At 68.4% G+C, this 114,592-nt stretch carries 107 protein-coding genes (2 of these 107 cut by a window edge); 43 read left to right on the plus strand and 64 right to left on the minus strand.

Annotated elements, in window-relative coordinates; genetic code table 11:
• The 4 genes from AA983_RS04930 to AA983_RS04945 form a co-directional block, all read right to left on the minus strand.
• Positions 1-221, minus strand: partial view of a threonine/serine exporter family protein gene (locus tag AA983_RS04930; RefSeq protein ID WP_047310941.1) — the 5' end (the start) only. Its footprint begins 1,063 nt before the window's first position; 221 of the gene's 1,284 nt are visible here — the first part of the coding sequence; its start codon is at positions 219-221; its stop codon lies beyond the left edge, outside the window.
• A 110-nt stretch (positions 222-331) separates the two neighbouring features.
• A complete protein-coding gene (locus AA983_RS04935; protein WP_369798751.1) occupies positions 332-1,225 on the minus strand; it encodes an amidohydrolase family protein in 894 nt (297 codons plus the stop codon).
• A gap of 149 nt (positions 1,226-1,374) precedes the next feature.
• A complete protein-coding gene (locus AA983_RS04940) occupies positions 1,375-2,106 on the minus strand; it encodes a DsbA family oxidoreductase (protein ID WP_047310942.1) in 732 nt (243 codons plus the stop codon).
• A 167-nt stretch (positions 2,107-2,273) separates the two neighbouring features.
• Complete coding sequence (locus tag AA983_RS04945) at positions 2,274-3,614, minus strand: ABC transporter permease (protein ID WP_197078942.1); 1,341 nt, start codon at positions 3,612-3,614, stop codon at positions 2,274-2,276.
• Positions 3,615-3,712: 98 nt separating this feature from the next.
• Between AA983_RS04945 and AA983_RS04950 the strand changes: the two genes are divergently transcribed.
• Complete coding sequence (locus AA983_RS04950; RefSeq protein ID WP_047311266.1) at positions 3,713-4,330, plus strand: TetR/AcrR family transcriptional regulator; 618 nt, start codon at positions 3,713-3,715, stop codon at positions 4,328-4,330.
• Positions 4,331-4,491: 161 nt separating this feature from the next.
• A complete protein-coding gene (locus AA983_RS04955) occupies positions 4,492-4,731 on the plus strand; it encodes a hypothetical protein (RefSeq protein ID WP_047310943.1) in 240 nt (79 codons plus the stop codon).
• Between the two features lie 111 nt (positions 4,732-4,842).
• Here AA983_RS04955 and AA983_RS04960 read toward each other — a convergent pair whose 3' ends face one another.
• Both AA983_RS04960 and AA983_RS04965 read right to left on the minus strand, forming a co-directional pair.
• Complete coding sequence (locus AA983_RS04960; protein WP_047310944.1) at positions 4,843-5,580, minus strand: ABC transporter permease; 738 nt, start codon at positions 5,578-5,580, stop codon at positions 4,843-4,845.
• Positions 5,577-6,314: an ABC transporter ATP-binding protein gene (locus AA983_RS04965; protein WP_047310945.1), complete on the minus strand. Its 738-nt coding sequence runs from the start codon at positions 6,312-6,314 to the stop codon at positions 5,577-5,579. Before AA983_RS04965 ends, AA983_RS04960 begins: the two co-directional genes overlap by 4 nt.
• A gap of 80 nt (positions 6,315-6,394) precedes the next feature.
• On the opposite strand from AA983_RS04965, the gene AA983_RS04970 reads away from it, so the two are divergent.
• On the plus strand, positions 6,395-6,946 hold the full coding sequence (locus tag AA983_RS04970) for a TetR/AcrR family transcriptional regulator (RefSeq protein WP_255352615.1): 552 nt from the start codon (positions 6,395-6,397) through the stop codon (positions 6,944-6,946).
• 104 nt (positions 6,947-7,050) lie between these two features.
• Here AA983_RS04970 and AA983_RS04975 read toward each other — a convergent pair whose 3' ends face one another.
• The 3 genes from AA983_RS04975 to AA983_RS04985 are packed head-to-tail and all read right to left on the minus strand — an operon-like array spanning position 7,051 to position 9,779.
• Positions 7,051-8,319: a hydroxyacid-oxoacid transhydrogenase gene (locus AA983_RS04975; RefSeq protein WP_047310947.1), complete on the minus strand. Its 1,269-nt coding sequence runs from the start codon at positions 8,317-8,319 to the stop codon at positions 7,051-7,053.
• Between the two features lie 55 nt (positions 8,320-8,374).
• A complete protein-coding gene (locus AA983_RS04980; protein WP_047311267.1) occupies positions 8,375-8,812 on the minus strand; it encodes a VOC family protein in 438 nt (145 codons plus the stop codon).
• Between the two features lie 31 nt (positions 8,813-8,843).
• Positions 8,844-9,779: a hypothetical protein gene (locus AA983_RS04985; protein ID WP_052946869.1), complete on the minus strand. Its 936-nt coding sequence runs from the start codon at positions 9,777-9,779 to the stop codon at positions 8,844-8,846.
• 130 nt (positions 9,780-9,909) lie between these two features.
• Between AA983_RS04985 and AA983_RS14680 the strand changes: the two genes are divergently transcribed.
• Both AA983_RS14680 and AA983_RS04995 read left to right on the plus strand, forming a co-directional pair.
• Entirely contained in the window at positions 9,910-11,280 is a 1,371-nt protein-coding gene (locus AA983_RS14680; protein WP_052946870.1) for a hypothetical protein, read from the plus strand.
• Positions 11,281-11,342: 62 nt separating this feature from the next.
• Entirely contained in the window at positions 11,343-12,032 is a 690-nt protein-coding gene (locus AA983_RS04995; protein WP_047310948.1) for an HAD family hydrolase, read from the plus strand.
• A 3-nt stretch (positions 12,033-12,035) separates the two neighbouring features.
• Here AA983_RS04995 and AA983_RS05000 read toward each other — a convergent pair whose 3' ends face one another.
• Positions 12,036-12,278 (minus strand): hypothetical protein, encoded by a 243-nt coding sequence (locus AA983_RS05000; protein ID WP_047310949.1) that lies wholly within the window; start codon positions 12,276-12,278, stop codon positions 12,036-12,038.
• Between AA983_RS05000 and AA983_RS05005 the strand changes: the two genes are divergently transcribed.
• Positions 12,277-13,812: an amino acid permease gene (locus tag AA983_RS05005; protein ID WP_052946919.1), complete on the plus strand. Its 1,536-nt coding sequence runs from the start codon at positions 12,277-12,279 to the stop codon at positions 13,810-13,812. The genes AA983_RS05000 and AA983_RS05005 overlap by 2 nt on opposite strands.
• A 70-nt stretch (positions 13,813-13,882) precedes the next feature.
• Positions 13,883-14,407 (plus strand): DUF1697 domain-containing protein, encoded by a 525-nt coding sequence (locus tag AA983_RS05010; protein WP_047310950.1) that lies wholly within the window; start codon positions 13,883-13,885, stop codon positions 14,405-14,407.
• Here AA983_RS05010 and AA983_RS05015 read toward each other — a convergent pair.
• Complete coding sequence (locus AA983_RS05015) at positions 14,398-15,780, minus strand: threonine/serine exporter ThrE family protein (RefSeq protein WP_047310951.1); 1,383 nt, start codon at positions 15,778-15,780, stop codon at positions 14,398-14,400. The two genes, AA983_RS05010 and AA983_RS05015, sit on opposite strands and share 10 nt — an antisense overlap.
• Positions 15,781-15,926: 146 nt before the next feature.
• On the opposite strand from AA983_RS05015, the gene AA983_RS05020 reads away from it, so the two are divergent.
• Both AA983_RS05020 and AA983_RS05025 read left to right on the plus strand, forming a co-directional pair.
• Entirely contained in the window at positions 15,927-16,526 is a 600-nt protein-coding gene (locus AA983_RS05020; RefSeq protein ID WP_047310952.1) for a TIGR00730 family Rossman fold protein, read from the plus strand.
• Positions 16,527-16,552: 26 nt separating this feature from the next.
• Positions 16,553-17,497 carry an AAA family ATPase gene (locus AA983_RS05025; protein WP_231579525.1) on the plus strand — a complete coding sequence of 315 codons (945 nt, stop codon included), beginning with the start codon at positions 16,553-16,555 and terminating at the stop codon, positions 17,495-17,497.
• 50 nt (positions 17,498-17,547) lie between these two features.
• On the opposite strand, the gene AA983_RS14685 is transcribed toward AA983_RS05025, so the two are convergent.
• The 3 genes from AA983_RS14685 to AA983_RS05040 all read right to left on the minus strand — a co-directional run bounded on the left by AA983_RS14685 (position 17,548) and on the right by AA983_RS05040 (position 21,994).
• The gene (locus AA983_RS14685; RefSeq protein WP_052946871.1) at positions 17,548-18,960 is read right to left on the minus strand and encodes a GH25 family lysozyme; all 1,413 of its coding nucleotides are present in this window, start codon (positions 18,958-18,960) and stop codon (positions 17,548-17,550) included.
• A 224-nt stretch (positions 18,961-19,184) separates the two neighbouring features.
• A complete protein-coding gene (locus AA983_RS05035) occupies positions 19,185-21,449 on the minus strand; it encodes a hypothetical protein (RefSeq protein WP_156170177.1) in 2,265 nt (754 codons plus the stop codon).
• Positions 21,450-21,565: 116 nt separating this feature from the next.
• Positions 21,566-21,994 carry a DUF6918 family protein gene (locus AA983_RS05040; protein WP_047310954.1) on the minus strand — a complete coding sequence of 143 codons (429 nt, stop codon included), beginning with the start codon at positions 21,992-21,994 and terminating at the stop codon, positions 21,566-21,568.
• A gap of 138 nt (positions 21,995-22,132) precedes the next feature.
• On the opposite strand from AA983_RS05040, the gene AA983_RS05045 reads away from it, so the two are divergent.
• Together AA983_RS05045 and AA983_RS05050 are read left to right on the plus strand one after the other, a co-directional pair.
• Positions 22,133-22,522: a VOC family protein gene (locus AA983_RS05045; RefSeq protein WP_047310955.1), complete on the plus strand. Its 390-nt coding sequence runs from the start codon at positions 22,133-22,135 to the stop codon at positions 22,520-22,522.
• 32 nt (positions 22,523-22,554) lie between these two features.
• A complete protein-coding gene (locus AA983_RS05050) occupies positions 22,555-23,178 on the plus strand; it encodes a GNAT family N-acetyltransferase (RefSeq protein ID WP_047310956.1) in 624 nt (207 codons plus the stop codon).
• On the opposite strand, the gene AA983_RS05055 is transcribed toward AA983_RS05050, so the two are convergent.
• From AA983_RS05055 to AA983_RS14695, 10 genes are all read right to left on the minus strand, one after another.
• Positions 23,160-24,887: an NAD-binding protein gene (locus AA983_RS05055; RefSeq protein ID WP_052946872.1), complete on the minus strand. Its 1,728-nt coding sequence runs from the start codon at positions 24,885-24,887 to the stop codon at positions 23,160-23,162. The two genes, AA983_RS05050 and AA983_RS05055, sit on opposite strands and share 19 nt — an antisense overlap.
• 13 nt (positions 24,888-24,900) lie before the next feature.
• A complete protein-coding gene (locus tag AA983_RS05060; RefSeq protein WP_047310957.1) occupies positions 24,901-25,278 on the minus strand; it encodes a DUF6394 family protein in 378 nt (125 codons plus the stop codon).
• A gap of 85 nt (positions 25,279-25,363) precedes the next feature.
• Complete coding sequence (locus AA983_RS05065; RefSeq protein WP_047310958.1) at positions 25,364-27,154, minus strand: DNA integrity scanning protein DisA nucleotide-binding domain protein; 1,791 nt, start codon at positions 27,152-27,154, stop codon at positions 25,364-25,366.
• Positions 27,155-27,337: 183 nt separating this feature from the next.
• Complete coding sequence (locus tag AA983_RS15635; protein WP_052946873.1) at positions 27,338-28,102, minus strand: antitoxin; 765 nt, start codon at positions 28,100-28,102, stop codon at positions 27,338-27,340.
• 263 nt (positions 28,103-28,365) lie between these two features.
• A complete protein-coding gene (locus AA983_RS05075) occupies positions 28,366-28,872 on the minus strand; it encodes a low molecular weight protein-tyrosine-phosphatase (RefSeq protein ID WP_052946920.1) in 507 nt (168 codons plus the stop codon).
• Positions 28,872-29,963 (minus strand): LLM class flavin-dependent oxidoreductase, encoded by a 1,092-nt coding sequence (locus AA983_RS05080; RefSeq protein ID WP_231579526.1) that lies wholly within the window; start codon positions 29,961-29,963, stop codon positions 28,872-28,874. Before AA983_RS05080 ends, AA983_RS05075 begins: the two co-directional genes overlap by 1 nt.
• Before the next feature lie 44 nt (positions 29,964-30,007).
• Positions 30,008-30,883, minus strand: a complete 876-nt coding sequence (locus tag AA983_RS05085) for an SGNH/GDSL hydrolase family protein (protein WP_197078943.1) — start codon at positions 30,881-30,883, stop codon at positions 30,008-30,010.
• A 324-nt stretch (positions 30,884-31,207) separates the two neighbouring features.
• Positions 31,208-32,788: an SDR family NAD(P)-dependent oxidoreductase gene (locus AA983_RS05090; RefSeq protein ID WP_082128696.1), complete on the minus strand. Its 1,581-nt coding sequence runs from the start codon at positions 32,786-32,788 to the stop codon at positions 31,208-31,210.
• A 139-nt stretch (positions 32,789-32,927) separates the two neighbouring features.
• On the minus strand, positions 32,928-33,677 hold the full coding sequence (locus AA983_RS05095) for a response regulator transcription factor (RefSeq protein ID WP_052946875.1): 750 nt from the start codon (positions 33,675-33,677) through the stop codon (positions 32,928-32,930).
• Positions 33,665-34,903, minus strand: coding sequence for a sensor histidine kinase (locus AA983_RS14695; RefSeq protein ID WP_052946876.1), 1,239 nt, complete (start codon positions 34,901-34,903; stop codon positions 33,665-33,667). Before AA983_RS14695 ends, AA983_RS05095 begins: the two co-directional genes overlap by 13 nt.
• A gap of 144 nt (positions 34,904-35,047) precedes the next feature.
• Between AA983_RS14695 and AA983_RS05105 the strand changes: the two genes are divergently transcribed.
• Complete coding sequence (locus AA983_RS05105) at positions 35,048-36,130, plus strand: CPBP family intramembrane glutamic endopeptidase (protein WP_052946877.1); 1,083 nt, start codon at positions 35,048-35,050, stop codon at positions 36,128-36,130.
• A gap of 126 nt (positions 36,131-36,256) precedes the next feature.
• Here AA983_RS05105 and AA983_RS05110 read toward each other — a convergent pair whose 3' ends face one another.
• The gene (locus tag AA983_RS05110; RefSeq protein WP_047310960.1) at positions 36,257-37,138 is read right to left on the minus strand and encodes a Dyp-type peroxidase; all 882 of its coding nucleotides are present in this window, start codon (positions 37,136-37,138) and stop codon (positions 36,257-36,259) included.
• A 210-nt stretch (positions 37,139-37,348) separates the two neighbouring features.
• Between AA983_RS05110 and thiM the strand changes: the two genes are divergently transcribed.
• From thiM to thiD, 3 genes are read left to right on the plus strand one after another with little or no spacing between them, the layout of a single operon-like run.
• A complete protein-coding gene (thiM, locus tag AA983_RS05115; protein ID WP_156170181.1) occupies positions 37,349-38,185 on the plus strand; it encodes a hydroxyethylthiazole kinase in 837 nt (278 codons plus the stop codon).
• Positions 38,182-38,937, plus strand: a complete 756-nt coding sequence (gene thiE / locus AA983_RS05120) for a thiamine phosphate synthase (RefSeq protein ID WP_052946878.1) — start codon at positions 38,182-38,184, stop codon at positions 38,935-38,937. Before thiM ends, thiE begins: the two co-directional genes overlap by 4 nt.
• Positions 38,934-39,743: a bifunctional hydroxymethylpyrimidine kinase/phosphomethylpyrimidine kinase gene (gene thiD / locus AA983_RS05125; protein ID WP_047310961.1), complete on the plus strand. Its 810-nt coding sequence runs from the start codon at positions 38,934-38,936 to the stop codon at positions 39,741-39,743. Before thiE ends, thiD begins: the two co-directional genes overlap by 4 nt.
• 63 nt (positions 39,744-39,806) lie before the next feature.
• Here thiD and AA983_RS05130 read toward each other — a convergent pair whose 3' ends face one another.
• The 3 genes from AA983_RS05130 to AA983_RS05140 all read right to left on the minus strand — a co-directional run bounded on the left by AA983_RS05130 (position 39,807) and on the right by AA983_RS05140 (position 42,791).
• Positions 39,807-41,405, minus strand: coding sequence for a peptide MFS transporter (locus tag AA983_RS05130; protein ID WP_082128697.1), 1,599 nt, complete (start codon positions 41,403-41,405; stop codon positions 39,807-39,809).
• A gap of 95 nt (positions 41,406-41,500) precedes the next feature.
• The gene (locus tag AA983_RS05135; RefSeq protein ID WP_156170183.1) at positions 41,501-42,091 is read right to left on the minus strand and encodes a hypothetical protein; all 591 of its coding nucleotides are present in this window, start codon (positions 42,089-42,091) and stop codon (positions 41,501-41,503) included.
• A 100-nt stretch (positions 42,092-42,191) separates the two neighbouring features.
• Entirely contained in the window at positions 42,192-42,791 is a 600-nt protein-coding gene (locus AA983_RS05140) for a LysE/ArgO family amino acid transporter (protein WP_047310963.1), read from the minus strand.
• A gap of 84 nt (positions 42,792-42,875) precedes the next feature.
• On the opposite strand from AA983_RS05140, the gene AA983_RS05145 reads away from it, so the two are divergent.
• Positions 42,876-43,763, plus strand: a complete 888-nt coding sequence (locus AA983_RS05145; RefSeq protein WP_047310964.1) for an ArgP/LysG family DNA-binding transcriptional regulator — start codon at positions 42,876-42,878, stop codon at positions 43,761-43,763.
• Positions 43,764-43,973: 210 nt separating this feature from the next.
• On the opposite strand, the gene AA983_RS05150 is transcribed toward AA983_RS05145, so the two are convergent.
• The 5 genes from AA983_RS05150 to AA983_RS05170 all read right to left on the minus strand — a co-directional run bounded on the left by AA983_RS05150 (position 43,974) and on the right by AA983_RS05170 (position 47,044).
• Positions 43,974-45,026, minus strand: a complete 1,053-nt coding sequence (locus AA983_RS05150; RefSeq protein ID WP_082128698.1) for a nitronate monooxygenase — start codon at positions 45,024-45,026, stop codon at positions 43,974-43,976.
• 21 nt (positions 45,027-45,047) lie between these two features.
• Complete coding sequence (locus AA983_RS05155) at positions 45,048-45,278, minus strand: hypothetical protein (RefSeq protein ID WP_047310965.1); 231 nt, start codon at positions 45,276-45,278, stop codon at positions 45,048-45,050.
• Positions 45,279-45,392: 114 nt separating this feature from the next.
• Positions 45,393-45,890 (minus strand): MFS transporter, encoded by a 498-nt coding sequence (locus AA983_RS05160; RefSeq protein ID WP_082128699.1) that lies wholly within the window; start codon positions 45,888-45,890, stop codon positions 45,393-45,395.
• A 6-nt stretch (positions 45,891-45,896) separates the two neighbouring features.
• Positions 45,897-46,631, minus strand: coding sequence for an MFS transporter (locus AA983_RS05165; protein ID WP_047310967.1), 735 nt, complete (start codon positions 46,629-46,631; stop codon positions 45,897-45,899).
• Positions 46,631-47,044 (minus strand): DUF3592 domain-containing protein, encoded by a 414-nt coding sequence (locus AA983_RS05170; RefSeq protein ID WP_165357951.1) that lies wholly within the window; start codon positions 47,042-47,044, stop codon positions 46,631-46,633. Before AA983_RS05170 ends, AA983_RS05165 begins: the two co-directional genes overlap by 1 nt.
• A gap of 140 nt (positions 47,045-47,184) precedes the next feature.
• Here AA983_RS05170 and AA983_RS05175 point away from each other — a divergent pair, with 140 nt between their 5' ends.
• Both AA983_RS05175 and AA983_RS05180 read left to right on the plus strand, forming a co-directional pair.
• Positions 47,185-47,454, plus strand: a complete 270-nt coding sequence (locus AA983_RS05175) for a hypothetical protein (RefSeq protein ID WP_047310969.1) — start codon at positions 47,185-47,187, stop codon at positions 47,452-47,454.
• Positions 47,455-47,968: 514 nt separating this feature from the next.
• On the plus strand, positions 47,969-49,216 hold the full coding sequence (locus tag AA983_RS05180; protein ID WP_047310970.1) for a glycosyltransferase 87 family protein: 1,248 nt from the start codon (positions 47,969-47,971) through the stop codon (positions 49,214-49,216).
• On the opposite strand, the gene AA983_RS05185 is transcribed toward AA983_RS05180, so the two are convergent.
• Positions 49,137-49,634, minus strand: coding sequence for a VOC family protein (locus tag AA983_RS05185; RefSeq protein ID WP_047310971.1), 498 nt, complete (start codon positions 49,632-49,634; stop codon positions 49,137-49,139). The two genes, AA983_RS05180 and AA983_RS05185, sit on opposite strands and share 80 nt — an antisense overlap.
• A gap of 99 nt (positions 49,635-49,733) precedes the next feature.
• Here AA983_RS05185 and AA983_RS05190 point away from each other — a divergent pair, with 99 nt between their 5' ends.
• Positions 49,734-50,585: a PIG-L deacetylase family protein gene (locus AA983_RS05190; RefSeq protein WP_047311285.1), complete on the plus strand. Its 852-nt coding sequence runs from the start codon at positions 49,734-49,736 to the stop codon at positions 50,583-50,585.
• A 154-nt stretch (positions 50,586-50,739) separates the two neighbouring features.
• Here the strand turns inward: AA983_RS05190 and AA983_RS14700 are convergent, their stop codons facing one another.
• Complete coding sequence (locus AA983_RS14700; RefSeq protein ID WP_052946879.1) at positions 50,740-51,279, minus strand: N-acetyltransferase; 540 nt, start codon at positions 51,277-51,279, stop codon at positions 50,740-50,742.
• A gap of 297 nt (positions 51,280-51,576) precedes the next feature.
• On the opposite strand from AA983_RS14700, the gene AA983_RS05200 reads away from it, so the two are divergent.
• The 4 genes from AA983_RS05200 to AA983_RS05215 are packed head-to-tail and all read left to right on the plus strand — an operon-like array spanning position 51,577 to position 55,294.
• Positions 51,577-52,218 carry an ABC transporter permease gene (locus AA983_RS05200; RefSeq protein WP_047310972.1) on the plus strand — a complete coding sequence of 214 codons (642 nt, stop codon included), beginning with the start codon at positions 51,577-51,579 and terminating at the stop codon, positions 52,216-52,218.
• Positions 52,211-53,554, plus strand: a complete 1,344-nt coding sequence (locus AA983_RS05205; protein WP_369798752.1) for an ATP-binding cassette domain-containing protein — start codon at positions 52,211-52,213, stop codon at positions 53,552-53,554. The genes AA983_RS05200 and AA983_RS05205 overlap by 8 nt, the downstream gene beginning before the upstream one ends.
• Positions 53,551-54,291 carry an ABC transporter permease gene (locus tag AA983_RS05210; RefSeq protein WP_047310973.1) on the plus strand — a complete coding sequence of 247 codons (741 nt, stop codon included), beginning with the start codon at positions 53,551-53,553 and terminating at the stop codon, positions 54,289-54,291. Before AA983_RS05205 ends, AA983_RS05210 begins: the two co-directional genes overlap by 4 nt.
• 4 nt (positions 54,292-54,295) lie before the next feature.
• Positions 54,296-55,294: a glycine betaine ABC transporter substrate-binding protein gene (locus AA983_RS05215; RefSeq protein ID WP_047310974.1), complete on the plus strand. Its 999-nt coding sequence runs from the start codon at positions 54,296-54,298 to the stop codon at positions 55,292-55,294.
• Positions 55,295-55,416: 122 nt separating this feature from the next.
• Here the strand turns inward: AA983_RS05215 and AA983_RS05220 are convergent, their stop codons facing one another.
• On the minus strand, positions 55,417-55,746 hold the full coding sequence (locus AA983_RS05220; RefSeq protein ID WP_047310975.1) for a helix-turn-helix transcriptional regulator: 330 nt from the start codon (positions 55,744-55,746) through the stop codon (positions 55,417-55,419).
• 52 nt (positions 55,747-55,798) lie between these two features.
• Here AA983_RS05220 and arsB point away from each other — a divergent pair, with 52 nt between their 5' ends.
• Together arsB and AA983_RS05230 are read left to right on the plus strand one after the other, a co-directional pair.
• Positions 55,799-56,902: an ACR3 family arsenite efflux transporter gene (arsB, locus tag AA983_RS05225; RefSeq protein WP_369798753.1), complete on the plus strand. Its 1,104-nt coding sequence runs from the start codon at positions 55,799-55,801 to the stop codon at positions 56,900-56,902.
• Positions 56,899-57,345, plus strand: a complete 447-nt coding sequence (locus AA983_RS05230) for a low molecular weight phosphatase family protein (protein WP_047310976.1) — start codon at positions 56,899-56,901, stop codon at positions 57,343-57,345. The genes arsB and AA983_RS05230 overlap by 4 nt, the downstream gene beginning before the upstream one ends.
• Here the strand turns inward: AA983_RS05230 and AA983_RS05235 are convergent.
• A complete protein-coding gene (locus tag AA983_RS05235) occupies positions 57,329-59,017 on the minus strand; it encodes a VWA domain-containing protein (protein WP_082128702.1) in 1,689 nt (562 codons plus the stop codon). The genes AA983_RS05230 and AA983_RS05235 overlap by 17 nt on opposite strands.
• Entirely contained in the window at positions 59,010-59,957 is a 948-nt protein-coding gene (locus AA983_RS05240; RefSeq protein WP_047310977.1) for a MoxR family ATPase, read from the minus strand. The genes AA983_RS05235 and AA983_RS05240 overlap by 8 nt, the downstream gene beginning before the upstream one ends.
• Positions 59,958-60,173: 216 nt before the next feature.
• Here AA983_RS05240 and AA983_RS05245 point away from each other — a divergent pair, with 216 nt between their 5' ends.
• Positions 60,174-61,235 carry a hypothetical protein gene (locus AA983_RS05245; RefSeq protein ID WP_227484750.1) on the plus strand — a complete coding sequence of 354 codons (1,062 nt, stop codon included), beginning with the start codon at positions 60,174-60,176 and terminating at the stop codon, positions 61,233-61,235.
• Positions 61,236-61,361: 126 nt separating this feature from the next.
• Here the strand turns inward: AA983_RS05245 and AA983_RS05250 are convergent, their stop codons facing one another.
• The 5 genes from AA983_RS05250 to AA983_RS15910 form a co-directional block, all read right to left on the minus strand.
• Entirely contained in the window at positions 61,362-61,751 is a 390-nt protein-coding gene (locus AA983_RS05250; RefSeq protein ID WP_047310979.1) for a hypothetical protein, read from the minus strand.
• 281 nt (positions 61,752-62,032) lie between these two features.
• Positions 62,033-64,204, minus strand: a complete 2,172-nt coding sequence (locus tag AA983_RS05255; RefSeq protein ID WP_047310980.1) for a malate synthase G — start codon at positions 64,202-64,204, stop codon at positions 62,033-62,035.
• A gap of 96 nt (positions 64,205-64,300) precedes the next feature.
• The gene (locus tag AA983_RS05260) at positions 64,301-65,236 is read right to left on the minus strand and encodes an alpha/beta hydrolase (protein WP_047310981.1); all 936 of its coding nucleotides are present in this window, start codon (positions 65,234-65,236) and stop codon (positions 64,301-64,303) included.
• A 62-nt stretch (positions 65,237-65,298) separates the two neighbouring features.
• Complete coding sequence (ilvA, locus tag AA983_RS05265) at positions 65,299-66,600, minus strand: threonine ammonia-lyase IlvA (RefSeq protein ID WP_369798760.1); 1,302 nt, start codon at positions 66,598-66,600, stop codon at positions 65,299-65,301.
• A gap of 30 nt (positions 66,601-66,630) precedes the next feature.
• Positions 66,631-66,762, minus strand: coding sequence for a hypothetical protein (locus tag AA983_RS15910; protein WP_255352611.1), 132 nt, complete (start codon positions 66,760-66,762; stop codon positions 66,631-66,633).
• A gap of 193 nt (positions 66,763-66,955) precedes the next feature.
• On the opposite strand from AA983_RS15910, the gene AA983_RS05270 reads away from it, so the two are divergent.
• Entirely contained in the window at positions 66,956-68,011 is a 1,056-nt protein-coding gene (locus AA983_RS05270; RefSeq protein WP_047310983.1) for a hypothetical protein, read from the plus strand.
• 115 nt (positions 68,012-68,126) lie between these two features.
• On the opposite strand, the gene AA983_RS05275 is transcribed toward AA983_RS05270, so the two are convergent.
• The 3 genes from AA983_RS05275 to AA983_RS05285 form a co-directional block, all read right to left on the minus strand.
• Positions 68,127-69,587 (minus strand): catalase, encoded by a 1,461-nt coding sequence (locus AA983_RS05275; RefSeq protein ID WP_047310984.1) that lies wholly within the window; start codon positions 69,585-69,587, stop codon positions 68,127-68,129.
• Positions 69,588-69,739: 152 nt separating this feature from the next.
• Positions 69,740-70,198, minus strand: coding sequence for a Fur family transcriptional regulator (locus AA983_RS05280; RefSeq protein WP_047310985.1), 459 nt, complete (start codon positions 70,196-70,198; stop codon positions 69,740-69,742).
• 58 nt (positions 70,199-70,256) lie between these two features.
• Positions 70,257-72,233: an alpha-amylase family protein gene (locus AA983_RS05285; RefSeq protein WP_156170185.1), complete on the minus strand. Its 1,977-nt coding sequence runs from the start codon at positions 72,231-72,233 to the stop codon at positions 70,257-70,259.
• 310 nt (positions 72,234-72,543) lie between these two features.
• On the opposite strand from AA983_RS05285, the gene AA983_RS05290 reads away from it, so the two are divergent.
• Complete coding sequence (locus AA983_RS05290; protein WP_047310987.1) at positions 72,544-73,542, plus strand: TerC/Alx family metal homeostasis membrane protein; 999 nt, start codon at positions 72,544-72,546, stop codon at positions 73,540-73,542.
• A gap of 351 nt (positions 73,543-73,893) precedes the next feature.
• Positions 73,894-75,249: a plasmid pRiA4b ORF-3 family protein gene (locus tag AA983_RS05295; RefSeq protein WP_047310988.1), complete on the plus strand. Its 1,356-nt coding sequence runs from the start codon at positions 73,894-73,896 to the stop codon at positions 75,247-75,249.
• Positions 75,250-75,812: 563 nt separating this feature from the next.
• On the opposite strand, the gene AA983_RS05300 is transcribed toward AA983_RS05295, so the two are convergent.
• From AA983_RS05300 to AA983_RS05315, 4 genes are all read right to left on the minus strand, one after another.
• Complete coding sequence (locus AA983_RS05300) at positions 75,813-76,979, minus strand: hypothetical protein (RefSeq protein WP_047310989.1); 1,167 nt, start codon at positions 76,977-76,979, stop codon at positions 75,813-75,815.
• A 206-nt stretch (positions 76,980-77,185) separates the two neighbouring features.
• Entirely contained in the window at positions 77,186-80,323 is a 3,138-nt protein-coding gene (locus AA983_RS05305) for a type I restriction endonuclease subunit R (RefSeq protein WP_047310990.1), read from the minus strand.
• A complete protein-coding gene (locus tag AA983_RS05310; RefSeq protein ID WP_047310991.1) occupies positions 80,320-81,474 on the minus strand; it encodes a restriction endonuclease subunit S in 1,155 nt (384 codons plus the stop codon). Before AA983_RS05310 ends, AA983_RS05305 begins: the two co-directional genes overlap by 4 nt.
• Positions 81,471-83,423 carry a class I SAM-dependent DNA methyltransferase gene (locus AA983_RS05315; protein ID WP_047310992.1) on the minus strand — a complete coding sequence of 651 codons (1,953 nt, stop codon included), beginning with the start codon at positions 83,421-83,423 and terminating at the stop codon, positions 81,471-81,473. The genes AA983_RS05310 and AA983_RS05315 overlap by 4 nt, the downstream gene beginning before the upstream one ends.
• Before the next feature lie 231 nt (positions 83,424-83,654).
• Here AA983_RS05315 and AA983_RS05325 point away from each other — a divergent pair, with 231 nt between their 5' ends.
• Entirely contained in the window at positions 83,655-84,374 is a 720-nt protein-coding gene (locus AA983_RS05325) for an NYN domain-containing protein (RefSeq protein ID WP_052946880.1), read from the plus strand.
• 456 nt (positions 84,375-84,830) lie between these two features.
• Entirely contained in the window at positions 84,831-85,691 is an 861-nt protein-coding gene (locus tag AA983_RS05330; protein WP_047310994.1) for a CaiB/BaiF CoA-transferase family protein, read from the plus strand.
• Positions 85,692-85,712: 21 nt separating this feature from the next.
• Here AA983_RS05330 and AA983_RS05335 read toward each other — a convergent pair whose 3' ends face one another.
• The 4 genes from AA983_RS05335 to AA983_RS05350 are packed head-to-tail and all read right to left on the minus strand — an operon-like array spanning position 85,713 to position 89,413.
• The gene (locus AA983_RS05335) at positions 85,713-86,336 is read right to left on the minus strand and encodes a class I SAM-dependent methyltransferase (protein WP_047310995.1); all 624 of its coding nucleotides are present in this window, start codon (positions 86,334-86,336) and stop codon (positions 85,713-85,715) included.
• Complete coding sequence (locus AA983_RS05340) at positions 86,333-87,463, minus strand: hypothetical protein (RefSeq protein ID WP_052946881.1); 1,131 nt, start codon at positions 87,461-87,463, stop codon at positions 86,333-86,335. Before AA983_RS05340 ends, AA983_RS05335 begins: the two co-directional genes overlap by 4 nt.
• The gene (locus AA983_RS05345) at positions 87,463-88,182 is read right to left on the minus strand and encodes a class I SAM-dependent methyltransferase (protein WP_047310996.1); all 720 of its coding nucleotides are present in this window, start codon (positions 88,180-88,182) and stop codon (positions 87,463-87,465) included. Before AA983_RS05345 ends, AA983_RS05340 begins: the two co-directional genes overlap by 1 nt.
• Entirely contained in the window at positions 88,169-89,413 is a 1,245-nt protein-coding gene (locus AA983_RS05350; RefSeq protein WP_047310997.1) for a glycosyltransferase family 4 protein, read from the minus strand. Before AA983_RS05350 ends, AA983_RS05345 begins: the two co-directional genes overlap by 14 nt.
• 457 nt (positions 89,414-89,870) lie before the next feature.
• On the opposite strand from AA983_RS05350, the gene AA983_RS05355 reads away from it, so the two are divergent.
• Both AA983_RS05355 and AA983_RS05360 read left to right on the plus strand, forming a co-directional pair.
• On the plus strand, positions 89,871-90,074 hold the full coding sequence (locus tag AA983_RS05355; protein ID WP_047310998.1) for a hypothetical protein: 204 nt from the start codon (positions 89,871-89,873) through the stop codon (positions 90,072-90,074).
• A gap of 29 nt (positions 90,075-90,103) precedes the next feature.
• Complete coding sequence (locus AA983_RS05360) at positions 90,104-91,204, plus strand: CaiB/BaiF CoA-transferase family protein (RefSeq protein WP_047310999.1); 1,101 nt, start codon at positions 90,104-90,106, stop codon at positions 91,202-91,204.
• Positions 91,205-91,232: 28 nt separating this feature from the next.
• Here AA983_RS05360 and AA983_RS05365 read toward each other — a convergent pair whose 3' ends face one another.
• Complete coding sequence (locus AA983_RS05365) at positions 91,233-92,153, minus strand: hypothetical protein (protein ID WP_047311000.1); 921 nt, start codon at positions 92,151-92,153, stop codon at positions 91,233-91,235.
• A gap of 178 nt (positions 92,154-92,331) precedes the next feature.
• Here AA983_RS05365 and trxA point away from each other — a divergent pair, with 178 nt between their 5' ends.
• From trxA to AA983_RS05380, 3 genes are read left to right on the plus strand one after another with little or no spacing between them, the layout of a single operon-like run.
• A complete protein-coding gene (gene trxA / locus AA983_RS05370; protein WP_047311001.1) occupies positions 92,332-92,751 on the plus strand; it encodes a thioredoxin in 420 nt (139 codons plus the stop codon).
• Positions 92,752-92,756: 5 nt separating this feature from the next.
• Positions 92,757-93,320: a hypothetical protein gene (locus tag AA983_RS05375; RefSeq protein WP_197078944.1), complete on the plus strand. Its 564-nt coding sequence runs from the start codon at positions 92,757-92,759 to the stop codon at positions 93,318-93,320.
• Positions 93,321-93,339: 19 nt separating this feature from the next.
• Entirely contained in the window at positions 93,340-94,293 is a 954-nt protein-coding gene (locus AA983_RS05380) for an aldo/keto reductase (RefSeq protein ID WP_047311003.1), read from the plus strand.
• Positions 94,294-94,310: 17 nt separating this feature from the next.
• Here the strand turns inward: AA983_RS05380 and AA983_RS05385 are convergent, their stop codons facing one another.
• Positions 94,311-94,970: a response regulator transcription factor gene (locus tag AA983_RS05385; protein WP_052946882.1), complete on the minus strand. Its 660-nt coding sequence runs from the start codon at positions 94,968-94,970 to the stop codon at positions 94,311-94,313.
• Positions 94,971-95,002: 32 nt separating this feature from the next.
• Positions 95,003-96,325: a sensor histidine kinase gene (locus AA983_RS14705; protein ID WP_197078945.1), complete on the minus strand. Its 1,323-nt coding sequence runs from the start codon at positions 96,323-96,325 to the stop codon at positions 95,003-95,005.
• A gap of 154 nt (positions 96,326-96,479) precedes the next feature.
• On the opposite strand from AA983_RS14705, the gene AA983_RS05395 reads away from it, so the two are divergent.
• Positions 96,480-97,622, plus strand: coding sequence for a Gfo/Idh/MocA family protein (locus AA983_RS05395; RefSeq protein ID WP_047311005.1), 1,143 nt, complete (start codon positions 96,480-96,482; stop codon positions 97,620-97,622).
• A gap of 96 nt (positions 97,623-97,718) precedes the next feature.
• Entirely contained in the window at positions 97,719-100,082 is a 2,364-nt protein-coding gene (locus tag AA983_RS05400) for an excinuclease ABC subunit UvrA (protein ID WP_047311006.1), read from the plus strand.
• 137 nt (positions 100,083-100,219) lie between these two features.
• Here the strand turns inward: AA983_RS05400 and AA983_RS05405 are convergent, their stop codons facing one another.
• From AA983_RS05405 to AA983_RS05425, 5 genes are read right to left on the minus strand one after another with little or no spacing between them, the layout of a single operon-like run.
• Complete coding sequence (locus tag AA983_RS05405; RefSeq protein WP_052946884.1) at positions 100,220-101,029, minus strand: endo alpha-1,4 polygalactosaminidase; 810 nt, start codon at positions 101,027-101,029, stop codon at positions 100,220-100,222.
• Positions 101,026-101,718 carry a spherulation-specific family 4 protein gene (locus AA983_RS05410; protein ID WP_047311007.1) on the minus strand — a complete coding sequence of 231 codons (693 nt, stop codon included), beginning with the start codon at positions 101,716-101,718 and terminating at the stop codon, positions 101,026-101,028. Before AA983_RS05410 ends, AA983_RS05405 begins: the two co-directional genes overlap by 4 nt.
• A gap of 3 nt (positions 101,719-101,721) precedes the next feature.
• Positions 101,722-103,044, minus strand: a complete 1,323-nt coding sequence (locus AA983_RS05415) for a hypothetical protein (RefSeq protein ID WP_047311008.1) — start codon at positions 103,042-103,044, stop codon at positions 101,722-101,724.
• Positions 103,041-104,591, minus strand: coding sequence for a GT4 family glycosyltransferase PelF (pelF, locus tag AA983_RS05420; protein WP_197078946.1), 1,551 nt, complete (start codon positions 104,589-104,591; stop codon positions 103,041-103,043). The genes AA983_RS05415 and pelF overlap by 4 nt, the downstream gene beginning before the upstream one ends.
• Positions 104,592-104,604: 13 nt before the next feature.
• The gene (locus AA983_RS05425) at positions 104,605-106,812 is read right to left on the minus strand and encodes a hypothetical protein (protein ID WP_156170189.1); all 2,208 of its coding nucleotides are present in this window, start codon (positions 106,810-106,812) and stop codon (positions 104,605-104,607) included.
• A gap of 546 nt (positions 106,813-107,358) precedes the next feature.
• Between AA983_RS05425 and AA983_RS05430 the strand changes: the two genes are divergently transcribed.
• The 4 genes from AA983_RS05430 (at position 107,359) to AA983_RS05445 (ending at position 111,152) form a co-directional block, all read left to right on the plus strand.
• A complete protein-coding gene (locus AA983_RS05430; protein WP_047311296.1) occupies positions 107,359-108,033 on the plus strand; it encodes a DUF4352 domain-containing protein in 675 nt (224 codons plus the stop codon).
• A gap of 418 nt (positions 108,034-108,451) precedes the next feature.
• Positions 108,452-108,910, plus strand: a complete 459-nt coding sequence (locus AA983_RS05435) for a cysteine dioxygenase family protein (RefSeq protein WP_047311009.1) — start codon at positions 108,452-108,454, stop codon at positions 108,908-108,910.
• Positions 108,911-109,195: 285 nt separating this feature from the next.
• The gene (locus tag AA983_RS05440; RefSeq protein ID WP_231579543.1) at positions 109,196-110,251 is read left to right on the plus strand and encodes a low temperature requirement protein A; all 1,056 of its coding nucleotides are present in this window, start codon (positions 109,196-109,198) and stop codon (positions 110,249-110,251) included.
• A 79-nt stretch (positions 110,252-110,330) separates the two neighbouring features.
• Entirely contained in the window at positions 110,331-111,152 is an 822-nt protein-coding gene (locus AA983_RS05445) for a crotonase/enoyl-CoA hydratase family protein (protein ID WP_047311297.1), read from the plus strand.
• A gap of 93 nt (positions 111,153-111,245) precedes the next feature.
• Here the strand turns inward: AA983_RS05445 and AA983_RS05450 are convergent, their stop codons facing one another.
• A complete protein-coding gene (locus AA983_RS05450) occupies positions 111,246-112,919 on the minus strand; it encodes a formate--tetrahydrofolate ligase (protein ID WP_047311010.1) in 1,674 nt (557 codons plus the stop codon).
• Positions 112,920-113,000: 81 nt separating this feature from the next.
• Entirely contained in the window at positions 113,001-113,573 is a 573-nt protein-coding gene (locus AA983_RS05455; RefSeq protein WP_047311011.1) for an NUDIX domain-containing protein, read from the minus strand.
• Between the two features lie 98 nt (positions 113,574-113,671).
• On the opposite strand from AA983_RS05455, the gene AA983_RS05460 reads away from it, so the two are divergent.
• A protein-coding gene (locus AA983_RS05460; protein ID WP_047311012.1) for an NAD(+) synthase crosses the window boundary here: on the plus strand, positions 113,672-114,592 show its 5' portion. It continues 1,125 nt past the right edge of the window; 921 of the gene's 2,046 nt are visible here — the first part of the coding sequence; the start codon lies at positions 113,672-113,674; the stop codon falls past the right edge of the window.

Genomic DNA, 114,592 nt, shown 5'->3' on the forward strand with positions numbered 1-114,592 from the left:
ATCGACTCGAACGTCGCCGGGGCGCCGTGGCCGAGGCTGAGCGTGACACCGTCCGGGGTGGCGTTGATCTGCGCACCGGGGAGACCGATCGCGCGGGCTGCGCGCACGACGTCCTCGGTGGCCTCGTGGGCACCGGCGCCGCCGGCCACGTGCGCGGCCGCGAGGTAGACGAGCAGCTGACGCGTCTGGGCGTCAGTGAGGTCGTCGGGGCTCGCAGTCACCGGACGATGGTACGCGGGCCTTCACGTGCCGAGCCGCCCCTCGCGTTCGTGGTGACGTTCGTTGCGGTTGGTGACGTTGCACCGTCACCAACCGCAGCAAACGTCACCAGCTAGGAGCGGGGCTCGAGCAGTCTGGCGGCGTTGTCGTGGAGAACGCCGCGCATCCAGTCGTCACCGAGGTCGAGGCGCGCCAGGGCGTCGAGCTGGTGGACGTAGGGGTAAGGGATGTTGGGGAAGTCGCTGCCCAGCACCACCTTGTCGCCGATGTCGACGAGGCGCGGCAGATACTCGCGCGGGTACGGCGTGAGCGATTCGGTGAAGTCGGTGAACGCCATCGTCGTGTCGAGGTGGACGCGTTCGAAGCGTTCGGCGAGGTCGAGGAAGCGCCCGTACTCGGAGTTGCCCATGTGGGCGATGAGGAGCGTCAGCGCGGGGTGGCGCTCGAGAAGGGATTCGACGCGGTCGGGGCCGGTGAACTCACCTGGCATCGGGCCGGAGCCGCAGTGGATGACGACGGGCGTGCCCTTCGCCTCGAGCTGTGCCCACACGTCGTCGAGGGTGGGATCGAGAGGGTCGTAGCCGCCGACCTGGATGTGCACCTTGAAGATCTGCGCACCCGCGTCGAGGGCCTCGGCGACGTAGGTGGGTGCCTCGGGTTCGGCGTAGAACGTGGCGCTCGGGATGGCCTCCGGCGTGTTCGCGGCGAACTCGCGCGACCAGGCGTTGAGCCATTCGGCCATGCCGGGCCGGTGCGGGTAATTGAGGGAGCTGAAGCGGGTGACGCCGAAGTCACGCAGGGTGGCAACGCGCTCGGCTTCGTCGGTGCGGTAGGTGATCGTCCACTCGCCCGCGGGCGTGTCGATGGCGTCGAAGTAGGCCCACACCTTGTCGAGCACGTTCTGCGGCATGAAGTGGGTGTGGACGTCGATGAGGCCCGGCAGCCCGAGACGCTGGGCGTACGCGCGGACCTGGGCAGCTTCGTCGTGTCGGCTCGGGATCGTCACCACGCCAGGATGCCGCAGAGGGGCGGTGTCGGTGGGCGAACGCGGCCGTTCGTTCATCGCGCGCGCCGGGTGAACAGGCTGTAGAACGACAAAAGGGCCGGTGGGCACGCGGTTATTTGCATGCCCACCGACCCTTCGGGCCGTCCCGATCAGACGGAGCAGTGATCGCCCTCGCAGGACGGGCCGTGGTCGTGGGCAGCCTGAGCCGTGACGGCATCATCGCTCGTCGAGGCCGCGGTATCGCCGTGGAGCTCGTTCCACGTCTGTGCGAGAGCCTGCTCGAACAGCTCGACGGGCTGTGCACCCGAGATGGCGTACTTCTCGCCGAGCACGAAGAACGGCACGCCGGTGATGCCGAGCGCGCGGGCCTGCTCCTCGTCACCGCGCACGTCGTCGGCGAAGTCGGTGCCGGCGAGCAGCGCCCGCACCTGGTCGGAGGGCAGTTCGAGCTCTTCGCCGAGGCGCTGCAGCTCGGTCGTGTCACCGACGGCGACACCCTCGGTGAAGTAGGCGCGCATGAGGCGCTCGTGCGCTTCGGTGGCGCGCCCGTGCTGGGCGGCCAGGTGGACGAGACGGTGAGCGTCGAACGTGTTGCCGAACTTGGCTTCGCGCCAGTTGAACGCGAGGCCGACCTCGGCCGCGCGGGCGGCGATGTCCTCCTGGCTGCGCTCGGACTGCTCCAGCGTCATGCCGTACTTCGCCGCGATCTTCTCGACGAGCGTCGTGTCGGGCACGGCCTCGATCGTCGGGTCGAGCTCGTAGGAATGCCAGATGATCTCCACGTCGTCGGCGTGCTCGAACCCGTCGAGCGCGAGCTCGAGGTGGCGCTTGCCGATGTAGCAGAACGGGCAGACGATGTCGCTCCAGATGTCGATCTTCACGCCGGGTGCAACGTCGTGGGGGCATGTTCGATTCCGCACAGGTCCCGGCGGGAGCCCACCACGGGGGCCCGTGCTGTTCCGGGGAGACACACACGCCCCCTCCCGTCACGGGCGCCGAGCGGCGCTGCCCGACGGGAGGGGGCGTGCTGGGCCGACAGCCCGATCGATCAGTGGGTCGTCTTGCGCGCCTTGCCGAGCGCCATCAGCAGCGCGCCGCCCAGGGCCCAGCAGGCGAGGACGATCCAGGCGTGCTTCGCGCCGTGACCGTCGAAGTACGCCGACGAACGCAGCGCCGTTCCTGCGGCGCCGACCGGCATGAGCTGGCCGATTGCGCCCCACGGCGAGGGCAGCCAGGACGGGCCGGTGGCGATGCCGGAGATCGGGTTCGACAGGAAGAACATGATGAGCGCGCCGAGGCCGAAGCCTGCCTGACCGAGGTTCTTCGCGAGGCCGATGACGGTAAACGCGATTGCTGCGATGCCCATGCCCACCGATGCGGCAAGCAGCCAGAACGAGCCCTCCATGACGTCGAGCCAGAAGTGCAGGATGGCGGAGGCCGCGAGGCCGGCCACCGCAGCGACGCCGATGATGCCGATGAAGCGTCGACCCGTCGAGCCGCGCAGGGTGAAGAACATCGCGGCCGAGGTGGCCATGCCGCCGAAGATGAGCGGGAGAGCGGCGGCCGTCATGGCGGCGCCGGTCGGGTCGTGCTTCGGCAGCGGCACGACGTCCGTGTACGTGACCTTCTGGCCCTGCTTCTCCAGGCCCGCGCCGACGCCCTTGAGGACGTTGGAGTAGGGCGCGCCCGCGGCGCTCGCCGTCTGGATCGTCGCGCCGTCCTTGCCGAGGGCGATGCCACCGACGACGTCGCGCTCCTTGATGGCGTCCGCGGCTTCGTCGGCCGAGGAGAACGTCGTGACGTCGAACGTGCCCGGCGAGCGCTTCTCGAGCTGCGCCTGGACCGTGCTGACGGCCTGCTGCGGACCGCTCACGGCGATCGGCATGTCCTTGGCGCCCGACTTCACAGCCGGCGTCGCGAACGCGAGCAGCATGAGGCTCACGACGACGCTGAGGCCCAGGATGAGTGCGAGCAGCGGCGGGCCCTTGCGCTTCGTGGCCTTGTCGTCCGTCTCGTCGTCGGTGATGTGGTCGTCGCCGTCACGCTCGGAGGTGCGAGTGCTGTGGCCGTCGCGCTCCTCGCGGGCAGCGGTGCGGCTCAGGGGCTCGTCGTGCGTGGTGGTGCGGCCGACGGTCTCGTCGCGGTCCGTCACCGCGGTGCGGTCCTGATCGACGCCGCGCTCGCGGGTGTCCACGCGGGCATCGGTGGGCTCGCCGTCGGTGCTCGCGACATTCGCCGCGGGGGTTGCGTTGACGGCCATGTGGCGCGGGGCTCCGCCTGCCGAGGTCGGTGCGGTGTCGGTGGCGTTCGTGCTCGCGTGGTCGCCGCGGTTGGAGGCGAGGTGCTTGCCGCGTCGGGGCGTCTCGTCGGGGGTGATGTCGTCGCGCATGAATTCTTCTCGTTCCAAGCAGTGGGGGAGGCAGCTGAGGTCGCGCCTCGCCGTGTTCTTGTCCAGTGTGGGGATGCCTGGTGCACAATGCGAACGTGGTGAATTCTTCCCGCGGTCGGCCCCGCGGAGGCAGTGACGCGCGCCAGAGGCTGATCGACGCTGCAAGAGTGCGGTTCGAGGCGGATGGCTATGCCAACACGTCGATGCGTTCCGTTGCGCGAGAAGCTGGCGTTGACCACGCCATGGTGAATTATTACTTCGGCTCGAAGCAAGGTTTGTTCGCCGAGGTGCTTGCTATCGCGTACAGCCCGCAGGCCGTCTTCGACGAGATCTTCGCTCCGGGTGCGAGCCGCGATCCGATGCGGATGGCCGAACGCCTGCTCGTCGGGTTGCTCACCGTCTGGGAGGAACAGGGGTCACGGGGGCAGATGCTCGAGGTCGTCCGGCAGGCCGCGATGAACGACGCGATGCGCACCACGACGGCCGAGTTCGTCGGCACCGAGATCGTGCGGCGCATCAGTGGCGAGATCAAGGGGCCGGACGCCCGACGTCGGGCCGCCGGAGCAGGCGCCGTCGTGTCGGGTCTCGTGTTCGGTCGGTATGTGTTGGGCGTGGAACCGCTCGCCTCGATGAGCACTCGCGACGTCGTCCGCACCCTTGCGCCGATGATTGCGATGCAGTTGGACCCCTCGGGCGTCGCTCGCTTCGTGCGCTGACGGCGCCCCCGCTGGGCAGACTTCCCTACCGTTGGGCAGCGTCCCCCTCGGCCCAACGGCCGGAAACCCCGCCCAAGGGCCTGTTGCGTAGTCCTCGAGGAGGACGCCGAATCATTCTGTTGGCTGTCGATCGGTGGAGCGCCGCCGAGGAGTCTGGAGGCATGAATTCGAACGCACTCATGACACTCGTATCCGCGCCGGCCCAGTCCGAGGGGGCGCAAACCGTCGCGACGGGCTCGTTCGTCGACTTCGCCGTTGCCGTGGTGGCCCTCTGGGTCGTCACGATCGTGTCGATCCTGCGCTCGAGCTACACGTGGGGAATCAAGGCGTTGGCGCTGCTCGCAACCCTCCTCTTCCCGTTCGTCAGTTTCCTCGCGTGGTTCCTGTGGGTGAAGAAGTAGCAGCCCGGGTACGCGGGACGCTGACGGGGGCAGCGTCAGGTTGGGCAGACTTCCCTGCGGTTGGGTAGCGGCAGACACTGCCCAACCGCAGGGAAGTCTGCCCAGCGGCCCTCATGCAGTGCGGCGACGCAGCGTCAGGGCCCCCAGCCCGACGAAGCCGACAACGAAGACCGACACGACGGCGAGGTCGCTCACGATGTCGGATATCGCCTCTCCTCGGGAGACGGCGGTCATCGCGTCGACGGCATACGAGAGTGGCAGGACGTCGGAGACGAGTTCGAGCACCCGTGGCAGCTGATCGCGCGCCACGAGTAACCCGCAAAGCAGCATCTGGGGGATGACGAGGGCCGGCAGGAACTGAACGGCCTGGAACTCCGTGCGGGCGAACGCACTGACGAAGAGCCCGAGGGCTGTGCCCAGGACGGCGTCGAGCACGGCGATGACCCCGAGCACCCACACACTGCCCGCGACGTCGAGCCCGAGCGCACCGACACTGAGAGCCACGGCGAGGGCTGCCTGGACGCAGGCGATGAGGCCGAAGGCCAGGGCGTATCCCAGGATGAAGTCGAGTCGCCCCGTCGGCATCGCGAGGAGCCGTTCGAGCGTGCCGCTCGTGCGCTCACGCAGAGTGGTCACGGACGTCACGAGGAACATGACGGTGAAGGGGAACAGCGCCAGCAACCCGGGTGCGATGCGGTCGAAGACGCCCCCTGGAGCGTCCGCAAAGATCCACGCGAGCAGGGCCATGAGAACGCACGGCATGACGAGAAGAAGCGCGAGCGTGCGGTGATCACGACGCAGCTGGGTGAGGACTCGAGTCGTGACCGCGAGGGTGATCCGGGGTGTCATCGCACGACCTCCAGAAAGGCGGATTCGACAGTGTCACAGCCTGTCTCGCGCTTGAGACGCTCGGGCGTCGTGGCGGCGACGAGTTCCCCGTCACGCATGAGCAGAAGCGAGTCGCAGTGTTCCGCCTCGTCCATGACATGGCTGGAGACGAGCAGCGTGACCCCGTCCTTCGCGAGGTTGCGGAACAAGCGCCACAGATCGACGCGCAGCACAGGGTCGAGGCCGACCGTCGGCTCGTCGAGCACGAGGAGATCGGGCGTCGAGAGCAAGGCCACCGCAAGGCTGACCCGTGAGCGCTGGCCGCCGCTCATGTCGCGCACGAGCTGATCGCCCCGTTCGTGGAGGTCGACGGCGCGCAGGGCGTGCTCGATCGCCTCCTGGTCCACCCCGACCACCGCGGCGAAGAAGCGCAGGTTCTCCGTGGCGGTGAGATCCGGGTAGACGCTGGCGGCCTGCGTCACGTAGCCGATCCGGTGGCGCAGGCTCGAGGTGCCGGCACTCTCGCCAAGGACCTCGAGCTCACCACTGACGTTGGCCTGCACGCCGACGACAGCCCGCATGAGCGTCGACTTGCCGCAGCCGGACGGACCCAGAAGGCCGACGATCCGTCCCCTCGGGATCTCGAAGTCGAGACCCTTGAGAACGGTGGTGCCTCCTCGATCGACGCTCAGGTTGCGTGCCATGACGGCCGCGTGGCCGTCCCGGGCGGCCCGTTCTGACGTGTGCTCTGTCATGAAACGAGTGTGCTTCGCCCATCGGGCAGAATGCGAGCGTGGTCAATTCTTCCCGGGGGCGTCCGAAGGGCCCCAGCGACGTGCGTCAACGCTTGATCGATGCTGCAACCGAAGTGTTTCTCGAGGTTGGGTACGCACAGGCGTCGTCGCGCATGATCGCTGAACGGGCAGGTGTCTCGCACACGCTGGTCAATTATCACTTCGGGTCGAAGCAGGGTCTGTTCGGTGAAGTGATGTCGTTGACGCTCACCCCGTCGAAGGTCCTCGGTGAAGCGCTCGGTCATCGTCCTGGCGAGACGCCGATCATGGTGTCGCGGCGCTTCGTCGGCACCGTCGTGACGGTCTGGGACGACGCACATCTGAGCGAGCCGTTCGTGGCCATGCTACGCGAGGCCATGGCCGACGATTCCGTGCGCACGAACGTCGCGGAGTTCATAGAGCGCGAGGTGCTGGATCACGTCGCCGCCCGCATCGGTGGGCCGGACGCCCTCTCCCGGGCGAGCGGTGTCGCCATGTGCATCGCGGGGCTGGTCATGGGCCGGTACCTCCTGAGGGTCGGCCCGCTGGTTGCGCTGTCGAAGCAGGACGTCGTGCGTGTCCTCGCGCCGATGGTGGCCGTCCACCTGCGTTGATGCTGTCCGCCTGCGGCTGGGCAGAGTTCCCTGCGGTTGGGTAGCGGCAGACACTGCCCAACCGCAGGAAACCCTGCCCAACGAGCGTCAGGGCTAGAGCTGACTCACCAGAGCGTCATCGACTCCCGCAGAACGCGCTCGACGTCGGCCTCCGTGATCTCGACCGGCGCGGTGGCGAGCAGGCGCTGCTGCTTCATCGTGCCCTCGGCGAGCTTGGCCACGTCGTTCTCCGAGTAACCGACGGCCGCGAGGCCGTTGGGGAAGTCGATGTCGCGCATGAGCCGACGCAGGGCATCCGGCAGCGCGTCGCGGCCGAGGTCGCTCACCGACGTGTCGGGCTCGAGCAGCGCCGCCATCTCGTGGTGACGCTCCGGGTTCGCGGGGTAGAGCAGCGCGAACGCCGCCGGCGCCGTCAGCGCAACCGCCATCCCGTGCGGCACCATCGCGTGATTGGCGTCGTACCCGTCGGGTCGGAAGTCGCGCACCATGCCGGCGATCGGATAGGCGTTAGCGTGCGGCAGGTGCACGCCCGCGTTGCCGAAACCCATGCCCGCGAACGTCGCCGCGAGCGCCACGGCCCCGCGCGCCTCGGCGTCGTGGCCGTTCTCGACGGCGGTGCGGAACGAGCCGGCGAGCAGGCGTACGGCCTCGCGCGACCACATGTCGCTGATCGGGTTGGCGCCGCAGTACGGCACCCGCTCGGACGCTTCCTTGCGGGCGAACTCGGTGTACGGCTTCGCCGTGTAGCTCTCGAGGGCGTGACACAGGATATCCATGCCCGACGCCGCCGTCACGCCTGCCGGCTGGCTCATCGTGAGGTCCGGGTCGATGACGGCCATGCGCGGGCGCAACGCGGGGTGACTGATGCCGGTCTTGACGTTCTGCTCGAGCACGTCGAGGACGCAGATCGTCGTGGACTCGCTGCCCGTGCCCGTCGTCGTCGGGACGGCGATGAGGGGCACGAGCGGCTTCGTCGGGTTCGCGCCCCCTCCGACGGGCGCGTTGACGTAGTCCATCAGCTCGCCGTCGTTCGTCGTCATGAGGTTGATGGCCTTGGCGGTGTCGATGCTCGACCCGCCCCCGACCGCGACGATGACGTCCCACGGGCCGTGCTGGCGCGCCCACGCGGTGGCTTCCTCGAGGGAGGCGTCCGTCGGTTCGACGTGCGAGTCGGTGAAGACGTCGACCCGCAACCCCGACGTTTCCAGCGCCTCCACGACCGGGGTGACGATGCCCGCGGCGGCCACGCCGGGGTCGCTCACGACGGCGGCGGTGCGGGCGCCCAGCGTCGTCGCGTCGTGGCCGAGTTCGGTGACAGCTCCGGTGCCGTACTTCAGGTGCGGGCTGCCGTAGGTGAAGATCGTCTCGCTCATGGCACCGACGCTACGCGCGAGGCGAGCGCGTACACGGGTATCGGACCCCGGAAATTCAGCGCTTCGTCAGGTCCTCGGCCAACATGACGAGGATGCCGCTCGGCCCGCGCACGTAGGTGAGCGCGAAGACGTCCTGGTAGTTCGCGACGCCACGCAACGGGTGGCAGCCGTGCCGCGCGGCGACGGCGAGCGCTTCGTCGAGGTCGTCGACGCGGAACGCCACACGGTGCATCCCGTTCTCGTGCGGCAGCGTCGGCTCGGTCGCGATCGCGTCGGGGTGGAGGTACTCGAACAGTTCGATGCGCCCCGAGCCGTCCGGCACCTCGAGCAGGGCGATCTTGGCGTGGTTGCCGTCGAGGCCGACTGCGGTGTCGGCCCATTCGCCGCTGACCTCGCCACGCCCGACGACGTTCAGGCCGAGGTCGGTGAAGAAGGCGACGGCGGCGTCGAGGTCGCCGACGGCAATGCCGACGTTGTCCAGGGAGATGGCCATGAGCGACACGCTACCGAGGGGCGGCTGTTCCTCACGGTTCCTCGGGCGGACGCTCGTCGCCTGCTCGGGTGGAGCCGGTGCGCTGTGCGGCACCAGGCATGTCGCCTAGGCGCTCGCGTCGTCGGGCCTGGCGTGCCACCCGCGCTTGGGCGCGCTCGAGCGGCAGCTCCTGACGACGCACGCGCGCCGCCTTCATCTGCTCCCGCACCGCCTCGCGCATCTGCTCGCGTGGGTAGGGGCGGCCGCCGATGATGTCGCGGATGGCGTTCCAGCGCGCGTCGTACGTCGCGTCGAACCGACGCTCGGCCCGTCGCGCGAGCCATCCGTCCTTCTTGTAGCGCCGCTGCGCCCACCACGACCCCGGCTTCGCCACGCGCACGGCGCCGATGATCCCGACGAGCGGCACGAAGACGCCGACGAGGCCGGTGGGCAGCTTGCCCTTGAGAATCGTCACGACGACGAAGCCGAGGTTGACGATGCCGAGCGCCGACAGCAGTGCACCGGGCAGGTCGTCGCCGGTGGGCACGACGTCGAGCGGGTTGGCACCGATGACGAGCGCCGCGGTGATCGTCACCGCGACGATGAGCGCCGTCACCGACTGACGTCCCTCCTCCTGCCAGTACACGTCGTCGAGGTGGAGCCACATGGCGAACTCGTCGAGCGTGAGCGCCGCGCCCATGCCGAACAGGGCCGCGAGGACGTTGAGCGCGAGCCCCCGCTCGGGCATGTAGGTGATGAGCAGCAGACCGCTGAAGAGCACCATGAGGATGCCCCACACCTGGTGGTGCACGTGGATGCCGGCGACGACGATGTTGCGGATGAGCCCGGGTTCGGCGTTCTCCTTGAGGTAGGCCTCGGCGCGGTCGGCCTTGTGGCGGATGTAGCGCGTCGTCGTGCGGGTGGCCGCCGTCGTGAAGACGAACGCGATGAGCAGCCACAGGACGGCGTGGCGGCTCGGGTCGATCATGCTGCCATCGTAGGTCGGGGGCGAGTTGTGGCCCGCTACGGCGCGTGTGGGCCGAACCGCTCCGTAGCGGGGGCGGGGCGGATATTCTCGCGGCATCGGACCGACCGAGCACCACCGACGGGGGAGCGTCATGAGCGACAACGACTGGACCAAGCACGAGCAGGGCACGCCCGGGCAGGAGGACGACGCGACGCGTCAGTGGGGTGCCTCGCCGGCTCAGGGGAGCAACAACGCCGAGGCCCCGCACGACTCGTCCGAAGAGCGCACCCGCGCGTTCACCGCCCCCAACGAGTCAGGCGCCCAGAACACCGGCGCGACGGGACAGAACGACTCCTCGGAGGACCGCACGCGGGCCTTCACCGCTCCCAACGAGTCGGGCACCCAGAATGCCGGTGACCAGGCTCAGTACGGTTCGGCTCCCGCGGCGGGTGGGCAGAACGGGCAGCAGCAGGGTGGACAGTACGGCCAGTCTCCCTACGGCGCCAACGCTCAGGGCCAGCAGTACGGGCAGAACAACTCGTCGATCGGTCAGGGCTTCTCGAACGGACAGAACCAGTACGGCTCGCCCCAGTACGGCTCGGAGCCCCAAGGCGATGCGGGCTACGGCTCGTCGAGCCCGCAGAGCAACCAGAACCGGTACGACTCCGCCCCGCCGTCGAGTGGTCAGTACGGTCAGAACTCCTACGGTTCGACGCCGCAGGCTGGCCAGTACGGTCAGCCCAACCAGACCGAGAACGCGCAGTACGGCCAGAACCCCCAGGGTGCGAACTCGTCGATCGGCCAGGGCTTCTCGACCCATCAGAACCAGCACGACTCCGCCCCGCAGGGCGGCGGTCAGTACGGCCAGAACCAGTACGACTCAGCGCCCCAGGGCGGTGCGGGGTACGGCTCGTCGAGCCCGCAGGGAAACCAGAACCAGTACAACTCGTCCCCGCAGGGCGGGCAGTACGGCCAGAACCAGTACGGCTTCCCGGGTCAGAGCGGGCAGGGCCACCAGAACGGTCAGCCCGGCCACAACGGACAGTACGGCCAGAACAACGCCTGGCAGGGCGGTGACGCGAACAACGCGAACAGCCCGTTCGGTGCCGGTGGCCAGGGTGCTGCCGCAGCCCTGCAGGTGAAGAACACGGACGGGTCGCTGCGCATCGGGCGCGTCGGCCTGCTCGCCTCCCTCGCGGCGCAGTTCTTCGTCATCATCGGCTGCCTCGGCCCGTGGGCCAGCGTGTGGGGCAGCTCGGTCTCGGGCATGAACGGCGACGGCGTCATCGTCCTGCTGCTGTCGCTCGCCATCATCGGCCTCGGTGTCGCGCACTTGCTCGGCAAGGTTCCGGCGAAGTTCCTGTGGGGCATCGTGGTCGCCGCTACGATCTCCTTCATCGTCGGGCTCATCGACTACGGCAATGTCAGTGACGTCGCGTCGGTGGGCTGGGGCCTCGTGTTCGTCATCTTCTTCTCGCTCGTCTCCGGCGGCGCCGCGGCCCTCGCGGCTCTGCGCGACTGACGCCGTCACCCCTTCGGGCGTCCTGCCTTGCCGGGCGACCCGAAGGGCGGTTGGCTGATCGCATGAGTACGCACGATGAGGCCGCGGAGGCCATCGACACCGTCCTGTTCGACGTCGACGGCACGCTGATCGATTCCACCTACCACCACGCCGTCGCGTGGTCGCGCGCCTTCGCGCAGCACGACCTCCACCCGCCGATGTGGCGCATCCACCGCGCCGTGGGCATGGGCGGCGACCAGCTCGTGCCGAGCGTCGTCGGCGACGACGTCGAGGAGCGCCTCGGCGACGAACTGCGCACCGCGTGGGAGGGCGAGTACCGCCAGATGCTGCCAGACGTGCGGGCCTTCGACGGCGCGGCCGACGCCGTGCGGGCCGTGCAGGAGAAGGGCTACAAGGTGGCGCTCGCGAGCTCGGGTAAGAGTGAGTTCACGGACGCCGCGCTCGAGAAGCTCGGGCTCACGCGGGACGACGTCGACGCCGTCACCTCCTCCGACGACGCGGACAACAGCAAACCGGAGCCGGACATCCTCGTCGCGGCACTCGAGGAGGCCGGTGGCCGACGCGGTGTGCTCGTCGGTGACGCCACCTGGGACGCCGAATCGGCCGGTCGCGTGCCGCAGCCGGGCATGCTCTGCGTCGCCGTCCGCACCGGCGGTTTCTCCGCCGCAGAGCTGAAGGACGCGGGCGCGGTGGGCGTGTACGACGCCGTCACCAACCTGCGCGACGGTGCGTGGATCGACGAACTCGCCTGAGGCTCACGGGTTGTCACCGGTGCGTGGCATGGTGTGACGCATGGCCGACCTCACCGAACCCTGCCCCAACTGCGGAAGGATGATGCGCTGGGAAACCTCCCACGAACGCTGCGACGGCTGCGGCTGGATCCGCCCGTGCTGCGAGGGCGCCCCCTGCCCGAGCTGACGCCGCACGCCGTCACGACGTGAGCCGATCGTGGCGTTCGAGTGGTGTTCACCGCCGCTGAGGAGGAAGGTGGACGCCATGTCGACTCACGAAGGCGGTGACGAACGCAGTTCGTCACCGAGTCCAGAGCAGCAGAACGACACCCGCCACGACGAGCCGGTGCGCACGTGCGCGTCGCCCCCGGAGGGGCCCGCGACGAGCACCGAGCCGGGCGCCGACCACCTCGAATCCGGCCTCAAGCCGCGTCACGTCACGATGATCTCCATCGCCGGCGTCATCGGCGCGGGCCTGTTCGTCGGGTCGGCGAACGCGATCAAACTGGCCGGGCCCGCCGCCATCATCAGCTACGCGGCTGCAGGTCTCGTCGTCGTCCTCGTCATGCGGATGCTGGGCGAGATGGCCACGGTCAACCCCGACACCGGGTCGTTCAGCGTCTACGCCGACCGCGCGCTCGGCAAGTGGGCGGGCTTCTCCATCGGATGGCTCTACTGGTGGGCCTGGGCGCTCATCATCCCCGTCGAGGCAACGGCCGGGGCGACGATCCTGACGAACTGGATCGACTGGCCACAGTGGGTCTTCGCCTTCCTCATCACGGCGATCCTCACGGCCACCAACCTCGTGAGCGTCGGCAACTACGGCGAGTTCGAGTTCTGGTTCGCCCTCGTCAAGGTTGTCGTCATCATCGCGTTCATCGCCGTCGGCCTCCTCGCGATCCTCGGCCTGCTGCCGACGAGTGACGTCTCGGGCCTTTCCGGCCTCACGGCCAACGGCTTCTTCGGCGACGGCCTCGGCGGCATCTTCGCCGCCATGCTCACGACGACCACCACCTACCTCGGCACGGAGATCGTGACGATCGCCGCGGCCGAGTCGAAGAACCCCGTCAGCGGCATTCGCCGCGCGGTCAACAGCGTTATCTGGCGCATCTCGATCTTCTACCTGGGCTCGATCTTCGTCGTCGTGGCTCTCGTCAACTGGCGCAGCCCGCAGCTCGCGGAGGTCGGTTCGTACCAGTTCACCCTCGAGACGATCGGCCTCGGGCAACTGACGACGGTCCTCGACCTCGCGATCCTCACCGCCGTCGCGAGCTGCCTCAACTCAGCGCTCTACACTGCGAGCCGCATGGCGTTCAGCCTCGGCCAACGCGGTGACGCTCCCGGCGCGTTCGGACGGACGAACAGCCGAGGCGTTCCTGTCGCGGCGATCCTCGCGAGCGTCGTCGTCGGCTTCGTCTGCGTCGGACTCAACTACGTCCTGCCGGACAAGATCTTCGGCTACCTCTTGTCGACGGCCGGCTGCGCGGCGCTCTTCGTGTACCTGTGCATCTCGTTCACGCAGCTGCGCTCGCGCCGTGCGATGGATGCCGCCGGCGTGGCCGTCCGGGTTCGCATGTGGCTCTTTCCGGGCCTCACGTACGCGACGATCGCGTTCATCGTCCTCGTGCTCGTCATGATGGCGTTCGACTCGGAGCAGAGCCAGAACCTGTGGTTCAGCCTCGCCGTGGCCACCGTCGTCCTCGTGGCGTCGTTCGTGCGTCACGGGTTCAGCGGCGGTAGCGACCGCGAGATCGTCGAGGCCGCCGAGGAGGGCATCGCCGAGACCTCCGATTCCGTCTGACGACTGACGACTGACGACTGGCGGCGGCACGGCGCCCCCACCGTCCGCTGCGACGGGGCAGACTCGACCCATGAGCACCTACGTCATGTTCCTGCGCGGCATCAACGTCGGCGGCATTCGCGTGCCGATGCCCGAGTTGCGGAAGGTGCTCGCCGACGCGGGGTGCCGCGACGTGACGACGTGGCTCGCCACGGGCAACGTCCGCCTCGACTTCGACGGCAGTGCCGAGGAGCTCAAGCAGGTGGCCGAGCAGGCCATCGGGGACGCGTTCGACTACGAGGCGTACGTGCTCGTGCGTGACGCCGAGTCGCTGCGCGAGCTCGTCGAGAGCTGGCCGTTCACGCCCGACGAGGCCCACCACCGCTACGTCGTGCTCGGGGGAGGCGCCGCGTTCGAGGCCGCCCAGGCCGCCATCGACGCCTCGCCCCACGACGAGCACGTCGCGGTCTTCGGCGACGACCTCTACTGGCGCTGCCTCAAGGGTTCGACGACGTCGACGCCCGTGGCCAAGCTGCTGGCGAAGCGCGAGTACAAGGCGACGACGACCACGCGCAACCTCAACACCCTCGAGAAGATGGTGCCCGATCAGGCCTGACGGTGGAAGGGGCGTCGGAAGTCGGGAGTCGTCAGGCCCTGCGCCTCGAACTCGGCCTCGGCGATCGACGTGCCGTCACGCTTCGCGAGGTGGTTGACCTGCGCTCTGCGCGCCTGCCACAGCACACGACTCGAGACGAACTGCCCCAGCACGGCGCCGGCGCCGATGGCGATGGACGTGGCAAGGCCCTCGAAGAGATGGGCCGCCGCACTGGCATCGTGGTTCACGAACCCGGCCAGAGCCTGGTAGAAGGCCATTCCCGGCACGAGGGGGATGACGGCGATGTCGAGGGCCCCCGAGGCAGGCCAGTTCATGGGGCGAGCGAGGAGGACCGTGAGGATGCCGAGCACAGTAGCGGCGGCCGCCGTAGAACTCATGCCCGAGACACCCGAGCGATCGGACACGGTGTAGACGAGGTGCCCGAGGGCGCCGAGGAGGGAGAACAGAACGATGCTGCGCGGCCCCGCCTGGCAGTACACGGCGTAACCGGCGGCGATGAGGACGGCAGCGACCGACGTCTGGGAGAGATCCAACGCCGGCTGCACGGCGGTCAGTTCGAGCGATTGTCCCGCCTTCTCGGCGAGGGTGAGGCCACCCATCGTCCCGACGACGAGTCCCGTGGTGAGCAGGGCGGCTTCGATGAGTCGGCCACATGCGGTCAGGAGCCAGCCGGTGAGGAGATCCTGCACGGCGCTCACGGAAGCGCTGCCGACAAGTTGCGTGACGATGGACGCCGTGATGACGACACCGGGCTGCGTGAGCGGTGTCAAGGCGAGCGCGAGGCTGGCTGCACCGACGGCGAGGACGCTGCTCAGCACACGCGCGTAGAACGGGGGGAGCATGATGCGGCTCGCACCGGTCGAGAGGAACTCGGTGAGCACCGCCGTCGCGGCGGCCACGAGTGCAGCGGCGAGATCCGCCCCGAGCAACCACGCGAACCCCATCGCCATGAGGAAGGCCCCCATCAACCGGAGGGTCAGAGGAGAGCGACCGTGGTCGATGATGAAGTTGAGCTTCTCGAACGCTTCCAGAACACGGACGCGCCCCGTCACCGTCTCCCCCACGAGGTCCTCGATGGCCGTCAACGTGGGGATGTCGAGTTCGACGGATCCCACGTTCTTGACGAGGGTCACCGGTTGCAGTGTCTCGGACGGTACGTAGCCCAGCGTGATCTGCCCCATCGTCACGTTGACCGTGCAGTCGGGGTAACCGTTGGTGCGCGCCAGTGCGAGGAGGGCCCGTGTGACGACCTCCGAGGACGCGCCATTGCGCAGGAGTGACTCCCCGATCCGCAGAGCGAAGGAGAAGAGGTCGTCAGCGCTCGCCGTCGCTGAACTGCGCGCTGTGCGCTCGGGAGGGCTGGAACTGGGCAAGGATGTCACCGTCTCGACGAAGGTTGGGTCGGCCGGGGTGCCGTGGCATGCCGCGGCACTGGAGTCGTGGTTGTCGGCCTCATCGCAAGGGTAGGGCGACGACGCAGCATCGGGTCGTGTCGGACCGGCCCGTTAGGGTGTGCCGCATGTCGACGTCATCCCAATCACCGCTTCGCAGCGTCGCCGTCTTCTGCGGCTCCACGCCGGGCAAGAATCCCGGCCTCATGGACGCCGCCTACGAGGCGGGGCGTGTCATCGCCGAGCGCGATCTCGTGCTCGTCTACGGCGCCGGTGGCGGCGGGCTCATGGGTGCTTTGAGCCAGGGCGCCCTCGATGCCGGCGGCGAGGTCGTCGGGTTCATCCCGACGCTCATGGTCGAGCGCGAGTGGGGCCGCGTCGACCTCACCGAGTTCCACGAGGTCGACACGATGCACACCCGCAAGGCAGGCATGGCCGAGCGGGCCGACGCCTTCCTCGCCCTGCCCGGCGGCCTCGGCACGCTCGAGGAGATCTTCGAGGTGTGGACCTGGGGCACCATCGGTTACCACTCGAAGCCCGTCGGCTTCCTCGACGTCGACGGTTTCTGGCGGCCGCTGCTCGACGCGCTGCGGGGCATCAGTGACGCAGGGTTCGTGCGCGGCAGCGTCATCGACGACGCCGTCGTCGAGCCGACCATCGAGCGGGCCCTCGACGCCCTCGCCGCGCGATGCACGGTGACCGGCCAAGAACTGCGCCCCGGTTTCTGAGCGCGGTCGCCTCAAGGAGGGGTCTCATGAGTGACGAGGAGTGGGTGCGCTCGCGCCTTCCCGTGCGCACCATCGAGGCCTGGCCGGAGGTCCGCGAGCGGCTCATCGCGCACTCGCTCGAGGACGATGAGGTCGTCGAGTGGCCCGGCGAAGAAGCCGTCGACTCACCCGAGACCGCCGGGACGCCCGAGCCGGCAGCGGCCGAGCAGGCCGCCGAACCCGACGACGGCCTCACCGACTCCCAACGTCAGTGGTTGTCGCTGGAGGAGCCCGAAGAGGACGAGTCCGAAGCGCCGCTCGAACCCGGCTACCACTGGTGGGAGGGCATCCCCGCCGTCCGTCAGTTCCTGCTCGAGGGGTTCACGCCCGGCCCCGCAACGGTGCTGCTCGGCGAGAACGGCAGCGGCAAGTCGACGCTCGCCGAGGGCATCGCCATGGCCTACGGCCCTGCGCCCGAGGGCGGTTCGACGGGCAGCAGGCACCGCACGCGCAACACCGAGGCCGGTCTCGGTGATCAGCTGCACATCGTGCGCAACGCCGGTGCGGGCAAGGGCGGCTACTTCCTGCGCGCCGAGACGATGCACTCGTTCTTCAGTTACCTCGAGGACAACCCGGGCAATGATCCCGAGGAGCCGCTCTTCCACCAGCTCAGCCACGGCGAGTCGTTCGTCGCGCTCGTGGAACTAAGGTTCAAGCCGAAGCGGCCCGGCCTCTACGTGCTCGACGAGCCGGAGTCAGCCTTGTCGTTCGACAACCAGCTGCGCCTCCTGCGTCACCTCACCGCGCTCATGGGCACGGGCAGGCACCAGATCCTGCTCGCCACCCATTCACCGATCCTCGCGGCGCTGCCAGGCGCCACCATCATCGAACTCGACGATCGGGGCTTCCGCGAGGTCGATCACGACGACGCCGGGCTCGTGCGGCAGTGGCGTCACTTCATGAACGATCCGGCTTCGTTCCTCGAGTCCTGACGCAGGCGAGCGGCGCCCGAGCGAAGGCCCGGGCGCCGCTCACGCGGGGATCAGAGCTTGCCGGTGGTCGCGTAGGCACGCAGCTGCGTCAGCGAGCCGTTGAAGATGTTCGTGTCGTAGCCCTTCGCATCCAGCGCGGCGTTCTGCCAGATCGCGTGCTTGCGGTTCTGTGACGACCACATGGTCGGCAGCGGGCCGACCGAACTGCTGTAGCGCGCGAGCCACAACGGGTTCTGGGCGAGAACGGAATCCTTGACGACGACGGCCTGCTGCGTCGTTCCGGTCTGCGGGAGCGTCCCGTTCGAACCTGCGGCACTCGCATCGGTGCCGACGCAGCGGTTCCACCAGATCGAGGCGGTGTAGATCATCGGGTTCACGCCGGTACGCGTGCGGTACTGGGTGACGAAGTCGTTGATCCACGTGCGCATCTGCGTCTGGGTCATGTCGAAACACATGGAGCCGTAGGGGTTCCACTCCATGTCGAGGGCCCCGGGCAGGGTCTTGCCGTCGTTCGACCACCCACCGCCGTTCGACACGAAGAAGTCGGCCTGCTGCGCTCCGGTGGCGGACGAGGGATTCGCGAAGTGGTAGGCGCCGCGGATGATGCCGTTGTCGTACGCGCCGGTGTACTGCGAGGCGAACTTGGGGTTCTTGTAGTAGTCGCCCTCGGTGGCCTTGGTGTAGAGGAAGGCCACCCCGGCTTCCTTCCACCCGGCCCAGTCGGACAGGACCGTGTGGCCGCTGATGTCGATGCCTGCGACGCTGGTCGGCTCGCTCGGCGTCACATCGCCGCTCGGGGGCGTGACGACGGTGGTGCCGCCGGTGGTGGCATCGGTGGTCGGGTTGGTCGGGATGGGCTTGACGACACCGAGCGAGGGGGAGGTCACGTTCGGCTTCTGCGAGATCTCGATGTGGCCGGAGAACAGCGGCACGCGAGAGTTGTAGTCGATCTCGTACTGCCACTTCTTCGTCACTGCGTTGAGCTTCACGCCGGAACGCCACGTCACCTTCGCGCCGAAGGTTCGTGCCTGGAGCGAGGCGACCCGCGCCTTCTCGACGGTTTCGGCTTCGGCCTTCGTGGAGTAGGAACCGTTCACCTTGAACGAGTGCGCACCGGCGATGAGCGGTGCGGGTGCGACGCCCAGCTTGGTGTCCCCGTTCCAGATGGCACGCGCCCGGTTGTAGCTCACGTCGAAGAGGTAGCCGGTCTGACGGCCGGCACCCGTACCGGCGTCGATGCGGTGGCAGGCGCCGGCCTTGATGCTCGTGCCCTTGTATTTCTTGATCGTGGAGATGGCTGACGTGCGGGCCTTCTCGCAGGCGGCCAGCGTGCTCGAGTGCGACGGCTGGTACAGCCCGTGACGGAAGGTGTAGTTGGCAGCGGCCTGTGCGGGCGCTGCGGCGGGGACGAGCAGACCGAGGCTCGCGGTGGCGAGCACGACGGAACGGGAGAATGACGGCACGGTGAGAGGCTTCCTCGTCAGGGGCGGGGGAAGAGATCCGTCGCCACGTGAATCGCAGTGGGAAGGCTGCGGATTCGAAGGTAGGGATCGCATGCGCCCAAAGAGACCCAACGGTTTGAATCGTTATCGAGGCGCGATGTGATCGAGACCGTAGCGCGACAGTCGGTAGGCAGACCGAATGGGTGGCCAGGCACCTCGGCCGACCCTTCGGGCCCTTCGGTGGCTCAGCTCGCGCTACTGGCGGCCTTCGAGGGCGGGCGCAGTTCGTAGACGGAGACCGTGGGCGAACTGAAGATCGTGGTCGTGAGGTCGGCCAACTCCGGCGAGACCCTCGACGCGCGGGAGTCGGCGTAGAGGTAGCGCACCCCGCGTGCGGCGAGAGCGTCGAGCACCTGACGATCCGGAGCCGAGAACGCTCGCTCGTTCTGGGCGAACGCCGTCGTGTCGTAGTACGGCTGGTACATGTAGCGGTAACCGCCCACACCGTTCCGGATCCGGGCGCTGGAACTGTAGGCCCAGGCCCCGATGTCGACCGGCGAACGCGTGATGGCCGACACCCAGAAACCCCGTGCATCGCAGTGATCGACGGTCACGACGGCCGCACAGTGCACGTTGGTCGCCACGAGTGACGACTCCGGGTTCGCCTGCGCAAGGGCGCGACCCGCCTCGAGTTCGTCCTCGGTGAGTGGAGAGGTGGCGGTCGGCGGATTGGCGGGCTTGACCACCGGGGCGTATTCGGGGGTCATCGTGTACGCAGTGGCAAGGACGGGGGCAGCCAGGCTGTAGCCGAGAACGGAAGCCCCCAGTGCGAGTGCGGCCCGCGGGTGCCGCTTGCGGCGCGCGAGCAACACGATGCTCACGAGGGCGAGCAGGAGGACAACACCGGCGATCGGGGCCATACGCGACATCCGAAGCGGCGCGAGGTGCTCGTAGACGGACGTGCGTTGCCACACGAGGGCCACACCGAACGAGGCGCCGCCGATGATTCCAGCGGCCAGGGCCACCGCCCGCGTGTCGGAGCGTCTGCGTGCCCCGTTGACCAACGCGACGAACCCCCAGGCGATGAAGACCGCCGACACGGGCTGCAGCCCGCGCATGAAGTAGACCTGCGACAGGGAGGGGTGAGCGAGCGCGAACATGGCCGCCACGGCTACCAGGAACATACCGATGAACATCGAGCGCGCCACGACGTCGTCGATCGCCGCCACGAAGAGGATGACTGCGTAGGTCGCGAGCAACGCCACGACGAACAGAGCGAGCACGTCGAAACCCGGCTCGCGCCCCATCTTCTGAAGTTCTCTCCACGGCCGCAGCTGGCGGGCGGTGGCACCGAGCAGGAAGATCGAACCGCCCCCGCCGCCGGCGAAGAGAGGTGCTGTCCCGAGCACGATGGCTCCGCCGACGGCGCCGAGCACGATGGGCCGGACGACACCGCGCCGGCGCCACAGCGCGTGCACGGTGACGATGCCGAGACCGCCCATGAGCGTCGGCAGGATCGACACCTTCGTACCCGGGCCCATGAGAGCGAGCAGGAGAGCCAGCGCCGCCGTCGGCACCGGGACGCGAGGCGTTCGCAGGATGATGATGACGACCCAGGTGAGAAACAGGCACAGGGGCAGGCTGAAAAGGTGCGAAGGGCTGACCCAGATGAGCGCGAACGTCGAGCCGGTGTCGATGACCTCGCTGAACAGCGCGACGGGTGGGACGGCGATGAGCACTGGAGCCAAGGCGGCGACGAGGGCAGAACGAGAAAGGGCAAGACCCATCTCGTAGGCGAGGCCGAGCGTCGCCAACCCCACGGGCAGGAACCACGCGACGACGGAGACAGCGTCGATGTCGACCCCGCTCGCAAGGCTCAGTGCGGCGCCGTGGGCGTTACTGAACCAGTGGTAGGACAAGGGTCCTTCGGCAGCTGACTGGGGATCGGTCGGCGGCACCTGATGCATGGCGAGTGCGGAGATCGCGACGTGCCACTCCATGTCCTGGTACCAGCGCAGGTGGTGGTCGAGAGGCGTGATGCGCCACAGGGTGAGTGCCAGGGAATGCAGGGCGACGGCGCTACTGACGAGGAGTGCGCCGACGGCCCACCAGCGGCTGCGGGGCGCCTCGGCAGTTTCCTGGGTGCGAGGTGCGGGGGCGAAGCGGCGGAACGCGAGTTCCCACAGGCCCGCGAACAGCGCGGGCGTTACGAGGACCAGCCAGGTCTGTCCGGTGGCGACACCGACGGCCCACCCGAGAAGTTGCGCGGCAAGGCCGGCGGTGAAGGCGACACTCAGCCGTCCCACCCGTGTGAGCGTCGGGAAGCGCCGCGTGATGACGAGCCCGGGGCCGAGGACGGTGAGGCCGTAGGCGAAGACGAGACGCGCGATGTCGGGCCAGGCGACGCCGGCTCGGTTGACGGCGAAAGCGCCGACGAGGAACGTGAATGCACCGACGGCGTCGGAGGCCTCGAGACGGCGAAGAGAGAGGGACGAGCCGGGGGAGTTCACGTGCACACCGCAGCATAAAGCGCGTCATGGCGGCATTCCGCGAGGCACGCCGTCACCCCGAACGCACCCGAGCGTCCACCGTGTCACGGTGGACGCTCGGGGCAGAAGTGGTCGATTCAGCCGGCGTGCTTCTGCAGTGTGGCGCCGATGGCGGGCAGCGATTCCTTGATGAGGTCGGCGGCCTTGCCGCGCATGCTGCCGTAGACCTTCGAGATCTGGTCGCGGCTCGTGGCCTGAGCGCGGGCGTCGGCAACCTTGAGGATGTCGGCGGTCACCTCGTCGCCGCGGCCGGCGAGGTAGGCGCCGAAGTCGCCCTGGCCGCCGAACTTCTCCCAGTACGGGTCGAAGATGGCGGTGATCTGCTCGAGGTTCTCGTTGAGCACCTTCGGCACGTCGGCCTTCTTCTTCGCAGCGGCGTAACCCGTCTTGATGGCGGCACCGGAGAGGCCGCGCTTGTTCGAGACCTCGGTGTCGATCGTCGCGGCGAGGTCGGCGGACACAGCGGGGCGCACGGCGGGGGCGAGGAGCTTCTCGGACAGAGACATGGGATGCCTTTCTGACGGGGTAAATACTGCGCTCACCATAGCCGCCGCGGGTGACAGCGCCGTCGCGGGTGAGGCGCGCGGTCGAACGCGGCTCAGCGGAACGCCGCGGTTGTCACCGGGCCGTGGCAGTCTCGACTCATGACGACGAGAACAGCGAACTTCTGCATTGACTGTGCCGACCCGCGGGCCTTGGCCCTGTGGTGGGCCGACGTGGTCGACGACTTCGAGGCCGACGAGCAGGACGAGTGGACCGACGAGGAGGCCTGGTTGGCCGGCCCCGTGGGGCGAGACCTCGTGTTTCTCAAGGTGCCCGAACCGAAGCAGGTCAAGAACCGCATGCACGTGTGCGTTCGCCCGGTCGACACCACGCGTGACGAGGAGGTTGAGCGTCTGCTCGCCCACGGCGCCACGATGGTCGACGATCTACGTCAGCCTGACGAGGGCTGGGCAGTGCTCGCCGACCCGGAGGGCAACGAGTTCTGCGTCCTCACCGCGGACGCGGAGCGCTGTGGCGTAGCTCAGGGCTGAAACGCTTGGGCCGCTCGTGGCACAGTGACGCCATGAGCGCGCTGCCGAGTTTCGTGCCGAGCACACCCGTCGAGACGTCGCGCCTGCGTCTGCGCCCGATGACGAGCGACGACGTCGCGGCGGCCGCGGCGATTCGCGCCCAGCCGGAGGTCTACGCCTACCTGAGCCACGGTGCGCTCACGCCCGCCCAGCTCGAGGCCAGGCTGCGGCTCCGGATGGCCCGCACCACCTTGGCCAACGACGTCGAACGCGAGGTCCAGTTCGTCGTCGAGGCGTTCGCTCAGGACGATGACGCGGCGGTCGTCGGCGACTGCGGCTTCAAGGTGGCACGCGCCTGGACGCAGAACGACGCACCCACCGACAGCCTCGTTGCGCGAATCCACTACGCGATGTCACCGCTCGTGGCGGGGCGCGGCCTGGGCACCGAACTCGTCGGAGCACTCGTCGCCCACCTGTTCGCCGAGCCGCACGTGCATCGCATTCAGGCCGATGTGTTCGCCGACAACGTCGCGTCGCGCACCGTGCTCGAACGCAACGGTTTTCGTCAGGAGGGCTACTTCGTCGACGACGGCCTCATCGACGGCAAGTTCGTCGACGCGTGCCTCTACTCGCTTCTGCGCCGTGAGTGGGAAGGCGGTCAGGCCGCGGGGCGGTGACGCTTGAGCTTGCGCCACAGCCACGTCTCCGGCACGTGGGCGCCGGTCGCGATGTACTCCGCCGCAGCGTCCGAGTACTGCGTTTCGTGCAGCGCGAGCAGCCCCGAGCGGTGACCGACGACGAGCAGGTGGTCGTCGGTCGTCACGGTCGTCGACTCGTCGGGAGCGAAGATGTGCTCGCCGTTGCGGACGAGGACGAGCGGTACGAGCGGGAGGTGCTCGTCGCGGCCGTCGGGGCTCTTGAGGATCTGCCCGACGGTGAGTTCGTCGTGGAGCAGCCAGCGGTGCAGCGCGGGTGAGCCCTGGGCCGACAGGTCGACGAGCATCCGCTCCTTGCCGGTATGGCCGCAGTGCGCCGTGAGGCGCGCGATGATCCCCTCGGCGAACTCGTTGGGCTGCTGGACTGCGTACTCGACGAAGCTCCAGAACAGCGGCGTGACGACGCGCGCGAGGCTCTCCTGGGCGACGAGTTCCGTGGGCGTGAAGACGGAGTCGATGTCGAGCGCGCTCACGAGCGAGGCGCGGGCGTCCGACTGCTGGCGGACGGCGACGAAGAGGTCGGAGCGAGCGATCTTGGCGTGCTCGGCGAGCGCGAGGTTGGTCGTGTCGTTGTCCGTTCCGACGACGAATCCGTTGGCCCGCGAGACATCGGGGTGGCCGTCCTTGGGGTCGGCGACGGTGACGTTCATGCCGGCCCGTTCGAGATCGCTCGTCACCTCCTCGGAGAACTCACCGTCGGCGCACACCACCCAGCTGCCGCCGGGTTGGGGCAGGAACGGCTTGGGCATCTCGTCGTCGCGCGGGTCCATGAGCCACTTCACGAGGGCGTACGTGGCAGGGCGCTGCAGCGCGAGAACGAGGTAGGCGCCGTACCGGTCGCTCGGGTTGATGACGGCGTTCGGCGCGAAGTCATCCATGCGTTCCTCGACGACGCGGTCCATGCAGCGTGCGATGACGCTCGTGCCGGGGCGCAGCAACGTCGTCGCCATGACGACGGCGAGGTTGTCGGTGTCGTCGTCGGTGAGGGCCAGCACGCCCTCGCAGTGCAGATTGGCGAGCCCTGCCATGCCGAGCACGCTGGGCAGGCTCGCGTCGGCCTCGAGCGCAGGGACGTCGCTCTGCAACTCGTCCGTGGCGATCCGCTGGATGCGGTCCTCGCTGCGGTCGATGACGACGAAGCGCCGCCCCGCCTCGTCGAGTTCGCGGCAGACCTGACGCCCGGCCTGGCCGTACCCGCAGACGATGAGGAACGGCTCGCGGATGCGCTTGACCTTGCGGCGGAAGCGCTGCATCGCGACGGCGTCCTGGAAGCTCGCCGATTGAAGCAGCGACAGGAGCGTACCGATGGCGTACGCCCAGCCGACGACCGTCATGAAGATGCAGACCGTCACCCACATCCGTTGGGCGGTGGTGAAGGGCACGATCTCGCCGAAGCCGATCGTCGAGGCGGTGTAGGAGATGAAGTAGAACGCCTCGAACGGCGACAGGTGCGTCGCGTTTCCGTTCGCGTCCTTGCCCGGGATGATCGACAGCCCCAGCACGGAGATGGCGAACACCGTCGTGATGAACACGAGCGGCGAACGCATCCGGCGGATGACGATGAAGATCGCGTCGGTCGACGGTGCCTCGTCGGGGATGCGCACGGGCCGCCGCAGCCGGGTGCGGTGGCGGTGGCTGTGGCGGGCGAAGAAGGCGAGCATCGCGCTCATGGGGCGCAGGGATTCAGCGTCGGCGGTAGGAGATGGTCTCGGACACGAGCAGCACGACGCTCACGATGTTCGCCAGCAGGGCGCCGCCGGAGAGCGAGACGATGCTGGAGGTGGTGCCGGGGTCGTTCTCGTATCCGCCGGCGAGAACGTAGAACGCTGCCGCGGAGACGAGTTGGAGCACAGCCACGAGGGACGTGGCGAGGTGGATAGCGCCGATTTGCGTGCGGTCACCGAACTTGAGCACGAGCGCGATGAGGTTGACGAAGATCGCCACATACAGCTCGTTGATGTTGTGCAGCTTCGGGTCGCTCATGTCGCCGATGAAGTAACCGAAGTTCATCGTGGCGGCCAGCAGCACGAAGAAGCCGAAGACGACTTTTTCGAGGTTCATGCGTGAAAGCGTACGGCGTCGAACGGTCCGCCCTCCATCGCGGTGCCGATGGGAAGGTTCCTCGCGGTGGGCGCGGGCTCGCGGGCTACTGCTCCGGGGTGACGAAGTAGGAGTCGTCCATCGCAGGGTGCGGCGCGATGGGAACGACCTGCATGCGCACGCGCTCCTCGGCCCACCGTCGCTGCTCGACGGTCTCGCGTGCGTCGTTGACGGCCTCGCACTGCTCGGCGTCGAGGTAGAACTCGAGCTGGGTGGCGCGGGCGTCGAGGCGGGCCACCTTCTCGTAGTCGTGCCCCTCGTGGGCTGCCGTGACGAGCTGCTGCACGACGCGTTCGACGGTCGAACGGCGCATGCGGCGCGCGAGCTGCGGCAGGATGTCGATGCGTCCGTCCTCGCTCACGATGATGACCATCGAGCCCTTGCCACGCCCTGCGAGGTAGCGGATCGCCGAGTTGTACCGGGCCCCGCGCGAGATGTCGCCGGTGCCCGTGGCCGCGCCGTCGAGGATGACGCCGACGGCGTGGCAGTGGCCCTCCGGGCTGACGAGGACGGCGCCGTCGATCTTGGTCAGCGCGTGGAAGGCGTTGGGCCCGAGGCGGGTCGGCTCCACCGTGTACGCCTGCGGGAGAAGGCGTTCGCCCTCGGCGCGAGCATCGGGATGGACGACGAGCATCGTGCCGTGCTGCTGACGGATGCAGGCCTGGGCCATGTCCCACAGGATGTTCGCGTGCTGGTCGGTGGCCTCGGGGAAGACGCGCCGCACGGTGTGCACGAACGTGTCGGCGTCGACGAGGTCGCGCGGGAGCGTCGGCTGGCCGTTGTCGACGCGAAGGAACGGCGTCGTCGCGTGCCACAGCTCCCACGAGCCGTTGCCGACGACGCGGACGGTGAAGCAGCGTTCGTCGGCCGGGTCGTAGGAGTCTACGAGGGTGCCGAGGCCGTACACGTTGCGCCCGTCGCACAGGAGCTCGAGGCCCGGGCCCGTCATTTCGAGGGCCTTGCGGAAGGCGCGGGGCACGGACACGGCCACCTCGTGCTCGAACGCGACATCGCAGCGAACGGCCCCGTGGCCGGGTTGGGCGAGCACGAGGGTGCCGAGGCTGGCGCGCCCCTCGTAGGTCTGTGCCGACACGGCGTCGAGGGCATCACGCAGGCCGAGGGCGAACTCCTGCCCCGCGCGCGACGCGCACCCGTTGACGAAGGTGTCTGCGGCAGAACGCAGCACGGCACCTGCGTCGATGCCGATGAGGGAGACCGGGTGTTTGCGGTCGAGTTCGTGGCTGGCAGCGCGCAGCACGTCGTCGATGACGGCCTCGGGGAAGCACGCTGCGGCGTCGAAACCGTCGATCGTGGTTGTCGAGAGCTTCGGCAGTTCGGCCCACGGTTCGCTCAGCACGGCGAGCACGGGGAAGACGCGGTGGGCGTCGACGATGACGCTCATCCCGACGAAGAGTCGGCGGTCGTCGAATCGCGCTGCGGTGTCGAGGGCTTCGAGGAGAACCTGACGGTGGCAGCCCTCGCGCAGCGCGGTGAGGTAGTGCTCGGGATGCCATTCCTCGTCGGCGGCGTGGGGCACCCCGGCCGCCACCGAACGGGCCTCGGGGCAGGAGGCCGGGCAGGTTGTTCGGCGCTGCTCCTCGAAGAGCGCGTCGGCGCGGCCGAGGAGTCCGGCGAGCGGTTCGACGTCGAACGCGTTGCGCTCGGGCTCGATGAGGACGGCGTCGCTGCCGTCGACGGGGAAGCCGATGAGGAAACCACGTGGGTCGAGTTCGACGCCGGCGCGGTCGAGCGCTTCGTCGGCGAGTCGTTCCATCGACCACCGAAGCTCGCCCTGATCACCCCACAGGGACGCAGCACCACCCCGAACTGCTTCCATGGCAGGCATTTTCGCACGCCGATTTCGGTGCGAAGACCCGCGTCCCACGCGGTGGATCCCGGTGGGCTCCGGCATCGGTCAGAGAACGGCCCCCGGCTCGCGGCTACCAGGTGCGAAGAACCAAAACTGCGCGCGTCCCAGGCGAACCCGGGACGCGCGCAGCGTCAGTCGTCGTGCGTGCGGTCAGCGCAGCGTGTCGCCGTGGGGACCGTCCTCCGGGAGGCCGTCACCGACGCGGCGGACCGCGTTCTCCTGCTCGGCCTCGCCGCTGAGGGCGGTGACCTCCGGGTCGGCCAGTGCCTCGCCCGTGTCTGCGTCGGCACCGAAGTCGCCGTTCACGGAATTAATCTCGGGATCGGTCACGGCTGCGTTGTCGATGTCGGCGTTGCGCACGTCGCGCGCGCCGGCGTCGTCACCGAAACCGTCGGTGGTGGTGCTGTTCTCGCCGAGACCGTCGGCCTCGCCGTGGACGGAGTTGATCTCCGGGTCCGTGACAGGCTCGTTGTCGTCGACGGAGTAGGCGGTGTTCGGGTCGAGCGAGCTCGTCGGTGCGTCGGCGCCGACCGCACGATCGACGGCGCTCTCGCCGCCGAACTGGTCGTCGGCCGTCTGCAGGCCGTCCTGTGCGATGGCGCGGTCGATGGCCTCTTCGCTGCCGACCGCCGTGTCGCCGAAGTCACCGGTCGTCGTGCCTGCAGCGCCGGTGGCGGCGCCCGTGGCAGACACCTTGTCGACGCCGGTCATGGCGGCATCCTGCGCCTTGGCGACCTTGTCGGCGTACTTGCCGCCGGTCTTGTCGTTGACGGTGGCGCCGGCCTTCTGGACGGCCTCGGCGATCTTCTCGCGGTTGCCGTCAGCCGCGGCGGCGGCCTTCTCCTTGGCGAGCTGAGCCTTCTGGTCGAGGCCGAGTTCGGCTGCCTTGGCCCTGAGCTTGTCGGTGAATCCCATGATCGTCTCCCTGGTGGGTTCGATGGAAGGTCTTACCTGTCGTAACGAACCCTGCCACGCGGATGTTCCGGACACCAGAGGCAATTCGCCGGGATGCCGGGCCGGACGGACGACGCGCCGACACCAGCCGACGCAGGTCGCTGCCGGCGCCGCCTGCAACGGATCTCGACTGGTCGATGGCTCGGTGCATTCGTCGGGCCGGCGCCCGCGGCGATGACGGCCCGAGCCACCCGCATCGGGGGCGCCAGGGGCGGGCGGCAGCGTCAGTCGAGCTCGCGCACCGCGTCGGCGAGGGCGGGCATGGCCCGCTCCATCGTCGCGAGCGTCGTGACGAAGCCGTCCTGACCGCCGTACCAGGGGTCGGGCACGCCGTCGCCGGGCTCGGCCTCGGGGTCGTAGTCGGTGAGGAGGACGACGTGGTCAGGCAGGTCCCCGCCGTAGATGTCGCGCATCCGGTCGAGGTGGATGTCCTCCATGGCGACGACGAGGTCGTTCTCGTCGATCTCGTCGCGCGTGATCTGGTGCGCGCTGTGATCGTCGGCGTCGTAGCCGGCCTTCTTCAGTTCGGTGACGGCGCGAGGGTCGATCGGGTTGCCGATCTCCTCGGTGGACGTCGCGGCGCTCGTCAGCTCGACGTCGCCGAGGCCGTGTTCGGCGAAGTAGGTCGCGGCGACGCGCTCGGCCATCGGCGAGCGGCAGATGTTCCCCCAGCAGACGAACACCACCCTCCGAATGGGCGCCGCGGTGCCGGTGTCGCGTTTTCCAGGCATCATCGAATGCTGGCGACGATCTCGAGAGCGCGCTTCTGGGCCTCGAGGCCGCGGGCCGCGTTCGTCATCATGAGCTCGTCGGCCATGGCGTGCTCGGCGAACTGTTCGAGGTAGGCGCCGACGCGCTCGGGCCCGCCGATGGCGGTGTACGTGAGCATGTGCTTGGCCTGCTGGCCGGCGGGGGAGTCGAGAAGCATCTCGATCTCGTCGTCGCTGAGGCGGCGGTCGGCAGCGCCGAAGCGGGTGGCGAGGGAGCGAACGCGGGCGCGCAGGACCTCCTCGTACATCGTCGCCGCGGCGTCGTCGGTCTCGGCCGCCACGACGTTGAGGGCCGCGATGACGTGCGGCTCGGCCAGTTGCTCGGAGGGGCGGAACTCGGTGCGGTAGGCGTGAACCGCGGCCTGCAGCGCGTCGGGCGCGAAGTGGCTCGCGAAGGCGTACGGCAGGCCGAGAGCGGCGGCGAGCTTGGCACCGAACATGCTCGAGCCGAGGATGTAGAGAGGCACGTGGGTGCCCTGGCCGGGCACGGCCTCGATGCCGGCGAGGGGGCTCTCGTCGGAGAGCAGGCCCTGGAGCTCGACGACGTCCTGGGGGAAGCGGTCGCTGGCGTGCGGGTCGCGTCGCAGGGCCTGCCAGGTCCGCTGGTCGGTGCCGGGCGCCCGTCCGAGGCCGAGGTCGATGCGGCCCGGGTGCAGTTCGGCGAGGGTGCCGAACTGCTCGGCGATGACGAGCGGGGAGTGGTTCGGGAGCATGACGCCACCCGAGCCGACACGGATCGTGTTCGTGCGCGCCGCGACGTGCGCGAGCAGCACCGACGTCGCCGCGGACGCGATGTGTTTCATGTTGTGGTGCTCGGCGAACCAGATGCGCTCGAAACGGCCCGTCGCCTCAGCCGCCTGGGCGAGTGCGACGCTCGCGTTGATGGCGTCGCCGACGCTCTGGCCGCCGCCCACCTGGGCGAGGTCGAGGATCGACAGGGGGATGTCGCCGGCCTTCTTGGCGAACGACACGGTCTCGATCGTGGTGTCGTCCGGCGAGGAGCTCGCGCGGGTCGTCGGGTCAGTCGGGTGGGATGCGCCGTTGTCACTCACGTTCGGGTCAACGCTCGGCGTCGGGGCCGGCATTCCCCGGCGGCTCAGTTCGCTTCGGTGAGCAGGTGCGTGTCGGTGGGTCGCTTGGGTTCGGCGATGAGGGTGTCGAGGCGTTTGGCGAGCTTCTTGTGCAGCCACGCGGAGGGGTGGAAGCCGTCCTCGGCGAAGGCCTTGTCCTTCTCGAGCAGCCCCGATTCTGTGAGCAGGTAGTGCTGCACGTTCGGGTAGGTGGCGACGACGTCAGCCGCGACGGCGTCGAAGCGCAGGGCGCGGCTGCCGAGGGTGTGGCCGAGGAACGTCGGCATCGCGGGGAACTCCTGGATCGGGGGCACGCCGAGCAGGACGACCTGCACGAGCGGATTCACCTCGGTGATCGTGTCGAGCAGTGTGCGCAGACTGGTGCGCCAGGCGTCCTCGGTGCGTAGGTTCTTCACGTCGTTGACGCCGACGCTGAGGACCACCGCGTCGGCGCGCGCGAGTTCGCTGCGGACTGCGTCGGTGCCGGCGAGGAGGCTGACGTCGTGGGCGTCGGCGCCGGAGCGAGCGATGACGTGCCAGGCGACGGGGTGTTCGAAGCGCTCGGACATGCGGCAGGCGAGACGCCCGGCGATGCTGTCGCGGTGGTGTTTGATGCCGACGCCGTCGGCCACGCTGTCGCCGAGCACGACGAGGTGATGGTCGTCCTCGGGCTCGAAGTGAGAGCCGTTCGGCACGGTACTGGCCACGCCCTCACGCGCGGTGGCGCTGGGCAGCCGGGCGATGTCGTGACGCACACGTCGCCCCTGGACGATGAGCGCGGGCGCGCGCAGAAGAAGCGTCGGCAGCGAGCACCCGGGTGCTCGGGAGGAGACCTTCGAGCGGACGCGGCGGACGGCGCGGGCGACCCCGGACGAGCGGCGTTCGGCTAAGAGGTCACGCATGGCGCCCATGGTTGCCGATTTCACGAAGATGACGCCACGCCGACGCGACTCGTTCACCCAACCGTTAGGTCGCTGTGACCTGCGGGTGAGCTACCTCACCCGATGAGTGCCGCGCACGCGTCGCGGCGACGTTGCCCGGGCTAGGGGGCTCTGCGACGCGAACCGCCGCCAGTCTTTGTGACTTTAGGGCCCTAAAGTTACAAAGACTGCTTGGGACCGCTCACTTAGAAATGATCTGGCGCCCGTCTGATCTGACACAGATCGCCCCATGAGCCGATGGCAGCGTCACGAAGCCAGCCGATGGGGTCCGGCCGCACGTCGGCGTCACCAAGGGTGCTCGGCGAAGTCCTTGAGGAAGATGCCGTACTGGTCGACGCCGTTCTCGCCCATGACGATCGGGTCGTAGACGCGGGCGGCGCCGTCGACGAGGTCGAGCGGCGCGTGCCAGCCCTCCTCGGCGATGCGCAGCTTCTCGTGGTGCGGACGTTCGTCGGTGATCCAGCCGGTGTCGACGGCGGTCATGAGGATCTTGTCGGTCGCGAACATCTCACCCGCCGACGTGCGCGTCATCATGTTGAGCGCCGCCTTCGCCATGTTCGTGTGCGGGTGTCCGGGGCCCTTGTAGCGGCGCGAGAACTGCCCCTCCATCGCCGAGACGTTGACGACGTAGGCGCGCCTCGCACCGTTCTTCACCGCCTGACGCATCGACGGCCGCAGCCGGCTCACGAGCAGGAAGGGCGCCGTCGAGTTGCACAGCTGCACCTCGAGAAGCTCGAGCGGGTCGACCTCCTCGACCTTCTGCTTCCAGCTGTTGACGCGCTGCGTGTCCGGCAACAACCCGCCCGCGTCGACGGCCGTACCCGCCTGGTACGCATCGAGACTCGCGTGCCCGGCCGACAGGGCGAGCGACGTCATCGCCGCCGCCGACTGCGCCTCAAGCTCGGACGCCCGGGCTCCCGCCTCGTCATGGTTCTCGTCGTCCGCCGCGTGCGTGTGCTTGTGCGCCGCGAGCGTGCCCGCGAGGTTGGCCGGGTGCGCGTCGCTGATGCGATCGAACTGCACGATCTGCGGCAAGGCGATGTCGCGCGGCAGCGGCAGCTCCTCACCCGCGACGAGGTTCGAGTACGCGCCGGGCGTGCGCCGCACCGTCTGCGCCGCGTTGTTGATGAGAATGTCGAGCGGCCCCGCCTCGGCCACCTCGTCGGCCAGGGCGATGACCTGCGTCGGGTCGCGCAGGTCGATGCCGACGATCTTGAGCCGGTCGATCCACTCCGGCGAGTCGGCGAGCTCCGCGAACCGGCGGGCCGCGTCACGCGGGAAGCGCGTCGTGATCGTCAGGTGCGCGCCGTCACGCAACAGCATGAGTGCGATGTACATGCCGATCTTCGCGCGCCCGCCCGTCAGCAGCGCGCGCTTGCCCGTGAGGTCGACGCGCTGGTGACGCTTGGCGTGGCTCATCGCCGCGCACTTCGGGCAGAGCCAGTGGTAGAACGCGTCGACGGTCGTGTACTTCTCGTGGCAGATGTAGCAACCGCGCGGCGTGTGCAGCTCGCCCGCGACGTCGCCGACCGTGCTCGACGTCAGGGGGATGCCCTTCGTCTCGTCGTCGATCCGAAGCGGCGAACCGGTAGCCGTGGACTCGAGCACCTTCGTGTCGTGGGCGCGCAAGGGCCCGAGCTCGGCCTCGCGCGCCTCGTTGCGCCGCGCCTTGCGTACCCGCTTGTACATCGTGCCGGTGGCGCGCTTGACCCGCTGGATGTCGGGGTGGCCCGCCGGCAGTTCGTGCAGCATGCCGAGGACGCGCAACGTCGTCGCCATCTCGTCGGCGTCGATCGCGGTCTCGGCGAACAGCTGCTCCTGCTCGGGCGTCAGCGCCTCTTCGTGCACGTGCTCAGGGGCTGCCATGTCGTCCGAATCCACCCGGCAAGTGTAGGCGGGGCGGTGAGGGGCCACCCCAGCGGTGGACCCAGCCGGTGACGTTCGTTGCGGTTGGCTACGTTGCACCGTCACCAACCGCAAGAAACGTGGCCAACGTCGAGGTTGGCTACGTTTCGGACAGCTCGAGCACCCGGATGGCCAACTGGACGCGGTTCGTCACGCCGAGCTTGTCGAACAGTCGGCTCGTGTGGGTCTTGATCGTCGGCATGCTGAGGTACAGCTGCTGAGCGATCTCGGCGTTCGTCAGGCCTTGAGCGATGAGCTGGGCCACCTCCCACTCACGCTCCGTGACGCCGGACGGCGCGGGGGCGGGTGATGGCTTCGCTGACGGCGCGCCGGGGGCTGAATCCCCGACCGAACCGCCGCCGAGTCCGATGCCGTCGGCCGACTCAGCACCCGCACCTGCAGGCTTGTCCGCAGCCAAGCGCACGAGCCGCGCCAGCACCGACGGCGAGAACCGTGCACCGCCGCGGGCTGCGTCGAGCACGGCTTCGACGACGGCCTCCGGGGGAGAGTCCTTGAGCAGGAACGACACCGCCCCGCCGCGCAGCGCGTCGAGCAGGTAGTCGTCGGTGTCGAACGCGGTGAGGACGACGACGCGCGCCCGTGCCCCTTCGTCGGCGAGCGCCCGGGTGGCGTCGAGCCCGTTCATGCGCGGCATGCGGACGTCCATGAGGACGACGTCCGGGTCGAGTTCACGCGTGAGCGTCACGGCTTCGGTGCCATCGGCGGCTTCGCCCACGACCTCGATGCCGCGAGCGCCGTCGATCATGAGCCGCAGCCCGGCGCGCATGAGGTTCTCGTCGTCGGCGACGAGCACGCGAACGCGGGCGTCGGGGTCGGTCAGCTGCGCCACGGAATGCGCACCTCCACAGTGAAGTAGCCGGGTGTCTCGCGTCGGTTCATCGTGCCACCGATCAGACGCACCCGCTCGCCCACCCCGACGAGTCCGAGACCGGTGCTCAGGGCCTCCGACGACGCGGCCGTGGGGTTGGTGCTCACGACGACCAGCGTGTCCTCGTCGCGTCGGAACGTGAGTGCGAGCGGAGCGTCGGGAGCGTGCTTGCCCGCGTTGACGATGAGTTCACTGACGATGCGGTGCACTGCCGCGCCGTTGGTACCGGTCAGCGTCCCGAGGTCGGTCTCCTCCAGGCCCTCGAAGCTGACGGTGACGAGGCGGCCCTGCGCACGAGCGTCCTCGACGAGCGTGAGGACATCACGCGCCGACGGGAGGGGCCGCGCATCGGGTGTGGGGCTGCGCAACGCGGAGAGCACGTCGCGCAGTTCGGCGTTCGCGGTTCCCGCAGCGTCGCGCAGGGTGCGGGCGGTGGCGCGCATCTGCTCCGGCGAGAGGTCCTCACGGTAGGCGAGCGCGCCGGCGTGCATCGCGATGAGGGAGAGGTGGTGCGAAAGGCTGTCGTGCATGTCGCGCGCGATGGCGGTGCGTTCCTCCGAACGGGCACGCTCCGCGTCGATCTGCTTCGACCGGGCCAGGGCAGCGTGTTCGCGTTCGATGGCCGCACGCTCGCGCTGGGCGGCGATGGCCTGCGCCTGCCACGACGCGAGCAACTCCACCCGCTCGGCCCGCGAACGGCCCCAGGCGAGGAAGGCGTAGCCGATCGGCACCATGATGAGCGACCACAGGAGGGTCGACCAGTCGAGGGACAGCCGCTGCTCGGTCAGTGCCGTCTGGACAAGACCCGTCGCGACGAGAAGAGCGAGCACCGCGACGTCGTCCCGGCGACGGCGCAACCCACCGAGTCGGACGACGGCGACCAGCGCTGCGGGTGTCGCGAAAGCGCTGACGGCGGAGGCGAGCAGGAGCAGGTAGTTCCACCGCCCCGCGCGAGACATCGGGCCCACAGCGATCACCGCGACGAAGCCGAGGAGGAAATCCCAGAGGAGCAGCCCGTTCTCGTAGGAGGAAAGACCGTCCTCCTCGAGCGTTTCGATCTGGATGCCGAAGATCACGACGCCGAGGACGAAACAGGCCGCGCTCACCGCGAACGGACGCCAGCGCCGCCGGCCGGCGAGGCGTTCGTTGTTCGAGGTGGCCAGCGACGTGCCGGCGGAAGGTGCCATACCGCCATCGTAGGAACGCGCGAAGGGATGACGGTATCGGCCGAAGGTCGCTCCCTGGCGCGGTACGTCAGCCGAAAGAATGAACCTCGACGACCATGCCCTGGGCCGATGTGCCGGGCATGCTCGAGCGACGAGGGTTGAGGCATGGAACGAGACGAGACGCGGCCACAGCCGCAGCACACGACGCCGGTGGGCGTCGGGCACGACGAGCCGCACACGAACACCCTGCCGGTCCGCCCGGTCGGCCTCGATGCGGGGGCTCCGGCGCAGCCGGTTCTGCCGACGACCCAGGCTCCCGACGAGGCCATGGCGGCTTCCAGCACAGAGCCTCGCTGGGCGAACCTGCCTTACCACCGGCTCGCCCACGTCACACCGAGTTCCAGGCGGTGGTGGCGGCCGCTCGTCATGCTGCTCATGTTCGTCGTCACGACGCTCGTCGTCGCAGCCGTGGCCACTGGCCTTGCCTTCGCGGTCCACGCGATCTTCCCGGAACTGCGTCGACCCACCGAAGACCTCGGGGACTCACGCAATCCGGCTGACTTCTTCTACGGCTTCCTCTCCGTCGCGCTCTTCCTGCCGGTCGTGTGGGTGGCTGTCCGCGTCGGTGGCCGACGCGGCACGATCCACTCGGTGTTCGGCCACTACCGCTGGGAGTTCATGGCGAAGGCAGCTCGCGTCGTCGTGCCCGTCTCCGCAGTTGCCGTCCTCGCGCCGATCTTCCTCTTCGACGCGGACACCCTCACGACGACCACGCGGTCGACGACGCTGTGGATCCTCCTCTTCGCCGTCGTTCTCGTGCCGTTGCAGGCCGCCGCGGAGGAGTACGTCTTCCGCGGATTGCTCCCGCAGATGATCGGAACCTGGCTGCGTTCGCCGGTGTGGGGCGTGCTCGTGGCGGCGCCCCTGTTCACCGTGCTGCACGGGTACGACGCAGTCGGTCTCGTCGACATCGCCCTCTTCGCCGTGTGTACCGCCTACCTGGCGTGGAAGTCCGGCGGACTTGAGCTGCCGGTGCTGCTGCACGTGTCGAACAACCTGTTCATCGGGCTCATCACGCCGTTCGTCCCGGACGCCCTCGCGCAGGGTGAGACGGAGTTGTGGTCCGTCGTCTGGTCGGCCGTCACCACGCTCATCCTCACCGTCTGGATGAGCCGCTTCGTCGACCGCGAGTACGGCCTGACGCGCTTCCAGCCCGTCGTCCGTCCCGCCCTGACGAGGGCCGTCTGACGCCGAGGCACGTCCCCAGCCGGTGACGTTTGCTGCGGTTGGTGACGGTGCAACGTCACCAACCGCAACGGCCGTAGCCAACGTCGAAGTTGGCTACGGCCGCTCGGCGTGCGTGGCGGCGGAGCGTCAGCCCTTGAACGCGTCCACCGGGGGGATGACGTAGTACGAACCGGTCTCGGCGTTCGAGTACTTCGTCAGGGCGTCGCGCGGGTAGTCGCCGACGCCGGCCATCGACTCGAGCATGTCGTGCAGACGCTTCTGCTCGCACGCGAACCCGACGAACATCGTGCCGTGCGAGCTGACGTCGCCGTAGGGCATGTTGCGGCGCACGATGTGGCCGAAGTCGTCCTGGTCGGTGCGCTCTGCGTGGCTCGTCTCCGGCTTGTCCTCGAGCTCGACGGAGTCGACCTTCGTACGGCCGATGACGCCCTCCTGCTCCTCGGTGGAGAGCGACTCCCAGGCCTTCTGCTTGTGCGGCCACTTCTGCAGCAGCAGCACGCTCGAGCCCTCGCCGGGCTTGCCGTCCGTGACGACGGCCTCGTCGTACTGCTCGATCGTCGTGGGGTTCTCGGTGCCGTCAACGAACCCCGTGAGGTCACGGTTCGTCTGGTAGACCCAGCCCTCCGTCTCGTCGACGACGCGGATACCCGGCACCACCTCGCGCGCGATGGCAAGCAGCTGACGCGTCGCGTCGAACACCTTGTCGCGCGCACCGCCGAACACCCAAAAGACGAGGTCGCGCTGCGTCGCGGGGATGACGTAACCGTCGGCGCCGACGACGTCGTCGGCGAAGTCGTGCACGTTCTCGGGCGTGTGCTTCGGCGAGATCTCCTTCATGAGCGAGGGGCGCACACCGACGACGAAGTTGACGCCCACGTCGTCCTGCTCGGCCTCGAAGAGCGGCAGCAGCTGCGAGAGCGAGGTGAGCGAACCGGGCGCGACCTCGAACTCGATGTACTCGCTCGACGTCGCACCTTCGACGAAGATGCCGGTCTGGGCCTGGGGCATGCTCAACAAACTCCTTGTGAAGGGGTGTACCTGTCTGCCTCCAGGCTATCGACCCCCTCGCCCCGCGGCGCCAGGGGAATCGGTAGATTGGTGAGCGTCCCGCGGGAGCCTTCGAGCTGAGAGACGCCAAGTGTGCGTCGACCGCCAGATCCACCGTCATCGGTGGGCACACCTGATCCGGGTAATGCCGGCGTAGGAAGGAGACGCGCGATGATCGCGCCCCGAAACACCCCTGCCCCCACACGACCTCGCGCCGAAGTCGACGAGATCGCAGCCGTGGTCGACGCCGTCCGCGTGGCCGCACCACTCACGCAGTGCCTGACGAACTCGGTCGTCACCGGTTTCACGGCGAACGTGCTCCTCGCCGTCGGAGCCTCACCTGCCGTGGTCGACTCGCGCGAGGAGGGGCCGATCTTCGCTGATATCGCCGACGGTCTGCTCATCAACGTCGGCACCGTCAATGCCATGACCGTCGACTCGATGCTCGCCACCGCTGCCGCGCGCGAGGATGCGGGCCGGACATGGTGTCTCGATCCGGTCGCCGTGGGTGCTCTCCCCGTCCGGACGGCGCTGGCCCGCGACCTGCTCGAACACCGCCCCAGCGTCGTGCGTGGCAACGCCTCCGAGGTGCTCGGCCTCGTCGGCGAGACGGGCGCGGGGCGCGGCGTGGACGCCGGCGACGACGTCGACTCCGCCCTCGACGTGGCGGCCGCACTGGCCGCTCGCACCGGGGGAGCGGTTGCCGTGAGCGGGGAGGTGGACGCCGTCGTCGCGACCGACACGCCTACCCTTCGCATCGCGAACGGCCACCCGATCATGACGAAGGTGACTGGCGTCGGGTGCGCCCTGGGAGCCATGGTCGCTGCGTACCTGCCCGTGGCCAGAACGCCGCACCTCGCGGCTGCAGCCGCCACCGCGGCCCTCACCGTCGCCGCCGATGACGCGGCGTACCGGGCCAGTGGCCCCGGCAGTTTCGCCGTCGAGTTGCTGGACGCCCTCGCCCGGGTCGACGCCGAGGCCGTCGCCGCGAACCTGGACCTGCGATGACGCCGCGGACCGCGACCACGACCACCACGTCGACCGCGACCTCGCAGGCGGCTCTGCCCGATCGGCGCTCCCTTCGGCCGCGCCTCTATCTCGTCACCGACACGCACCTGTGTGGCGGCCCACGGGGCGTCGTCGAGACGGCACTCGCCGCCGCGAAGCACGGCGCGGACATCGTCCAACTGCGTGACCACGACGCCACGACACGCGAACTGGCCGCACTGGCAGCCGAACTGGTCGAGGCGCTCGAGCCGACCGGCGTACCGCTCGTCATCGACGACCGCCTCGACGTGGCGCTCGCGGCGGGTGCCGCGGGCGTGCACCTCGGTCAGAGCGATCTCGATCCCGTCGCCGCACGGCGAATCGCCGAGGCCCTCGGGCGCCACGACTTCCACATCGGATGGTCGGTCTCTCGCGCCGACGAGATCAGGGCGGCGGACGCGATGCCGCCCGGCACGCTCGACCTGCTCGGCATCGGCCCCTACCGGGCCACGCCGACCAAGCCGAACGCTCCGGAGCCGCTCGGCGCCGACGGCGTCGGCGCTCTGGTCTCAGTGGCCCGTGCGGGCGGTGTTCCGGCTGTCGTCATCGGTGGCGTCAAGCAGGCAGACGTCGGCGGCCTCGTCCGGGAAGGTGTGCGAGGTGTTGCTGTCGTCTCGGCGATCTGCGGCCAGCCCGATCCCGCCTCGGCCACCCGCGACCTGCGGGCTGCGCTCGACGAGGCGCTGGCTCGCGACGCGGGTGAGCGGGCATGACGACGCGCATCCCCAACGTGCTGTCGATCGCCGGCACCGACCCGAGCGGCGGGGCCGGCATCATGGCCGACCTCAAGACCTTCGGCGCCCTGGGCGCCTACGGCTGCGGCGTCGTCACGGCGGTCGTCGCGCAGAACACCCAGGGTGTGGAGGCCGTCGGTCTGCTGACGCCCGACCAGGTGCGCACCCAGATCGAGAACCTCCTGGCCGACGTGCGCATCGACGCGATCAAGATCGGGATGCTCGGCTCCGCCGCCGTCATCGAGACCGTCGCCGACGCACTCGAAGCACACCCCGAGGTGCCGTGGCGCGTGCTCGATCCCGTCATGGTCGCCTCGAGCGGGGACCGATTGCTCGACGAGGACGCCGTCGACGCGCTGCGTTCGCGTCTCGTGCCGACGGCGGACGTCATCACGCCGAACCTCGCCGAGGCCGCGGTCCTGCTCGATCTGCCCGAGCCCCCGCCGGAGCCGACCGAAGATCTCGCCGCACGGCTGACGCAACTGGGGGCGGGCGTCATGCTCAAGGGCGGTCACGGGACGGGCGATTCGAGTGAGGACATCCTCCTCGTCGGCGGCGACGTCACCCACCTGTCGGCGCCGCGCATCGCGACGCGGAACACCCACGGCACCGGCTGCACGCTGAGCGCCGCCATGGCCGCGTTGCGTCCCCAGCGTGACGGATGGGCGGAAGCGACCCGTGACGCCAAGGACTACCTGACGCAGGCCCTCGCCGCGAGCGAGCGTCTCGATGTCGGAGCCGGCACGGGGCACGGGCCCGTCCACCACTTCCACGCCTGGTGGTGAACGCGCGAACGCCCGACTCCGAGGAGGGAGCCGGGCGTTCGTGCCGTCACGGGACGTGTCACGTCATGCCGTGGTGACGCGCTCGTCGACGTCCTTGATGTGTCGCGCGATCCACGGCGTCAGGGCCATGAGAACGAGCGAGAACCCGGCCGTGATGAGGCCGAGGGTGAGGAAGAACGTCGTGTCGCCCATGCCCTCCATGAGGCGAATCGCCTGCGCGGCGGCGGACTGGCCGACCGCGGACGCGAGGAACCACAGCGCCATGCTCTGCGTCGTGAACGCCGCGGGTGCGAGCTTCGACGTCGCAGAGATGCCGACGGGCGACAGGCACAGCTCACCGATCGTCTGGATGACGAAGACGCTCGCCAACGCCCACATCGGCGCCGTCGGGCCGCTCGGCCACAGGTACGAGTAGTAGGCGAGGAGGACGAACGACAGGCCGGCGAGGAGCACGCCGATGGAGAACTTCGCGCCGGTGCCCGGGAAGCGTCCGGCGCGCTTCATCCACAGCGCGGCCGTGACCGGCGCGAGCAGGACGATGAAGAGCGGGTTGACGCTCTGGAAGAACTCGGCGCTCACACCGATGCCGAACACCTCGCCGAGGTCGGTGCGATCGGCGGCGAAGGCCGCCATCTTGCTCGCGGCCTGCTCGAAGATCATCCAGAACAGCACCGCACCGATCCACAGGGGCACGTACGCCTGCAGGTGCGAACGCTCGCGCGCCGTCACCTTGGGGCTCTTGAACATCGTGACGAAGACGCCGAGCGCGGTGATGACCGACAGCGCCGTCACACCGTTGATGATGGCGGTCGGGTTGTCCGCCGAGACGGCGAAGCTGATGCCGAACACGGCGGCGATGACGACGGCCGAGCCGCCGACGAGGCGCACGACGCCGGGGATCTCCTCGCGCGTCAGCGGGTTCGTCGGGCGCGAACCGGCGCCGCGCAGCTTCTTGCGGAAGAGGAACATGCCGATGAGGCCGAGCGCCATGCCGATGGCCGCGGCGGAGAAGCCGGCGTGGTAACCCCATCGGTCCTTGAGGAAGGTGACGACGAACGGAGAGAAGAAGGAGCCGATGTTGATCGACATGTAGAAGATCGAGAAGCCGGAGTCCCGTCGCCCGTCCTGCGGGTCGTACAGCTGCCCGACGACGGACGAGACGGACGCCTTCTGCAGACCCGTTCCGAGCGCGACGACGGCGATGCCGAGCCACGAGAACGCTTCGGCGGGCACGGAGAGGAAGATGTGGCCCGCCATGATGACGATGCCGCCGAACAGGGTCGCCTTGAACGCTCCGATGACGCGGTCGGCGAGCCAGCCGCCGAGCACGCTGAGCAGGTACACGGAGGCGCCGTACGTCGCGACGATGGCGAGGGCGATCGACTGCTCGACGCCGAGGCCGCCGTTCGTGGCGGTGTCGTAGAGGTAGTACGCGAGGATCGCGCGCATGCCGTAGTAGCTGAAGCGCTCCCACAGCTCGGCGTTGAACAGCGTCCCGAGCCCGGCAGGATGTCCGAGGAATCCGCGGTCGGGCAGCGACGGCTCGGTGCGGCCGCCGGAGATGGCCTCCCGCGTTACGGGATCGTCGAGGTCGACGTCGGTGACGTTCGCCGGGGAGTCACCGACCGGTGAGTCCTGGTGTGGTCGTGAGGAATCGACCATGAGGGGGTCGCCCTTCGGTAGGGGGACACCGTCGTCGGGGTGATGACAACGGCCACACCTGGCAGGTGCGGCCGTCAATCATAGTCTTGCGATGCTTAGGCGGGCGCCGTCGGTTCCGGGTCCAGGTCGGCCACGGCGGCGCGGGCTTCCTCGATGGCCTCGAGCACCTCGGGCAGGTCGAGCAGCGAGTGGATCTCGGCGCTCGGCATGACGTCGGAGAGGTTGGCCACCCGGTCACGGTTGAGCCACACCGTGAGCCAGCCGCGCTCAGCAGCGAGTTCGAAGGCTGCGACGTTGTTGCTGATGAGCACGATGTGGTCGACGGGCTTGCCGGTCTCGGCGACCACGGACTCGATGCGATCGAGCGTCTCGATCCAGTTGAGGTGGTTCTCGGTGGTGTGGAGTTCGGGTGCGGCGTTGCTCGGAGCGTGCGGGCCGTCGACGCGGGCCTTGAACGGAGGCAGGAGGCACTCGTGCCCCTCGGGCATCGGGGCGTAGTCGATGAGGTTCACCGTGCCCGTCTCGCTGAGGCCCACCATCGTGGGCAGGACATCGGCAAAGAGTTCCGGCTCGCGCTCGTCGGAGCGTCCCCCAGCCCGAGCCCCCTGCTCGAGCAAACCGGTCAACATGAATCCCCGTCGATCCCACAGGGTTTCGTCGCCATCGAACCAGACAGAAATGGTCACCTGATCAGCGTGACAGATGGAGGCGTGATTCTCCTAGTCGAGCCGCGGAATCTGGCCCTCAGGGGTGAAGCGCTGCTCCCGCCCGAGGGGGTGTGTGCGCTCAGGTGGTGACGAGCATCCCGGCGAAGCCGAACATCATGACGCCGACGACGGTGTCGATGACCTGCCAGGTGCGTGCCTTGCGCACGAGCGGGGTGAGCGCGCGGGCGCCGTACCCGAGTGCCGCGAACCACAGGATGCTGGCCGCCACCGAGCCGGCGTAGAACCACCACCGTCCTTCGGGGCCACGCGAATTGGCGAGCGAGCCGATCATGACGACGGTGTCGAGGTAGACGTGCGGGTTGAGGAACGTCAGGCCGAGCACGGTGAGGACGGCGGTGCGCCGGCTCACCGGCGGCGCGTCGGCCGGGCTGAGCGAGCTGGCCCGGCGGGCGCTGCGCAGGGCGTTGATACCGAACCAGATGAGGTAGGCGGCGCCGAACCACTTGAGCGCCTTGATCGCCGTCGGGTGCGCTTCGACGACGGCGCCCAAGCCGAGCACGCCGGCCAGTTCGAGCGCGATGTCGCCGAGGGCGCAGACGACGACGATGAGGGTGACGTGCTGACGCAGCAGGCCCTGGCGCAGGACGAAGGCGTTCTGGGAGCCGATGGCGACGATGAGGCCGAGGCCCGTGAGGAAGCCGGTGAGCAGGTGCGTCATGGCTCGAGCGTAGGAATCGCGCCCTCTGTAGAACAGTTCATGTTTCTACAGATACCTAAGCATTACTTCATCTACCGTGGGCCTATGCGCGTGCGTGACGACCACTTCAAGGCCCTTGTCGCCTGCGTCGACGAGGGCGCCTTCGACGGCGCGGCCGCGGCACTGCGCATCACGCCGCCGGCGGTCTCGCAACGGATCAAGGCGCTCGAACAGGAACTCGGGCAGATCGTTCTCGTCCGGTCGGTGCCGGTGCGTCCGACGCCCGTGGGCGAGATCGTGCTGCGCACCGGCCGCCAGCGCGCGCTGCTCGACGCCGAGCTCGTCCGGGCGCTCGGGGGCGGCGGCAGCGAGCGTGGTGTCAGTGCCCCCGTCGTCGACCTGCCCGTCGCCGTCAACGCCGACTCGCTCGCCACGTGGTTCGTCGAGGTGCTCGAGACGGTCGGCGAATGGGGTGACGCTCGGCTGCGGGTCTTCGTCGAGGATCAGGACCACTCCGCCCAACTGTTGCGCGACGGTTCGGTCATCGGCGCCGTGACGGCGAGCGACGTGGCGGTGCAGGGGTGTTCGGTTCAAGAGCTGGGCGTCATGCGCTACGTCGCGCGGGTGCGGCGCTCGCAGTGGGAGGCGTGCGGGCGCTCACTGGAGCGAGTACCGACGGTGCGTTTCAATGATCGTGACGACCTGCAGCGCGGCGTGCTGCGGCGCCGGGGGCTCGGCGAGCCTCCGTTGGAACACGTCGTGCCGTCGGCGGAGGGCTTCTCGGCCGCCGTCCGTGCGGGCCTCGGGTGGGGCATGATCCCCGAGGGTCTGGAAGGCCCCGCCGGGAGGGGCGGCGGGCGCGACGAGCTGATTCCGGTGCCCGGCGTCGAACCGCTCGACGTCCCTTTGTACTGGCAGTGCTGGCGCCTCGACGCTCCGTCGCTGGCGCGCCTCAGCGACGAGGTGACGTCCGCCGCCCACGCTCTGCGATGACCCGACCGCGCACGAGAAATATCATTTACGACACTTCGGCGTGCCCTAATTGCCAAAAGCCCAGAAGCAAAGGTTAGGCTTACCTCATTACGCACATTCTCCCGTGAGGAAAGGGGAGCCGTCTGCGCTGAGTCGATTCGTTGCCAAGCACACGCGCCGAGGCCGCGTCCGGAGGTTGCCACCTCGAACCGGACGCGGCCTTCGCCTGTGTCAGCTCTCGCGACCGGCCAGCCAGCGCGTGATGCGCCCGGCGTCGCCTTCGATGACTCGCCCCGGCATAGCGGCGGCGCTGCGGCGCCAGCCCTCGCCGGCCCACAGGTGCGTCCACTGCGGGTCGCCGGTCTCCGCGGCCTTCTTGCGCAGCGGGGCGAGCAGGCGGTTCACCTCGGGGTAGGCGGCCGGCGTGACGGCGGTGATTCCGTCGAACATCGCCATGAACTCGTTGGCGAGGCCGCGGGCGTAGCGGCCGGAGAAGGCGCGCGTCAGGCCGGTCTCGGAGAAATCGTCGGAGGCGAGGGCCAAACGGTGCGTCAGCGAGGAACCGGCCGACGAGGAGCGCAGGTAGGCCGTTCCGGCCTGGACGGCGACGGCGCCGGCATCGAGCGCGGCCTGCGTGTCGGCGGGCGTGGCGATGCCACCGGCTGCGAGCAGCGGTACGTCGACGGCGCCGCGCACGTCGTCGAAGAGCTGCGGCAGGGCGACGTCGCTCGGCTCGGCGTAGAGGTCGAACGTGCTCTGGTGGCCGCCGGCGTCGGGGCCCTGAACGATGAGGAAGTCCATGCCGCGCTCGACGGCGGCGCGGGCGTCCTCGGGGGAGGTGACCATCGCGCCGAGGCTCGTGCCGACGCCGCGCAGCGCCGTGACGTCCTCGGCCGACGGCAGGCCGAAGGTGAAGGTGACGACGTCGACGGGGTGGGTGACGAGCCAGTCGAGCTTGGCACCGTAATCGTCGTCGTCCCAGGAGGGTTCGCCGAGTTCGACGTCGAACTTCTTGGCGATGGGGCCGAGCTTCTCGCGCAACCCGGCGAGCGCCTCGGCGTCCGTGCTCTGCGGGCCGGGGATGAAGAGGTTGACGCCCGCAGCGACGCCGGCGTCCTGCACGTCGCGCACCTCGCGGGCCATCGTGTCGACGTCCTTGTTGCCCCCGGCGAGCACGCCCCAGCCACCGGCCTTCGAGGCGTCGATGACGAGTTCCGTGGTCGTGGGGCCGCCTGCCATGGGCGATGCCACGACGGGCAGTTCAAGACTTTCGAACGAGAACATGCCCTCAGTGTCCCAGGTTGGTCAGCGCTTCGGCTTGTCGCCGCCGGAGGCGAGCACCTCGTGCACCCACTCGGGGGCGGTGGTGCCGCGCGCCTCGTGCGCGGCGATGACGCGGCGGGCGCGCTCGCGGCGCAGGCGACGCTTCGGGTCGCTCGCGGGCACGTGCTGGGCGGGGCCGAAGACGGAGACACCGATGTACTCGAGGCGCCAGCCCATGCGGTAGCCGATGCTCAAACCGGTGTTGTCCTTCATTCCATCTCCTCGTCGGGGCGCGGGTGCGCCGAACGGTCCTGCGGCGAGCCTAGCGCGACTTCCCTGAACTTTTCTCGGGGTGCGTGGGGTCCTTCGTCCCGTGAACGAGCTTCGTCACTCGGGTCGGGTCGTACTCGCCTCGGAGCCGTGACGATCACGCATACCCCACGCGAGCAACGGCAGCCCGAACGCGGTGACGACGGCGGCGAACAGCGGCAGCCTCGTGGCGGCCATCGTCAGGATGAGCACGCTGCCGATGTACGCACCGAGGCTGATGCCGATCTGGAACGCGCCGACGTAGATCGGCGTGGCCGCGTCGTTGTGACCGGGTGTCGTGGCGAGCACGCGCGTCTGCATGGCGACTGGCAGCACGCCGAACGCTCCACCCCAGACCACGGCGGCGACGGCGCCCGTCGCGGTGCCGGGCAGGAACGTCAGGGCGAGCAGCGCAAGGATCATGCAGGTGAGCGCGATGGTCGTCACGCGGCGCGGGTGAGCGTCGAGGTGACGGCTCGCGAACGCCGTCGTGAGAGCGCCGGCCAGCCCGTAACAGAACAGTTCGACGGCGTACGCGGTGCCGGAGATGCCGCGCGCTTCGAGGATCGGGGCGATGAACGCTCAGGCCGCGTTGTGTGCCGTGACGATGAGGGCCGTCACGCCGCAGAGCGTGTAGAACGGCACGCGCATCGACGCCGGGATGCGGAGCGAGAACGCGCCGCCGGAACGCGCTTCGAGCGGCGGCAGCTTGAGCTGGCTGGCCATCGCGACGAGCAACGCGATGACGGCGATGACGCCGCTCGCGAACCGCCACCCGACGTGCTCGCTCACAGCGGCGACGAACGGCGGACCGGCCACGACGCCGACGCTCGCACCGAGGAACGCGCCACCGACGGCTTTCGCCTCCGCGCCCTTGCGGGCCAGGCTCGCGGCAGCGACCGGCACGACGGCGAAGATGCCACCGTGTGCGATCGCGCCGATGAGTCGCGCGATCGTCACGACGAGGAGATTCGGGGCGATCGCGGAGAGAGCCATCGAGACGAACAGTGCGAGCAGTGACCCGACGATGACGAGCCGCCGCGAGAGGGCCCGTGTGGCCATGACGACGGGGATCGTCGCCACTCCGACGCCGATGGCGTACCAGGTGACGAGGCGCCCGACGGCGGATTCGGATTCGCCGAGGTCGCGCGTCATGTCGGGCATGGCGCCGACCGGGTACATCTCGGCGGTGAGGAAGACGAAAAGCCCCGCAGCGAGGAGGAAGAGCCGTGTCGTGCGCAGCCGGTCGCCCTCGCCGGCCCCCGGTGCGTTGGGGGAGGCGCCGTCGCTCGGAGCGGCGGCGGAGGGCTGCGTCATCAGCCGAGCACGCGCACGAGCACGAACACCGCGAAGACGACGAAGAGCAGCAACGTGACGACCATGCAGCCCATGGTCGCGAGGGTGCCGTTGGCGGCCTTGGGCACAGCGTTGGCCGGGTCGCTCGGGTCGACCGACAGCGGCAGCCGCTGGCCGTCGCGCCCGTTCGTGCTCATGCCGCCGGTCTTCGTCTCCAGGACGTGACGCCCACCGTCGGGGGCCGTGTAACGAATGCGTGCGAGGGAGTTCTTGCGCCCGTCCTCGCCGGTGGCGAGCTGGACGACGCCGTCGACGACCGGCCAGCTACGGCGGCGCACAGCACCCACGATGCCCTTGAGCAGGGCGGCTGCGAGCGCGAGGCCGAAGACGAGTATGACGACGGCGGCAGCAACGGGCACGAATCCACTCTTCACCCGACGAGCGTAACGAGCACCGCGCAATCGGGCTGTCACGGGGCGTGGGCGCAGCGGTCGGCGAGCAGCACGCAAACCCCGTAGGGGTGTCACACGCGTCGCACAGGAACCCCATAGCAACGCGGCGTTGAGTCAGGGCCATGAACACCACACAGAACACCTCGTCCCAGGCCGCCACCTCCCGCTTCGGCTCGCTCAGGAACCTCGGCCGCGGCATCGTCGTCAGCTCCGCGGTTGCCCTCATGGGCGTCTCGACGATGAGCGCCGCGGACGCCTCGGCAGCCGGCGTGGCCACCGGCATCCGGTACGCCGGCAACACCGCCGAGGTCGTGAAACCCGCCCCGACGAACCTGGCCGTCGAGTCGAATGCCCGTTACGCCGTGCGCGACGGAAAGCTCGTGCGCCTGTAGGCCCACCCCGAAGACTCCTGCGGCCGGCCGTTCACGCAAATCGTGACGCCGAGCTGGGCGCCTCACGCCGCGCGACGTTCGTGGTGTTCGGCGCGCCATCCGCGCCCAGCGGGCCGGTTGCAGGCACACGTGACCTGCGCGCTCATCTCCTCGCGCGGCTCACCCGGTTCCGCGAGCTCCCGACACTCGCGGGTGCCGGCGCGAAACCCGCCACGAACCGTCCTCGTGGCGGGTTTCGTGCGCTCTGGGTCGGACGTCCGGTGCGTCATCGGTCACACCCGGCGAGAAATGTTGCTGGAAGTCTTTCCAGAAGGTGAAGTCTCCGCTAATAATGGCTCTTAGCCCCCGGCTACCTGATGACCCCAGAGCACCAGGCAGTCGGGGGATCCAACGTTTCTGGGGTCTTTGCCCGCTGACGCCGCTGCCCGCACCCCGCGCGGCAGCGAGCGCGACACGAGCGAAATCCCCGGCCCGCCGCCGGAGACACCGAGGGAGCAACCGTTAAGGTGAGCGCGTGATCGAGCTCGCCGTCCCGGTGTCCCGCGACGGTGCGTCCCTTCCGTTCTACCGCCGCCTCAACGTGCTCTGGCCGCTCACGCGCGTCATCATGCTCGCCCTGTGCGCCCTCTACTCGGGCATGCGTGGCGACCTGCGCTACTACTACGCGCAGGCGGGCCGCTCCGACGTCATGTCGTCGATGGCCGAGTACCCCTTCCCTGTGGCGCTGTGGATCATGGCCGCCGCGCGCACCCTGCCGTACGCGGGCTTCGTCGCGCTCTTCGTCGTCACCGCCATCGCGTGTGACGCCGTGGCGACGCGGCTGTTCGACCGTCACTTCGGGCGCGAGGCCGCGCTGCGGTGGACGCTCTACGTCGGGCTCCTCGGACCGTTGCTCTACATGCGCTTCGACCTGTACGCCGCGTTCGCGCTCGTCCTGCTGCTCGTCTTCAACGACGGCGCGGCCCATTCACGCAGCCGCTCGGTGCTCTCCGGGCTCGCGGTCGCGATGGGCTCGGCCGTCAAGCTGTGGCCGGCCGTCTTCGGCCTCGGCCTGCTCGGCCCCACGCGCCGCCGCGTCACGCACATGGCCGCGGCGATGGCAGGCGGCATCGCCTGGGTCGGGACGACGGCGCTGTTGGCCGGGCCGCAGCGCGTCACGTCACCGCTGTCCTGGCAGGGTCAGCGCGGCTTCGAGGTGGAGTCGCTGTGGGGTGCCTGGCTCGGTTTCGCACGGATCTTCGGTTCCACGCCCGTCTCGCTGGAGAAGCGTCAGGGCTCGTGGGAGTACACGGGCGAACTCGCGAACTCACTCATGTGGATGGTGAAGCCGACGCAGTACGTCGGCTACGTCCTCGCGCTGTCGCTGCTCGCCCTCGGCTGGCGGGCCGGGCGTGACGAGCGCGTCACCACCCTCGCGCTGACGATGACGTGCGTCATCTCGGTGCTCATCCTGTCGAGTCCGGTGCTGAGCCCGCAGTACCTCATCTGGCTCATTCCGGCGCTCGTGCTCGTCGACGACGCCCGCCTGCGCCTGCTCGGCGCGGTGACGCTCGTGCTGACGCAGCTGGAGTTCCCGTTCCTGTTCAACGGGATCTTCTCCGATCACACGCTGTTCGCGCTGACGACGCGCGTCGTCATCCTCGTGCGCAACATGCTGCTCGTGTGGTTGACGGTGCGGGCCGTCATGCTCCTCGTGCAGCGCGCTCGAGTTGCTCGACGTCCAGCTTCTGCATCGAATACATCGCCTGCGACACCCGCGTGACGACCTGCGGGTCCGGGTCGCTCATCAGCTCGTAGAAGCGGCGGGGGATGACCTGCCAGCTCACGCCGAACGGGTCCTTGCACCAGCCGCACTGGCTCTCGGCGCCGCCGTTCGCGGTGAAGCCGTTCCAGTAGTGGTCGACCTCGGCCTGGTCGGCGCACATGATCTGGAAGCTGACGGCCTCCGTCTGCGGGAACTGCGGCCCGCCGTTGAGGAGGGTGAAGGGGTTGCCGTCGAGCTCGACCTCCTCCATGAGCACCTGCCCGGCCATGTGCGCGTTCGGGCCGAGCGCCGCGGCGTCGGTGGGATAGTGCACGGTGCTCGTGCGCTTCGCGTTGGGAAAGAGCGACAGGTACAGGTCGGCTGCCGCCTGAGCGGTGCCGTCGAGCCAGATGCAGGGCGTGATGTTCGTCGTCATGGGTTCATGATGCGTCCTTCGGGATGGCCACCGGTGGTACGCGTCCGAACCCTGTTCATCGTTGTCGAGGTCCACGGCGGTCGTGGGAAACTGTCGCGCGTGTCGACCATCGTCTTCTTCCACGCCCACCCCGACGACGAAGCCAGCCAGACCTCCGGCGCCATGGCGCGCGCCGTCGAGGAGGGCCACCGCGTCGTGCTCGTCTACGCCACGAACGGTGACCACGGTTCGCCCGCCGAAGACATGGCCGAGGGGGAGACGGTCGTCGAGCGGCGCCGCAAGGAAGCCGCCGAATCCGCTCGGGTGCTCGGCACGGCGCGCGTCGCCTGGCTCGGCTACGCCGACTCGGGCATGACGGGCTGGGAGCAGAACGACGTCGACGGATCCTTCCACGGCGCCGACCCCGTCATCGCTGGGCAGGCGCTCGCCGACATTCTCGACGAGGAGAACGCCGACGTCGTCGTCGGCTACGACTGGCACGGCAGCTACGGCCACCCCGACCACGTCAAGGTGCACAACGTGCTCCACCGCGCGGTCTCGCTGGCGAAGAGTTCGCCGCGCGTGTTCGAGTCGACGATGAACCGTGACGCCCTGCGCGAGCAGATGCGTCAGGCCCGCGAGTCCGGGCTCATCCCCGAGGGCGAGAGCTTCGACCCCGACGCCGGCGGCGACGACGGCAACCCCCTCGGCATGGCCGAGCGCGACATCAGCTTCCGCGTCGACGTCAGCGCCTACCTCGACAAGAAGCGCGCCGCGCTCGGCGCGCACGCGTCGCAGCCCGACGCCGCAGGCATCCTCGCGATGCCCGCCGAGGCGTTCAACGCCGGCTTCGGCACCGAGCACTACATCGACGTCGCCGCCATGCAGGCCGGTGGCCTTCCCGCGACGGACGGCCGCGGCCACGGCGCGCGCCCCGAGGGCCAGCCCCTGCCCGACGGCTGGTTCTTCTGAGCCGCTGACGCTGGGCCGGCCCGCTCGCTCCGGCCATGCCGGTGGGTGCGCGAGTGCCGTCACGCCGCGTTGTGTCTTGACGGTCCCGGTTTGAGATGCCGACGTGCCACCGGGGCACGTTGTGTCCTGAACAGGTCGTCGCCCCGTCGCGAGCTCAGAGCGTCAGGACGTACTCGTCCTCGTCGCCCGGGCACTCTGACGACGGCGGGTTCACCTGCGTGAACCCGTGCCGCACGTACGCCGCCGCGGCCCGCTCGTTCGCGCCGAACACGTGGAGCGCCAGCGCCGTGTAACCCAACTCGCGTGCCCGCTCGACGAGTGCTTCAACAAGGTCGTCGACGACGCCGGTGCCGCGCCGACCCGGCTCCACCCACACCTGGACGACGAAGGCGAGACGCTCCGGGTCGTCCGTCAGCGTCCGAGCGCTCTCCACGTCGTCGAGATAACCGGAGGCGGGAAAGAGGCCCGCCAAACCGTCAGCACGCGGCGCGACGCCGCTCGAGGCATCCGGCTCGTCGTCAGCCACCCACAGCAGCGTCCCGGGGTTCGACGCGCGCTCGACCCACCGCTCGTCGGGGAAGGCCACCTCGCGCTCGAACGACGAGCCGAACGCCTCCGGATTTGTCCCCAACGCACGCAGACGCACGTCACGGTAGGTCTGCCACGGAAGCTGCGACGCGGGGTGCACACTCATGACGTCATCCTCCCGATCCCGAGGGGCACAATCGACCGATTTGCCCGCACTGTCGCAATATTCAGGGATTCGTGAGCCATTCGTTATCAACTGTGAATTCCCTCTGTCATCGCAAGGAGAACGGCGCGCGCGACCGTCGGCCATCGAGCGCCGGCGGGGCCCGCGCGCCCCGGGAAGCCGCGGTCTGACGCGGTCTGACGCGGCTGCGCACCTAGGATGAGCCAAACGAAGTCCGCCTACTCCCGTGTGCCGCACGGGGCGTCGGCGGGCACATTGTGGAAAGGGGGATGACGCCTCGTGTGGGAATTCATCGCTGAGCGATGGCAGGACATCGCCTATCGCAGTTACCAGCACACCTCGCTCGTCGTCCAGGCCGTCTTGCTCGCCACGATCATCGCGCTCGTCCTTGCGGTCATCGTCATTCGGAACAACAGGCTCAAGGGCTTGGCCAACATCTTCTCGGCGGTCGGTCTGACCATCCCGTCGTTCGCGCTCCTCGGCGTGCTGCTGCCGCTCGTGGGCATCGGTGCCCTGCCGTCGGTGCTCGCAGTCTGCTTCTACGCCGTTCTGCCGATCCTGCGCAACGCGGTCGTCGGCCTCGAGTCGGTCGACAAGAACCTGCTCGAAAGCGCGCAGGGCATGGGCATGAGCAAGGCAGCGACGCTGCTCAAGGTGCGCCTGCCCATGGCGTGGCCGGTCATCCTCGCCGGCGTGCGCACGTCCACCCAGATGTCGTTCGGCGTCGGCGCCATCGCCGCCTACGCCCTCGGCCCCGGCCTCGGTGGCTACATCTTCACCGGCCTCGCCCAGGTGGGCGGCGCCAACGCGCTCAACTACGCGCTCGTCGGCACCATCGGTGTCGTCGTCCTCGCGCTCCTTCTCGACCTCATTCTTGTCGGCGTCGGCCGACTGACGATTCCCAGGGGGATCCGTGCCTGACAACACCACCGAAGCCCAGGGCGCCACGCCGGTCGAGCGCGCTGACGACGTCAACACGGACGTCAACACCGACGTCGACGCCACGAGCTCTCAGCGCAGCGAAGTCACGGGCGCCGAGATCGTCTTCGACAACGTCGTCAAGAAGTACCCCGGCCAGGCGAAGGCTGCCGTCGGCGGCATGTCGCTGCGCATCCCCGCCGGTGAGACCGTCATGTTCGTCGGCCCGTCGGGCTGCGGCAAGACGACGTCGCTCAAGATGATCAACCGTCTCATCGACCCGACGAGCGGCACCATCACGATCGACGGCAAGCCGATCTCCGAGTCGAAGGCCGACGACCTGCGCCGGCGCATCGGTTACGTCATCCAGGGTGGTTCACTCTTCCCGCACATGACGGTGGCCGACAACATCGCCGTCGTCCCCGGCCTGCTCGGCTGGGACAAGGCCAAGACGACCAAGCGCGTCGACGAGCTGCTCGACATGGTCGGCCTCGACCCGGAGCGCTACCGCGACCGCTTCCCGCGTGAGCTCTCCGGCGGTCAGCAGCAGCGTGTCGGTGTGGCCCGCGGCCTCGCCGCCGACCCGCCCGTCATCCTCATGGACGAGCCCTTCGGCGCCGTCGACCCGATCACGCGTACGCGCCTGCAGGACGAGATGCTCAGCATCCAGCGCCAGCTGCGCAAGACGATCATCTGCGTCACGCACGACATCGACGAGGCCCTCAAGCTCGGCGACCGCATCCTCATCCTTTCCGAGGGCGGCAAGATCGAGCAGTACGACACCCCCGAGAACATCCTCGCGGCCCCGGCCAACGAGTTCGTCGAGGACTTCGTGGGTGCCGGTTCGGCCCTCAAGTCCCTCGCCCTCTCGCGCCTCGACGACGTCGAGATCGCCGACGTGCCGACGGTTCGCGTGGGTGACTCCATCGTCGACGTGCAGCGCAACGCCACCGCGTCCGGTGCGCGCAACGTCGTCGTGCTCGACGAACGTGGTCGTCCGGTCGACTTCGTCACCGCCGCCAAGCTGCGCGGCGAGCGCGTCGAGAACCGTCGCCGCGAGGCACTGCAAACGGTCGACCACCGCGCCACGCTCAACGACGCCCTCGACGCCATGCTCAGCTCGAGCCACGGCGCCGTCGTCGTCACCGGTGGGCGCGGCGAGTACCGCGGTGTCGCGTCGTTCCAGCAGATCATGACGCACATCCAGGACACCCACGAGGCAGCCGAGTCGCGCCGTCACGGTGCCGACGCCGAGGCCACGCCCGATTCGGTGGCTGTGGCGAACACCTCGAGCCACACCGACTTCCGCGAGCAGGCCGAGGAGGGTGAGGAACAGTGAAGGGCCGTATCGGACGCGAGCAACTCGGTCTGATCTTCGGGCTGCCCGTCCTCATCCTCGTCATCTTCGGCGCCTGGGTCATCTGGCGTCAGACCGCCGATCTCGACCCCATCGAGGCGCGTCAGCTCGACTGGTCCGCGCTGCGCAAGCTCGGGTGGGAGCACATCAAGGTGACGTTCGTCGCCACCTTCTTCGTGCTCGCCACGGCGCTGCCCATCGGTGTCGCCCTGACCCGTCCCAAGCTGCGCCGCTTCTCCGGGCCCGTCGTCGCGTTCGCCAACGCGGGCCAGGCGACGCCGGTCATCGGCCTCATCGTGCTGCTCGCGCTGTGGATCGGCTTCACCTTCTGGGTGGCCGTTCTCGCTCTCGCGATCTACGCGTTCCTGCCGGTGCTGCGCAACACGATCGTCGGTCTGCAGCAGGTCGACCCGACGCTCGTCGAGGCGGCCCGCGGCATGGGCATGAGCCAGATGAAGACGCTCGCGACGGTCGAGCTGCCGCTCGCGGCGCCGGTCATCATGGCCGGTGTGCGCACCGCGCTCGTCCTCCTCGTCGGTACGGCGTCGTTCGCGACGTTCATCAACGCCGGCGGTCTGGGCGCGCTCATCCAGGCGGGCATCAACCTGTTCCGCTACCCGATCCTCGTCAGTGGCGCGATCCTCATCGCCCTGCTCGCGCTCGTCTTCGAGTGGGCCGGGCGTGTGCTCGAGGCCATCGTCACCCCGAAGGGGCTGTGATCGCATGACGCACAAGTTGATTCGTACTCCGCGGGCCAGGCTCGCCGGCGTCGTCGGAGCGGCGGCAGCGGGTTCGCTGCTGCTCAGCTCCTGTGGCCTCGGTACCTCGGCCGGCATCTCGCCCTCGGGTGAACTGGGGCCGAAGCTCGCCTCCGTGAAGAAGCTCGACGGCGCCGAGATCGCCGTCGGTTCCAAGCAGTTCACGGAGCAGCAGATCCTCGGAAAGATCGCCGTCATCCTGCTGCAGTCGGCCGGGGGAAACGTGAAGGACTTCACGACGATCCCCGGTTCTGCGGCGGCTCGTGAGGCGCAGATCCAGGGCCAGACGACCTTCTCGTGGGAGTACACGGGCACGGCGTGGATCACGTACATGGGGCACACGAAGCCGATTCCGGACCCGCGCAAGCAGTTCGACGCCGTCAAGGCAGAGGACGCGAAGAACGGTCTGACGTGGCTGCAGTACGCGCCGATGAACAACACCTACGGGTTCGCGGCGAAGGAAGCCACGGCGAAGAAGTTCAACGTGAAGTCGTTGTCCGACCTCAAGAAGGTGCCGAAGGCGCAGCGCACGCTGTGCGTCGACACCGAGTTCGCCAACCGTGACGACGGCCTCGAGCCGATGCTCAAGGCCTACGGCATTCCGCTCGGCAGCGAGATTCCGCGTAACCAGATCAAGAAGCTCGAGTCGGGTGCGATCTACGCGGCTACGAACAACGGGCTGTGCAACTTCGGTGAGGTCTTCACGACCGATGGCCGCATCAAGGTGCTGAAGCTGCAGGTGCTCGCCGACGACAAGAAGTTCTTCCCGCTCTACAACGTCGCCCCGGTGTTCTCCACCAAGACGTTGGAGAAGAACCCGCAGTTGTCGGACCTGTTCGGCCCTGTGTCGAAGAAGCTGACGAACGAGACGATGATCGAGCTCAACGCCAAGGTCGACGTCGACGGTGAGAACCCGTCCGACGTGGCGTTCGACTGGCTCAAGAAGGAAGGCTTCATCAAGTAGCCCCCTGACGTGACGCCCGGCCCCTCGAAGCGCGAGAGGCCGGGCGTTCGCGTATCCGGGGAACTTCTGTCGATCTGGTGGCGGCATATCGCGGCCACATCGACACATCTGCACCGGCTGGGTCAGAGCTCGAGCGCTGACCGAGCTTCGTCGAGCCGCGACCGGACGACGGTGTAGTGCGCCCACCGGCCGCGCTGTTCGCGCTTGAGGAGCCCGGCGTCCGTCAGTTTCTTGAGGTGATGGCTCAGCGTGGGCTGGGTGATGCCCAGTTGGCTCGGCAGGTGGCAGGCGCACACCGTGCCGTCGGGCGTGGCCGCGAGGTGGGTGAGCAGACGCAGCCGAACCGGGTCGGCGATCGCCTTGAGGAGCTCGGCCCGGCGATTCGCGTCGTCGAGCGGCAGCAGCGCCGCGTCGGCGGCGGGAGCGCAGGTGGACTCTGCGGGGGTGGACATGTGGCTCACCCTACCGACACATTGACAAACATCAATACGTTGGCCAGAGTTCATGACGATGAAGACTGACGCCACTGGCTCCGCCGAGTCCACGCAAGCCCCTGTTGCCGCGAGCCTTTCGACGCTCGATCGGTTCCTGCCGGTCTGGATCGTCGCTGCGATGGCCGTCGGCCTCCTTCTCGGACGGCTCGTGCCGGGTCTCGACGACGCGCTCTCCGCCGTCGAGGTCGAGGGTGTCTCGCTGCCGATCGCCATCGGCCTGCTCGTCATGATGTACCCGGTGCTCGCGAAGGTTCGCTACGACCGCCTCGACACCGTGACGGCCGACAAGCGGATGCTCGGTGCGTCGCTCGTCCTGAACTGGCTCGTCGGGCCCGCCGTGATGTTCGCGCTCGCATGGATTTTCCTGGCCGATCTGCCCGCCTACCGCACCGGCCTCATCGTCGTGGGGCTCGCCCGGTGCATCGCGATGGTCATCATCTGGAACGACCTCGCCTGCGGTGACCGCGAGGCGGCGGCCGTGCTCGTGGCGCTCAACTCGGTCTTCCAGGTCATCGCTTTCGCCGGCCTCGGGTGGTTCTACCTGTCGGTGTTGCCCGGGTGGCTCGGCCTCGAGCAGACGAACCTCGACGTGTCGCCGTGGCACATCGCCGCGTCCGTGCTCGTCTTCCTCGGCGTGCCGCTGCTGGCCGGTTTCCTTTCACGCCGTGTCGGCGAGAAGCGGTGGGGCCGCGACGCGTACGAGGGGTCGTTCCTGCCTCGCGTCGGGCCGTGGGCCCTCTACGGGCTGCTGTTCACCATCGTCCTGCTCTTCGCGCTCCAAGGCGACGCCATCACGCGCAACCCGCTCGACGTCGCCCGTATCGCGCTGCCCCTGCTCGCCTACTTCGCCCTCATGTGGGGCGGCGGCTACGTGCTCGGCAAGGCGCTCGGCATGAGCTACGAGCGGACGACGACGCTCGCCTTCACTGCGGCCGGCAACAACTTCGAGCTTGCCATCGCGGTCGCCATCGCGACCTTCGGGGCAACGTCCGGCCAGGCGCTCGCGGGCGTCGTCGGGCCCCTCATTGAGGTGCCCGTGCTCGTCGGCCTCGTCTACGTCTCGCTCGCGCTGCGCGGGCGCTTCCCCCAGGTGCCGAAGGAGACCCGAGCATGAGCGAGCCCCGCCCGAGTGCCCTGTTCGTCTGCGTCAAGAACGCCGGAAAGTCGCAAATGGCGGCTGCCCTGACGCGCCTGCACGCCGGCGACTCCGTCGAGGTGCACTCGGCCGGCACGCACCCGGGATCGAAGCTCAACGAGGAGTCGCGAGCGGCCGTCGAGGAGGTGGGCGCCACGTTCGAGGGCGAACACCCCAAGGCGATCGACGTCGATCTGCTGCGCCGCGCGGACCGCGTCGTCGTCATCGGTGGCGAAGCGCAGGTCGACCCCGTGGAGGGAATGCGAACCGACATCGAGCGCTGGACCACCGACGAACCGTCGCTGCGCGGCATCGAGGGCGTGGAGCGGATGCGTCTCGTGCGCGACGACATCGACGCGCGTGTGCGCGCCCTCGTCGCCGACCTGATAGCCGACGCTCAGGGCGTCAGAGGGCCTTCGTGACGAAGTCGCGCAGGTCGGTGATCGTGCGGCACTCGTGCATGTCGATGATCTCGGCGTACTTCGTGGCGACCGAGTCGCCCGTACCCCACTGCGATTCGGCCTCCGGGTTGAGCCAGAACGCGTGACGCGCCTCGTCCACGATGGTGCGCAGCGCGTCGTAGCGCGGGTTCGTCGAGTTGGTGCGAGCGTCGCCGAGGATGAGCAGGGTGGCACGCGGCGTGACGGCGTCGAGGTGGTGGGCGACGAAGTCGACGAACGTCATGCCGTAATCGGAGTTGCGGTGCCCGCGCTGCATCCGGGTGTTGCCGCGAAGCGCCTCGATGAGGTCGCCCTCCGCGCCCACGGAGCGCACGGTCTCGGTGAGTTCGTCGACGGTGTTGACGAACCCGAAGACGCGTACGCGCGCGAACTGCGCCTGCATCGCCTGCATGAGCAGGATCGTGAAGCGGCTGAAGCCGGAGACGCTGCTGCTCATGTCGGCGAGGATGACGAGCTCGGAGCGGTTCGGCGTCCGGTGGTCGTAAACGGGCGCGATAGGAACTCCGCCGGTGGACATCGACGCACGAAGCGTCTTGCGGATGTCGATGCGCCCGTGACTGGCGCGGCGTCGTTTCGCCGCCAAGCGGGCCGCGAGCTTGCGTGCGAGAGGCTCGACGACGCGACGCATCTGGGCGGCGTCGATGGCGTAGGTCTGGCTGAAGTCGCGCCGCTCGATCGGCGTCGTGACGGCGTACGTCGCCTGGCTCGCCCTGCCACGGATCTCGGCGTTGCGACGGCGGGACTCGGTCTCGATGCGACGCCGGAACCCCGCGACGCGCGTACGGATCTCGTCGCGGTCGAAGCGCTGGACGAACGGGTCGGGCTGCCAGCCCTCGAGTGGGGCTGCGGCCTGACCGCCACTCCCGGCGCCACCGCCGCCCTCGGACGTGCCGACGCCCTCGTCGGCGAGACCGGGGGAGCCGCCGCTGCCCTCGAGGGCGTCCGCCTCCTGCTCGGCCCGCAGGCGACGCAGGTACTCGTCGTGCTCACGCAGGAGCTCCGTGGCCCGCGCAACTGCGAGGTTCGGTTGGAACTGGTCGATGGCCTGGTTCGCGGAGAACCCCTCGTCACCGGCGCGACGCAGGCGCCCGAACTCGTCGACGACGACGCCCGCGAGCGTCTCGAGGGCCTGCTCGTCGTTCTCGGCGAGAGCCCTCGCAAGCAGTTCGGTGAGGGCCTTGGCGCGTTCGCGCAGCTCGGCGGCATCGGCGTTCTCCGCGTCGAACTCCGGTAGCTGGGCGAGCAGGTCGTCGGCGCCGAGATCGCCTGCCGCAGTGCGTCGTCCGAGCGCAGCGGGAAAGAAGATGTCGAACAGGTCGTCGAAGACGCCGCGCTGCTCGCCCCGGCGCACCAGAGCCGCTGCGAGCCCCTCACGCAGGCGCTCGCGGTTCTCGAGACCGAGGGCGCCCGCGACGTGCCCGGCATCCACGACGTCACTCGTTCCGACGACGACGCCGTGGCGGCGCATCGCGTCGGCGAGGGCAACGAGGCGGCGTCCGAGGGGGCCGATCACCGCGGGTGTCTGCGTGTCCTCGCCACGCGGCGCAGCGTCGTCGAGCGGTTCGTGACGTTCGGGCTGCCCGGCCGAGGGGCGGTTGTGGAACGCCCCCGGGAAGTGGTGCTCGTCAGGCATTGAGCTTGAGCAGCGTGGAGGCGCGCTCGATGTCGTCCTGGTGCTTGAGCAGGACGCCGAGGTTGGCGCGCAGCACGGCGGGGTCGAGGTCGTCGGAGCTGTCGGCGCCGAGTGCGACGAGGGTGCGCGCCCAGTCGACGGTTTCGGCGATGCTGGGCGCCTTGCGCAGCGGCATCTCGCGCAGGCGCTGCACGAGGCGGACGACGGATTCGGCGAGCGCCGCGTCGAGGCCCGGCACCTTGAGCGCGACGATGCGCTGTTCGAGTTCGGCGCTGGGGTAGTCGATGTGGAGGAAGAGGCAGCGTCGGCGCAGAGCCTCCGACAGGTCGCGCGCGGCGTTGGAGGTGAGGACGACGAACGGGCGCTGCGTCGCGACAAGGGTGCCGAGTTCGGGCACGGTGACCTGGAAGTCGCTCAGCACCTCGAGGAGGAGGCCTTCGACCTCGACGTCGGCCTTGTCGAGCTCGTCGACGAGCAGGACGGTGGGCTGCTCGTTGCGGATGGCGCGCAGCAGCGGGCGGGTGAGGAGGAACTCGTCCGTGAAGATGTCGGTGGCGAGGGCCTGCCAGTCGTGAGCGACCTCGTCGTCGGTCGCCTGCGCGGTGGTCCCTGTCGCGTTCGTCTGTGCCAGCGCAGTGTTGGCGGTGATGCGCAGGAGCTGCTTCGCGTGGTTCCACTCGTAGAGGGCGCGGGCCTCGTCGATGCCCTCGTAGCACTGCAGGCGCACGAGGTCGGCGTCTTCGCCGGTGGTCGCGGTGAGCGCGCTCGTGACGGCCTTGGCGAGCTCGGTCTTGCCGACGCCGGCGGGGCCCTCGACGAGCAGCGGCTTACCGAGTGCGTCGGCGAGGAAGACCGTCGTCGCGATGGCGTCGCTCGCGAGATAACCGGCCTCCGCGAGGCGGGTGAGGACGTCGTCGACCGAGGTGAAGTGTGAAGTCACCGTGCCATTGTCGCGGATGGCTCAGGCCGCGATCGGCGAAAACGCAGAACGGGTTGACCGGGTAGGCCCTCGGAACGATCCGATGTGACGCTGGCCCCACAGCTCGCGCACACTTCGCAGTCAGGTGTACCGTTAAACATAGATAACCTAACTAAACGAAGGGAAGAGATGTCCACCGCGCATCCGCCAACCGCGCAGGCCCCGATGAGGACGGTCTTGTCGCACGTCATCGTTCCGATCCTCATGGGTCTCATCATGTGCGCCGCCTACCTCGGTGGTTTCCACAAGCCGTCGCCCCACCACGTGCCCGTCGCCGTCGTCGGTCAGGCTCAACAGGCGGGCCCGCTGGCGGCCAAGGTGCAGGACGCGTTCGGCGACGAGGCGGACGTCCGCACGATCGCGACGCCCGAGCAGGCGACGGATCAGCTGAAGCACCTGAAGATCTCCGCGGCCTACGTCCCCGGTGACGGCAAGGCCGAGCTGCTCACCGCCGGTGGCGCGTCCGACACGACGAAGTCCGTCGTCGAGAAGATGTTCCGCCCCGTCGCGGAGAAGCAGCACGATGCGCTGACCGTCAAGGACGTCGCACCCCTCACCGAGGACGACCCCGCCGGCCAGAACGGTTTCTTCTTCCTCGTCGCCCTGACGGTCGCCGCGTACGCCACGTCGATCGCCATCGGCGCGGCGGCTGCGAGCCGCCCGTTCGCCCAGCGCATCGCCCTCGCCGCCGGCGCCGCCGTCGTCATCTCGACGATCGAACTCGCGATCGCGGCGTGGGGTTACGACATGTTCGGTGGGCACGCGCTCGCAACGTGGGCGCTGTCACTGCTCTACACGGCCGGCGTGCTGACGGTCGGTGTCGGCCTGCACCCGATCGTCGGACGGTTCGCGACGCTGCTGTACTCGGCGATCTTCGTCGCGCTCAACTTCACCTCGTCCGGCGGCGTGTTCGCGCCCGTCATGCAGCCGAGCTTCTTCGGTTGGCTGCACGACTTCTGGATCGGCTCCGGCTTCGTCGAGGCGCTGCGTCGCATCATCTACTTCCCGGACGCCTCGATCGCCGGCCCGCTCACTATCTTGTTCGGCTGGCTGGTCGTCGGGTTGCTCTGTCTCGCAGCCGGATGCGCGGTCGAACAGCGACGTGTTGTGCGAGCCCGTGAGCTCGAGGAAGCTGCGTCCCGCCCCGTCGGACGTCACGCCGAGCACGCGCATCAGGACGAGCGCGACGAGCTCGACCCCGAGACCGAGGAGGAACTCGAGGAGAACGTCGCCGTCTGACGTCCTCTCTCTTTGCGCCCAGATGCACCCGGGTGCATGTGGGCGCACAGAGAAGCCACCAGGGGTGTGGAGAAACGCGTCACGGATGACGCCTTTCTCCACACCCTCTTCGCGTGGACCGGTGCCTCACGAGCTGCGAGCAAGGCGATGAAGAGCCCACCATGCGACGGGTCGATAGGCGTGCCCGACGAGAGGCGGCAGATCCATCGCCATGTGGCAGCGGCACCCGCTCCGACGAACCTCGACGCGGTGCTCGCCCGTCGTCGTCAGCCCCAGGACGCTGACGCGCCAGTTCCACGTCCTCGCCACCGCATCGACGTCGGTGATGACGAACCGCCCCACCGTCACCGGCCCGAGACGCCACCGTCCTTCCGCGCCGGGACGGATCACCACGGCATCCGCCTCGACCGGCGGCATGTGCGGCGACCAGTCACGCCACCGATCGACGTGCACGTAGGCCTGCCACGCCGCGTCGACACTCGCGGGCCCGTCAGCATGGACGTCGATGCGCTTCATGTCCGAATGCTAGGCGTTCCAACGGAACCCAGGTCGCGCACAGCCCTCGGGCGCCCCGCGCCGACCCCAGCGCGCACGATGGCGCGTAACTCACACGTAGGCGTGCAGTTGCGTGCCTACCCGTGAGTTACGCGCCATCGTGAGGGTCAGGCGACCCTCGACTCCGTTCGCTTGATTCTCAGCGCGCGGACTACTCATTGGCTCAGTTCCTCAGCGCCCGATTCGGCAGGGCCGGGCCTTCGCACGCTCCGGCGCGAACCTACCTCGGTCGGGCTTGATCGTCACTGAGCTTTCTTCTCTCGCCGACGACGGTGCAGAATCGGCTCGGTGTAGCCGTTCGGCTGCTTCGCGCCCTCGAGGATGAGCTCCTTCGCGGCGTTGAACGCGATGCCGTCGAAGCCGGGAGCCATCGGCTCGTAGGCCGCATCGCCCTCGTTCTGCTTGTCGACGATCGGCGCCATGCGCTTGAGCGACGCGACGACGTCGTTCTCGCTCACGATGCCGTGCTGCAGCCAGTTGGCGAGCAGCTGCGACGAGATGCGCAGCGTGGCGCGGTCCTCCATGAGCGCGACGTCGTGGATGTCCGGCACCTTCGAGCAGCCGACGCCCTGGTCGATCCAGCGCACGACGTAGCCGAGGATCGACTGGCACTTGTTGTCGAGCTCCTGCTGCTTCTCCTCGTCCGAGAAGTTCGTGTCCTCGGCGAGCGGGATCTGCAGGATGTCGTCGACCGACGCCGCCTGACGCTTGGCCAGCTCCTCCTGAACCGCGAAGACGTCGACCTCGTGGTAGTGCAGGGCGTGCAGCGTGGCCGCCGTCGGCGAGGGCACCCACGCGGTCGTCGCGCCGGCCTTGGGCTGGGCGACCTTCTGCTCGAGCATGTCGGCCATGAGGTCGGGCATCGCCCACATGCCCTTGCCGATCTGAGCCTTGTGACGCAGGCCGCGCGCGAGGCCCACGTCGACGTTGTTGTCCTCGTATGCCTTGATCCAGGTCGACCCCTTCATCTCGCCCTTGCGCACCATCGGGCCGGCGAGCATCGAGGTGTGGATCTCGTCGCCCGTGCGGTCGAGGAAGCCGGTGTTGATGAAGACGACGCGCTCCTTGGCGGCCTCGATGCAGGCGGAGAGGTTGACCGTCGTGCGACGCTCCTCGTCCATGATGCCGACCTTCACCGTGTTCTCCGGCAGCCCGACGAACTGCTCGACGCGGGCGAAGAGTTCGTTCGTCAGCGCGACCTCCTTCGGGCCGTGCATCTTGGGCTTCACGATGTAGATCGAGTTGGTGCGCGTGTTGCTCACGCCGTCCTTGCCGGCGAAGCCGTGGATGGCGGCCGGGATGGTGACGAGCGCATCGAGCAGGCCTTCGCCGACCTCGTTGCCGTCGGCGTCGAGCACGGCGTCCGTCGTCATGAGGTGGCCGACGTTGCGCACGAACAGCAGCGAACGGCCGGGCAGCGTGAGGTGGTCGCCGCCGGCGGCGGTGTACGTGCGGTCGGGGTTGAGTTCGCGCGTGAAGGTCTTGCCGCCCTTCGCGATCTCCTCCTTGAGGTCACCCTTGTTGAGGCCGAGCCAGTTCGTGTAGCCGAGCACCTTGTCCTCGGCGTCGACGGCGGCGACCGAGTCCTCGAGGTCCATGATCGTCGTCACGGCCGACTCGACGAGCACGTCCCTGATGCCCGCCTTGTCGGTCTTGCCGATGGGGGATTCGGGGTCGATCTGGATCTCGAGGTGCAGGCCGTTGTGCTTGAGCAGCACACCCTCGGGCTGAGCGGGCAGGCCGCTGTAGCCGGCGAACACGCTGGTGTCCTCGAGCGACGTCGTGCGCTCACCGTCGAGGTGGACGACGAGCTGGTCGCCCTCGACGGCGAAACCGGTGACGTCGGCGTACGACCCCTCGGCGAGCGGCACGGCGCGGTCGAGGAAGTTCTTCGCGAACTCGATGACGAGGTCACCGCGCACCGTGTTGTACGAGGTGCCCTTCTCGGCGCCGTTCTCCTCGCTGATGGCGTCGGTGCCGTAGAGCGCGTCGTAGAGCGAACCCCAGCGGGCGTTGCTCGCGTTGAGCGCGAAGCGGGCGTTGAGGATCGGCACGACGAGCTGCGGGCCCGCGGTGTCGGTGATCTCGCGGTCGACGTTCTGCGTCGTGATGGAGAAGTCGGCCGGCGCCTCGACGAGGTAACCGATCTCGGCGAGGAAGGCCTTGTAGGCGTCGAAGTCGGGCTTGCCCGGGTGCTCGCGGTGGTAGTCGTCGATCTTGGCCTGCAGGTCGTCGCGCTCGGCCAGGAGCGCCTTGTTCTTGGGCCCGAGATCGGCGATGACCTCGGCGAAGCCCTTCCAGTACGTCTCCTGGTCGACGTCGGTGCCCGGAAGCACCTGGTCGTTGATGAAGTCGTACAGGACGGTGGCGACCTGGAGTCCGTGCACCTCGGTGCGCGGCGTGGTGTCAGTCATGTGCTTCCTTTCGTCGCAGGCGGAGGGCTCCTTGAGCCAACGCTACGCGTCGGTAGCCTCTCTCCGGCAGGTTTGAGGCCGCTGAAGTGACGCGGGTCACGCCTCCTGTGGCAGGCGCGCCCCGATCCACGCGAGCACGTGCGCCGTCACCTCGTTCCGGTTGGTCTCGTTGAACAGTTCGTGACGCGCGCCCGGGTAGAGCTCGAGCGTGACGTCGGTGACGCCGCCATCGCGCAGCATCGCCGCCGCGGCCTCGACGCCGCGCCCGTTGCCGCCGGCCGGGTCGGCCCCGCCGGAGACGACGAGGATGGGCAGGCTCGATGGGGTCGCCGCGACGAAGGAGGGGGCGTTGACGCGGCGCAGGCCCCCGAGCATGTCGACGTAGAAGCCTGCCGTGCAGACGAACCCGCACATCTCGTCGGCGACGTAGGCGTCGACCTCCGCCTCGTCGCGGCTCAACCAGTCGAAGTCCGTGCGGGCCGGCTCGAACGCCTTGTTGAACGCTCCGAACGAGAGCTTGTCGAGCAGCTTGCTCGGGTGCTTCGGGCCGCGCAGGCGCGCCTCTGCTGCGGCCAGCTTCTCCCCGACGAGCCCGAGCGTCCCGGCGTCGGCGGGGGTGCCCGACAGCACCAGCGCAGTCAGTCGCTCACCGTGACGCACGGCGTACGTGCGGGCGAGCAGCGAACCCATGCTGTGGCCCAGCAGCACGACCGGCAGATCGGGGTGTTCGCCCAGGGCATGCGTGACGACGACGTCGATGTCGTCGGTGACGCGGTTCCAGCCGTCGGAGTCGGCGAAGTAGCCGAAGGTGGCCCCGTCCGCGGTGCGTCCGTGGCCGCGGTGATCGGCCGCGTAGACCGCGTACCCGGCGCCGGTGGCGGCCTCGGCGAAGCGCGCGTACCGATCGCCGTGCTCGGCCATGCCGTGGGCGATGATGACGACCGCGCGCGTCGACGCTTCGTCGGCCACCCAGCGGCGGCCGCGCAGCGTCGTGCCGTCAGGGGCAGTGAGGTCGAAAGGCTGGGGCTGCACGGGTTCTCCTCGAGGCGGGTGGCTGAACTACCGCCATCCTGCCCGGTCGGAGCCCTGAACAGTCACAAAACCATGCGGAAAAGCGGCGAGTCCGGGTCGACGCGCTCGGTGCGCATCGCCGACTCCGCCATGCGCTCGAGCAGCGGCTCGAGACCGGCGGGCTCGCCGAGTTCGAGGCCGACGAGCGCCGGCCCGGTCTCGCGGTTGGAGCGCTTCGTGTACTCGAAGAGGGTGATGTCGTCGTCGGGGCCGAGGATCTCGTCGAGGAACCGGCGCAGCTGGCCGGGTTCCTGCGGGAACTCGACGAGGAAGTAGTGCTTGCGCCCCTCGTAGACGAGCGAGCGCTCGACGACCTCCGCGTAGCGCGAGACGTCGTTGTTGCCGCCGGACAGGATGGCGAGAACGAGTTCGCCGTCGGCGATCTCGACGTCGTCGAGCGCTGACGAGGCCAATGCCCCTGCAGGCTCGGCGATGATGCCGTCGCTCTGGTACAGGTCGAGCATCTCGGTGCAGATGCGCCCCTCGGCAACACTGAAACAGGGCACCTCGCCCGCCGCGATGACCGGGTAGGTGTTCGCGCCGAGCAGGCCGACGGTGGCGCCGTCGACGAAGGGGTCGGTGACCGGCACCGAGACGGGGCGACCCGCCGCGAGCGCGGCCTGCAGAGAGGGCGCGCCGACCGGCTCGACGCCGACGATGCGAGTCTTCGGGTGGCGTTCACGCACCCACGCCGTGGTGCCGGCGAGCAACCCGCCGCCGCCGACGGGAACGACGACGACGTCGGGCACCCGGCCGTGCTGGATCTCGCACTGGGCGAACGCCTCGCGCGCCACCGTGCCTTGACCGGCGATCGTGCGCACGTCGTCGAAAGCGGGCACGAGCGTTGCCCCGGTCGTGGTGGCGAACTCACCGGCGGCTGCGGCCGCCACGTCATAGGTGTCGCCCTCGACGACCGTCGTCACCCACGGGCCGCCGAGCACGCGCACGCGCTCACGCTTCTGACGCGGCGTCGTGCGCGGCAGGAAGATCGTCGCCTTCACACCGAGGCGGGCGCAGGCGTACGCGACGCCCTGGGCATGGTTTCCCGCGGACGCGCACACGACGCCGGCGGCGCGAGCGTCGTCGTCGAGTTGCGAGATGAGGTTGCTGGCCCCGCGAATCTTGTACGAGCGCACCGGCTGCTGGTCCTCACGCTTGAGGACGACGGTGGCGCCGTGCTTGACGCTCAGGCGGTCGCTCTCGGTCAGAGGCGTCGGAGCCAGGAGGCTCTCGAGGCGTGCTGCGGCGGCGTCGACGTCTGCGGCGACGACGCCGGGTGCGAGATTGCCGGGTGCGGGATCCGTCGTGCTGGTCACGGCGTCCAGACTCTCATGCACCCGACGAGGGTGAATCGGCTACTCGGATGACGGATGGCGCGCCTCGCGGGCCCGCTGCACCTTCGCGTGCCGCGAGCGGTCGAGGCGGAGCGTCAGGGCGATGACTCCCACGAGCAGCAACCCGCACACGGCACCGAACAGCGCTGCCATGACGACGACGCCGACGGGATCGTTGTTTACCGGGCCACCGTGTCATCCCGACCTGTGTCACCACTGGGAACCCTCGGCGAAAAAGCATTGTTGTCGAATCGTGTTCTCACGTGTGAACCACGCGCCTCCTTCGTGCGTCAGACATGGCAGAGTCGATGTGAGGACGCTCGACACGAGCAACGAGGGGAGCGGAATGCAGCACGACAAGCGGCACTGCGCCGAATGTGGGGAGCAGGTCTCGGGGCCGTTCTGCAGCAACTGCGGCACGCGAACGGCCGTGGGGGCCACAGCCGGCGCGAACACGAGCGGGGCGTTCTTCGACGAGGAGCCCACGCGTCTCGGTGCTGACCGCGCCGCGGATCAGCCGTACAACGGTTATGCCTCCGACGACGCGGACGAGTACGGGGGCGGCGTGCCCCCGGTGGAGCCCGCGGCGACGTCGTCCGCCCGGCCCGCCAAGACGAACCAGATGCTCGTGGCGCTCATCGCCGTTGTCGCGCTCGCCGTCGTCGGAATGATTGGCTACCTCTCCACGAACGGTCGCGGAGACGACAAGGCCGATCCGCCGCCGGTGAGCGACTCCTCCACCAGCGCACCGACGAAGAGCACGTCGTCCTCGACGTCGTCCTCGACGTCGTCGAGCACGACGCAGAGTTCGACGAGCAGCCCTGACCCCTCCACGACACAGGGCAACTCGAACGGTGGCAACAACGGCGGCGGGGGAGCACCTGCGCCTGCACCGCCGCAGACCACCGAGGAACCTGCCCCTGCACCGAGCCCGAGCACGACGGGTGTCAGCGAGCTTCCCGGCCTCGTCAAGACGACGAGCATGGGCGGTGCGGACTACGCGATGACCCGTGAGGGCAACACGGTCACGGTCTGGCGGGCCGGAAGCGAGGGCGCCAGCCGAATCGGCTCCTTCACCCTGCGTGGCGGCGGAGGAAGCAACGGACTGGACTTCATCAACCTGCCCGGCTGCAGCGCGCCGGTCGTCGCGTGGAACGCAGCGAGCGCGAGCGGGTCGGCTGCGTACGGCTACGACGGTTCGGGCTACCAGGCGTACGTGGGCAGCTCGAGCGGCAGCATGTCGCCGAGCGGTGGATCGCCGAGCTCGTACGGCGTCAACGCCTACAACGGCATGCTGGAGATCCGTGACAGCTCCAAGCAGAAGGCACGTGGTTCGGGTAACCACTTCGACAGCTGCGAGAGCGCCTCACCGGACGTGCTGCACATGGTGAGCGGCGGCTGACACGTCCGCCGTCACGCGGGGCGGCAAGACGCTCGCGGAGGTCGCAAAGGGGCCGGGCCCGAAACCACGAGATGTGGTTTCGGGCCCGGCCCCTTTCGTGCTGGTGGCCTGAGGGTCAGACCTCGAGCGCGCCGTTGGCGATGCACGCCTTGCGGACGCCCTCGCCGTAGGCCGGGTCGGCCTTCGTGCAGTTCTCGATGTGACGCTCGATCGTCTGCGCGGTCGCGCCCTTGATGGCGGCGGCCGTGTTGGCGAACAGCGCGTGCTGCTGCTCGGGCGACATGAGGCGGAACAGGTTGCCCGGCTGCTCGTAGTAGTTGTCGTCGTCCGCGCGGTAGTCCCAGTGGTCGGCGACGTGCGCCATCTCCTGATACTTCGCCATGTCGGACGCCGGCTCTGCGTAGGAGGGCTGCTCCTGCATCGCGCCGTAGCTGTTCGGCTCGTAGTGCGTCTCACTGCCCTTGTTGCCGTCGACGCGCATCTGGCCGTCGCGGTGGAAGGTGTGCACGGGGCACTTCGGCGCGTTGACCGGGATCTGGTGGTGGTTGACGCCGAGGCGGTAGCGCTGCGCGTCCGTGTAGCTGAACAGGCGGGCCTGCAGCATGCGGTCGGGCGAGACGGAGATGCCCGGCACGAGGTGCGACGGCGCGAACGCGGCCTGCTCGATGTCGGCGAAGAAGTTGTCCGCGTTGCGGTTGAGCTCGAACTCGCCGACCTCGATGAGCGGGTAGTCCTTCTTGCTCCACACCTTTGTCAGGTCGAACGGGTGGAAGCGGTACGTCTTCGCGTCTTCCTCCGGCATGATCTGCACGTACATCGTCCACTTGGGGAAGTCACCGCGCTCGATGGCCTCGTAGAGGTCGCGGCCCGAGGACTCGCGGTCTTCGGCGATGACCTGTGCGGCCTCGTCGTCGGTGAGGTTCTCGATGCCCTGCTGGGTACGGAAGTGCATCTTGCACCAGAAGCGCTCGCCGGCCTCGTTGATGAACGAGTAGGTGTGCGAGCTGAAGCCGTGCATGTGGCGGAACGTCTTGGGGATGCCGTGGTCACTCATGACGATGGTGACCTGGTGCAGCGCCTCGGGCAGCGACGACCAGAAATCCCAGTTGTTCTCCGGGCTGCGCAGGTTGGTGCGCGGGTCACGCTTGACGGCGTGGTTGAGGTCGGGGAACTTCATCGGGTCGCGGAAGAAGAAGACCGGCGTGTTGTTGCCGACCATGTCCCAGTTGCCCTCTTCGGTATAGAACTTCAGGGAAAAACCGCGGATGTCGCGCTCGGCGTCGGCCGCGCCGCGCTCACCGGCGACGGTGGAGAAGCGGGCCATCATCGGCGTCTGCTTGCCGACCTCGGAGAAGATCTTGGCCTTCGAGTACTTCTGGATCTCGGGGCTCGTCACCGTGAACGTGCCGTGCGCGCCCGAACCCTTGGCGTGCATACGAAGCTCCGGGATGACCTCACGGTCGAAGTGGGCGAGCTTCTCGATGAGCCACAAATCCTGCAGAAGGATCGGGCCACGCGGGCCGGCCGTCATCGAGTCCTGGTTGTTGACGACGGGCGCTCCCGCAGCCGTCGTCAGCGGGGGTGCTCCTGGTTGCGGCCCTGCTCGTTGTCGACCATGAGGTGCTCCTTCGGTTGGTCGGGTGTGATCGGTCAGGAGGGAGGTGCTTCGGTTCTCACCCTAGGCGCTGCCACTGACAACGGACAGGGTGAAGCGGGTTCGTCCGGACGTCAGCCCGGCGGAGTCGTCGCGCGGCATTCGGCGCAGACGCCCCAGTAGGTGACCTCGGCTTCGTCGATCTCGAAACCGGCGCTCAGGTCGCTCTCGTGGGCCGCTGTGAGGCAGGGGGTTTCGCCCACGGCGCACGGGATGTCGACGATCGTCGCGCAACGGCGACACACGAGGTGGTGGTGGTTGTCGCCGATGCGGCGTTCGTACAGCGCGGACTGCCCCGCCGGTTCGATACGGCGGATGATGCCGTGAGCCGTCATGGCGTGCAGCGCGTCGTAGACCGTCTGCATCGAGACGGCGCCGTACCCCTCGCGCACCGCCTTGAGGACGGTGTCGGCGTCGGAGTGCGGCCGGTTCTCGAGCGCTTCGAGGATGGCCAGGCGCGGACCCGTGACGCGCAGGTTGGCCTCGCGCAGCATGGTGCGCGGGTCCGGCGGCGAGGTCTGGGTCGTGGTCATACCTCTATGGTGACGCGCTTTCTGGAATGAATCAAGATAAGCGCCGGACCAATGTCAGTTAGTCACCCGCGACGAGCCACAGCACACCCCACGGCGGGAGGTGGATGTCGCCGTCCGCATCTGAGTGCACGGGTCGCGCGGTGAGGGCGTCGACGAGCCCGACGGCCGGCGTCGTCCGTTCCCCTGCCGAGGCGACCTTCGCAGCGTCGTGCACTGCGCCGAGCGTGAAGCCGCCCAGCCACTCGGCCGGCCACGTCTGCTCGGAGTCCGTGACGTTGTAGAGCTGGACCATGTCGCCCGCGGCGTGGCGGCGCCCGACGGCCAGCACGCCCGGATTCGCGACAGGCAGCACCTCGGAGGCGATCTGCCCGTCGAGCTGAGGCAGCCGGGCGCGCACCTGCCCGACGGAGCAGTGCCATTCGAAGATCGCGCCGGTGACGCTGCCGTGATCGTGACGCTGGGCGAGCGCAGTGTCGGGCAGAACCGGGCGATGAGCCCAGCGGTTGTCGTCGGCGTGGGTCGGGTCGCTTGCCCACTCGGGGTCGTTGGGCAGGGCGAGTTCGTCGCCCGACCAGATGACGGGCAGGCCGCCGGTGCCGTACGTGGCGGCGACGAGAAGCTTCATCCTCGCCATGCCGGTTGCCGTCAGGTGAGGGTTGTACGACTCGCTCGCGCCGGTCAGCGACGCCATCGTGCCGGAGATGCGTCGGTCGCCTGTCTGCGGATTCGCCTGGAAGACAAGGCCGTCCGAGAACGAATCGAACGATTCGCCCGCGTAGAAGTCGGAGAGGAACGCGCGGTGCAGCGGGCCGGAGAGGCCCACGGCGGCGGCGTCGCCGTCGTCGATGGCCCAGCCGATGTCGTCGTGGCAGCGGATGTAGGAGATCCAGGTGGCGCCCTCGGGCGTCGGCGGCAGTCCGCGCAGCGTGTGCACCGCGAGACGCGTGTCCTGGGCGGCGATCATCGACCACAGCTGCACCATCCAGGTGTTGTGGTACGCCAGATCCGACAGGCGCTCCTCGTACTCGCCGAGGCCGAGGTATTGCACGAGGTCGTGCGGCCCGACGATGGCCTCGGCCTTGAATGCGAGGCCGGGTGCCGCCATCCGCGCGACGGCACGCAGGATCGACGTCAGCGCGTGCACCTCGGGCTGGTTCTGGCAGTTCGTGCCCATGCGCTTCCACATGAACGCGATGGCGTCGAGACGCAGCACCTCGACGCCCTTGTTCGCGAGGAACAGCATGATGTCGGTGAACTCGGCCAGCACGTCGGGGTTGGACCAGTTGAGATCCCACTGGAATGCGTTGAACGTCGTCCACACCCACGCCTGGGCCTTCTCGTCCCAGGTGAAGTTGCCCGGCGCGAAGTCGGGGAAGACCTCGGGCAGCGTGCGCTCGTAGGCGTCGGGCACGGAGCGGTCGGGGAACATGTGGAAGTAGCCGCGGTACTTCGGGATGCCCGCACGCGCCTTCGTCGCCCACTCGTGCTCCTCGGCGACGTGGTTGAGGACGAAGTCGAGCACGAGGCTGATGCCGCGGTGACGCAGCGTCGTGGCGAGGGCTTCGAGGTCGATCATCGTGCCGAGGTCGTCGCGGACCTCGCGGTAGTCGACGACGGCGTAGCCACCGTCGCTGTCACCGGCGCGGGTGCGCAGCAACGGCATGAGGTGCAGGTAGGTGACACCGAGTTCGTCGAGGTAGGCGGTGCGTTCGGCGACGCCGGCGAGGGTGCCGCCGAAGCGTTCGGTGTAGGCGGCGTAACCGATCATCCGGGGGGAGGCGAGCCAGTGCGGGTCCGCCTCACGGCGTCGGTCGAGGTCGTGGAGTTCCTCGGGGCGCTCGAGGAAGCGGCGCGCCGCGATCTCGACGAGGTCGCCCGCGATCTCCTCGACGCGCTGGGGGTGGACGACACGCAAGCCGTCACGCAGGGCCGGCCAGTGGGCGCGAAGCCGCGCGATGAAGACGTCGCTCTGCCAGGGGGAGGCCGGCGTGAGGACGGACGAAGCGCGTTGGATCACCGACACGGGAAGGGGCATGGGTGCCATTGTCCCCGACTCGGAGGTGACCGGTCGGTAGGCCTCACCGGCCGGACGTTCCGGACACGTCGGCGGTGCCTCGTGGAACGCGCCACCACGGCCTGTGAGGTGCAGCGAGGGGGCGGGGCGTTCTCGTTGTTTGGGTTCGGTGTGAGCCCTTGGTAGGCTGGGAGCTTGAGGGGAGTACTTCCCACGTTCCGATTTCGGTCAATACGAGCGCGGCCAGCCGCGCTCCCGTGCGGAAGCGGCGACAGCGTCGTCGTGAAGGAGACCTCAGTTCAACACGTATGCGAACTGAGGTGTTCTCATCATGGAAACCATTGCCACACCGGCGCTCTGGACGACCACGATCGTCGGTGTTCTTGTTCTGTTCGTCCTCGACTTCATCGTCACGCGCAAGCCGCACGAGGTCTCGATGAAGGAAGCGACCGGGTGGTCGCTGTTCTACATCGGTCTGCCGGTGGCGTTCGGTGGGTGGCTCTGGTCGCAGCACGGCAGCCAGATCGGCACCGAGTACTACACGGGTTACATCGTCGAGAAGTCGCTGTCGGTCGACAACCTGTTCATCTTCATGCTGCTGCTCGCGGCGTTCGCGGTGCCGAAGGCCTATCAGCAGCGGGTGCTGCTCATCGGTGTGGCGGGCGCGCTCGTCATGCGCGCCATCATGATCGCGATCGGCGCATCGCTGCTCACCAAGTTCTCATGGATGTTCGTCATCTTCGGTCTGTTCCTGCTGTGGACGGCCGTCAAGGTCTGGCGTGACACGCGCAGCGACGAGGAGGAGGAGATCGACCCGAGCGAGCTCGGTTCGGTGAAGTTCCTGCGCCGCTTCTACCCGGTGACCGACGACTACCGTGGCACGAGCATGAGCGTCGTCGAGGCCGACGAGACCGGCAAGAAGCGCCGCATACTGACGCCGCTGGCCGTCGTCACGGTGGCGGTGCTCGCGGCCGACGCGATGTTCGCGCTCGACTCGGTGCCCGCCGTCTACGGCATCACCGGCGACCCCTACCTCGTCTTCGTGACGAACGCGTTCGCGCTGCTCGGCCTGCGCGCGCTGTACTTCCTCGTCGAGGGCGTGCTGAGCAAGCTCGTGCACCTCGGGTACGGCCTCGCCGTCATCCTCGCGTTCATCGGCTACAAGCTCATCGCGCACTGGGCGCACGACGTCTGGCACTGGGTGTGGACGCCGTCGACGGCCGTGTCGCTGTCGGTCATCATCGTGTCGCTGCTCGCCGTCACCGTCTCGAGCCTCGTCGTCACGCGCCGGCAGGAGCGCGAGGAGGCCGGGGCCGACTCGCAGAACTGACGTTCGACCCTTCAAGAGCAGCGCACCCGCCTCGTCCTTCGGGACGAGGCGGGTGCGCCCGCGTGGTGCAGGCGAGGTGTACGCGCGCACCGCATGTTTGGACGAGAGGTGGAAGTCTGTCCGATGCTCACCTGGCAGTCTTGAACCATGACGCATTTGTCCGGCGACGACGATTTGGAACGCCACCTCTTCGAACAGTTACGTCGGCTCCCGCCCGGTGCGAGCGTGGCTGATCTGCAAAGCCAGGTGCTCTCGCATCTCACAGATGATCCGGGGATGGCGGGGCTCGGAAGGTTCAGTCGCGAGCTGCCTACGAGGCCACGAGCGCACCTTCCTGAGCCCAGGCAATCCGTGCGTCTGCTCACTGTGCGGGTCGACATCGACGAGGTGAAACCTGCGACGTGGCGACGCCTCGCGCTGCGCAGCGACATGACGATCGAGCGCCTCGCCGAGGTCATCGACGCTGCGTTCGCCTGGCACGGCATGCATCTGCACCGGTTCTGGGTCGGGCCGCAGAAGCGCATCTGGACCGGTCCGTTCCTCGCGCCGCGGGATGACGAGGAGGCCGACGAGGCGTCGGGGTTCGACGACGAGGTCGTCCTCGATCAACTGTTGCGTCGGGTGGGGGACAGGCTGTTCTACACCTACGACTTCGGTGACGGCTGGAACCACACGATCAGGGTCGAGAAGGTGGAGGCGGCACCGCAGGATGCGCCCATCGCCGTCTGCTCGGCGGGGCGCAACGCGGGCCCGCTCGAGGATTCGGGCGGGCCCCACGGATACAACGACCTAGTGGCTGCGCATCGCAGCGGACGCCTATCGGCGGACGTGCGAGCGTTCGTGCCGTCAGGCTGGGATCCGGGCGCGTTCTCCGTGGAGGAGGTCAATGATGACCTCGCCATGGTCGGTGCCTCGCTCGACGAACTACTCGTGCAGGTGCGTGAAGCCTCCTCGGATCGCTGTTACGTGCCCGTGTATCTCACGATGATCGGCATGCTCGAAGGGCGAGACGTGCCGCGTATGGCCGAGATCGAGCAGATGGCACATGACTTCCGTGCGGGCCTGGAGGAGGACGGGACCGCCGGGTGGCGGCAGCTCGCCGTCGAGCCGTTGCAGTACGTGCTCGATCTGGCGCGCGGCGACGGCATCCCTTTGACCTCTGCGGGCTGGCTCAAGCCGGACCTGGTGAAGGAGCTCGCGGGGGTGATGGGTGCGCTGCCGTACGGTCAGCAGAACCGTGAGGTGAACGTGCACGAGGTGCGCGAGTTGCGTCAGCGCATGGTGAGCGGGCGTTTGTTGCGCAAGCACCGGGACCGGCTCGTCCTGGCGCCTTTGGGGCGTGAACTGGACGGTGACGTGGACGGCTTGTTCGCGTGGTTCGTGCGCCAGATCGTCCCGAACGGGCCGGCCACCGGTGAGTTCGGGCCGCTCGCCGAAGTCGGACGCGCCGTGTGGGTGGCAGCCGGTCTCGCGCAGGAGCAGAGTTCTCATCAGTTCGGTGAATTGGCGCAGATGTTCCGGCGCGCAGGTTGGGGCGTGAGCGATGGGCATCTGACGGGGTGGGATTTCTTGTGGCCCGAGGGCGCCCGCTTCGCGCGTCTCGTCCTGCGTACCCGGAACCGCCGGGGTGACGCCGTGACGTCGGTGGAGCGCTACTGCGCATACGAGGCCTTGTTCGGCGATTGGGGTGACGCCGCAGGGGTTTGATCGCTGCGGCGTGCTGATGCGGAGCGGCGGAGGGCATGTACTGCTGGGGCGGGGCGAGCGCGATCAGCGTACTTCGGCGTCACCCTCTCAGCCAGAGCAGCGCCGTATCGACATCACGAGCCGTCCAGGCCTCGCCATCCTGCGAAAGCGCAGCCCGCAGGCTCTCGACGATGCTCATGTACCGGCCGTATCGGCCAGGGCGCGGCCCTCAGCTCAATCCCCAAGATGTCGAGCGCCTTCTGCACACGACGGTCATACACGGCCATGCGATCTGGCGCAGCGGCGAGCAGGAGAGCCGACGCGAGCGCATCGCCTGTAGTGAATCCCGGTAGGGGCGTGAGCGCGCTTCGACCCGCAGAGATAACCCTGTGAAGGGTAGGGCCCGGACCTACTCGGGCCTGATGTGGTGCCCGGTCGCAGCTGAGCGCGTGGGCATCTGCGGTTGAGAAACCACCCATCTGCGCGACGAAGGACGCGCCTCCGCTGAGGTGATGCGCCCGTAGACCTGCGTGGAGGCGAACATCTTTAAGGCGCGGTCGTTCGCGCTGCTCTGCCGAGATGCCTTAGCCATTGTGACCTCCATCGGTTCGTGTACCCACATCATGCACCCGCCCGCTGACAACGCTCCCGAGACCTAGAAAAATCGTTGCTGCGCCTGAAGCGGCTAGCACGGTCCACCACCACACATCGACCCAAGGATGATGAAGATCTCCTACGACCGTGGTCGCACAGACGAACAAGCACGCCGCCGCCCCGAGGATGACCCAGCGCAGCGGCTGGACGAACATATTGGTCATGGCGCTTTCCCCCGGACGCGCTTGCATCGCTAGAACGGCAGCGGGCACACCGAGGAGGAGAGCTCCGCCCCCGCCGCCGGCAGCTACGAGGGCCGGATGCCCATGCGGGAGCAGCCTGTCGCCCAGGCAGAACAGGAACAGGAACAGGCAAACGAGGCCTGCAACGGTCCGGAGTCCCGGCGTCGGCACCCGGACAGCCATGCGGGCGATACCATCGTGACGTTCGTCTAGACGGCCCTCAAGGTGCGCAACCTGGGTTAATTGAGTGTCGCTCACCACTTCGTCGGGTCCAGAGCTTACGGCCTCATCTACTTTGAGCAGGACGGCGAGCAAGCTGGACTGCAAATCATCGGGTAGTTTCACTTCGAGATGATAAGAAGCCGCCTCGAAAGGCGCACTTGTTTCAATTTGCAGGAAGCCATCTCGATATCCGGCCGCAGTGGCAATCCGTGTCAACAAGGAGGGCCGCCCCGCATCCGATTGCACATCCCAATGGAAAGAATATTTAACCAGTATGCGACGGGACGCAATGGACTCGGGCGCCACTCCTACAAGCAGATAGTTTTCACAGAGTCGATCCAAGAGACTCAGGGACTGATCTGAAATGAGGCTAGGATCTACTACCTTATCGCCGTCGTACTCGCCCGACTGCCTGAGCCCCTTAAGCAGTTCGCGAGCTTCCTCGGGGCGCCCGACGATCAAAGCCCAAACTGCCTTGATCAACCCACTTGAGCCCTCCAGATTCCCCTCCGCCGTCTCAAACGTAGCCATCACCGCAGCAGTGGCAAGCGAAGCGTTGTCGAACCGAGACAAGACCGGCGCGGCTCGCCCCTCGATCTCAAAGTCGAAGTCGCGCAGCGGCTCCTTTCGCAGCATCGTAACAGGGATGAGAAGCTGCGTGATTGCACCTTCACCGTATCGAAGTTGGTCCATGGACGGAGCGATCAAATCGACAGAAAGTCTGCGCCGCCCCTCCGTCCTCTCGCCCAAGACCAGCCGGTCAACTTTTCGCAGTCGCCAGAGCCCCTCCGGCGCTAAGAGTTCAGCGCAAGCGCGACCCAGCCTGGGAGTGAGTAGTGATGTGTTCACCTCGGCAGGAAGGTCGTCGTAAATCCATGCGGGATTATCCGATTCGGCCGTCACGCATCCCCCTGCAACTCGCGATACAGCAACCGCCCGATGATGTCGAGCAGCGTTGTCTCGACTGCGTCGTCCGTGCTGAGCAGTTCGCCCATGCGTTCCTGCGCGTCGTGGGAATCGCCGACAGCGAGGACGAGGGCGTCGCGCAGGGTTGTCGACTCGAGGAACTGGTCTTCCGAGTTCGCCTGTGCCTGATCGCGCAGCTCGCCGTCGTCCTGCATCTCGGCGAGGATGCCACCGGCCCACGCCTTGATCTGATCGTCCTTGAAACCCTCGCCTGCGAAGCGCTCGTTGAGGCGCTCCACTAGCTCATCGAGCAGCACCATCTTCGGATCCCGCTGCTGGCCAGTGCCGGCCGAGCTGGCCGGCTTCAGCTTGATCTTCTCCCCCGCCGCCAGGTCGAGCTTCTTATCGGCCTGCTTCGTCGTCGCGATGTGCCGCAACGACACTTCTGACAGATCGACCGTGGGCGTCTCGTCGTCATCACGCAGGTGCGGTGAGAGCAGCCGGTAGAAGATCGAACGCTTCTCCACGTCGGTGTCTTCGAAGTTGAGCACCTGGCTGAGGAAGTCATACAGCTTGGCGAACGAACGCAGGTCCTTGCGGAACATCGCCAACGCCTCGAGCTCCACCGCGTCCTTGCTCGCCCGCGCCGCCTTGCGCCGCTCCACGAACCGGCGCTTGACCGGCGTCAGCGCGCCCGACAACGCCGTGTTGCCGGCACCACGTACGAACTTCTCGACAACATCGTCGACCTCCGCATCGTCGTACAGGCCGGCCGCGTCGAGCTTGCGCTGCAAGCGGTGGATCGAGTCCGGGTCGGTCGTCTCGACGATCTCGGCTTCCTCGTAGTACGGCTTGAACGCCGCGAGAATGTCGTCGGCCGAGTTCACGAAGTCGAGCACCATCGTGCGCTTGCCCGGCTTGAACCGGTTGAGCCGCGACAACGTCTGCACCGCCGTCACCCCCGACAGCTTGCGATCGACGTACATCGCGCACAACAGCGGCTGATCGAAGCCGGTCTGGAACTTGTTCGCCACGATCATCACCCGGTAGGCGTCATCGGTGAACGCCGTGCGCAGATCCTTCGTGCCCTTCGGGTTCATCGTCGCTTCACTGTGCTTGGTGTTGCCCTTGAGCAACTCGCGCGGGTTCTGCGGCGTCTGCGGATCCTCGACCTCCCCGGAGAACGCCACGAGCGAGGTGTACGCCTCGATCTTGTGCTCGGCCAGGTAGTGATCCATCGCGTGCTTGTAGCGCACCGCCGCCTTGCGCGAATCGGTGACGACCATCGCCTTCGCGCGCCCGTCGAGCAGATGCTTCACGTTCGCGTCAAAGTGCTCGATGATGATCTGCACCTTCTGCGCGATGTTCGTCGGGTGCAGCTTCACCCAGTGCATCAGCCCCTTCGTCGCGACCTGCTCATCGACGAGCATCCCTTCACCGTCCAGCGCCGAATCAGGGGTGGCGTTGCCGGACTTCGTCGCGAGCTGGAACGCCGTGTCGTACGTCGTGTAGGAGGCGAGCACATCGAGGATGAACTCCTCCTCGATCGCCTGCGCCATCGTGTACAGGTGGAACGGGCGCGGCAGATCCGTCGTCGGGTCGGGCCGGCCGAACAACTCGAGGGTGCGGGTCTTCGGCGTCGCAGTGAACGCCACGAACGAGACATTGTCCGTGTCCCCGCGCGCGGCCATCTTCGCTTCGAGCAGGTCGTTGACGCTGACCTCGCCGCCGTCCTGCATGTCCGCGATCTCCTGCGGCGACAGCACCTCTTTGAGCTTCGCCGCGGTCTGCCCTGTCTGGGACGAGTGCGCCTCGTCCGCGATGACCGCGAAACGTCGGCCCTTCAACGACTGCTCCGAGGCGATCTTGTCCAGCACGAACGGGAACGTCTGGATCGTGACAACAATGATGAGCTTGCCCGAGGCGAGCGTCTTCGTCAGGTACGACGACTTCGACGTCGAGTCCGAATCGGTCAGCGCCTTCGCGGCCTCGTTCTGGTTGATCGTGGCGACCATGCCGGCGGCCGGTTCGATCTGACGCACCGCCTCCTGCAACTGATCATCGAGCACCGTGCGGTCGGTGACGACGATGACGGTGTCGAACACCTTCGTATCGTTCGCATCATGCAGCGTCGCAAGGCGGTGCGCGGTCCACGCGATCGAGCGCGTCTTGCCCGAGCCGGCCGAGTGCTGAATGAGGTACGTCTGCCCCGCGCCGAGCTGTCTGGCGTCCGCGACGATCTTCGTCACCGCATCGAGCTGGTGGTAGCGCGGGAAGATCAGCGCCTTCGAACCCGACTGCTTGCCCGTCTTCGGATCAATGCTCTTGTCGGTTTCGTAGTGGATGAACTTGCCGAGGATGTCGAGCCACTGATCGCGCGCCCACACATCGCGCCACAGATACGTCGTCGGAGACCCGCCGTCCTCGTCCGGGCCGTTGCCCGCGTGCCCGTCATCGCCACGGTTGAACGGCAAGAACCGGGTGTGCTTGCCGGCCAGGCGCGTCGTCATCCACACCTCGTCATTCGAGACCGCGAAGTGCACGAGAGCGCGCGCCCCGAACGCCAACAACGGCTCGCCCGCCGGCGGGCGGTCCTCCCGGTACTGGCGCTTGGCGTGCTCGACGCTCTGGCTGAAGTCGGTCTTCAGCTCGACGGTGGCGACCGGGATGCCGTTGACGAACAGCACCAGATCGATGCGGTTCTCGTTCTTCGTCGAGTAGCGCACCTCCCGCATGACGCGCAACCGGTTCGCGGCATAACGCGCGTTCACCTTCGCGTTCGAGGTTTTCTCCGGGCGCTTCTCCATCATCGTGAACGTTGCCGGCGTGTTCTTGAACCCCGTGCGCAGCACCTGCAACGAGCCGCCCTGCGGATCCGGCGCGTTCAAGTCATCCGCCAGGGCACGCAGCAGCTTCGTGCGGGCCTTCGCCTGCTCGCCCTGGCTCATCGACGGCTTGACCTTCTTCGCGAGCTGCTCCGGCTGCGTCGCCTCGAGCCACGCGAACACGTCCTCCGGGAACAACGCGAGCTCGCGGTCATAGCCGGCGTCGTTCTGGCTGACGAGCCAGCCATGCGCTTCGAGGTAGGCGCAGAGCTCGCCACCAAAGGTCAGTTCGTGTGTCTGGCTCATGCTGCGTCCCCACTCTGGGTTGAGGTCGCGACGTCTATCTGGCCGGTGACGGCCGCCGTGATGAGCGCCGCGCGGCGCTCCTTCGCGAGTTCGATGTGGCGCTCGACCTTCGCGATGAGCGTGTCGATCTTCGCGGTCTCACGGTCGAGGTAATCAGCGATCTGGCGCTGCTCGGTGAGGGGTGGGAGTGGAATACGTAGCGCCCGATACTTCGAAGCGCTGAAGTTCTCGATCGTTGCTTTGATGGCGCCCGCCGATATTTGCTGCCAGTAATCTTCGGAACGCATCCAAAAGGCAACAAACCTCTCATCGGCTACCGCAGGGCGTAGACGGACGCGAACGAGATAACCGGCGTAAGCAGCGACTTCGTCGGTCGAGTGCAAATAGCTTTTCCCTACTGTCGCGCCAGCGCGAGTGGCGAGAATGTCACCTTTCCTCAATGTTGCCGTTGTGGATAGGCGGGGATCGACGGTCACGCGGCGGTCGTCGTGCAACGTAGTCATGGTCGCAATGTCCGTAGTTCGAACGAACCGGGGCCACTCAGAGGGGTTTTCGCTGTCGCCAACTGCATCTAGCCCTGCGGCGATCGGTGTCCGAGTGAGGTAGCGCAATGAGACATGCTCATCTGCGCTGGATTGATCCATGGCGTGCGAAATAACCGCGGTGACGCGCTCCCGCAGCCGCTCGATCATCATCGTCTGCTTCTCGATGAGCGTGTCGATCTTCGCCGTCTCGCGGGCGAGGTAGTCGGCGATGGCGCGCTGCTCGGTGATCGACGGGAGCGAAACACGCAAGCGCCCCAGAACTGCGCTCGTCATGCTGGGTAGAGCTGTACTCGTCGAGTAGAGGCCGAACGGAACAGTGAGCGCCCAGTAATACAGCCACCTCGGCACTACCCGAGGGCCAGGGACTGAGTAGAACATCGTGTCGACTGTCCAGAAACGGCCGGTCTCATAGCGCGGTTTGTCGATTGTCCCCTTGCGCCCGAAAAGCACTGACTCGCCATCGAAGAGGTACTGATCTGTTGACGCGAACGGGCCGCCTGATCCGATGACCGGATAGGGCCCATCGGCCAGTTCGACGTCACTGTAATCCTGGCCGTTGCCGAAGCGTACGAGGTAATGGAGCGCAATCGTCGGCCACTGACTCATCCCTCCACCTCCGACAGCAGCGCGATGATCTCCTTGCCCAGCATCTCGAGTTCCGCGTCGATCTCGGCGAGCGGGCGAGGCGGCACGTACTTGTAGAACAGCCGCGTGAACGGAATCTCGTAGCCGATTTTCGTCTTCGTCGTGTCGATCCAGGCGTCCGGCACGTGGGGCTTCACCTCACGCTCAAAGTACGCGTCGATGGTGTCGCGGAACGGCACGAGCTCGGTGTCACGCAGGTCGGTGTTCGCCTCGACGTTGCCCTTGCTGTCCGTGCACACTTCGGCGTCATCGTCGTGCTCACCGACGGCCTGCCAGACCGCCTTCACCACGGGCGCCCCGAATGCCTGCCCCGCGTCCTTGAGGGCGAGACGCAGCGCCTTGATGAACTCATCCCGGCTCAGCCACGTCTGCCCGCGCAGCGACTCGAGGCCGGCGCGCACGATCGCTTGCTCGTCGTCGCTCAGCTTCGCGACGGCTTTCGCAGCCATCGCCGCCCCGAGGGTGTCGTCGGTGACCTCGAACCGCAGCCGCAGCGGCTGCTCGACCGTGATCTCCCAGTACCCGAAATCGGCCGGCTCGAGGATCTTCGACTGCTCACCATCGGTGAACGCATCGTAGATCTTCACGATCTCGGCGCGGTCCGCCTCACTGATCTCCCGGTTCTTCGACCCAAGGTTCTTGCGCAGCTTCGTCCAGCGTTCGCGCGCGTCGATCAACTGGATCTTGCCGCGCCGCTCGGCGGGCTTGTGGTTGTCGAGAATCCACACGTACGTGGCGATGCCGGTGTTGTAGAACATGTTCGTCGGCAACGCCACGATCGCATCGACGAGATCCGACTCGATGAGGTGCCGGCGGATCTCCGACTCACCCGAGCCCGCGCCGCCAGTGAACAACGGCGAGCCGTTAAGGACGATGCCGGCGCGGCCACCCGAGTTCGCATCGCTCGACTTTGCGGGACGCATCTTGCTTGCGAGGTGCTGGAGGAACAACGTCTGGCCGTCGCTGATGCGGGGGAGGCCCGCGTCGAATCGTCCGCCACCCCTGGTGTGCTCTGCGCGCACAACCTGCTCGGACGCCTTCCAGTCGCCGCCGTAGGGCGGATTGGAGAGGCAGTAGTCGAAGGTCTTGCCGGCGTGCTTGTCCTCGCGGAGTGTGTCGCCGAGTTGGATCGCTTCGACGGCCTGGCCCTTACCGATCATGTCGGACTTGCAGATGGCGTAGGACTCGTCGTTGAGTTCCTGGCCCGCGAGTGTGACCTTGGCCTTCGGGTTCATCTCAAGGATGGCCTCTTCGGCGACCGAGAGCATGCCGCCGGTGCCGGCCGTCGGGTCGTAGATCGAGCGCACCGCACCAGGCGTCGCGAGCAGATCGTCGTCCGGGGCGAGCACGAGGTCGACGATGAGCCGGATCGCGTCGCGCGGGGTGAAGTGCTCACCGGCCGTCTCGTTGGACGCGGTCGAGAACTTGAAGATGAGGTGTTCGAACACCTCGCCCATGTCGGCGTTCGAGACCGTGTCGGGGTGCAGGTCGATGTTGCTGAATGCTTCGACGATGAGGAACAGGCGGTCCTTCTCGGCGAGCTTGTGAACGGTCTTGTCGAACGAGAACCGGTCGAAGATGTCGGAGACGTTCTCGGAGAAGTGCGAGGTGTACTCGAGGAGGTTTTCGGCCAGCGCGTTCGGGTCACCGAGCAGCGACTTCAGCGTGTAGTCACTCGTGTTCCAGAAGTGCAGATCGTGGGTCTTGCGCAGCTTCGCGGCCATGACACTCGCGTTCGGCGTCGACTCCGCGAGTGCTTGCATCTCCTCGCGCTTGCCGGCCATGACGCACTCCATGCGGCGCAGGATGACGAACGGCAACGTGGCCGTGCCGTACTGCGCCGGCCGGTAGACACCCCGCAACTGATCGGCGATCGACCAAATGAAGTTGCCCAAGCCCTGCGTCGACATGCGTGCCTCTCGATGATGCGATGTGGTCCGCTCAGAGTATCGAGGACGAGGGCTGCTCAGCCCGGTTCACGTTGGGCTGCCTCGCGTGGTCGAGGACGTGGCCGGAGGTGCAGTGCTTAGATGAAGCCCGCGCGGGTCGTCCCCTGGTGCTCAAGGGGGCACACATGGGGTCGAGCGCGTGAAGAAGGGTCGGCGCCGGCCGACTGCAATGAGCGTCACTGCGGAGGCCGCATGAACGAGGAGCACGATGAGCGCGGGGGCATCGCAGTGTCCCCGACGAAAGGGATTGCTCGCACTCGCCCCACGATGGCCGTCTACATCGACGGGTTCAACCTCTATCGGCGCCTGCTCGCTGGACATCACACCGAGAAATGGCTCGACCTGGAGGCTCTGGCACGTTCAGCCTTTCCTGAGCATGACCTTGTTTCCCTGCGTTACTTCACGGCTATCATCAAGCCGCTGCCCGGAAAGGATCCTTCATCGCCGCAGCGGCAGCAGGCATACCTGCGCGCCTTGAGGGCGAGCAAGAAGACCTCGGTGCACCTTGGCAAGTTCCGGATCGATCCGCGGGTCATGCCTGTCCACCCCACGGAGTTCGACGCTGAGGGGAAGCCCAAGACGGTCAAAGTGAAGAAGACCGAGGAGAAGGGGTCGGACGTCGCTTTGGCCAGCTACCTGTTGACAGACGCTTTCCATCGCAGGGCGGATCTCTGTGTGGTCTGCACGAATGACTCGGATTTGGTGGCCGCGCTGAACCTGCTCACCTCCGACCTCGGCGCGGAGTTTGCTCTGTTGTCACCGATGGAAGTGAAGCGTGCGAGCAATGAGTTGAAGCAGACCGGGCCGCTCTACCACGTTCAGATCACCCCGGCGATGCTGCGCTCGTGCCAGCTGCCTGCTGAGATTGAAGACGAGCACGGAGTCGTTCGGCGCCCCGCTGGTTGGGGGTAAATTCCGAAGGCCCCGCCGAACGGCGAGGCCTTCTAACCAGTAGCCGAAGCATCTGGGGGTGTGCCGCCAGCCTAGCTGAAAGCAACGGCGAGTCGCCACATTGGGCCGGACGTTCCTTCGACCCCAGCGGTCTCGACGCCCGTTGGGGGCCCAGCAGGCCCAGTTTCGATGCTACTGTTTCGGGCAGCCCCGCCGGGATTCCACTGGATCCTTGGCTAGACGGCCCAGTCATCTGACTGGGCCGTTTTTGTGTCCCAGACTAGGCTCATCTGCCTTAGCCCTACGGGTGGCTGCGCCACAGATGAGCCTACTAGCCGACGTCAAATTGCTAGCGCGTCGCACGGGGTGGGAATGTCGTCGGTTCGCGAGCCAGTATCTCGCTGGAGGCGGGCCGTGACGTGCGAAGCCCTTTCCTTCGGCCGCCGCGTCTGCTTCGAGCGTGAGAGAGTCCCAACCATGAGCACATCTCCCCTCAGCGGCGTCCGCGTCGTCAGCCTCGCGCCGAACCTCCCGGGGCCCGCGGCGGCCATGCACTTCGTCCGGCTCGGGGCGCAGGTGACGAAGGTCGAGCCGCCGAGTGGTGACTTCATGGAGGCCGCCGCGCCGGCCTACTACCGCGAACTCACCGAGGGGCAGGAGATCGTCACGCACGACCTCAAGTCCGACGAGGGCAAGGCAGCCGTTGAGGAACTGCTCGCCGACGCCGACATCCTGCTCACCTCGTCGCGCCCGTCGGCCCTCACCAAACTCGGCCTCGGCTGGGACGCCCTGCACGCCGCCCACCCGCGGCTCGTGCACGTCGCCATCGTCGGGCACCCTGGTGACGAAGCCGAGATCGCCGGCCACGACCTCACCTACCAGGCCGTCAACGGAACCCTCGACCCGCCGTCGCTTCCCCGCGTCCTCATGGCCGACCTCGGCGGCGCCGAACGCGCCGTCTCCGCCGGCCTCGCAGCCCTCGTCGAACGCTCCCGCACCGGCGCGGGCAGCTATCGCGAGGTCGCCCTCAGCGACGTCGCCTACGATTTCGCCGCCCCCGCCCGTCACGGTATGACGACACCCGAGGGACCCCTCGGCGGCTCCCTGCCGCAGTACGCGCTCTACCGAGCATCCGACGGCTGGGTCGCCGTCGCCGCCCTCGAGGACCACTTCTGGGCCCGCCTACGCGACGCCCTTGACCTGCCCGACGGGCCGGACGCAGCCAGCGCGCTGAGCGCAGCCCTCGCCACCCGCACCGCCGCGGAGTGGGAGGAATGGGCGCGCGAACGCGACATCCCGATCGCCGCCTGCGCGGCACCGTCGAAGGGGCAGCACTGATCCGCTGACCGGGCGCGGGCGTCAGGCGCGTCGGAGCACCCGCAGCGAGCCGGTCACACTGACTTCCTTGAAGCCCTCGGCCAGCGCCCGCTCCACGACGTGCCAGGGCGCCTGACCGCCGTCATTCGGGTCGGGGAAGACGTCGTGGACGGCGAGCAACCCGCCCGGCGCCACGTGCTGCGCGAACGCCGCATAGTCGTGCTGCGCCATCTCCTCCACGTGGTTGCCGTCGAGGAAGAGGAACTCCACGGGAGTGCTCCACCACGCGGCCACCTGCTCCGTCGTCGCGACGACGGCCGAGACGACGTCGCGGACGTGGTTGTCCCAGGTGCGGCGGAAACTCTGCAACGTGTCGAGCAACCCCGAGTGCTCGTCCACCATCGTCGTGTCGTGCCACTCCCACCCCGGCTGGTTCTCCTCGCTGCCGTGGTGATGATCGACCGTGACGATCTGCGTGCCGCCCACCTCGCGCGCGGCCTGGGCGAGCAGCACCGTCGACTTGCCGCAGTAGGTGCCGATCTCCAACCACGCGCCGGGGCGAGCGGTGCAGGCCGCCTCGAAGAGCGCGCGGCCCTCGTCGAGCGGCATGAAACCGGTCGTCGCGTCGAACGCGTCGAGCACGTGCTGAGGCAGTTGCGGGGTCATCGTGTCTCCTGCATCGAACGGGGGAGGGAAGTCGCGAACGAAGAGGCCGTCGCGGCGTCGCGCGCCTCGGGCCACGTCATCGCGTGGAAGAAGTTCGCCGCCGGCGTGAGGCCATCGAGGGCGTCGGCGGCGAGCAGCACCGCGCCGGCGGTCCAGCCGGTGCGTTCTTCGGGCCAGATGGCGTCGTCGTCGACGACGAAACCCGTCCAGTACGCGCCGTCGCCGTCGCGCAACCGCTGGATCTCGGCGAGTACGCGGCGTGCCTGCTCACGCGCCCGCGCCTCGTGACGTGTGCCGTCGAGGCAGCACAACGCCATGACGAGTTCCGCGCCCTCGCCGCCCGTCACCCACGGCCGATCGTCGACGCACCGCACGCCCTCACCGACCCAGACGAACCGGGCCCAGTCGGCCTCCAGCCGTGCCCACGCGGCGCCACCCGTGAGCGCGCCGCCGAGGACGGGGTAGAACCAGTCCATCGAGAAGCGGTCACGGTCGGCGAAGGCCTCGGGCGCGCGGCGCACCGCGTCAGCGAGCCGGCGCGCAGCCTGCGGCCACTCGCCCGGCTCGTGCCCCAGTCGCCGCGCCAGCGCGCACGCCGCCCACAACGACTGCAGGATGCTCGCGTTGCCCGTCAACAGCGCGTGATCACCCAGGCCACCGCGCGGGTTGATCGCCCACGCGATGGTGCCGTCGTCGCGCTGCGCCGTCAGGACGTGGTTGATCGCATCGCGCACCATCGGCCAGTAGCGCGCGCCGACCTCGTCGTCACCGGTCGCGAGCACGTAGTGCCACACGCCGACGGCCGGGTAGGCACACTGGTTCGTGTCGCTCTCGGCGTGGACGACAGCGCCATCACGCACCTCCATCGGCCACGACCCGTCAGGACGCTGGGTGTGCGACAGGTGCTCCAAACCCGCTCGGGCGCAGGCGAGCAGCCGCTCACCCTCCACCTCGTCGGTCGCGCCAACGACGACGCCCGAAACCGTCAGGCCCATGAGCGCCTCGGTGTGGTTCCACGCGTCCCACTGCCCACCGGGAAACCACGGTAGCGCGCCGTCGTCACCCTGCATCCGGGCGAGAAACGCGCCGGTCTCGGCGATCTGCGCTGCGGTGAGGGCGGGCGGCATCAGACCTGGGCGGGCTTGCGCAGGTAGACGACGAAGCTCTTGCCCATGACGGGGTTGAGCGCCTTCTCGGCGGTGCGCGTCAGCTTGGGCGCCTTCATCATGTCCCACACGAGCAGGCGGTGGTACGCCTTGACCGCGGGGTTGGTGTCGTTGTCGACCCCCACGGCGCACTTGAGCCACCAGTACGGCGAGTGCAGCGCGTGGGCGTGGTGGGTGCCGAACGCCTCGAGGCCCTGACGCTCGAGGCGCTTCGTCAGGTCCGAGCCCTTGTTGATGCGCACGTGGCCGCCCTCGACCTCGTGGTACGGCGTGGAGAGCATCCAGCAGATCTTCTCCGGCCAGTAACGCGGCACCGTGACGGCGACGAGCCCACCGGGCTTCGTCACACGTGCGATCTCGGCCATCGCGCTCTCGTCGTCGACGATGTGCTCGAGCACCTCGGAGGCGATGACGCGGTCGAAGCTCGCGTCGTCGAACGGCATCCGGCGGGCGTCGCCGGCCACCGTGCGGTAAGCCGCGGACGAAGGCACCTCGCCCTCGGCGTCCATGGCGCCGAACATCGTGGCGACCTCGGCGAGGTCGTCCTCGTTGAGGTCGAACGCTGTGACGTCGCCGCCGCGGCGCAGGGCCTCGTAGCTGTGACGGCCCTGACCGCACCCGACGTCGAGCACACTCATCCCGGGCTCGACGGGGAAACGATCGAAATCAACGGTCAGCACGGGCGATCTCCTGCTCGTAGACACGGACGGTGGCGCGGGCGACGGCCCGCCAACTGTACGTGGATTCCGCACGGGCGCGCCCGTGCATCGCGAATTCGTCCCGCAGGGAGGGATCCGCGAGAAGGCGTTCGATGCCCTCGGCCAGGGCCGTCGTGTCACCCGGCTCGACGAGCAGACCGGCATCACCGCACTCGTCGTCGGGCGTGCCTTCGACGAGCTGTGGCAGCGCGCCGACGCGGGAGGCGACAAGCGGCGTCCCGCATGCCATCGCCTCGACGGCCGGCAGCGAGAAGCCCTCGTAGAGGCTCGGCACGACGTGGACCTCGGCGCTCGCGATGAGCTCGGCGAGCTCCTCGTCGCTGATGCCGCTGACGAAGCGGACCTTCTCCTCGATGCCGTGACGCGCGAGCCGCCGTCGTGCGGCGCCGTTCGCCGTGCCGACGACGACGAGTTCGCTCCAGGCGTCCGAGGGCAGCTGAGCCACGGCGTCGAGGAGCATGTCGAGACCCTTGAGCGGCACGTTGGCGCTCGTGATCGTGGTGAGTCGCCCCGCCACCTTCTGCTCCGGCCTCGGCGTGAAGACGTCGACGGCCACGCCCACCGGGACGACGTGGAGGCGCTGCGGGTCCACACCGAACTCGCGGACGATGTCGTCGCGGCTGCCGTCACTCACCGTGATGACGCGGCTGCTCGCTCGGGCGACGCGGGCTTGCATGGGCACGAACGAGTACCAGCGCCACTTCGTGTACTTGCGCCACGGCGTGCGGGCGTCAGCGATCTCGAGGCGCCGGTCGGCGCTGATCGGGTGGTGGATCGTCGTGACGACCGGCAGCCCGGCGCGTTCGACGGCGAGGATGCCGGGCGCGAGGGTCTGGTTGTCGTGCAGGACGTCGAACTCGCGGACGCGCGGTGTGAGAAGGCGACGCAGACGACGCCCGAAGGTGCGCGGCTCGGGGAACGTGCCTGAGAGCATCCCGGCGAACTCCGCGACGTCAAGGGCGTCACGGAACTCCGAGCGCGCGGGGCGGCGGAACGGGTTCTCGTCGTTGTAGAGGTCGAGGCTCGGCACCTTCTCGAGGCGCACGCCCTCGTCGAGTTCGGGGTAGGGCTGGCCGGAGAACACCGTCACCTCGTGGCCGAGCGCCACAAGCTCGCGGCTGAGGTTGCGCACGTAGATGCCCTGACCGCCGCTGTGCGGCTTGCTGCGGTAGGACGACAGGGCGATGCGCATCGTGGGGGACCTTCGGCGGTGGGGGAGTGGACTCGCAGTTACTTTACGGGCGAGTAGGCAGACGGCGCGTCGCGGCGCCCTTGTGATCGCACCATCCGCGCAGGCAGTCCATTCGACGAATCGTTCGCCGTTGCGCAAGTCACACGGGCCGTCGCCGCGTCGGCGCCCGCCGTTGCGGCCTCCAACCCGCCGAACACCAGCGGACTTCTCGTCTTCGTGCCGTGGCAGAACACGTTCGGTTCCTCCCGCAGCACCAACGGTCGCGACGGCGCCTTCCTGCCGTACGTCCTCTACCCGACCGCGGCGCCGACGAGTGGCACCTTGACCCAGACGAGCACCGCCGCAACGGCAGGCGACCCGCTTGGTGACACCTCCTACACGCCGGTGGCTTCCAGCGCGGGCGCATCGGACGACTCACGATGCTGCTCAACTTCGGCGTCGGTTCGCTGCTCATCACGTGGCCGGTGCTCGGTGCGACGGCAACGAGAAGGGCTTCCGCGTCTACCTCCTGGGCTGCGTCGCGATCTCGCTCGGGGTGTTCCTGTGGCGGCTGCGGAACAAGGAGTTCAGCCACCTCGACCGGGACTTCGGGTCGGCCTGGGACCACGACGACGAAGGCCGCCGACTCGCGGGGGAACCCGCGCGCACGGCATCGCGTTGACGTAATGGACGACGGCGGCGAGGAGACTCATGGAACACGTGCGGACGCCCGGTGCCCTCGACGGGCTGCTCATCGCCGACATCGGGCGCGTCCTCGCCGGGCCCTACGCGACGATGCTGCTCGGCGACCTGGGCGCAGACGTCGTCAAGATCGAACGCCCCGACTGCGGTGACGACACCCGCTCGTGGGGCCCGCCGTGGACCGACGACGGCGAGGCGACCTACTTCCTCTCCGTCAACCGCAACAAGCGCAGTGAGTTCTGGGATCTGCGCTCCGACGACGATCGGGCCGCTGCGCGCGAGCTCGTGACGCGCGCGGACGTCGTCGTCGAGAACTTCCTGCCGGGCACGATGGCCCGCCTCGGCCTCGGTTACGACGACGTCAAGGCGCTCAACCCGGACGTCGTCTACGTCTCGATCACCGGTTTCGGGGAGTCGACGCTGCCCGGTTACGACCTGCTCGTCCAGGCCGTTGGCGGCCTCATGTCCGTGACGGGCGCCCCCGACGAGCCGACGAAGGTCGGTGTCGCGATGGTCGACATCGTCACGGGCCTCCACGCGGCCGTCGGTCTGCTGGCCGCGCTGCGGCATCGCGACGCGACGGGGGAGGGCCAGCACGTCGAGTTCTCGCTGCTGTCGTCGTTGCTCTCGGCGCTCGCGAACCAGTCCGGCGCCCACCTCATGACGGGCGCCGTGCCGCGCGGCATGGGTAACCGGCACCCGTCGCTCACCCCGTACGAGGTCTTCCCGACGGCCGATCGGCCGTTGGCCATCGCCGTCGGGAACGAACGCCAGTTGGCCCGCCTCGCCGACGTTCTCGGTCACCCCGAGTGGGCTGACGACCCCCGGTATGCCTCCAACGCCCTGCGCGTCGAGCACCGCGACGTCCTGGTGACGGCGATGAACGACGCCTTGTCGTCGCGCAGCGCCGGGGAGTGGGCGAGCGACCTCGGCGAGGCGGGCGTGCCTGCCGGTCCCGTCAACGACATCGAGCAGGCCTTCGCGCTGGCCGACCAGGTGGGGCTCCACATGCGGGTCGACGTCGACGGGCTCGCACAGGTGGCCAACCCCATTCGGATGTCGGCGACGCCGGCGACCTATCGGCGCCGCCCGCCTCGCCTGGAGACGTGACGTCGACGTCGAGTCAGGCAAGGGCGACTCAGTCGAGATCGAGCTGAGGATTCCCCGCGCCCACCGTGCGAAGGCGCTCGATGACGACGCTCGCACGGCGGCGGGTTTCCGGACTCAACGCCTCGTCGGAGCGGGCGCTCACCGACAGACGCGTGGCGCCGTCCCGCACTCCGAGGCGAACGTAGGGCCTCTCCGCGGCACTCGATTGCGGCGTCGCTTCCAGTGTGCTCAAGGCCGTCGCGGCATCCGACCATCCGTGGGTCCGCGTCGTCGGACCCACAGCGACGGTGGCGTACGTCTGCGCGCACCGGAAGGTCAGATGAGTGCTAGTGCCATCGGTGCCGGCCGCCTTCGTCAGGGCCGCAACCGTTGGCGCGCTCACGGTGTCGAGATCCTCGCACTTCGTTGCGATGACGTCGGATTCGACGACGAAGGTCGCCTTCGCCGCAGGCTGTGCGCGGTCGGGGAGCAAGCGCGCTTCCGTCCGCGGGTTCGTGCGCGCCACGTCGAGAAAGGCGTGTGCTTGCGCCGCCGTCAGGGCTGGGCCCGAGGTGGTCACGGAGAGGCTGTTGTCACCGTTCGCGTTCAACCCGGCGGTGAAGAAGTGGATGGACGCGGGGATGTTTGCCGCCATCGGGTGCGCGCCCTCGGGGTAGCGGCTGCGGACGAAGGCCGCGGCGCCCCGAACGTTCGCGGCCGTGGCGTCGTCCGTGAGGTCGATGTCGATGTCGAACCCGTAGCGCTGACCCTTGCAGCCGTCGATGCACTCGATCGATTCCTCGGCGCGAACCCTTGCCACGCCGGGCCGCTCTTCGAGTTGCTCCTCGAGAGCATGTGCGTAGGCAGGCGCAGGTTGGGTCGGTTCGCGGAACGAGGAATCGTGCCTTGTGAGGTTGACGACGGCGACACCGGCCGCGATCAGCGCCACCACCAGGGCGAGCGCCACCATCAGCGGCCAGCGTCGGCGTCGTGTTGTTGTCATGGTGTTTGGACGACAACGCCCGCGCGCCGGTTCCACGGCCCGCGCGGGCGTTCGGTTCTGGCCGGCGGGCGCGGCGGGAAGGGTTTGCCTCCGGTGTTTGTTTGAATGGTCGACGAACCACAATCTTTTTCGAGGAGCAAGGCCTGTGGCCACCATCGAACTGACCGGTGACACGTTCACCGAGACCATCGAGAACAACGACATCGTCCTCGTCGACTTCTGGGCGGCGTGGTGCGGCCCGTGTCGTCAGTTCGCGCCCGTCTTCGAGGAGGCGAGCAACAAGCACGAGGGCATCGTCTTCGCGAAGGTCGACACGGACGCCGAGCAGGAACTCGCGGCGGCGGCGAACATCCAGTCGATCCCGACGCTCATGGCGTTCCGTGACGGCCTCATGGTCTTCTCCAACTCCGGCGTGCTGCCGGCGAACGCCGTTGACGACCTCATCCGTCAGATCCGCGAACTGCCCATGGACGACATCCGCGCGCAGATGCAGGCCCAGGCGGCCGGCCAGGGTGGCGGCGGCTGCGGCTGTGGCGGCTGCAACTGCGGAGCCAACAACGGCTGACCTCGATGGTCCTTTCCGACGATGAGATCGCGGCGCTCAGCACGGCTGAGCGCCGCGATCTCATCGAACGCCTGCAACGTCCGATGAACGACGTTCTGCCCACGCACATCCGCACGATCCGCAGGGTCCGCCTCGGCCTCATGATCAGTGGCGCCATCGTGCTCGTGCCGTGGGTGCTCTACCTCAACCTCACGCTGCCGGTGCAGTACCGGGCACACAACTGGCGCTACACGTGGGTCGGCTTCGACCTGCTCCTCGCCACGCTCATGGCACTCACGGCGTACTGCGGATGGCGCCGCAAGCAGGTCGTCATGCCACTCTCGTTCGCCACCGGCGTTCTGCTCGCGTGCGACGCCTGGTTCGACGTCATGACGGCGGCACCCGCAGAACGCGGCGAGTCCCTCCTGTCGGCGGGGTTGCTCGAGCTGCCGCTCGCGTTCGTCATGATCGCCGGTTCTCTGCGTCTGCTTCGGGTGGGCGCGCTGCGCAGCTACCGCCTCCACGACAGCGAGTCGCTATGGAGCCTCACCATCCCCGCGGCCTGGATCGAGCGAACCCCCCGCCGTTGAGGCGTGCCAGGATGGCGGGATGACCTCGGCATCACCGATCGCACCCCACCTCGTCCTCGGCACGATGTACTTCGGCACGAAGGCGGACGAGGCCACCTCGTTCGCACTGATGGACCGCTACGTCGAGGCCGGTGGCACGGTGCTCGACACCGCGAACTGCTACGCGTTCTGGGCGGACCCGACGGGCGCCGGCGGCCAGAGCGAAGCCACGATCGGCGCGTGGCTCGGTGCCAATCCGGGCGTTCGTGACGGGCTGACGATCGCGACGAAGGTGGCACAGGAGCCGGTGCGCCCCGGCGACTTCACCGAGTGGGAAGGCCTTGCGCCGGAGGTCATCGCCACGCAGTTCGAGCGCAGCCGTGAGCGGCTCGACATCGACGTCGTCGACCTGTACTGGGCCCACGGCGAGGACCGGTCGACCCCGATGGCCGACGTCGTGGCGGCCATGGGCGCACTCGTGGCCGACGGCACGGTGAAGCGCCTGGGCGCCAGCAACCACCCGACGTGGCGCGTCGAACAGGCGCGCATGCTCGCCGAGCAGCAGGGCGTCGAGCCGTGGACGGCGCTGCAGCTGACGACGAGCTACGTGCGTCCGCGCCCCGACACGCAGGTGCCGGGCAAGGATCACCGCTTCGGTTTCGTCACCGACGAGACGGTCGACTACCTGCAGACCCACCCGGAGATGGAGTGCTGGGCCTACAGCCCGCTCGTGCAGGGCAGCTACGACCGAGCCGACCGGCCGTTCCCCGACGTCTACGACCACCCGGGGACGACGGCGCGTCTCGCAGCTCTCGCCGAGGTGGCCGAGGCGCACGGTGCCAAGCCGGGGCAGGTCGTGCTCAGCTGGCTCGTGCAGAGCGAGCCGAGCCTGCGACCGATCGTCGGCGTCAGTTCACTCGAGCAACTCGACGAGGCGCTCGCCGCGCCTCAGCTCACCCCCGACGAGATGGCAAAGCTCAACGAGGCTAGCTGAGCGTCACGAGCGACGGGTCATTCGGCACGCACGACGACCATCGCGATGCCGATGCGTCCTTCGACGCCGAGCTTGCGCTGGATCGTCGCGACGTGTTGCTTGACCGTGCTCTCGCTGAGGAACAGCTCGGCAGCGATGGCCGGGTTCGTGCGTTCCGCCGCGACGAGCCGGGCGATCTCGACCTCCCGCTCGCTTAACCCTTGAAGCAGGCGACGTGCCTCACGACGCCCCTCGCCTCCGCCGTCGAGGTAGCCCGAGCGCAGGTGACCCGCGCTGCGCGCCGACATCGGGCTCTCGCCCGCGTGCGCTGCACGAACAGCGTCGTACAGCTCCTTGCTCGCGGCCGACTTGAGGATGAAGCCCACCGCTCCCGCGTCCATCGCGCGCGGCACGTACTCCTTCTCGTCGAACGTCGTGAGGATGACGACGCGCGGCGGGTGGGGCCGCTTCGTCAGCGCGGCGGTGGCGTCGATGCCGTTGAGGCGTCGCATCTGCACGTCCATGAGAACGACGTCCGGGTGATAGGCCGTGACGGCGTCGATGACCTCGTCGCCGTCGGAGGCGGTGGCGACGAGGACGATGTCGGGGGCGCCCTTGAACATGACGCGCACGAGGTCGAGCACCATCGCGTCGTCATCGACCGCGAGCACGCGGATGGGTTGTTCGGCGTTCGTCATGGGCGCTCTCTTCGCGTCGGGAGTGTGGTGAGTCATCGGGGCAGGTGCCAGGGCAACCTCGCCGTGGCGGTGTAGGTGCGGCCGTCGTCGCTCGGCCCGGCCCAGAACTGGCCACCGAGATCGTTGGCTCGCCGTCCGATGCCGGCCAGGCCACTCTGGCTGCCGGTACCCGAACCGCCGGGAGCCATCGGATTCTCGGTGGAGATGACGAGCCCCTCCCGTGGGTTGCCGTGGATGCTCAGGCGGACGAGGTTTCCGGGGGAGTGCTTGCGTGCGTTCGTCAGCAACTCGGTGGTGATCCGGTACGCGCTGCGCGACACGACCGGATCGAGTGGCTTGCTCTGGTCGACGAAGACATTCGACGAGACGGGTGTGCCCGCATCGATGCACTCGGAGACGAGCGTCGCGATGTCGGCCAGTTCGTACGGACGCTCGCCGGCCTGGGGCCCGTGACGCAGGATCGCCAACAGCGAACGCAGGTCGGTCATCGAACCGGCCGCGCCCTGTTGGATCTGGCGTGCGCGCTCCTGCACGTCGGGCGCATCGGAGGCCTGCGCCTCGATCTCCAGAGCGTTGGCCTGCATGGCGAGGATGCTGAGGCGATGCCCCAGCACGTCGTGCACCTCCCGCGCCAGGGCTTCGCGCTCGTCCTGCTCGGCCAGGCGTCGCCCCAGATCCTGCGCGCGCGACTGAGCCTCGGCGGCGTATGTACGGGCCTGATGCGCTTGACGTTGGGCCTGTGCGGCGCGGGCGTGCTCGCGCGTCACGTCCCGACGGCTGCGCCGGAGCAGAGCCACCCCCGCGAAGGCCGCGACGAGCAACGCGGTGATGAGCACGACCTGCCACAGCGCCATCGGCTCCCACGTGCCGGGGCTGCCGTCGGGATGTTCGAGGCTGTTCCAGAAGCTCGTGCCGGCGCGCGTGCCTCGCGAGTCGCGCCACACGGCCGCGAACGTCGCCAGCGTCGCGCCCGCCGCCACACCGACCCGAGCGCGCACGTCGGGATGCCACACGATGACGCTCGCCATCGCGATGAGCGCCGGAAGGCTGTCCGCCGGCAGGAACAACGACGGAAGACAGGCGATGACGGCGGTGACGAGGAGGGCAGCCGTCGAACGAAACCGCCAGCACAGACCCGCACACACCGCGAGTGAGGCGAAGAACGCGGCAGCAGTCAGGTCGCCGATGGTCTCGCCGGCGCGGTGACCGTAGAGGCGGGTGTCCGCATACCCGGCGGCCAGCGAGGCCGAGAGGAACGTCGTTGCGATGATGCCGACGTTCGTCCACACCCGTCGCCGCTTCGACGTATCCCCGACGGGCAGCGTCGAACTCGAAGCGGGCGCGGGGGAACTCACGGCGTCACTGTAGAGGCAGGAGGGTGGCCATCGGCCGGAACTGCCGGGGACGATCCTTCCACCCCGCCTGCAGGAGCCGGCCGCGACGAGCCGGTGCACACCCACCCGTAAGGCCCCTGCCGCCCGCCGGTCAGGTGTGCCTAGGGTGGGAAACATGACGATCAACGCCGAAGGAAACGCAAAGAACACCGAGGAGAAGCGGGCGATCCGCTGGGCTGTCGTGGGAGGCGGCCAGATCTCCCAGCAGGCGTTCATGCCGGCGATCGGCCGTACGGAGAGCTCCGAGCTGGTCGCCCTCGTCTCCGGTGACGAGGAGAAGCGCGACCGGCTCGCCGGGCAGTACGGTCTGGCGGCCTACGGCTACGAGCAGTACCCCGAACTGCTCGCCTCGGGCACCATCGACGCCGTCTACGTCGCCACCCCCGTCTTCCGCCACCGCGAGTTCGCCGTCCCGGCGCTCGAGGCCGGCCTCCACGCGCTCGTGGAGAAACCGTTCGAGGTGAGCGTCGAAGCCGCCCAGGCGATCATCGACGCGGCCGAGCGTGGCGGGGCAACCCTCATGGCCGCCTACCGCCTCCACCAGGAGCCGGGCACGGTGGCCCTCGTCGAGGCGGTGCGTGGGGGCGCGGTCGGTGAACCCCGATTCTTCTCGAGCGTCTTCGCCCAGACGATCGACGAGCGCAACCACCGATCCAACAACGGCTTCTGGGGCGGCCCGGTGGCCGACATGGGCACCTACCCGCTCAACGAGGCCCGCATGCTCTTCGACGCGGAGCCGATCGAGGTCAGCGCTCACGGTGTGCGCACGAGCGATCGCGACTTCCCCGACACGGTGGCCGTCACCCTCGTCTTCCCGGACGAGCGGGTCGCGCAATTCACCGCTGCGTACTCGACGGCGTACACCGAGAGCTTCACGCTGGCGGGCAGTGAAGGCATCATTACGTCCTCGAGCTGCTACGACTGGGGCGGTGACGTCGCCATCACCTGGACGACGACGGATGCCGACGGCAACAGCAGCGAGCACCGGTACGACCCCGTCGACCAGTTCGCCGGACAGGTCGAATACTTCGTCGACTGCGTTCGCGCCGGGTCCGAGCCCGAACCCTCGGGTGCCGAGGGCCTCTGCGACGTCAGGGTGCTCGCCGCCATCGAGAAGTCGCTCGAGTCGGGTGAGCCCGTGAGCCTCGAACCGTACGAGCGCACGTGGCACGTGACGAATGAGCAGGTGCGCTCGGTTGCCCCGGGTCACGACCCGGGCGACGACGAGATGGTCTCCGTCATCACCCAGAACCCGTGACGCCTTCGGGTGTTCACGGGCGCGCCATGCGCTGATCTTGGGGGTTTTCGGTGCCGCGGCACAATCGGCAGCAGTCCCCTCGATCAGGAGTGTGCCATGACCGACGAACACCCCGCTGACGCCCACGATATCATCCGCGTCGCCGGTGCCCGGGAGAACAACCTCAAGGACGTCAGCGTCGAGCTGCCGAAGCGGCGCCTCACCGTCTTCACCGGCGTCAGCGGCTCGGGCAAGAGCTCGCTCGTGTTCAAGACGATCGCGGCCGAGAGCCAGCGCATGATCAACGAGACCTACTCCTCGTTCGTCCAAGGCTTCATGCCGACGCTCGCGCGCCCCGACGTCGATCTCCTCGAAGGGCTCACGACGGCGATCATCGTCGACCAGGAGCGTCTCGGCGCGAACCCGCGCTCGACGGTCGGCACGGTCACCGACGTCAACGCGATGCTGCGCATTCTCTTCAGCCGCCTCGCCACTCCGAGCATCGGCGGGCCGCGCGCGTACTCGTTCAACGTCGCCTCGGCGAGCGGCGTCGGCTCGCTCAAGAAGGCCGACGGCACACGTGAGAAGCGCGAGTTCAGCGTCACCGGCGGCATGTGCCCGCGCTGCGAGGGCCGCGGCAGCGTCAGCGATTTCGACCTCGACGAACTGTTCGACGCCGAGAAGTCGCTCGCCGAGGGCGCGCTGCGCGTGCCGGGCATGTCGATGGACGGCTGGTACGGGCGCATCTTCGCCGGTTCCGGCTACTTCGACATGGACAAGCCGCTCAAGAAGTACTCCAAGAAGGAGATGGACAACCTCCTTCACAAGGAGCCGACGAAGATCAAGGTCGAGGGCATCAACCTCACCTACGAGGGCGTCATCCCACGCATTCAGAAGTCGATGCTGAGCAAGGACGTCGAGGCGATGCAGCCGCACATCCGCGCCTTCGTCGAGCGGGTCGTCGTCTTCCGCACGTGCCCTGAGTGCGACGGCACGAGGCTCACGGAGGGTGCTCGCACCTCGAAGATCGGCGCGTACTCGATCGCCGACGTGTGCGCCATGCAGATCACCGACGTCGCCGAGTGGTCGAAGAGCCTCGACGAGCCGTCCGTCGCACCGCTGCTCAAGGGGCTGACGGAGACACTCGACTCGTTCGTGCAGATCGGTCTGGGTTACCTCTCCCTCGAACGCCCTTCGGGCACGCTGTCGGGCGGCGAGTCGCAGCGCGTCAAGATGATCCGCCACCTCGGAAGCTCGCTCACCGACGTCACGTACGTGTTCGATGAGCCGACCGTCGGCCTGCACCCGCACGACATCGAGAACATGAACGACCTGCTGCGGCGCCTGCGCGACAAGGGCAACACGGTGCTCGTCGTCGAGCACAAACCGGAGACCATCGCCATCGCCGACCACGTCGTCGACCTCGGCCCCAGCGCAGGCAGCGAGGGTGGCCGCATCATGTTCGAGGGCACCGTCGAAGGCCTCGCCGGGTCCGACACGCTGACCGGCCGCCACCTGCACGATCGCGTCACGCTCAAGGAAGCGACGCGCAAGGCGACGGGCGCCCTCGAGATCCGCGGCGCGAACTCGCACAACCTGCGCGACGTCGACGTCGACGTTCCCACCGGTGTGCTCGTCGTCGTGACGGGCGTGGCCGGCTCGGGCAAGTCGACCCTCGTCCACGGCGGGCTGGGCGGGCGAGACGACGTCGTCGCCGTCGACCAGAGCGCCATCAAGGGATCGCGCCGCTCCAACCCGGCGACGTACACGGGCCTGCTCGACCCGATCCGCAAGGCGTTCGCCAAGGCCAGCGGCGTCAAGCCGGCCCTGTTCAGCGCGAACTCCGAGGGCGCATGCGAGGCGTGCAAGGGTGCCGGCGTCATCTACACCGACCTCGGCATCATGGAGACCGTCGAGACGCCGTGTGACGTCTGCGAGGGCAAGCGCTTCAAGCCCGAGGTGCTGGAGTACGAGCTGGGTGGCAAGAACATCGCCGACGTGCTCGCTCTCTCCGTCGCCGACGCCCTTGCCTACTTCCGGGGCGAGACGAACGACGGCGCCGCTAAGGTGCCGGCCGCCGTCAAGGTCCTCGAACGCCTCGACGACGTGGGCCTCGGCTACGTGAAGATCGGTCAGCCGCTCACGACGCTCTCGGGCGGCGAACGTCAGCGTCTCAAGCTCGCCACGCACATGGGTGACAAGGGCGGCACGTACATCCTCGACGAGCCGACCACGGGTCTGCATCTCGCGGACGTCGAGCAGTTGTTGTCGCTGCTCGACTCCCTCGTCGACGCGGGCAAGAACGTCATCGTCATCGAGCACCACCAGGCCGTCATGGCCCACGCCGACTGGATCATCGACCTCGGACCGGGGGCCGGCCACGACGGGGGGCGCGTCGTCTTCGAAGGCACCCCTGCGGAGCTCGTCGCCGATGCTTCGACGCTCACCGGCAAGCACCTCGAGGCCTACGTCGCATCGTGACGGCCACGGGCCCGGCCACCGGTGATGCGAGCGACCGCCCGGCGGTGCCGGTCCTTGCCACCGCGGCGCGCACGGGGCGGGCGTGACCGCGCGCTCGCGAACCGGTGCGACGGCGCCGCGCCACGTCCGGACGGGCGTCAGCAGGCGCTGCGTCTGGCCGTCAGTTCGAGAGGCTTGATAATCGTGCTCATGCCCTTGGGTACGCGAGAGCACACGCTGGCCGCGGAACCGGAGTACTCGACGTTGAAGACAGGCTTGTTCGCCGCGAGCATCGGCGCGTAGCGGTCGCACTCGTCGTAGGCGACACATTCTTCGTTGACGGCGAAGTCGATGCTCGTCTGCAACTGCGGGAGGATTTCCAGGCTGTTCTTCAGGCCGATCGCGAGGCCCCGCTTGTGCGCGTCGGCGATGAGCTGACGTTGGTAAGCGACGGCGTCGGACTGCTTGAGGGGGAAGCCGCTCGTCGCGGCGTAACCGTCCATGTTGTCGGGGTCGACGGCGTCGAAGCCCTTCGCCTTGCACACGTCCATGCGCTTGGCCATGATCGGCGCCAGCTTGGCGCGCTGGCGCACGTCGAGCCAGCGCTCTCCCGCCCAGGTGTCGAGTGGCTTGCCCAGCGTCGACGCGGGGAACTTCTTCGCGTCCGGACGCCACTGCTCGTACCCGCCCGCGTTGATGTAGCAGATCACCTTGACGCCGCGCTGATGCAGGGCGGCGACGGTTTTCGCGCTCGTGTCGTCCCAGTCGAGGTTGTAGACCGACGCCTTGGCCGAGGTGTCGAGTCCGCCGCTGTACTGAATCTGCCAGCTCTGGCCCCGGGTGGGTTTCCACCACGTCTTGGCGGTCGTCTTGTCTGCGGTGGCCGATGCGCGCGCGGTCGTGCCCGTGCAGGCACTTGCCGTCAGGGCGAGCGCGAGCGCGCCCCCTGCGGCAAGCAGGGCCTTCATCCTGCCTTCCCGATCTCGGGGTGGCAGTCGGCGTACGGGGCGGGCAGCACGTCCCACGGGTTGGGCAGGCCACGGTCGGTGGCCCAGCTGAAGTGCGCCCCCCGGCTCGCAGCCAGGGCCGGCACGGAGCTGAGATGCTCCGGCGGCACATTGTGGACGAGGTGCCACTGCTTGTGCGGACCGATGGTCTTGAGCCACTCGGGCATCTGCAGGTGGACGTAGTCGTGCCAGGTGGCCTCGGCCACGCAGGTGACGTCCGCCGTCTCGACGAGTCGGCGCGTCGGCACGACGCCGGGGTTGGCGATGACGTGCTCGACCCCGGCGTCTCTCAACGCGTCGATCCACTCGACCGACCAGGCGCCTTGATGATCCTGCGACGGGACGCAGTCGAGCATGATGTCGTGGATGCCGTACCACTGCTGCCACTGCTCGACCTCTTCGAGCACGTCATCCCAGGGGCGCTGCCCGTAGCCGACGTTGACGTACCCGGCTGTCGTCGTGGCGAGCCCGCGCTCGAGCGGCCTGCGGTAGTACGGATCCTGCGGCCCGTGCCCAGGCCCGTTGTCGACGTTGACGACGACGAACCCGAAGCCGAACACGCCGTCGGCCAGGCGCTGCCACGCGAGAGGTGCTTCTGCCGGATGGATGTACCAGGGGACGGCCGGGGTGGGTTGAGGGGCGTCGAACACGTGTCACCAATTCGCAGAGTGGGAGGTTCGTCGGGCCGTGACGGCGCTGACGATGACGAACAGTACGAGGGACGCCAGGAGCAGACCGACGGCGCCACCGGTGAGCATACAGACTAGGACGACGGCGAGGCTGCCGGCGGCCACCGCCGCAGCCCCCGGGGCGTTTCCGGTGCGTAGCTGCACGCCCGAGCCGGTCGTGGTGAGGGCTGTGATGAGCACAGCGGGCAGGAAGAGGTGGGCATCGTCGCGGCCACCGCCGACGGCAGTGAGCATGAAGAACGCGGCGATGAGGCCCACGCCGCAGACGAGGCCGACGGCGAGCGCGCCGAGGCCGGCCGTCGTCCACCGCAACTGGCGCCAACTGTGGGTCAGGACCGCAAGGCGTTTCGCGCCGAGCAGGGCGCTGTCGAGCACCGGTTCGCAGGCCGCGGAGGCTGCGAGGCCGGCGAGCGCCAACGACGACGTGAACGCGCTGCCGACGTGCAGGACGAGCACCATCAACTGGGTGATGAGTGCGAGCGTCTGGATGGTGCTCCAGACCAGGATGGGGTGCAGGACCTCACGCGCCAACGTGCGGGCACGCTGTTGTTGCTCCCAGGCAGCCTTGAGGACGACGTATCCCGTCACCGCCGCGAATCCGAGGATGATGATGCGGCTGACGACGAGGGCCATGCTCGGTTCGACGAGCAGCAGCACCCCGGTCAGTGCGGCGCAGGGCAGGACAGCGCCCAGGAGCTGCACCGGAGACCCGATGACGACGAGCGCCGAGATCGCACAACTCCACAACGCCCACAGCAGGGGGGCCCAGGAATCCACGACGAGGCAGGTGGCCGCAGAGAGCAGGAGGGCCACCGTCCCGACGCAGGCGCCGTTCACCTCGGCCTTGAGACGGCTGGCGGACGACAGGCCCTGCCACATCGTCGCGCTGACGAGTTGCCCCGCGAGCCACCCGACGGCACCGGCGGTGAACACGGCGTTCGTGTTGTGCGTGGAGACCGTGGCGATGCAGATGAGGACGCCGCACAGCATCGTGAGGGATCGGGCGAGCGCCTGGCTCCAGGCCCGCCTCCACGTGCGCACCTCGTCCGTGCGCTCGCGGCCCGTGAGGACGACGGCGCCGGCCAGGCGCGTGCGCACGAGCGCGTCAGCGTGCGCGAAGGTGTTCGCATAGCCGTGGCGCACCGAGCTGCGGCCCCCGAACCCCATCGATTCGAGGTGAGCGGCGGCGTCGAAGAGGTCGACGGTGTTGTCGACCGAGGCGGCGAGCTCGGGGTGCGTCTCGTCGTCGCCCGTCGCCCTCGTCCCGGTCGCCTCCTTGAGCGTCATCGACACGACTCGGCCTCCGTGGTGGTGGGTGCGGCGTGGGTCGCGGCGGCGTACTCACGTGTGGCGCTCGAGTCGGCTGCCTCGAGGGCGCGGCGGACGTCGTCGAGGTCTGCCTCGGGCACCGTGGCGGCGCTGCGCTGGTAGATGCACCGGTAGCGTGCGGTGAACTTCGCGAGGTCGAACGTCGACAGGGCGCGCTCGCGCGCACGGCGTCCCATGGCTTGCCGTTCCGCATCGTCGACGAGCAGGCGCACGAGCGCCTCACCCAGGGCCTGGGCGTCGCGTGGCGGTACGAGCAGCCCGCACGTCTCGTCGCGCCCGACGCACTCGTTGACTCCTCCGACGTCGGTGTTCACGGTCGCGCGGCCGCACATCATCGACTCGATGACGGTGTAGGGCAGCCCCTCGGAGATGCTGGACAGGGCGACCACGTGGCCCGCTTCGATGGCGGGTCGGGCCGAGGGCACCGCGCCCTCGAACGTCACGCTCGCCTCGAGGCCGCATGCGACGACCAGCGCGTCGAGTTCCGCCCGGTAGGCCTCGTTGCCGGCTGGCGTCGGGCCGAAGAGCCGCAGGCGGGCATCCGGTACCGAGTCGCGCACGATCGCGAACGCCTCGATGAGGGTGGCCAGGTCCTTGAGCGGGTCGATGCGACCCACGAAGCTGACGGTCGGCACGTCCGGCTCGCCCTCGACGGGTGGGAAGGCCGTGGCGTCGACGGCGTTGGGCACGGTGATGACGCGCTGCGCCTTCGCTCCGAGCTCGCGCTCCCATCCTGCGTTGAACTCGCTCACGGGCGTCATGAGTTCGCAGTGGTTGTAAACGGTCTGGCAGACGGCGCGCGTCATCGCCATGAGGGCGTAGCGCACGGTCCAGGGGAAGTTCGCGGCGCGCAGCGCGAGGTAGCGCTCGCGCAGGTGCACGCCGTGCTCGGTCAGGACGATGGGTGTGCCGTCCCGCCAGTGCCGGCCGAGTGCCATGAGCCCTGCCGGACCGTTCGTCGTGGCGTGGATGAGGTCGACGCTCGGCCATGACACGTTGAGCACCGCGAGAAAACGGTCGACGTGCCGCGAGACGTCCGCCGCCTGCGACCCCGACAGCGGTGGTAGGCCCGTGCCCTTCACGTGCGACGCCCAGGCGCCCATGAGCGCCTTCGTCCCCAGGCCGCCCGTGAAGTGCGCCATGAGGGGTTGGGCGTACTCGGCAGCGAGGACGCGCAGCCCGGCCGTCGCCGCCTGCAGGTCGGCCGATCGACCTGCAGGCGGCAACACGGCCGACCACAACTGGCGGTAGGCGGAGTCGATCGCCGACGACTCACCCCAGGCTCGCAGCGCCTCGAACGACCACCGACGCCTCACCTCACCCCACATGGGTTTGGCCTGGAACGAGCGGACGTTGGAGGGCAGCGGCCACACGCTCTCGTGCTGCGTGCCGGTGAGCGTCACGATGGAGAACTCGTGTTCGGGTAGGTTCTTCACCAACTGGTCGCACCAGGTGCTGACCCCGCCGCGCACGACCGGATACGTCCCCTCGTTCAGCAACGCCACGTGCATGCGGGTCTCAGCCGGCGGCCGCGATCAGGTCGCTGTCGGCGACCGGCTGGACGATCTCTCGCGTCGACGTGCCGTCCTTCGCCGTGCCCGGTGTGAGGGCAGGCGCGCTCGGGGTGGCGGGCGTCGCGGCGGCGGAGGTGTCCCACGAGGCGCTCGTGGCGAAACCGGTCGCGGTGGGCAGGGTGAACGTCTTGAGGCCGAGGCCGCTCAGGCGCACCCAGTCGGACGACTGCCCGCCGTAGCTCTGCCCGAACGTCGAAAGGCCCGAGCGGGTGCCGGACGGTGCCGTCACGGGCACGTCGATCGCGGAGAAGGAGTTGTTGAACAGCTGCAGCTTGGTGCCGGAGATCGTCGCCTGCACCTGCGAGCTCCTGGCCCGCCACGTCTGCTGACGCACGAGCTGCGTGCCCGCTTCGGCCGTCGTGACGTTGACGATGGGAGCGTTGTCGGCGTAGACGCCGCGGTAGGAGACGAGAATGCTCTCGACGACCGGGTAGAGGATGCGGTCGCCCGTCAGGTTGCTCTGGTGGGCGTAGTGCGGGCGGGCGTCGTTGTCGAGCACGTGCCCCAGGGCGATCTGCTTCTCCTTGGGCACGATGTAGGAGTCGAACCCGTCCTGCGTCAGCGGCGTGATGCACGTGCTCGTGGCCGGGTTGTCCTCGCACAGCCCGGATCCGCCGTCGGCGCGGCTGGTGTAGAGCCAGTTGTACTCGTCGACGGCGTTAGCCTTCGTCGAGGTGTTGTAGTAGATGTTCATCGGGTGGCGCGGCACGGTCGTCGCGGAGCCGAGGACGCGCGGTTCGCTCTCGCGCGAGGCGTCCGAGGCGATCCACTTGATGCGCTGCTGCGTCAGGGCGGGCGCGAGGTAGGGGTTGTCGGCCGGCATCTGCGGCAGCGACTTCAAACCCGAGTGCTCGCCGGTGACGAGGCTCGCGGCGTCGAAGTTGGGCAGCGTGTTCGTCTTGGCGTACGCGACGTTCTTGCTGATCTCGGAGGCGATCGTGGCCTGCGAGGCCCAGTTGATGCCACCCGTCGACGTCTTCGCGCACTGCCACGGCGTCGTCGAGTCGTCGTGAACACAGCCGAGGTAGGGGTGCGACCACGTGTGGTTGATCCAGCGGAACTCGTTCTTGTTGGCCAGCAACGACGCCTCGAGGGCGTCGGAGCCGGTCTCGGCCTTCTGGTCGGCCGCACCCGCGCCGTTGAAGGCGACGTCGAGCTTGACGCCGTTGGTGCGCTGCCAGGCGGCGAGCTGGTCGACGTCCTGGGCCGTCATGCGCGAGGTGGCGCCGGGCGCCGTCTCCGGGTAGGTGGCGGGGTTGCAGTCGTCGCCGACGGTGCAGTTGCCCTCGGCGTTCCACTCGGCGTCGGGCAGCAGGACGTCATCGACCTGAACCGCGAGGAAGTTGCGCGAGTAGGAGGTCGAGATCCCCCGGGTCAGCCACGAGACGATGCCGTGCGAGAGCACCTTCCAGTGCTGCTGCGAGGCGTTGGACGCGACCGTGCTGATGAGCTGCTCGCGCCCGTCCTTGGCGTAGACGCCGAGGAGGGAGCCGTTCTCGCCCGTTCCGGGCACGGGGAGCGTGAGATACGGCGTATAGGTGGCGCCGTTGCTCGTGGCGGCCTTCTTCGCGATGTATCCGTAGCTCTCGGAAACACCGGGGGAGAGGTCGTCGAACGTGACCGATCCCTTGAGGTACTCGAAGCCGTTGGTCTTCGCTGCGCCGGACAGGTCGGCGGCCATGCCGTCGACGGCGCCGCTGTACTGGTTCTCCAGGCCGATGCCCGCGCTGGGCCAGTTGTACGCGCTGAACTCGCGCACCTTGAAGGTGCTCTCGTATCGCGCCAGGGTGGCCCGCTCGGCGGCGGTGAGGCTCGCCGGTTCGGCGCTGGGCGTCACGACACCCATGAACTTCGCCCGAGTGGTGAGCCACCCCTGGCTCGCGAAGAATGCCGGAGTCAGCTGCGGGCGCGAGGCGGAGGTGAGGTCGACCTTCTCGTAGTCGACGCCCTCCTTCGCGAGGCGGTCGACGATGGCACTGACCATGGGCTGGCCGTCGTCGAGGACCAGGACGGTGGCCTGGATTTCCACGGGGCGCGTGGCTGCTGCTGCAGGCGTGGCCAGAGCCACGCCTCCCGTGGCGAGCATGGCCGTAGCGGCCGTCGTCGCGATCGTGGTGGTACGCAGACGTGCGCGAATCGAGCGAGCGTTCATGTACTTCTTTTCCTTGCGGCTGGCCGAGATGACGGCTGCGATCAAGTCGGGCTGAGGCCGGACCGGGGGCGGAGCCCGATCCTATGGTATGTGCGATAGCAGAATTAAATTTCGCCCAAGAAGCTCACGGGCGTCTAGGGCGGGTAGGTTGAAATGGGCAGGGGTTCGCCAGAAGGAGCTGTCTGCCCAGCACTGGCGCCAAGTTGGTCGTGCGTTCAGCGGTTGTTATTTTGATTGGTCGGCGTCGAGTGAGATGTCGGTCACTTTTTGGGTGCGCGCGGGGGCCCTGGGGCCATTGCCCTTTCAGAGGGAGTTCATAGCTTCGCGGGTAGCTCGTCGTCGGTGGCGAGTGGTTCGCCGGGACGGCTCGGCGCGGACGGTGCGCCCCGACCGATCGGGCAGGTGGATTCTGCCCGATCGACCGATGTGCGCGAGGGGATCGAGCGCGATGATCCTTCGGGTGTCGCCGCCGGATGCGAAGCGTACGAGGGGGCGACATCAACCATCGCCGTCGGCGCCACGCCGACCTTTTCCCCGGAGAGTCACATGAACGACGAGAACAACACGTTCCAGCAGCAGGGCCACTACCCCCAGCAGGGCTACCCGCAGGGTGGTTGGCAACCGCAGCCGCCGCCCAAGAAGAAGATTTGGTTCCTGCGCCACAAGTTCCTCACGGCGATCCTCGCGCTCGTCCTGATCGTGGGCTTCGGATCGGCAATCGGGGGAGGTGGCTCCAAGGGTGGTGACGACGCGGCGCCGAGCAGCAGCTCGAAGAGCAAGACCTCCGAGGGCAACTCGGATGGCGGGTCCAAGGACGGCGGAGACGCCTTGCCCGCGGTGGGTACGCCGGTGCGCGACGGCAAGTTCGAATTCACGATCACGAAGGTCGAGCGCGGCAAGAAGACGGTGGGGCAGCAGTACGTGAGTGAAACCGCTCAGGGCGAGTACACCCTCGTCCACGTCACCGTGAAGAACATCGGCGACCAACAGCAGGGCCTCTCGGACTCCGACCAGAAGGCCATGGACGCCTCCGACACGCAGTTCTCCGCCGACACGATGGCAGGCGCTTCCATCCAGGGAAACGACGTGCTGTTCAACCAGATCAACCCCGGTAACCAGGTCAAGGGCGTCCTCGTCTTCGACGTCCCGGCGGGCACGAAGCTGACCCAGATCGAACTGCACGACTCGATGTTCTCCGGGGGCGTCAAGGCCGCCCTGTGACCCGCGAGGTGTCCGCCCCATCGGCGGGCGCCTCGCGTGGCCGGTCAGAGCGGCTCGATCCGCCGGATCGCGTCTGCTCTCGCGCACGACCTTCCCCCGTGCCGGTTCTGGCCCGCCGAGCAAACTCCCTGCGCTCTCGTTGCGCGGGGCTCTGGGGAAGAGGGAGGGGCGCCACTCGCACACGAGTGGCGCCCCTTCCCGCCGTGCGGCGGTCGCTGCTCGGCGGTCTTGCCTGTCTCCGTCCTGCTCGCGGCCTGCCGCGTCCCTTGTCGGGAAATTGACGGCTGCGCAGGGGAAGTGTCAGCAAATCCACAGGTGCGGGAGGAGTGGACGCTCGGTGGAGGTGGTTGGCTGGGAGATGTCCGCGGTCGACCCCGCCTTCTGCGGGTTGGGTTGCCTCATCACTCCAGGAATCACCATGCGAACCTCGTCCGACGCCCCCGGCATCACCAGCTTCACCGACGAGCAACTCGTGCGTGTGGCCCGACTCTTCGCGAGCGACGATTCGCTGGCCGCGCATCTCGACGACCTGCCGGCCGACGGGAACCGCCGCCGTGCCTCGCTGGCCGGCACACCCCACCTCGAGATGTGGGCCATCACCTGGCCGCCAGGCTCCACGAGCGGTTGGCACGATCACGGTGCCGCGTCCGGTGCCTTCGTCGTCGTGCGCGGATCGTTGCTCGAAGAGGTGCACCTGTCGTCGGGGGAGAAGACCACGCGCGTGGTGACGGCCGACGAACACCGTTGGCTTGCGCCCGGTCTCATTCACCGTACGAGCGCCTTCGGTGACAGCCCAGCCCTCACCGTGCACGCCTACGCGCCGTCCTTGGCGGGCGCCCGCATCTACGAGTCGGCGGAGCTGCGCACCGACGCGTGAGCGTGGACGGCGCTCTGACGCGTCGACGCGCGGGGTCATAATGTCGGCCACGACGACCCCCTCGGTCACCGCCGACGACCTTCGTTCTCGCATTCGCCCGATGTCGGGCCGAGACCCCCACGAGAGCGGACGCGTGGCCAGCACGCTCGAGCTCCTGTTCGACCTGACGTTCGTCGTCGCCGTCGCGACGGGGGCGTCGCAGCTCGCGCACGGGATTGCGGTGGGCCACGTGGCGGGCGCCGTCGGGCGTTCGCCTTCACGAGCTTCGGCATCATCTGGGCCTGGATCAACTACTCCTGGTTCGCGAGTGCGTACGACTCGGACGACTGGCTCTACCGTCTGCTCACGATGGTGCAGATGGTCGGCGTCGTCATTTTCACCCTCGGCATCCCGCGGACCTTCGAGGCGATCGAGGAAGGGCACTTCGACAACACGGTCATCGTCATCGGGTACGTCATCATGCGGGGCGCGATGCTGTGCCAGTGGGCGCGCGCCTATCGCAGCGACCCCGAGCACCGCAGGGCGATCGCGACGTACATGGCGACCCTCGTCGTCGCACAGATCCTGTGGGTCGCCACGACCTTTCTCGAGGGTATGCACCTGCCGCTCCCGGCGATCTTCACCCTGACGACTCTCGTCACGTGCGTCGAGCTGACAGGGCCCCTGATCGCCGAACGTGGAAAGGGCACCCCGTGGCACGCCCACCACATCGCGGAGCGACACGGCCTGCTCACCATCATCACGATCGGCGAGATCGTCGCGGGCCCCGTGCTGACGCTCGAGGAGATCCTCGGAGACGCCGAGCGCACCATCGACTGGGGCAGCGCGATCCTCGTGGCGCTCTCGGGCATCGCCATGGCGGTGGGCATGTGGTGGAGCTACTTCATCACCCCGTTCGGCAAGGTGCTCCATCGCTTCCGCAGCCGCTCGTTCGGTTTCGGCTACGCCCACTTCCTCGTGTGGCCGAGCCTGGCGGCCGTCGTCGGGGGCCTGCACGTCGTCGCCCTGTCGTTCGAGAAGACGGGCTCGCACGTCGACCACACGGTCGCCGCTCTGGCGCTGGCCGTTCCGGTGGGCCTCTACACGGTGGCACTGTACCTCGCCCACTACCTCACGACCCGCTCCTGGGCCGGCCTGCACACGTTCATCCTGCTCGCGACCCTCGCCGTGCTCGCGGGTGCGGTGCTCCTGTCGAACGCAGCACGTGTCGCTGCCCGTCGTCCTTCTCGTCGTCACCGTCGTTCCGTGGATCACCGTGGCGGCCTTCGAGCTCTACCGCGGCGCCGCCCACGAGGCGATGGTGCTCGAGGGGCTGTACGAGCACGATCGTCGTCAGGCTGACGGCCGACGAATGGCTCGTGCGCTGCACAACCCGGGCAATCGCCTGTCGGACGCGGCGCCGTCGACGTACGCTGACGCAATGGCGAATGTGGAGACGACGATCACCGGGGGCATCGCCCACGTCAAGCTCAACCGACCGGACAAGCTCAACGGCCTCACGTTGCCCATGCTCGGGGAGCTGGTGGCTGCGGCGCACCACGTGCGCACGAACAAGGCCGTCCGCGTCGTTGTCGTCTCGGGTGAGGGACGCTCGTTCTGCGCCGGTCTCGACTTCGGATCGGTCAACAAGGCCCCGGCCAAGATCATCCCGGCGTTCATCCCTCGCCCGTGGCGCGGCACGAACACCTTCCAGGAAGCCTGCTGGGCGTGGCGGCGCGTGCCGGTTCCCGTCGTCGCCGCGGTTCACGGCCACTGCTACGGCGGCGGCTTGCAGATCGCGCTGGGCGCCGACTACCGCTACACCACACCTGACGCCGAGTGGTCGGTGCTCGAGGGCAAGTGGGGGCTCATCCCCGACATGAGCGGCGTCCAGTCGCTCAAGGAACTCGTCGGCATCGACGTGGCGAAAAAGCTCACGATGACGGCCGAGATGGTCTCCGGCGAGCGTGCCGTCGAGCTCGGTCTCGCCTCCGAGGTGAGCGACGACCCGCTGGCTGCCGCCATGGACCTCGCGCACGAGCTGACCACGAAGTCGCCCGATCAGCTCGCTGCGGCGAAGCGTCTGTTCAACCGCTCGTGGAACACGAGCGCTCGCACCACCTTCCGCCGTGAGCGCGCCGAGCAGGCGCTGCTTCTCATCGCGCAGAACACGGCCAAGGCGCGCAAGGTCGCGATGGCCAAGGCCGGAGCACGCGCGGAAGCGCGAGCGGCGGTCAAGTACAGCCCCCGCGTGCTGCCGTGAGGCGCCCCACCTGACGACATCCGCCCTTCGTGCGTCCGAGCCGCCGGCTTGGACGCACGAAGGGCGGATCTTTCCCTCGGTGCGCGTCGCCCGTCAGGACAGGCCGGTGACGGCGCCCTCGGAGTCGACGTCGATGGCCAGCGCGGCCGGCTTCTTCGGCAGACCCGGCATCGTCATGAGGGAGCCGCAGACGAAGACGACGAAGCCCGCACCGGCGGCCAGGCGCACCTCGCGCACCTCGACGACGTGGCCCGACGGGGCGCCGCGTTCGGCGTCGTCGGTCGTGAACGACTTCTGCGTCTTCGCGATGCACACGGGAAGGTGGCCGTAACCCTCGTCCTCGAACTGGGCGATCTGCTTGGCGACGGCCGAGGGGATCTCGAGTCGCTCCGCGCCGTAGATGCGCTGCGCGACCGTCTCTGCCTTCGCCGCGAGCCCGAGGTCGTCGCCGTAGGTGAACGACAGCTCGGGCTTCTGGCCGGACGTGATCTCGACGAGGGCCTTCGCGAGCCCCGCCGCGCCCTTGCCGCCGTCGGCGAAGTGGGTGCAGATCTCCACCTTCACGCCGAGCCCCTCGACGTGTTTCGTGAAGGCCTCGATCTCGGCGTCGGTGTCACTCGGGAAGCGGTTGACGCCCACGACGACGGGCAGGCCCCACACGTCGCGGATGTTCGCGAGGTGGCGCTCGATGTTGCTCATGCCGGCGAGCATCGCCTCGACGTTCTCCGTCGTGAGGTCGGCGACGGCCACGCCGCCGTGGTACTTCATCGAGCGCACCGTCGCGACGAGGACGACGGCGTCCGGGCGCAGGCCGGTGAAGCGGCACTTGAGGTCGATGAACTTCTCCGCGCCGAGGTCGGCGCCGAAGCCAGCCTCCGTCACGGTCCAATCGGCGTGAGCGAGGGCGGTCTGCGTCGCCGTCACCGAGTTGCAGCCGTGCGCGATGTTGGCGAACGGGCCGCCGTGGACGAAGGCGGGGTTGCCCTCGAGCGTCTGGACGAGGTTGGGCGCCAACGCGTCGGCGAGAAGAGCCGCCATGGCGCCGTGGACGCGGAGGTCGCTCGCGGTCACGGGTGCCTTCTCGTAGGTCCGCGCGACCACCATGCGACCGAGGCGCTCCTTGAGGTCGTCGATCGAGGTGGCGAGGCAGAAGATGGCCATGACCTCACTGGCGACGACGATGTCGAAGCCGGATTCGCGGGGCACGCCGTTCGTCGGGCCCCCGAGGCCGATGACGATGTCGCGCAGCGCGCGGTCGTTCATGTCGAGCACGCGTTTGAAGGTGATGCGGCGCGGGTCGATGCCGAGCGCGTTGCCCTGCTGCAGGTGGTTGTCGAGCACCGCTGCGAGCAGGTTGTGTGCGGCGGCGATGGCCGCGAAGTCACCGGTGAAGTGAAGGTTGATGTCCGTCATCGGGTTGAGCTGGGCGCGCCCCCCGCCGGCGGCCCCGCCCTTCATGCCGAAGACGGGTCCCATGCTCGGCTCGCGCAGTGCCGCTGCGGCGGACTCGCCGATCTGCGCGAGCCCGTCGACGAGGCCCACCGTGGTCGTCGTCTTTCCCTCGCCGGCCGGCGTCGGACTCGTCGCGGTGACCAGCACGAGCTTGCTGCCCTCACGCCGATCGCGCCCCTGAACGTACGGCAGCGAGACCTTGGCCTTGTGCGGGCCGTAGCGGAAGATCTCGGACTCGGGAATGCCGATCTTCGCCGCGATGTCCTCGATGGGCTGCATGGGGCAGGCGGCTGCGATCTCGACGTCGCTGGGCATGTCGTTCCTCGTGGGTTCGGCTGATCGCGCTCGCGAGTGTGAGCGCCGTCACCGACGTTACCTGTTGCGCAACACCTGTTGTCACAACCGCCCGAGGGCGGCCGCAGCGAACATGAGGGCAGCGAGTGTCTCGCCATCGGTGATCTCTCCGTCGGCGACGAGACGCGTGAGGTCGAGCCACGGAACGGCTCGAACGGCGGAGATCCCTTCTGCCTTCTGCTCACGGGCTGCCCTCTCGACGTCCTCGACGCTGGCCGCAGCCTGCAAGCCCGTGGCGAGAAAGACGTGCTCGGGGGCGTCGCACACTCCGTTGAGTGCGTTCATGCGCCCGATTTCGCGCCACTCGCGGGCCGTGTAGCCGGTCTCCTCGACGAGCTCACGCTGCGCTGCGAGCATTAGGTTCTCACCGTCGCTGCCGCCGGCCGGTACCTCGAGCGACATCGCCTGGGTGGGGTAGCGGTAGAGCGAGACCATGAGGACTTCGTCCTCGTCCGTCATCGCGACGACGAAAACGGCCGGATTGCGCATGGTGACGACGCCGTACACGCCTTCGCCGCCGTCGGGGCGCACGACGGCGTCCTCCCGGACGCTGATCCACGGGTTGGTGTACTTCGGGGTGCTCGAGCGCGTAGTCCAACAGCCGGAGTGCGTCATGACTAGACCGTAGCCAACGGCCCCCGCCGTGGCGTCACCGCGGGGCGCCGGCACCTGCTTTACAGGCGTCCTCAGTGGGTTCTGACATGCTGGGAACCATGAACTTCCGTTCCCTGTACGCGCACGGATTCGCCCGCGTCGCGGCGGTCACTCACCCCATTGCGCTCGCCGACCCGATGACGAACGCCGAGCGCGTTCTCGAGTCGATGCGTGAGCTGCACGACGAGGGTGTGGCGGCCGCGGTCTACCCCGAACTCAACCTCTGCGGTTACAGCGTCGAGGACCTCGTCATGCAGGACGTGCTGCTCGACGACGTGCTGCGCGCGATCGCCGCCGTCGTCGACGGTTCGCGCGGGCTCACGCCCGTCGCCGTCATCGGCGCGCCGATTCGTAAGGGCCAGCGCCTCTACAACTGCGCAGTCGTCGTCAAGGAGGGTGAGGTTCTCGGCGTCGTGCCGAAGAGCTACCTGCCCAACTACCGCGAGTTCTACGAGAAGCGCTGGTACGCGTTCGGCGAGGATCAGCGCGGTGAGCACGTCGACCTCGGCGAGGAACTCGGCGAGGTGCCCTTCGGTCCCGACCTCATCTTCCGAGCACTCGACCTGCCGGATCTGGCCATCCACGTCGAGATCTGCGAGGACGTGTGGGTGCCGATCCCGCCGTCGTCCGAGGCGGCCCTCGCGGGTGCGAGCGTCCTCATGAACCTGTCCGGTTCGCCCATCACCATCGGTAAGTCCGCCCAGCGCAGCCTCACGGTTCAGGGCCAGTCGTTCCGCACGCTGTCGGCGTACGTCTACGCGGCCAGCGGCGAGGGCGAGTCGACCACCGACCTCGCGTGGGACGGCCAGACGATGATCTACGACCAGGGCACCCTGCTCGCCGAGACTCAACGCTTCCCCGAGGGCCCGCGCTCCAGCGTCGCGGACATCGACCTCGGTGCCATCCGCCAGGCGCGCCAGCGCTACGGCAGCTATGACGACAACCGCCTGAGCTTCGGCCCGGCGCGACCGCTGCGCGAG

Origin of the sequence: Dermacoccus sp. PE3 (assembly GCF_001021715.1) — a bacterium.
Lineage (GTDB): Bacteria > Actinomycetota > Actinomycetes > Actinomycetales > Dermatophilaceae > Dermacoccus > Dermacoccus abyssi.

Coding starts and splice junctions, on each gene's coding strand:
- AA983_RS05215 (WP_047310974.1), top strand. CDS start 54,296: ATGACGCACAAGTTGATTCGTACTCCGCGGGCCAGGCTCGCCGGCGTC.
- AA983_RS04985 (WP_052946869.1), bottom strand. CDS start 9,779: ATGATCGACCCGAGCCGCCACGCCGTCCTGTGGCTGCTCATCGCGTTC.
- AA983_RS05395 (WP_047311005.1), top strand. CDS start 96,480: ATGACGATCAACGCCGAAGGAAACGCAAAGAACACCGAGGAGAAGCGG.
- AA983_RS05455 (WP_047311011.1), bottom strand. CDS start 113,573: ATGACGCACTCCGGCTGTTGGACTACGCGCTCGAGCACCCCGAAGTAC.
- AA983_RS05235 (WP_082128702.1), bottom strand. CDS start 59,017: ATGCCTGACGAGCACCACTTCCCGGGGGCGTTCCACAACCGCCCCTCG.
- AA983_RS05040 (WP_047310954.1), bottom strand. CDS start 21,994: ATGTCTCTGTCCGAGAAGCTCCTCGCCCCCGCCGTGCGCCCCGCTGTG.
- AA983_RS05415 (WP_047311008.1), bottom strand. CDS start 103,044: ATGACGCTCAAGGAGGCGACCGGGACGAGGGCGACGGGCGACGACGAG.
- AA983_RS05290 (WP_047310987.1), top strand. CDS start 72,544: ATGGAAACCATTGCCACACCGGCGCTCTGGACGACCACGATCGTCGGT.
- AA983_RS05350 (WP_047310997.1), bottom strand. CDS start 89,413: ATGCGCATCGCCCTGTCGTCCTACCGCAGCAAGCCGCACAGCGGCGGT.
- AA983_RS05385 (WP_052946882.1), bottom strand. CDS start 94,970: ATGACGAACGCCGAACAACCCATCCGCGTGCTCGCGGTCGATGACGAC.
- AA983_RS05450 (WP_047311010.1), bottom strand. CDS start 112,919: ATGCCCAGCGACGTCGAGATCGCAGCCGCCTGCCCCATGCAGCCCATC.
- AA983_RS05405 (WP_052946884.1), bottom strand. CDS start 101,029: ATGAAGGCCCTGCTTGCCGCAGGGGGCGCGCTCGCGCTCGCCCTGACG.
- AA983_RS05360 (WP_047310999.1), top strand. CDS start 90,104: ATGGAACACGTGCGGACGCCCGGTGCCCTCGACGGGCTGCTCATCGCC.
- AA983_RS05250 (WP_047310979.1), bottom strand. CDS start 61,751: ATGAAGCGCATCGACGTCCATGCTGACGGGCCCGCGAGTGTCGACGCG.
- AA983_RS14695 (WP_052946876.1), bottom strand. CDS start 34,903: ATGGCACCTTCCGCCGGCACGTCGCTGGCCACCTCGAACAACGAACGC.
- AA983_RS05165 (WP_047310967.1), bottom strand. CDS start 46,631: ATGACGCAGCCCTCCGCCGCCGCTCCGAGCGACGGCGCCTCCCCCAAC.
- AA983_RS05270 (WP_047310983.1), top strand. CDS start 66,956: ATGCAGCACGACAAGCGGCACTGCGCCGAATGTGGGGAGCAGGTCTCG.
- AA983_RS05075 (WP_052946920.1), bottom strand. CDS start 28,872: ATGCCTGGAAAACGCGACACCGGCACCGCGGCGCCCATTCGGAGGGTG.
- AA983_RS05025 (WP_231579525.1), top strand. CDS start 16,553: ATGAGTGACGAGGAGTGGGTGCGCTCGCGCCTTCCCGTGCGCACCATC.
- AA983_RS04980 (WP_047311267.1), bottom strand. CDS start 8,812: ATGGCCATCTCCCTGGACAACGTCGGCATTGCCGTCGGCGACCTCGAC.
- AA983_RS05335 (WP_047310995.1), bottom strand. CDS start 86,336: ATGACCCCGCAACTGCCTCAGCACGTGCTCGACGCGTTCGACGCGACG.
- AA983_RS05005 (WP_052946919.1), top strand. CDS start 12,277: ATGTCGACTCACGAAGGCGGTGACGAACGCAGTTCGTCACCGAGTCCA.
- AA983_RS04945 (WP_197078942.1), bottom strand. CDS start 3,614: ATGCGCGACGACATCACCCCCGACGAGACGCCCCGACGCGGCAAGCAC.
- AA983_RS05085 (WP_197078943.1), bottom strand. CDS start 30,883: ATGCGTGACCTCTTAGCCGAACGCCGCTCGTCCGGGGTCGCCCGCGCC.
- AA983_RS05375 (WP_197078944.1), top strand. CDS start 92,757: ATGGTCCTTTCCGACGATGAGATCGCGGCGCTCAGCACGGCTGAGCGC.
- arsB (WP_369798753.1), top strand. CDS start 55,799: ATGACGATGAAGACTGACGCCACTGGCTCCGCCGAGTCCACGCAAGCC.
- AA983_RS05380 (WP_047311003.1), top strand. CDS start 93,340: ATGACCTCGGCATCACCGATCGCACCCCACCTCGTCCTCGGCACGATG.
- AA983_RS05425 (WP_156170189.1), bottom strand. CDS start 106,812: ATGAACGCTCGCTCGATTCGCGCACGTCTGCGTACCACCACGATCGCG.
- AA983_RS05330 (WP_047310994.1), top strand. CDS start 84,831: ATGAGCACATCTCCCCTCAGCGGCGTCCGCGTCGTCAGCCTCGCGCCG.
- AA983_RS05400 (WP_047311006.1), top strand. CDS start 97,719: ATGACCGACGAACACCCCGCTGACGCCCACGATATCATCCGCGTCGCC.
- AA983_RS05145 (WP_047310964.1), top strand. CDS start 42,876: ATGCGCGTGCGTGACGACCACTTCAAGGCCCTTGTCGCCTGCGTCGAC.
- AA983_RS05365 (WP_047311000.1), bottom strand. CDS start 92,153: ATGGTGGCGCTCGCCCTGGTGGTGGCGCTGATCGCGGCCGGTGTCGCC.
- AA983_RS05050 (WP_047310956.1), top strand. CDS start 22,555: ATGAGCGCGCTGCCGAGTTTCGTGCCGAGCACACCCGTCGAGACGTCG.
- AA983_RS05445 (WP_047311297.1), top strand. CDS start 110,331: ATGGCGAATGTGGAGACGACGATCACCGGGGGCATCGCCCACGTCAAG.
- AA983_RS05310 (WP_047310991.1), bottom strand. CDS start 81,474: ATGAGTCAGTGGCCGACGATTGCGCTCCATTACCTCGTACGCTTCGGC.
- AA983_RS05055 (WP_052946872.1), bottom strand. CDS start 24,887: ATGAGCGCGATGCTCGCCTTCTTCGCCCGCCACAGCCACCGCCACCGC.
- AA983_RS05020 (WP_047310952.1), top strand. CDS start 15,927: ATGTCGACGTCATCCCAATCACCGCTTCGCAGCGTCGCCGTCTTCTGC.
- thiM (WP_156170181.1), top strand. CDS start 37,349: ATGATCGCGCCCCGAAACACCCCTGCCCCCACACGACCTCGCGCCGAA.
- AA983_RS05105 (WP_052946877.1), top strand. CDS start 35,048: ATGGAACGAGACGAGACGCGGCCACAGCCGCAGCACACGACGCCGGTG.
- AA983_RS04975 (WP_047310947.1), bottom strand. CDS start 8,319: ATGAGCGAGACGATCTTCACCTACGGCAGCCCGCACCTGAAGTACGGC.
- AA983_RS05045 (WP_047310955.1), top strand. CDS start 22,133: ATGACGACGAGAACAGCGAACTTCTGCATTGACTGTGCCGACCCGCGG.
- AA983_RS05220 (WP_047310975.1), bottom strand. CDS start 55,746: ATGTCCACCCCCGCAGAGTCCACCTGCGCTCCCGCCGCCGACGCGGCG.
- AA983_RS14700 (WP_052946879.1), bottom strand. CDS start 51,279: ATGAGTGTGCACCCCGCGTCGCAGCTTCCGTGGCAGACCTACCGTGAC.
- AA983_RS05435 (WP_047311009.1), top strand. CDS start 108,452: ATGCGAACCTCGTCCGACGCCCCCGGCATCACCAGCTTCACCGACGAG.
- AA983_RS05110 (WP_047310960.1), bottom strand. CDS start 37,138: ATGCCCCAGGCCCAGACCGGCATCTTCGTCGAAGGTGCGACGTCGAGC.
- AA983_RS05130 (WP_082128697.1), bottom strand. CDS start 41,405: ATGGTCGATTCCTCACGACCACACCAGGACTCACCGGTCGGTGACTCC.
- AA983_RS05150 (WP_082128698.1), bottom strand. CDS start 45,026: ATGTTCTCGTTCGAAAGTCTTGAACTGCCCGTCGTGGCATCGCCCATG.
- AA983_RS05065 (WP_047310958.1), bottom strand. CDS start 27,154: ATGGAAGCAGTTCGGGGTGGTGCTGCGTCCCTGTGGGGTGATCAGGGC.
- thiE (WP_052946878.1), top strand. CDS start 38,182: ATGACGCCGCGGACCGCGACCACGACCACCACGTCGACCGCGACCTCG.
- AA983_RS05430 (WP_047311296.1), top strand. CDS start 107,359: ATGAACGACGAGAACAACACGTTCCAGCAGCAGGGCCACTACCCCCAG.
- AA983_RS05090 (WP_082128696.1), bottom strand. CDS start 32,788: ATGGCAGCCCCTGAGCACGTGCACGAAGAGGCGCTGACGCCCGAGCAG.
- AA983_RS05140 (WP_047310963.1), bottom strand. CDS start 42,791: ATGACGCACCTGCTCACCGGCTTCCTCACGGGCCTCGGCCTCATCGTC.
- AA983_RS05300 (WP_047310989.1), bottom strand. CDS start 76,979: ATGGACCAACTTCGATACGGTGAAGGTGCAATCACGCAGCTTCTCATC.
- AA983_RS05155 (WP_047310965.1), bottom strand. CDS start 45,278: ATGAAGGACAACACCGGTTTGAGCATCGGCTACCGCATGGGCTGGCGC.
- AA983_RS05255 (WP_047310980.1), bottom strand. CDS start 64,204: ATGACTGACACCACGCCGCGCACCGAGGTGCACGGACTCCAGGTCGCC.
- AA983_RS05000 (WP_047310949.1), bottom strand. CDS start 12,278: ATGGCGTCCACCTTCCTCCTCAGCGGCGGTGAACACCACTCGAACGCC.
- AA983_RS04965 (WP_047310945.1), bottom strand. CDS start 6,314: ATGACAGAGCACACGTCAGAACGGGCCGCCCGGGACGGCCACGCGGCC.
- AA983_RS05175 (WP_047310969.1), top strand. CDS start 47,185: ATGAACACCACACAGAACACCTCGTCCCAGGCCGCCACCTCCCGCTTC.
- AA983_RS04955 (WP_047310943.1), top strand. CDS start 4,492: ATGAATTCGAACGCACTCATGACACTCGTATCCGCGCCGGCCCAGTCC.
- AA983_RS04960 (WP_047310944.1), bottom strand. CDS start 5,580: ATGACACCCCGGATCACCCTCGCGGTCACGACTCGAGTCCTCACCCAG.
- AA983_RS05010 (WP_047310950.1), top strand. CDS start 13,883: ATGAGCACCTACGTCATGTTCCTGCGCGGCATCAACGTCGGCGGCATT.
- AA983_RS05185 (WP_047310971.1), bottom strand. CDS start 49,634: ATGACGACGAACATCACGCCCTGCATCTGGCTCGACGGCACCGCTCAG.
- AA983_RS05325 (WP_052946880.1), top strand. CDS start 83,655: ATGAACGAGGAGCACGATGAGCGCGGGGGCATCGCAGTGTCCCCGACG.
- AA983_RS05280 (WP_047310985.1), bottom strand. CDS start 70,198: ATGACCACGACCCAGACCTCGCCGCCGGACCCGCGCACCATGCTGCGC.
- AA983_RS15910 (WP_255352611.1), bottom strand. CDS start 66,762: ATGGCAGCGCTGTTCGGTGCCGTGTGCGGGTTGCTGCTCGTGGGAGTC.
- AA983_RS14680 (WP_052946870.1), top strand. CDS start 9,910: ATGAGCGACAACGACTGGACCAAGCACGAGCAGGGCACGCCCGGGCAG.
- AA983_RS05285 (WP_156170185.1), bottom strand. CDS start 72,233: ATGCCCCTTCCCGTGTCGGTGATCCAACGCGCTTCGTCCGTCCTCACG.
- thiD (WP_047310961.1), top strand. CDS start 38,934: ATGACGACGCGCATCCCCAACGTGCTGTCGATCGCCGGCACCGACCCG.
- AA983_RS15635 (WP_052946873.1), bottom strand. CDS start 28,102: ATGGGATTCACCGACAAGCTCAGGGCCAAGGCAGCCGAACTCGGCCTC.
- AA983_RS05060 (WP_047310957.1), bottom strand. CDS start 25,278: ATGAACCTCGAAAAAGTCGTCTTCGGCTTCTTCGTGCTGCTGGCCGCC.
- AA983_RS05315 (WP_047310992.1), bottom strand. CDS start 83,423: ATGTCGACGCAGGGCTTGGGCAACTTCATTTGGTCGATCGCCGATCAG.
- AA983_RS04995 (WP_047310948.1), top strand. CDS start 11,343: ATGAGTACGCACGATGAGGCCGCGGAGGCCATCGACACCGTCCTGTTC.
- AA983_RS05305 (WP_047310990.1), bottom strand. CDS start 80,323: ATGAGCCAGACACACGAACTGACCTTTGGTGGCGAGCTCTGCGCCTAC.
- AA983_RS05230 (WP_047310976.1), top strand. CDS start 56,899: ATGAGCGAGCCCCGCCCGAGTGCCCTGTTCGTCTGCGTCAAGAACGCC.
- AA983_RS05340 (WP_052946881.1), bottom strand. CDS start 87,463: ATGCCGCCCGCCCTCACCGCAGCGCAGATCGCCGAGACCGGCGCGTTT.